General features: G+C 51.5%; 102 protein-coding genes, 4 pseudogenes and 1 other annotated feature (2 of these 107 cut by a window edge). Of the genes and pseudogenes, 43 read left to right on the top strand and 63 right to left on the bottom strand.

Features of this window, described 5'->3' with window-relative positions:
- The 19 genes from pduC to pduX form a co-directional block, all read left to right on the top strand.
- Positions 1-1,547, top strand: the 3' portion of a protein-coding gene (gene pduC, locus J4728_RS06865) for a propanediol dehydratase large subunit PduC (protein WP_001256896.1). Its footprint begins 118 nt before the window's first position; 1,547 of the gene's 1,665 nt are visible here — the last part of the coding sequence; its start codon lies off the left edge, out of view; it ends in the stop codon at positions 1,545-1,547.
- A 10-nt stretch (positions 1,548-1,557) separates the two neighbouring features.
- Positions 1,558-2,232, top strand: coding sequence for a propanediol dehydratase medium subunit PduD (gene pduD / locus J4728_RS06860; RefSeq protein WP_000405049.1), 675 nt, complete (start codon positions 1,558-1,560; stop codon positions 2,230-2,232).
- Between the two features lie 14 nt (positions 2,233-2,246).
- On the top strand, positions 2,247-2,768 hold the full coding sequence (gene pduE / locus J4728_RS06855; protein ID WP_001090600.1) for a propanediol dehydratase small subunit PduE: 522 nt from the start codon (positions 2,247-2,249) through the stop codon (positions 2,766-2,768).
- Between the two features lie 15 nt (positions 2,769-2,783).
- Positions 2,784-4,616, top strand: a complete 1,833-nt coding sequence (gene pduG, locus J4728_RS06850) for a propanediol dehydratase reactivase alpha subunit PduG (RefSeq protein ID WP_208211477.1) — start codon at positions 2,784-2,786, stop codon at positions 4,614-4,616.
- The gene (gene pduH, locus J4728_RS06845) at positions 4,606-4,956 is read left to right on the top strand and encodes a propanediol dehydratase reactivase beta subunit PduH (protein WP_000377964.1); all 351 of its coding nucleotides are present in this window, start codon (positions 4,606-4,608) and stop codon (positions 4,954-4,956) included. The genes pduG and pduH overlap by 11 nt, the downstream gene beginning before the upstream one ends.
- A gap of 18 nt (positions 4,957-4,974) precedes the next feature.
- The gene (gene pduJ, locus J4728_RS06840; RefSeq protein ID WP_001057755.1) at positions 4,975-5,250 is read left to right on the top strand and encodes a propanediol utilization microcompartment protein PduJ; all 276 of its coding nucleotides are present in this window, start codon (positions 4,975-4,977) and stop codon (positions 5,248-5,250) included.
- 3 nt (positions 5,251-5,253) lie between these two features.
- Positions 5,254-5,736: a propanediol utilization microcompartment protein PduK gene (gene pduK, locus J4728_RS06835; RefSeq protein ID WP_077248491.1), complete on the top strand. Its 483-nt coding sequence runs from the start codon at positions 5,254-5,256 to the stop codon at positions 5,734-5,736.
- Positions 5,736-6,368 (top strand): phosphate propanoyltransferase, encoded by a 633-nt coding sequence (locus tag J4728_RS06830; RefSeq protein ID WP_208211475.1) that lies wholly within the window; start codon positions 5,736-5,738, stop codon positions 6,366-6,368. Before pduK ends, J4728_RS06830 begins: the two co-directional genes overlap by 1 nt.
- Positions 6,365-6,856, top strand: coding sequence for a microcompartment protein PduM (gene pduM / locus J4728_RS06825; protein WP_053445054.1), 492 nt, complete (start codon positions 6,365-6,367; stop codon positions 6,854-6,856). Before J4728_RS06830 ends, pduM begins: the two co-directional genes overlap by 4 nt.
- 3 nt (positions 6,857-6,859) lie before the next feature.
- Complete coding sequence (gene pduN, locus J4728_RS06820; protein ID WP_000549825.1) at positions 6,860-7,135, top strand: propanediol utilization microcompartment protein PduN; 276 nt, start codon at positions 6,860-6,862, stop codon at positions 7,133-7,135.
- A gap of 9 nt (positions 7,136-7,144) precedes the next feature.
- Positions 7,145-8,155 (top strand): two-domain cob(I)yrinic acid a,c-diamide adenosyltransferase PduO, encoded by a 1,011-nt coding sequence (gene pduO / locus J4728_RS06815; RefSeq protein ID WP_208211473.1) that lies wholly within the window; start codon positions 7,145-7,147, stop codon positions 8,153-8,155.
- Positions 8,152-9,546: a CoA-acylating propionaldehyde dehydrogenase PduP gene (gene pduP, locus J4728_RS06810; protein ID WP_208211471.1), complete on the top strand. Its 1,395-nt coding sequence runs from the start codon at positions 8,152-8,154 to the stop codon at positions 9,544-9,546. Before pduO ends, pduP begins: the two co-directional genes overlap by 4 nt.
- Before the next feature lie 11 nt (positions 9,547-9,557).
- A complete protein-coding gene (gene pduQ, locus J4728_RS06805; protein ID WP_208211469.1) occupies positions 9,558-10,670 on the top strand; it encodes a 1-propanol dehydrogenase PduQ in 1,113 nt (370 codons plus the stop codon).
- On the top strand, positions 10,667-12,022 hold the full coding sequence (gene pduS, locus J4728_RS06800) for a cobalamin reductase PduS (protein WP_023238902.1): 1,356 nt from the start codon (positions 10,667-10,669) through the stop codon (positions 12,020-12,022). Before pduQ ends, pduS begins: the two co-directional genes overlap by 4 nt.
- Positions 12,023-12,024: 2 nt before the next feature.
- On the top strand, positions 12,025-12,579 hold the full coding sequence (pduT, locus tag J4728_RS06795) for a propanediol utilization microcompartment protein PduT (protein WP_000075777.1): 555 nt from the start codon (positions 12,025-12,027) through the stop codon (positions 12,577-12,579).
- Complete coding sequence (gene pduU, locus J4728_RS06790) at positions 12,579-12,929, top strand: propanediol utilization microcompartment protein PduU (RefSeq protein ID WP_000441104.1); 351 nt, start codon at positions 12,579-12,581, stop codon at positions 12,927-12,929. Before pduT ends, pduU begins: the two co-directional genes overlap by 1 nt.
- A 4-nt stretch (positions 12,930-12,933) precedes the next feature.
- On the top strand, positions 12,934-13,386 hold the full coding sequence (gene pduV / locus J4728_RS06785; protein ID WP_000826273.1) for a propanediol utilization protein PduV: 453 nt from the start codon (positions 12,934-12,936) through the stop codon (positions 13,384-13,386).
- Positions 13,371-14,585 (top strand): propanediol utilization propionate kinase PduW, encoded by a 1,215-nt coding sequence (gene pduW / locus J4728_RS06780; RefSeq protein ID WP_000120643.1) that lies wholly within the window; start codon positions 13,371-13,373, stop codon positions 14,583-14,585. Before pduV ends, pduW begins: the two co-directional genes overlap by 16 nt.
- Before the next feature lie 93 nt (positions 14,586-14,678).
- A complete protein-coding gene (gene pduX, locus J4728_RS06775) occupies positions 14,679-15,545 on the top strand; it encodes an L-threonine kinase PduX (RefSeq protein WP_208211467.1) in 867 nt (288 codons plus the stop codon).
- A gap of 33 nt (positions 15,546-15,578) precedes the next feature.
- Here pduX and J4728_RS06770 read toward each other — a convergent pair whose 3' ends face one another.
- The 8 genes and pseudogenes from J4728_RS06770 to J4728_RS06735 all read right to left on the bottom strand — a co-directional run.
- Entirely contained in the window at positions 15,579-15,914 is a 336-nt protein-coding gene (locus tag J4728_RS06770) for a DUF496 family protein (RefSeq protein ID WP_000450405.1), read from the bottom strand.
- Between the two features lie 244 nt (positions 15,915-16,158).
- Positions 16,159-17,217 (bottom strand): FUSC family protein, encoded by a 1,059-nt coding sequence (locus tag J4728_RS06765; RefSeq protein WP_001200854.1) that lies wholly within the window; start codon positions 17,215-17,217, stop codon positions 16,159-16,161.
- A gap of 118 nt (positions 17,218-17,335) precedes the next feature.
- Positions 17,336-17,803: a DNA gyrase inhibitor SbmC gene (sbmC, locus tag J4728_RS06760; RefSeq protein ID WP_000384326.1), complete on the bottom strand. Its 468-nt coding sequence runs from the start codon at positions 17,801-17,803 to the stop codon at positions 17,336-17,338.
- Between the two features lie 150 nt (positions 17,804-17,953).
- Positions 17,954-19,126 (bottom strand): serine-type D-Ala-D-Ala carboxypeptidase DacD, encoded by a 1,173-nt coding sequence (gene dacD, locus J4728_RS06755; RefSeq protein ID WP_208211465.1) that lies wholly within the window; start codon positions 19,124-19,126, stop codon positions 17,954-17,956.
- A 123-nt stretch (positions 19,127-19,249) separates the two neighbouring features.
- Positions 19,250-20,014 (bottom strand): thiosulfate reductase cytochrome B subunit, encoded by a 765-nt coding sequence (gene phsC, locus J4728_RS06750; RefSeq protein WP_208211463.1) that lies wholly within the window; start codon positions 20,012-20,014, stop codon positions 19,250-19,252.
- Positions 20,011-20,589 carry a thiosulfate reductase electron transport protein PhsB gene (gene phsB, locus J4728_RS06745; RefSeq protein WP_001016236.1) on the bottom strand — a complete coding sequence of 193 codons (579 nt, stop codon included), beginning with the start codon at positions 20,587-20,589 and terminating at the stop codon, positions 20,011-20,013. The genes phsC and phsB overlap by 4 nt, the downstream gene beginning before the upstream one ends.
- A 14-nt stretch (positions 20,590-20,603) precedes the next feature.
- The gene (gene phsA, locus J4728_RS06740; protein ID WP_000028228.1) at positions 20,604-22,880 is read right to left on the bottom strand and encodes a thiosulfate reductase PhsA; all 2,277 of its coding nucleotides are present in this window, start codon (positions 22,878-22,880) and stop codon (positions 20,604-20,606) included.
- Between the two features lie 259 nt (positions 22,881-23,139).
- Positions 23,140-23,232: pseudogene (locus J4728_RS06735) on the bottom strand (heavy metal-binding domain-containing protein); the annotation flags it as partial.
- Between the two features lie 266 nt (positions 23,233-23,498).
- Here J4728_RS06735 and sopA point away from each other — a divergent pair.
- Positions 23,499-25,846, top strand: a pseudogene (sopA, locus tag J4728_RS06730) (SPI-1 type III secretion system effector HECT-type E3 ubiquitin transferase SopA).
- 129 nt (positions 25,847-25,975) lie between these two features.
- Here the strand turns inward: sopA and J4728_RS23860 are convergent.
- Positions 25,976-26,053, bottom strand: a pseudogene (locus J4728_RS23860) (hypothetical protein); the annotation flags it as partial.
- A gap of 159 nt (positions 26,054-26,212) precedes the next feature.
- Here J4728_RS23860 and sbcB point away from each other — a divergent pair.
- Positions 26,213-27,643, top strand: coding sequence for an exodeoxyribonuclease I (gene sbcB, locus J4728_RS06725; RefSeq protein WP_000216702.1), 1,431 nt, complete (start codon positions 26,213-26,215; stop codon positions 27,641-27,643).
- Positions 27,644-27,778: 135 nt separating this feature from the next.
- Here sbcB and plaP read toward each other — a convergent pair whose 3' ends face one another.
- From plaP to J4728_RS06705, 4 genes are all read right to left on the bottom strand, one after another.
- Entirely contained in the window at positions 27,779-29,137 is a 1,359-nt protein-coding gene (gene plaP / locus J4728_RS06720; protein WP_001519005.1) for a putrescine/proton symporter PlaP, read from the bottom strand.
- Complete coding sequence (yoeI, locus tag J4728_RS06715) at positions 29,127-29,189, bottom strand: membrane protein YoeI (RefSeq protein ID WP_096335044.1); 63 nt, start codon at positions 29,187-29,189, stop codon at positions 29,127-29,129. Before yoeI ends, plaP begins: the two co-directional genes overlap by 11 nt.
- Before the next feature lie 233 nt (positions 29,190-29,422).
- Positions 29,423-30,337, bottom strand: coding sequence for a LysR family transcriptional regulator (locus J4728_RS06710; RefSeq protein ID WP_000803316.1), 915 nt, complete (start codon positions 30,335-30,337; stop codon positions 29,423-29,425).
- Between the two features lie 45 nt (positions 30,338-30,382).
- Entirely contained in the window at positions 30,383-31,207 is an 825-nt protein-coding gene (locus J4728_RS06705; RefSeq protein WP_208211462.1) for an SDR family oxidoreductase, read from the bottom strand.
- Between the two features lie 162 nt (positions 31,208-31,369).
- Here J4728_RS06705 and hisL point away from each other — a divergent pair, with 162 nt between their 5' ends.
- The 9 genes from hisL to hisIE all read left to right on the top strand — a co-directional run bounded on the left by hisL (position 31,370) and on the right by hisIE (position 38,702).
- The gene (gene hisL / locus J4728_RS06700; protein WP_001364200.1) at positions 31,370-31,420 is read left to right on the top strand and encodes a his operon leader peptide; all 51 of its coding nucleotides are present in this window, start codon (positions 31,370-31,372) and stop codon (positions 31,418-31,420) included.
- Positions 31,396-31,519, top strand: a sequence feature (His leader region). Its footprint overlaps the gene before it by 25 nt.
- Before the next feature lie 46 nt (positions 31,520-31,565).
- Positions 31,566-32,465 carry an ATP phosphoribosyltransferase gene (hisG, locus tag J4728_RS06695; protein WP_000886600.1) on the top strand — a complete coding sequence of 300 codons (900 nt, stop codon included), beginning with the start codon at positions 31,566-31,568 and terminating at the stop codon, positions 32,463-32,465.
- Between the two features lie 102 nt (positions 32,466-32,567).
- Positions 32,568-33,872, top strand: coding sequence for a histidinol dehydrogenase (hisD, locus tag J4728_RS06690; protein WP_000009622.1), 1,305 nt, complete (start codon positions 32,568-32,570; stop codon positions 33,870-33,872).
- On the top strand, positions 33,869-34,948 hold the full coding sequence (hisC, locus tag J4728_RS06685; protein ID WP_001580956.1) for a histidinol-phosphate transaminase: 1,080 nt from the start codon (positions 33,869-33,871) through the stop codon (positions 34,946-34,948). Before hisD ends, hisC begins: the two co-directional genes overlap by 4 nt.
- Positions 34,945-36,012 carry a bifunctional histidinol-phosphatase/imidazoleglycerol-phosphate dehydratase HisB gene (hisB, locus tag J4728_RS06680; RefSeq protein WP_000080050.1) on the top strand — a complete coding sequence of 356 codons (1,068 nt, stop codon included), beginning with the start codon at positions 34,945-34,947 and terminating at the stop codon, positions 36,010-36,012. Before hisC ends, hisB begins: the two co-directional genes overlap by 4 nt.
- Positions 36,012-36,602, top strand: coding sequence for an imidazole glycerol phosphate synthase subunit HisH (gene hisH / locus J4728_RS06675; protein ID WP_086811882.1), 591 nt, complete (start codon positions 36,012-36,014; stop codon positions 36,600-36,602). Before hisB ends, hisH begins: the two co-directional genes overlap by 1 nt.
- Positions 36,602-37,339, top strand: a complete 738-nt coding sequence (gene hisA / locus J4728_RS06670) for a 1-(5-phosphoribosyl)-5-[(5-phosphoribosylamino)methylideneamino]imidazole-4-carboxamide isomerase (protein ID WP_000586407.1) — start codon at positions 36,602-36,604, stop codon at positions 37,337-37,339. The genes hisH and hisA overlap by 1 nt, the downstream gene beginning before the upstream one ends.
- Entirely contained in the window at positions 37,321-38,097 is a 777-nt protein-coding gene (gene hisF / locus J4728_RS06665; RefSeq protein WP_000880128.1) for an imidazole glycerol phosphate synthase subunit HisF, read from the top strand. Before hisA ends, hisF begins: the two co-directional genes overlap by 19 nt.
- The gene (hisIE, locus tag J4728_RS06660) at positions 38,091-38,702 is read left to right on the top strand and encodes a bifunctional phosphoribosyl-AMP cyclohydrolase/phosphoribosyl-ATP diphosphatase HisIE (protein ID WP_208211460.1); all 612 of its coding nucleotides are present in this window, start codon (positions 38,091-38,093) and stop codon (positions 38,700-38,702) included. Before hisF ends, hisIE begins: the two co-directional genes overlap by 7 nt.
- An 80-nt stretch (positions 38,703-38,782) precedes the next feature.
- Here the strand turns inward: hisIE and wzzB are convergent, their stop codons facing one another.
- The 40 genes from wzzB to J4728_RS06460 all read right to left on the bottom strand — a co-directional run bounded on the left by wzzB (position 38,783) and on the right by J4728_RS06460 (position 84,603).
- Positions 38,783-39,766 carry an LPS O-antigen chain length determinant protein WzzB gene (gene wzzB / locus J4728_RS06655; protein ID WP_000215261.1) on the bottom strand — a complete coding sequence of 328 codons (984 nt, stop codon included), beginning with the start codon at positions 39,764-39,766 and terminating at the stop codon, positions 38,783-38,785.
- Positions 39,767-39,908: 142 nt separating this feature from the next.
- A complete protein-coding gene (gene ugd / locus J4728_RS06650) occupies positions 39,909-41,075 on the bottom strand; it encodes a UDP-glucose 6-dehydrogenase (RefSeq protein ID WP_000704826.1) in 1,167 nt (388 codons plus the stop codon).
- Between the two features lie 236 nt (positions 41,076-41,311).
- Complete coding sequence (gene gndA, locus J4728_RS06645) at positions 41,312-42,718, bottom strand: NADP-dependent phosphogluconate dehydrogenase (RefSeq protein WP_000043532.1); 1,407 nt, start codon at positions 42,716-42,718, stop codon at positions 41,312-41,314.
- 163 nt (positions 42,719-42,881) lie between these two features.
- Positions 42,882-44,312 (bottom strand): undecaprenyl-phosphate galactose phosphotransferase, encoded by a 1,431-nt coding sequence (locus J4728_RS06640; protein ID WP_000368707.1) that lies wholly within the window; start codon positions 44,310-44,312, stop codon positions 42,882-42,884.
- A gap of 71 nt (positions 44,313-44,383) precedes the next feature.
- Positions 44,384-45,817, bottom strand: a complete 1,434-nt coding sequence (gene rfbK, locus J4728_RS06635; RefSeq protein ID WP_208211458.1) for an O-antigen biosynthesis phosphomannomutase RfbK — start codon at positions 45,815-45,817, stop codon at positions 44,384-44,386.
- On the bottom strand, positions 45,804-47,243 hold the full coding sequence (locus J4728_RS06630) for a mannose-1-phosphate guanylyltransferase/mannose-6-phosphate isomerase (RefSeq protein ID WP_000009016.1): 1,440 nt from the start codon (positions 47,241-47,243) through the stop codon (positions 45,804-45,806). Before J4728_RS06630 ends, rfbK begins: the two co-directional genes overlap by 14 nt.
- Positions 47,244-48,188: an O antigen biosynthesis rhamnosyltransferase RfbN gene (gene rfbN / locus J4728_RS06625; protein WP_000705151.1), complete on the bottom strand. Its 945-nt coding sequence runs from the start codon at positions 48,186-48,188 to the stop codon at positions 47,244-47,246.
- Complete coding sequence (locus J4728_RS06620; protein WP_001521643.1) at positions 48,189-49,250, bottom strand: glycosyltransferase family 4 protein; 1,062 nt, start codon at positions 49,248-49,250, stop codon at positions 48,189-48,191.
- Between the two features lie 320 nt (positions 49,251-49,570).
- Positions 49,571-50,572, bottom strand: coding sequence for an abequosyltransferase RfbV (gene rfbV / locus J4728_RS06615; RefSeq protein ID WP_208211456.1), 1,002 nt, complete (start codon positions 50,570-50,572; stop codon positions 49,571-49,573).
- A 4-nt stretch (positions 50,573-50,576) separates the two neighbouring features.
- Positions 50,577-51,869, bottom strand: a complete 1,293-nt coding sequence (locus J4728_RS06610; protein WP_208211454.1) for an MATE family efflux transporter — start codon at positions 51,867-51,869, stop codon at positions 50,577-50,579.
- Positions 51,870-51,950: 81 nt separating this feature from the next.
- Entirely contained in the window at positions 51,951-52,850 is a 900-nt protein-coding gene (gene rfbJ, locus J4728_RS06605) for a CDP-abequose synthase (protein WP_000143399.1), read from the bottom strand.
- A gap of 27 nt (positions 52,851-52,877) precedes the next feature.
- Positions 52,878-54,191 (bottom strand): lipopolysaccharide biosynthesis protein RfbH, encoded by a 1,314-nt coding sequence (rfbH, locus tag J4728_RS06600; protein ID WP_000126349.1) that lies wholly within the window; start codon positions 54,189-54,191, stop codon positions 52,878-52,880.
- A 26-nt stretch (positions 54,192-54,217) separates the two neighbouring features.
- On the bottom strand, positions 54,218-55,297 hold the full coding sequence (gene rfbG, locus J4728_RS06595; protein ID WP_000565903.1) for a CDP-glucose 4,6-dehydratase: 1,080 nt from the start codon (positions 55,295-55,297) through the stop codon (positions 54,218-54,220).
- Positions 55,298-55,301: 4 nt separating this feature from the next.
- Entirely contained in the window at positions 55,302-56,075 is a 774-nt protein-coding gene (gene rfbF / locus J4728_RS06590) for a glucose-1-phosphate cytidylyltransferase (protein ID WP_000648784.1), read from the bottom strand.
- Positions 56,072-57,064: a CDP-6-deoxy-delta-3,4-glucoseen reductase gene (locus J4728_RS06585; RefSeq protein ID WP_001523570.1), complete on the bottom strand. Its 993-nt coding sequence runs from the start codon at positions 57,062-57,064 to the stop codon at positions 56,072-56,074. The genes rfbF and J4728_RS06585 overlap by 4 nt, the downstream gene beginning before the upstream one ends.
- 5 nt (positions 57,065-57,069) lie before the next feature.
- Positions 57,070-57,621 (bottom strand): dTDP-4-dehydrorhamnose 3,5-epimerase, encoded by a 552-nt coding sequence (gene rfbC, locus J4728_RS06580; RefSeq protein ID WP_000973709.1) that lies wholly within the window; start codon positions 57,619-57,621, stop codon positions 57,070-57,072.
- Positions 57,622-58,500 (bottom strand): glucose-1-phosphate thymidylyltransferase RfbA, encoded by an 879-nt coding sequence (gene rfbA / locus J4728_RS06575; RefSeq protein ID WP_000857535.1) that lies wholly within the window; start codon positions 58,498-58,500, stop codon positions 57,622-57,624.
- Positions 58,501-58,547: 47 nt separating this feature from the next.
- Positions 58,548-59,447, bottom strand: a complete 900-nt coding sequence (gene rfbD, locus J4728_RS06570; RefSeq protein WP_001023658.1) for a dTDP-4-dehydrorhamnose reductase — start codon at positions 59,445-59,447, stop codon at positions 58,548-58,550.
- Complete coding sequence (rfbB, locus tag J4728_RS06565) at positions 59,447-60,532, bottom strand: dTDP-glucose 4,6-dehydratase (RefSeq protein ID WP_000697840.1); 1,086 nt, start codon at positions 60,530-60,532, stop codon at positions 59,447-59,449. The genes rfbD and rfbB overlap by 1 nt, the downstream gene beginning before the upstream one ends.
- A 376-nt stretch (positions 60,533-60,908) precedes the next feature.
- Complete coding sequence (gene galF, locus J4728_RS06560) at positions 60,909-61,802, bottom strand: GalU regulator GalF (protein ID WP_000981469.1); 894 nt, start codon at positions 61,800-61,802, stop codon at positions 60,909-60,911.
- A gap of 177 nt (positions 61,803-61,979) precedes the next feature.
- Positions 61,980-63,383, bottom strand: coding sequence for a colanic acid biosynthesis protein WcaM (gene wcaM, locus J4728_RS06555; protein ID WP_208211452.1), 1,404 nt, complete (start codon positions 63,381-63,383; stop codon positions 61,980-61,982).
- 10 nt (positions 63,384-63,393) lie between these two features.
- Positions 63,394-64,614 carry a colanic acid biosynthesis glycosyltransferase WcaL gene (gene wcaL / locus J4728_RS06550; protein ID WP_208211450.1) on the bottom strand — a complete coding sequence of 407 codons (1,221 nt, stop codon included), beginning with the start codon at positions 64,612-64,614 and terminating at the stop codon, positions 63,394-63,396.
- Positions 64,611-65,891 carry a colanic acid biosynthesis pyruvyl transferase WcaK gene (wcaK, locus tag J4728_RS06545; protein WP_208211448.1) on the bottom strand — a complete coding sequence of 427 codons (1,281 nt, stop codon included), beginning with the start codon at positions 65,889-65,891 and terminating at the stop codon, positions 64,611-64,613. Before wcaK ends, wcaL begins: the two co-directional genes overlap by 4 nt.
- A gap of 21 nt (positions 65,892-65,912) precedes the next feature.
- Positions 65,913-67,391: a colanic acid undecaprenyl disphosphate flippase WzxC gene (gene wzxC / locus J4728_RS06540; protein WP_000058677.1), complete on the bottom strand. Its 1,479-nt coding sequence runs from the start codon at positions 67,389-67,391 to the stop codon at positions 65,913-65,915.
- Between the two features lie 132 nt (positions 67,392-67,523).
- Positions 67,524-68,918: an undecaprenyl-phosphate glucose phosphotransferase gene (gene wcaJ, locus J4728_RS06535; protein ID WP_000183163.1), complete on the bottom strand. Its 1,395-nt coding sequence runs from the start codon at positions 68,916-68,918 to the stop codon at positions 67,524-67,526.
- Between the two features lie 53 nt (positions 68,919-68,971).
- On the bottom strand, positions 68,972-70,342 hold the full coding sequence (gene cpsG, locus J4728_RS06530) for a colanic acid biosynthesis phosphomannomutase CpsG (RefSeq protein ID WP_208211446.1): 1,371 nt from the start codon (positions 70,340-70,342) through the stop codon (positions 68,972-68,974).
- Between the two features lie 110 nt (positions 70,343-70,452).
- Positions 70,453-71,895, bottom strand: a complete 1,443-nt coding sequence (cpsB, locus tag J4728_RS06525) for a mannose-1-phosphate guanyltransferase (protein ID WP_000605946.1) — start codon at positions 71,893-71,895, stop codon at positions 70,453-70,455.
- On the bottom strand, positions 71,892-73,115 hold the full coding sequence (gene wcaI / locus J4728_RS06520) for a colanic acid biosynthesis fucosyltransferase WcaI (RefSeq protein ID WP_086811868.1): 1,224 nt from the start codon (positions 73,113-73,115) through the stop codon (positions 71,892-71,894). Before wcaI ends, cpsB begins: the two co-directional genes overlap by 4 nt.
- Positions 73,112-73,585, bottom strand: a complete 474-nt coding sequence (locus J4728_RS06515) for a GDP-mannose mannosyl hydrolase (RefSeq protein WP_001748574.1) — start codon at positions 73,583-73,585, stop codon at positions 73,112-73,114. Before J4728_RS06515 ends, wcaI begins: the two co-directional genes overlap by 4 nt.
- Before the next feature lie 2 nt (positions 73,586-73,587).
- Positions 73,588-74,553 carry a GDP-L-fucose synthase family protein gene (locus J4728_RS06510; protein WP_001041704.1) on the bottom strand — a complete coding sequence of 322 codons (966 nt, stop codon included), beginning with the start codon at positions 74,551-74,553 and terminating at the stop codon, positions 73,588-73,590.
- Between the two features lie 2 nt (positions 74,554-74,555).
- The gene (gmd, locus tag J4728_RS06505) at positions 74,556-75,677 is read right to left on the bottom strand and encodes a GDP-mannose 4,6-dehydratase (RefSeq protein ID WP_000048159.1); all 1,122 of its coding nucleotides are present in this window, start codon (positions 75,675-75,677) and stop codon (positions 74,556-74,558) included.
- Positions 75,678-75,700: 23 nt separating this feature from the next.
- Positions 75,701-76,255 (bottom strand): colanic acid biosynthesis acetyltransferase WcaF, encoded by a 555-nt coding sequence (wcaF, locus tag J4728_RS06500; protein WP_001153603.1) that lies wholly within the window; start codon positions 76,253-76,255, stop codon positions 75,701-75,703.
- Between the two features lie 15 nt (positions 76,256-76,270).
- Positions 76,271-77,017 carry a colanic acid biosynthesis glycosyltransferase WcaE gene (gene wcaE, locus J4728_RS06495; RefSeq protein ID WP_000480132.1) on the bottom strand — a complete coding sequence of 249 codons (747 nt, stop codon included), beginning with the start codon at positions 77,015-77,017 and terminating at the stop codon, positions 76,271-76,273.
- 12 nt (positions 77,018-77,029) lie between these two features.
- Positions 77,030-78,244, bottom strand: a complete 1,215-nt coding sequence (gene wcaD / locus J4728_RS06490; RefSeq protein WP_000091392.1) for a colanic acid polymerase WcaD — start codon at positions 78,242-78,244, stop codon at positions 77,030-77,032.
- Positions 78,219-79,436 carry a colanic acid biosynthesis glycosyltransferase WcaC gene (gene wcaC / locus J4728_RS06485; RefSeq protein WP_080183528.1) on the bottom strand — a complete coding sequence of 406 codons (1,218 nt, stop codon included), beginning with the start codon at positions 79,434-79,436 and terminating at the stop codon, positions 78,219-78,221. The genes wcaD and wcaC overlap by 26 nt, the downstream gene beginning before the upstream one ends.
- Positions 79,433-79,921, bottom strand: a complete 489-nt coding sequence (gene wcaB / locus J4728_RS06480; RefSeq protein ID WP_023226696.1) for a colanic acid biosynthesis acetyltransferase WcaB — start codon at positions 79,919-79,921, stop codon at positions 79,433-79,435. The genes wcaC and wcaB overlap by 4 nt, the downstream gene beginning before the upstream one ends.
- A gap of 2 nt (positions 79,922-79,923) precedes the next feature.
- A complete protein-coding gene (gene wcaA, locus J4728_RS06475; protein WP_208211444.1) occupies positions 79,924-80,766 on the bottom strand; it encodes a colanic acid biosynthesis glycosyltransferase WcaA in 843 nt (280 codons plus the stop codon).
- Between the two features lie 86 nt (positions 80,767-80,852).
- Complete coding sequence (gene wzc / locus J4728_RS06470) at positions 80,853-83,012, bottom strand: tyrosine-protein kinase Wzc (RefSeq protein WP_208211442.1); 2,160 nt, start codon at positions 83,010-83,012, stop codon at positions 80,853-80,855.
- Positions 83,009-83,458, bottom strand: coding sequence for a low molecular weight protein-tyrosine-phosphatase Wzb (gene wzb / locus J4728_RS06465; protein ID WP_000482224.1), 450 nt, complete (start codon positions 83,456-83,458; stop codon positions 83,009-83,011). Before wzb ends, wzc begins: the two co-directional genes overlap by 4 nt.
- Positions 83,459-83,463: 5 nt before the next feature.
- Positions 83,464-84,603 (bottom strand): polysaccharide export protein, encoded by a 1,140-nt coding sequence (locus J4728_RS06460; protein WP_000978076.1) that lies wholly within the window; start codon positions 84,601-84,603, stop codon positions 83,464-83,466.
- A gap of 674 nt (positions 84,604-85,277) precedes the next feature.
- Between J4728_RS06460 and J4728_RS06455 the strand changes: the two genes are divergently transcribed.
- A complete protein-coding gene (locus tag J4728_RS06455) occupies positions 85,278-86,858 on the top strand; it encodes a TerC family protein (protein ID WP_208211440.1) in 1,581 nt (526 codons plus the stop codon).
- Between the two features lie 85 nt (positions 86,859-86,943).
- Here the strand turns inward: J4728_RS06455 and asmA are convergent, their stop codons facing one another.
- The 3 genes from asmA to udk all read right to left on the bottom strand — a co-directional run bounded on the left by asmA (position 86,944) and on the right by udk (position 90,152).
- Positions 86,944-88,800, bottom strand: a complete 1,857-nt coding sequence (gene asmA, locus J4728_RS06450) for an outer membrane assembly protein AsmA (protein ID WP_001252257.1) — start codon at positions 88,798-88,800, stop codon at positions 86,944-86,946.
- A gap of 38 nt (positions 88,801-88,838) precedes the next feature.
- A complete protein-coding gene (gene dcd / locus J4728_RS06445) occupies positions 88,839-89,420 on the bottom strand; it encodes a dCTP deaminase (RefSeq protein ID WP_001234783.1) in 582 nt (193 codons plus the stop codon).
- A 90-nt stretch (positions 89,421-89,510) separates the two neighbouring features.
- Entirely contained in the window at positions 89,511-90,152 is a 642-nt protein-coding gene (gene udk, locus J4728_RS06440; protein ID WP_000132082.1) for a uridine kinase, read from the bottom strand.
- 330 nt (positions 90,153-90,482) lie between these two features.
- Here udk and J4728_RS06435 point away from each other — a divergent pair, with 330 nt between their 5' ends.
- Entirely contained in the window at positions 90,483-93,473 is a 2,991-nt protein-coding gene (locus tag J4728_RS06435; protein ID WP_208211438.1) for an MASE1 domain-containing protein, read from the top strand.
- Here J4728_RS06435 and alkA read toward each other — a convergent pair.
- Positions 93,441-94,310 carry a DNA-3-methyladenine glycosylase 2 gene (gene alkA / locus J4728_RS06430; protein WP_000494714.1) on the bottom strand — a complete coding sequence of 290 codons (870 nt, stop codon included), beginning with the start codon at positions 94,308-94,310 and terminating at the stop codon, positions 93,441-93,443. The two genes, J4728_RS06435 and alkA, sit on opposite strands and share 33 nt — an antisense overlap.
- Positions 94,311-94,443: 133 nt before the next feature.
- Here alkA and yegD point away from each other — a divergent pair, with 133 nt between their 5' ends.
- Positions 94,444-95,796, top strand: coding sequence for a molecular chaperone (gene yegD / locus J4728_RS06425; protein ID WP_000469628.1), 1,353 nt, complete (start codon positions 94,444-94,446; stop codon positions 95,794-95,796).
- A 98-nt stretch (positions 95,797-95,894) separates the two neighbouring features.
- Here yegD and J4728_RS06420 read toward each other — a convergent pair whose 3' ends face one another.
- Complete coding sequence (locus J4728_RS06420) at positions 95,895-95,954, bottom strand: type I toxin-antitoxin system Ibs family toxin (RefSeq protein WP_105887528.1); 60 nt, start codon at positions 95,952-95,954, stop codon at positions 95,895-95,897.
- A gap of 282 nt (positions 95,955-96,236) precedes the next feature.
- Between J4728_RS06420 and mdtA the strand changes: the two genes are divergently transcribed.
- The 10 genes from mdtA to J4728_RS06370 all read left to right on the top strand — a co-directional run bounded on the left by mdtA (position 96,237) and on the right by J4728_RS06370 (position 112,245).
- Positions 96,237-97,478, top strand: coding sequence for a multidrug efflux RND transporter subunit MdtA (gene mdtA / locus J4728_RS06415; protein ID WP_080219235.1), 1,242 nt, complete (start codon positions 96,237-96,239; stop codon positions 97,476-97,478).
- Positions 97,478-100,600, top strand: a complete 3,123-nt coding sequence (gene mdtB / locus J4728_RS06410; RefSeq protein WP_208211436.1) for a multidrug efflux RND transporter permease subunit MdtB — start codon at positions 97,478-97,480, stop codon at positions 100,598-100,600. Before mdtA ends, mdtB begins: the two co-directional genes overlap by 1 nt.
- Positions 100,601-103,681 carry a multidrug efflux RND transporter permease subunit MdtC gene (gene mdtC, locus J4728_RS06405; protein ID WP_001210077.1) on the top strand — a complete coding sequence of 1,027 codons (3,081 nt, stop codon included), beginning with the start codon at positions 100,601-100,603 and terminating at the stop codon, positions 103,679-103,681.
- Entirely contained in the window at positions 103,678-105,090 is a 1,413-nt protein-coding gene (locus J4728_RS06400) for an MFS transporter (RefSeq protein WP_208211434.1), read from the top strand. The genes mdtC and J4728_RS06400 overlap by 4 nt, the downstream gene beginning before the upstream one ends.
- Complete coding sequence (gene baeS / locus J4728_RS06395) at positions 105,090-106,493, top strand: two-component system sensor histidine kinase BaeS (RefSeq protein ID WP_000870077.1); 1,404 nt, start codon at positions 105,090-105,092, stop codon at positions 106,491-106,493. The genes J4728_RS06400 and baeS overlap by 1 nt, the downstream gene beginning before the upstream one ends.
- Positions 106,490-107,212, top strand: coding sequence for a two-component system response regulator BaeR (baeR, locus tag J4728_RS06390; RefSeq protein WP_000137854.1), 723 nt, complete (start codon positions 106,490-106,492; stop codon positions 107,210-107,212). Before baeS ends, baeR begins: the two co-directional genes overlap by 4 nt.
- A gap of 268 nt (positions 107,213-107,480) precedes the next feature.
- On the top strand, positions 107,481-108,683 hold the full coding sequence (locus J4728_RS06385; RefSeq protein ID WP_208211432.1) for a cytoplasmic protein: 1,203 nt from the start codon (positions 107,481-107,483) through the stop codon (positions 108,681-108,683).
- The gene (locus J4728_RS06380) at positions 108,683-109,399 is read left to right on the top strand and encodes a DUF1266 domain-containing protein (RefSeq protein ID WP_061380356.1); all 717 of its coding nucleotides are present in this window, start codon (positions 108,683-108,685) and stop codon (positions 109,397-109,399) included. Before J4728_RS06385 ends, J4728_RS06380 begins: the two co-directional genes overlap by 1 nt.
- Before the next feature lie 10 nt (positions 109,400-109,409).
- Positions 109,410-111,521, top strand: a complete 2,112-nt coding sequence (locus J4728_RS06375; RefSeq protein WP_023226706.1) for a DUF4034 domain-containing protein — start codon at positions 109,410-109,412, stop codon at positions 111,519-111,521.
- Positions 111,522-111,525: 4 nt separating this feature from the next.
- The gene (locus J4728_RS06370; protein WP_208211430.1) at positions 111,526-112,245 is read left to right on the top strand and encodes a tetratricopeptide repeat protein; all 720 of its coding nucleotides are present in this window, start codon (positions 111,526-111,528) and stop codon (positions 112,243-112,245) included.
- 127 nt (positions 112,246-112,372) lie between these two features.
- On the opposite strand, the gene J4728_RS06365 is transcribed toward J4728_RS06370, so the two are convergent.
- The 5 genes and pseudogenes from J4728_RS06365 to J4728_RS06345 all read right to left on the bottom strand — a co-directional run.
- Positions 112,373-113,113 (bottom strand): hypothetical protein, encoded by a 741-nt coding sequence (locus tag J4728_RS06365; RefSeq protein ID WP_208211428.1) that lies wholly within the window; start codon positions 113,111-113,113, stop codon positions 112,373-112,375.
- 115 nt (positions 113,114-113,228) lie between these two features.
- Positions 113,229-113,429: pseudogene (locus J4728_RS06360) on the bottom strand (IS1-like element transposase); the annotation flags it as partial.
- A 139-nt stretch (positions 113,430-113,568) separates the two neighbouring features.
- A complete protein-coding gene (locus J4728_RS06355; RefSeq protein WP_000037401.1) occupies positions 113,569-114,066 on the bottom strand; it encodes a hypothetical protein in 498 nt (165 codons plus the stop codon).
- A gap of 199 nt (positions 114,067-114,265) precedes the next feature.
- Entirely contained in the window at positions 114,266-114,643 is a 378-nt protein-coding gene (locus tag J4728_RS06350) for a hypothetical protein (RefSeq protein WP_208211426.1), read from the bottom strand.
- A gap of 372 nt (positions 114,644-115,015) precedes the next feature.
- Positions 115,016-115,343 carry the 3' portion of a sel1 repeat family protein gene (locus J4728_RS06345; RefSeq protein ID WP_045900535.1) on the bottom strand. The gene runs 47 nt beyond the window's last position, so 328 of the gene's 375 nt are visible here — the last part of the coding sequence; the start codon falls outside the window, past its right edge — the gene reads right to left on this strand; the stop codon is at positions 115,016-115,018.

Raw genomic sequence — 115,343 nt, 5'->3', positions numbered from 1 at the left:
CGATAAAAATCGTTAACGGCGCGGTAACCGAGCTGGACGGAAAACCGGTTAGCGAATTCGACCTGATCGACCACTTTATCGCCCGCTACGGCATCAACCTGAACCGCGCCGAAGAAGTGATGGCGATGGATTCGGTCAAGCTGGCTAACATGCTGTGCGATCCGAACGTCAAGCGCAGCGAAATCGTTCCGCTAACCACCGCGATGACCCCAGCGAAAATTGTCGAAGTGGTTTCGCATATGAACGTGGTTGAGATGATGATGGCGATGCAGAAAATGCGCGCCCGCCGTACTCCATCTCAACAGGCGCACGTCACCAACGTTAAAGACAACCCGGTGCAAATTGCCGCCGATGCCGCCGAAGGCGCATGGCGCGGGTTTGACGAACAAGAGACGACGGTTGCGGTAGCGCGCTATGCGCCGTTCAACGCCATCGCGCTGCTGGTTGGTTCTCAGGTAGGTCGTCCGGGGGTACTGACTCAATGCTCGCTGGAAGAAGCCACCGAGCTGAAGCTCGGCATGCTGGGCCACACCTGCTACGCCGAAACCATCTCCGTTTACGGCACCGAGCCGGTCTTCACCGACGGTGACGATACCCCATGGTCGAAGGGCTTCTTAGCCTCTTCCTACGCCTCTCGCGGCCTGAAAATGCGCTTCACCTCCGGCTCCGGCTCCGAAGTGCAGATGGGCTACGCCGAAGGCAAATCCATGCTGTATCTGGAAGCGCGCTGCATCTATATCACCAAAGCCGCGGGCGTTCAGGGGCTGCAAAACGGCTCCGTAAGCTGCATCGGCGTACCGTCTGCCGTGCCGTCAGGCATTCGTGCCGTGCTGGCGGAAAACCTGATCTGCTCTTCGCTGGATCTGGAATGCGCCTCCAGTAACGACCAGACCTTCACCCACTCCGATATGCGTCGTACCGCGCGCCTGCTGATGCAGTTCCTGCCGGGTACCGACTTTATCTCCTCTGGTTATTCCGCGGTGCCGAACTACGACAACATGTTCGCCGGTTCCAACGAAGATGCGGAAGACTTTGACGACTACAACGTTATCCAGCGTGACCTGAAAGTGGACGGTGGTCTGCGCCCGGTTCGCGAAGAGGACGTTATCGCCATCCGTAACAAAGCCGCCCGCGCGCTGCAGGCCGTGTTTGCCGGAATGGGACTGCCGCCGATTACCGATGAAGAAGTTGAAGCCGCGACCTATGCCCACGGTTCGAAAGATATGCCGGAGCGTAACATCGTCGAAGACATCAAGTTCGCCCAGGAAATCATCAATAAAAACCGCAACGGTCTGGAAGTTGTGAAAGCGCTGGCGCAGGGCGGGTTTACCGACGTGGCCCAGGACATGCTCAACATCCAGAAAGCCAAGCTAACCGGCGACTATTTGCACACCTCCGCCATTATCGTCGGCGACGGACAAGTGCTCTCTGCGGTTAATGACGTCAATGACTATGCCGGTCCGGCAACAGGTTATCGCCTGCAGGGAGAACGCTGGGAAGAGATTAAAAACATCCCTGGCGCTCTTGATCCCAACGAGATTGATTAAGGGGTGAGAAATGGAAATTAATGAAAAATTGCTGCGCCAGATAATTGAAGACGTGCTCCGCGATATGAAGGGCAGCGATAAACCCGTCTCGTTTAATGCGCCTGCGGCATCCACAGCACCACAGACCGCTGCGCCTGCGGGCGACGGCTTTCTGACCGAAGTGGGCGAAGCGCGCCAGGGTACTCAGCAGGACGAAGTCATTATCGCCGTCGGCCCGGCATTTGGCCTGGCACAGACTGTTAATATCGTCGGCTTACCGCATAAGAGCATCCTGCGCGAAGTCATTGCCGGTATTGAAGAAGAAGGTATCAGAGCGCGCGTGATTCGCTGCTTTAAATCTTCCGACGTGGCGTTCGTCGCCGTTGAAGGTAACCGCCTGAGCGGCTCCGGCATTTCCATCGGCATCCAGTCGAAAGGCACTACGGTTATCCACCAGCAGGGACTACCGCCGCTCTCCAACCTGGAGTTGTTCCCGCAAGCACCGCTGCTGACGCTGGAAACCTACCGTCAGATTGGTAAAAACGCCGCCCGTTATGCGAAACGCGAATCACCGCAGCCGGTCCCTACGCTGAATGACCAGATGGCACGCCCGAAGTACCAGGCAAAGTCGGCCATTTTGCACATTAAAGAGACCAAGTACGTCGTGACGGGCAAAAACCCGCAGGAACTGCGCGTGGCGCTTTGATAAAGGATAACTCCATGAATACCGACGCAATTGAATCGATGGTTCGGGACGTATTGAGCCGCATGAACAGCCTGCAGGGCGATGCGCCAGCAGCGGCTCCTGCGGCAGGCGGCACGTCCCGCAGCGCAAAGGTCAGCGACTACCCGCTGGCGAACAAACACCCGGAATGGGTGAAAACCGCCACCAATAAAACGCTGGACGACTTTACGCTGGAAAACGTGCTGAGCAATAAAGTCACCGCTCAGGATATGCGTATTACCCCGGAAACCCTGCGCTTACAGGCCTCTATCGCCAAAGATGCGGGTCGCGACCGGCTGGCGATGAACTTTGAACGCGCCGCCGAACTGACCGCGGTACCGGACGATCGCATTCTTGAAATCTACAACGCCCTTCGCCCCTATCGCTCGACGAAAGAAGAGCTGATGGCTATCGCCGACGATCTCGAAAACCGCTATCAGGCGAAGATCTGCGCAGCTTTCGTTCGCGAAGCGGCAACGCTGTATGTCGAGCGTAAAAAACTCAAAGGCGACGATTAACTTTAGGGGTAGACAATGCGATATATAGCTGGCGTTGACATTGGTAACTCATCGACGGAAGTCGCCCTGGCGCGGCAGGATGAGGCTGGCGCGCTGACGATTACGCACAGCGCACTGGCGGAAACGACCGGGATCAAAGGCACGTTGCGTAACGTGTTCGGCATTCAGGAAGCGCTCGCCCTCGTCGCAAAGCGCGCGGGGATCAATGTCAGCGATATTTCGCTCATCCGCATTAACGAAGCCACGCCGGTGATTGGCGATGTGGCGATGGAAACCATTACCGAAACCATCATCACCGAATCGACAATGATCGGCCATAACCCCAAAACGCCGGGCGGAGTAGGCCTTGGTGTGGGTATCACGATTACGCCGGAGGAGCTGTTAACCCGCCCGGCGGACTCGTCCTATATTCTGGTGGTGTCATCAGCATTCGATTTTGCCGACATCGCCAATGTTATCAACGCCTCAATGCGCGCCGGATACCAGATTACCGGCGTCATTTTGCAGCGCGACGATGGCGTACTGGTCAGCAACCGGCTGGAAAAATCGCTGCCGATCGTTGACGAGGTTCTGTACATCGACCGCATTCCGCTGGGGATGCTGGCGGCGATTGAAGTCGCCGTGCCGGGGAAGGTTATCGAAACCCTCTCCAACCCTTACGGCATCGCCACCGTATTCAACCTCAACGCCAATGAGACGAAAAACATCGTCCCGATGGCGCGCGCGCTGATTGGCAACCGTTCCGCCGTGGTCGTTAAAACGCCATCCGGCGACGTCAAAGCGCGCGCAATACCCGCCGGTAACCTGGAGCTGCAGGCTCAGGGTCGTACCGTGCGCGTGGATGTTGCCGCCGGTGCCGAAGCTATCATGAAAGCGGTGGACGGCTGCGGCAAGCTCGACAACGTCACCGGCGAGGCCGGGACCAATATCGGCGGCATGCTGGAGCACGTGCGCCAGACCATGGCCGAGCTAACCAATAAGCCCAGCAGCGAGATTTTCATTCAGGATCTTCTGGCCGTTGACACCTCGGTTCCGGTGAGCGTCACCGGCGGTCTGGCCGGGGAGTTCTCGCTGGAGCAGGCCGTCGGCATCGCCTCGATGGTGAAATCAGACCGTCTGCAAATGGCGATGATTGCCCGTGAAATTGAGCAGAAGCTTAATATCGACGTGCAGATCGGCGGCGCTGAGGCTGAAGCCGCCATTCTGGGCGCGCTGACCACGCCGGGTACCACCCGACCGCTGGCGATCCTCGACCTCGGCGCGGGCTCCACCGATGCCTCCATCATCAACCCTAAAGGCGAAATCATCGCCACCCATCTCGCCGGAGCAGGCGACATGGTGACGATGATTATTGCCCGCGAACTGGGGCTGGAAGACCGCTATCTGGCGGAAGAGATCAAAAAATACCCGCTGGCTAAGGTCGAAAGCCTGTTCCACTTACGCCACGAGGACGGCAGCGTCCAGTTCTTCCCGACGCCGCTGCCTCCTGCGGTGTTCGCCCGCGTCTGCGTGGTGAAACCGGACGAACTGGTGCCGCTTCCCGGCGACTTAGCGCTGGAAAAAGTGCGCGCCATTCGCCGCAGCGCCAAAGAGCGCGTCTTTGTCACCAACGCCCTGCGCGCGCTGCGCCAGGTCAGTCCAACCGGCAACATTCGCGATATTCCGTTCGTGGTGCTGGTCGGCGGCTCGTCGCTGGATTTCGAAGTTCCGCAGTTGGTCACCGATGCGCTGGCGCACTACCGCCTGGTCGCCGGGCGGGGAAATATTCGCGGTAGCGAAGGCCCAAGAAACGCGGTAGCCACCGGCCTGATTCTCTCCTGGCACAAGGAGTTTGCGCATGGACAGTAATCACAGCGCCCCGGCTATCGTCATTACCGTTATCAACGACTGCGCCAGCCTCTGGCACGAAGTGCTGCTGGGTATCGAAGAGGAAGGCATCCCTTTCCTGCTTCAGCATCACCCAGCTGGAGATGTCGTTGACAGCGCCTGGCAGGCGGCGCGTAGCTCGCCGCTGCTGGTTGGCATTGCCTGCGATCGACACTCGCTGGTCGTACATTACAAGAATTTACCCGCATCGGCGCCGCTTTTTACGCTGATGCATCATCAGGACAGTCTGGCCCATCGCAATACCGGTAATAACGCGGCACGGCTGGTCAAAGGGATCCCTTTTCGGGATCTCCATGCTTAATCACAGGAGAACGGCAGTATGAATAACGCACTGGGACTGGTTGAAACAAAAGGGCTGGTCGGCGCCATTGAAGCCGCCGATGCAATGGTTAAATCCGCCAACGTACAGCTGGTGGGCTACGAAAAAATTGGTTCTGGCCTGGTTACCGTCATGGTTCGCGGCGATGTCGGCGCGGTTAAAGCAGCCGTAGATGCAGGCAGCGCGGCGGCAAGCGTCGTGGGTGAAGTGAAATCCTGCCACGTTATCCCGCGTCCGCACAGTGATGTTGAGGCCATTTTACCGAAATCAGCCTAATCGATGGCGAATAAGGAGCACCGCGTGAAGCAATCACTGGGATTACTTGAAGTTTGTGGTCTGGCACTGGCTATCAGCTGCGCCGATATCATGGCGAAATCCGCTTCTATCACGCTGCTCGCCCTCGAAAAGACCAATGGTTCAGGCTGGATGGTGATTAAAATTACCGGTGATGTGGCCTCCGTGCAGGCGGCCATCACCACCGGTGCGCATTTCGCCGAACAGCGGAATGGCCTGGTGGCCCACAAGGTTATCGCCAGGCCCGGAGAAGGGATCCTGCTCGCAGAGGCTCCCTCCCCCTCCGTCATAGAACCTGAGCCTGAAGCGTCAGAGATAGCTGATGTCGTTTCTGAAGCGCCAGCCGAAGAGGCCCCGCAGGAATCAGAACTGGTCAGCTGCAATCTGTGTCTGGATCCAAAATGTCCGCGCCAGAAGGGCGAACCTCGTACGCTTTGCATTCATTCTGGCAAGCGAGGTGAAGCGTAATGGATAAAGAGCTTCTGCAATCAACGGTCCGTAAAGTTCTCGACGAGATGCGCCAGCGGCCTATTCCTCTGGGCGTCTCAAACCGTCATATCCACCTGTCCGCGCAGGATTATGAGCAGCTATTTCCTGGACATCCCATCAGCGAAAAAAAAGCGCTACTGCAGCCGGGACAATATGCTGCGGAGCAAACCGTCACCCTGGTGGGACCGAAAGGGCAGCTCAAAAATGTGCGCCTGCTCGGCCCGCTGCGCTCGGTAAGCCAGGTAGAAATATCGCGTACCGATGCCAGAACACTGGGGATTACGGCGCCGCTGAGAATGTCCGGCAACCTGAAGGGGACGCCGGGCATCCGCCTGGTCAGCCCCTTTGGCGAACTGGAATTATCTTCCGGGGTTATCGTCGCGCAGCGGCATATTCATATGTCGCCGCTTGATGCGCTGATCCTGAAGGTCTCCCACGGCGATAGGGTTTCGGTAGCGATTGAAGGCGACGAGCGCGGGCTGATTTTCAACAATGTGGCGATTCGCGTTTCACCGGACATGCGCCTCGAAATGCACATTGATACCGATGAAGCCAACGCCGCAGGTGCCGATAACCCGCAGGCCTTTGCCCGGCTGGTAGGCCCGCGATGAACGGCGAAATTCTGCAGCGCATTGTCGAGGAGATTGTCTCCCGGCTGCAGCGCCGTGCCCAGAGCACGGCGACGCTGAGCGTTGCGCAGCTTCGCGATGCCGACTGCCCAGCGCTGTTCTGTCAGCACGCGTCGCTGCGCATCCTGCTCGTCGACCTGCCGCTGCTGGGTCAGCTTGCGGATGCGGAAACCGACGATGCCGCAGCCCGGAAAATTCACGACGCGCTGGCGTTTGGCATCCGCGTGCAGCTCAGCCTGCACAGCCAGCTGCTGCCGGTTATCCCGGTCAAAAAACTGGCTCGTCTGCCGGTGGTATTCACCGATGAGCGCGGACTGCCGCTGGTTCTGTACGCGGGTTCGGTGCTGAGCTATCGCGATGTCGCGCTGCTAAGCCAGGGGCGTCTGGTTATCCACCGCAAATGCATCGTGACGGCCATGGCGCGTGACGCGGCCAATGCGCGGAATATTCAATTAATTAAGCAGGAGTAAATCATGCATCTGGCACGAGTCACGGGCGCGGTTGTCTCCACGCAAAAATCACCTTCTTTGATTGGGAAAAAGCTGCTGCTGGTGCGTCGGGTCAGCGCCGATGGCGAACTCCCCGCCTCGCCCACCTCCGGCGATGAAGTGGCCGTGGACTCCGTCGGCGCGGGCGTAGGCGAACTGGTTTTGCTCAGCGGCGGCTCCAGCGCCAGGCACGTTTTTTCCGGGCCAAATGAGGCCATTGACCTCGCCGTTGTCGGCATTGTAGATACGCTTTCGCGTTAAGGGGCGGTTATGGCGATTTATACCCGAACAGGTGACGCAGGCACCACATCTCTGTTTACCGGCCAGCGGGTGAGCAAAACGCACCCGCGGGTTGAAGCCTACGGCACGCTGGATGAGCTGAATGCCGCGCTGAGCCTGTGCGCCTGCGCCGCTGCGGATGAAAACCACCGCACCTTACTCGAGGCCATCCAGCAGCAACTTTTTTGGTTTAGCGCAGAGCTGGCCAGCGACAGCGAGCAGCCGTCGCCCAAACAGCGCTACATCAGCAGCGAAGAGATTTCGGCCCTGGAAGCCGCTATCGATCGGGCAATGGCCCGCGTCGAACCGCTGCACAGCTTTATTTTACCCGGACGCTGCGAAGCCGCGAGCCGATTACATTTTGCCCGCACGCTGGCGCGCCGCGCCGAACGCCGTCTGGTTGAACTGACAACTGAAGTCAACGTACGCCAGGTGCTGATGCGCTACATCAACCGCTTATCGGACTGCCTGTACGCCCTGGCCCGCGCGGAAGATAGCGATGCGCACCAGGCCAACATCATCCGTGAAGTTAGCAAGCGCTATCTGGCTGCCTGCCAGCCGCCCCACAGCAAGGAGACGACGCCCGTGGCCCTCTCATTCCACGATCTGCACCAGCTCACCCGCGCCGCCGTTGAACGCGCGCAGCAACTGCAGGTTCCGGTAGTCGTCAGCATCGTTGACGCGCACGGCACGGAAACTGTGACCTGGCGGATGCCGGACACCCTGCTGGTCAGCAGCGAACTGGCGCCGAAAAAGGCCTGGACCGCAGTGGCGATGAAAACGGCGACCCATGAGCTGAGCAATATCGTTCAGCCGGGCGCCGCGCTTTACGGTCTGGAAAGTCATTTACAGGGAAAAGTGGTCACCTTTGGCGGCGGTTACGCCCTGTGGCGCGACGGCATATTAATTGGGGGTCTTGGCATCAGCGGCGGCAGCGTTGAGCAGGACATGGACATAGCACAGACCGCCATCGCGGCTATTAACGTGGGAACTCATCAATGAATACTTCTGAACTCGAAACCCTGATTCGCACCATTCTTAGCGAGCAATTAACCACGCCGACGCAAACGCCGGCCCAGCCTCAGGGCAAAGGGATTTTCCAGTCCGTGAGCGAGGCTATCGACGCCGCGCATCAGGCGTTCTTACGTTATCAGCAGTGTCCGCTGAAAACCCGCAGCGCTATCATCAGCGCGATGCGTCAGGAGCTGACGCCGCTGCTGGCGACCCTGGCGGAAGAGAGCGCCAATGAAACGGGGATGGGCAACAAAGAAGATAAATTCCTCAAAAACAAGGCTGCGCTGGACAACACGCCGGGCGTAGAAGATCTCACCACCACCGCGCTGACCGGCGACGGCGGCATGGTGCTGTTTGAATACTCACCGTTTGGCGTTATCGGTTCGGTCGCCCCAAGCACCAACCCGACGGAAACCATCATCAATAACAGCATCAGCATGTTGGCGGCGGGCAATAGTATTTACTTTAGCCCGCATCCGGGCGCGAAAAAGGTCTCTCTGAAGCTGATTAGCCTGATTGAAGAGATTGCCTTCCGCTGCTGCGGCATCCGCAATCTGGTGGTGACTGTAGCTGAACCCACCTTCGAAGCGACCCAGCAGATGATGGCCCACCCGCGCATCGCAGTACTGGCGATTACCGGTGGTCCGGGCATTGTGGCAATGGGCATGAAGAGCGGTAAGAAGGTGATTGGCGCGGGCGCGGGTAACCCGCCCTGCATCGTCGATGAAACAGCGGACCTGGTGAAAGCGGCGGAAGATATCATTAACGGCGCGTCATTCGATTACAACCTGCCCTGCATTGCCGAGAAGAGCCTGATCGTAGTGGAGAGCGTCGCCAAGCGTCTGGTACAGCAAATGCAAACCTTCGGCGCGCTGCTGCTAAGCCCTGCCGATACCGACAAACTCCGCGCCGTCTGCCTGCCTGAAGGCCAGGCGAATAAAAAACTGGTCGGCAAGAGCCCATCGGCCATGCTGGAAGCCGCCGGGATCGCTGTCCCGGCAAAAGCGCCGCGTCTGCTGATTGCGCTGGTTAACGCTGACGATCCGTGGGTCACCAGCGAACAGTTGATGCCGATGCTGCCGGTGGTAAAAGTCAGCGATTTCGATAGCGCGCTGGCACTGGCCCTGAAGGTTGAAGAGGGGTTGCATCACACCGCGATCATGCACTCGCAGAACGTGTCGCGCCTGAACCTCGCGGCCCGCACCCTGCAAACCTCGATATTCGTCAAAAACGGCCCTTCTTATGCCGGGATCGGCGTCGGCGGCGAAGGCTTTACCACCTTCACTATCGCCACACCAACCGGTGAAGGGACCACGTCAGCGCGTACTTTTGCCCGCTCCCGGCGCTGCGTACTGACCAACGGCTTTTCTATTCGCTAACCGAGGTCGCGATGAATACCTTCTCACTACAAACGCGGTTGTACAGCGGTCAGGGCAGTCTGGCGGTGCTCAAGCGCTTTACCAATAAGCACATCTGGATAATCTGCGATGGCTTTCTGGCGCGCTCTCCGCTGCTGGATACCCTGCGTAACGCGCTGCCCGCAGATAACCGCATCAGCGTCTTTAGCGAGATAACGCCGGACCCCACCATCCATACCGTGGTGCAGGGCATTGCGCAAATGCAGGCTCTGCAACCGCAGGTGGTAATCGGTTTTGGCGGCGGCTCGGCAATGGACGCGGCGAAAGCGATTGTCTGGTTTAGCCAGCAGAGCGGGATCAACATCGAAACCTGCGTGGCGATCCCGACCACCAGCGGCACCGGCTCGGAAGTGACCAGCGCCTGCGTAATTAGCGACCCGGATAAAGGCATCAAGTATCCGCTGTTCAACAATGCGCTGTATCCGGATATGGCGATCCTCGCCCCGGAGCTGGTGGTCAGCGTACCGCCGCAGATTACCGCCAACACCGGCATGGACGTGCTGACCCACGCCCTGGAGGCCTGGGTGTCACCGCGCGCCAGCGACTTTACCGACGCGCCAGCGGAAAAAGCCGCCAAACTGGTGTTCCAGTATCTGCCCACGGCGGTGGAAAAAGGCGACTGCGTGGCGACGCGCGGGAAAATGCACAATGCCTCAACGCTCGCCGGGATGGCCTTCAGCCAGGCGGGGCTGGGGCTTAACCACGCGATAGCCCACCAGCTTGGCGGGCAGTTTCATCTGCCGCATGGCCTGGCCAACGCCCTGCTGTTAACCACGGTTATCCGTTTTAACGCCGGCGTTCCGCGCGCCGCCAAACGCTACGCGCGGCTGGCCAAAGCCTGCGGTTTTTGCCCGGCAGAAGCCAATGATATCGCGGCGATCAATGCGCTGATTCAGCAAATCGAACTGCTTAAGCAACGCTGCGCCCTTCCCTCACTGGCCGTTGCGCTTAAAGAAGGAAGATCCAACTTTTCCGCACGCATTCCGGCGATGGTGCAGGCCGCGCTGGCGGACGTTACGCTGCGCACCAACCCGCGCCCGGCCAGCGCCGAAGAAATTCGTGAACTGCTGGAGGAACTGCTATGAGCACCGCCATCAACAGCGTTGAAATGTCCCTTAGCGCCGATGAAATTCGTGAGCGCGTCCGCGTAGCGGGCGTTGTCGGTGCGGGCGGCGCAGGTTTTCCCGCTCACGTCAAACTACAGGCGCAGGTAGAGATTTTTCTGGTGAACGCCGCCGAGTGTGAACCGATGCTCAAAGTTGACCAGCAACTGATGTGGCAGCAAGCTGCGCGCCTTGTGCGCGGCGTACAGTACGCCATGACGGCGACCGGCGCGCGCGAAGGGGTGATTGCCCTGAAAGAAAAATACCGCCGGGCCATCGACGCCCTTACCCCGCTACTGCCCGCCGGTATCCGCCTGCATATTCTGCCGGATGTTTATCCGGCGGGCGATGAGGTGCTGACTATCTGGATGGCAACCGGTCGTCGGGTCGCCCCGGCTGCGCTACCGGCCAGCGTCGGCGTGGTCGTCAATAACGTGCAAACGGTGCTGAATATTGCCCGGGCGGTCGAGCAGCAGTTTCCGGTCACTCGTCGCACGTTGACCGTGAACGGCGCGGTCGCCAGACCGTTGACCGTTACCGTTCCTATCGGCATGTCACTGCATGAAGTGCTGGCGCTGGCGGGCGGCGCAACGGTCGACGATCCTGGTTTTATTAACGGCGGCCCGATGATGGGTGGCCTGATTACCTCTCTTGATAACCCGGTGACGAAAACTACCGGCGGCCTGCTGGTGCTCCCCAAAAGCCATCTGCTTATCCAGCGCAGAATGCAGGACGAGCGCACGGTGCTTTCCGTCGCGCGCACCGTCTGCGAACAGTGCCGACTGTGTACCGATCTCTGCCCACGGCATCTGATCGGCCACGAACTCTCCCCGCACCTGCTGGTGCGGGCGGTGAACTTTCACCAGGCTGCCACGCCGCAGTTGCTGCTGAGCGCCCTTACCTGCTCGGAATGCAACGTTTGCGAAAGCGTGGCCTGCCCGGTGGGGATCTCGCCGATGCGCATCAACCGCATGTTAAAACGCGAGCTACGGGCGCAAAACCAGCGCTACGAAGGGCCGCTGAATCCGGCCGACGAGATGGCGAAATATCGCCTGGTGCCGGTGAAGCGGCTGATCGCCAAACTGGGACTAAGCCCCTGGTACCAGGAAGCGCCGCTGGTTGAAGAAGAGCCGTCAGTAGAAAAAGTCACTTTGCAGCTGCGCCAGCATATTGGTGCCAGCGCAGTACCGACTGTTGCCGTCGGCGAGCGCGTGACGCGCGGGCAATGCGTTGCCGATGTCCCGGCAGGTGCATTAGGCGCGCCGATTCACGCCAGCATCGACGGCGTTGTATCGGCCATCAGCGAACAGGCCATCACGGTTGTAAGAGGTTAACCATGTCTCAGGCTATAGGAATTTTAGAACTCACCAGCATCGCCAAAGGCATGGAGCTTGGTGATGCCATGCTGAAAAGCGCCAACGTTAATCTGCTGGTCAGTAAGACCATCTGCCCAGGTAAGTTTTTACTGATGCTGGGCGGCGATATCGGCGCTATCCAGCAGGCCATTGAAACCGGTACGTCGCAGGCCGGCGAGATGCTCGTCGACAGCCTGGTGCTGGCCAATATTCATCCCAGCGTACTTCCGGCCATCAGCGGCCTGAACAGCGTCGATAAGCGCCAGGCGGTAGGTATCGTCGAAACCTGGAGCGTAGCGGCCTGCATTAGCGCCGCAGACCGGGCGGTAAAAGGCTCAAACGTCACCCTGGTGCGGGTGCATATGGCCTTCGGCATCGGCGGTAAATGCTACATGGTGGTGGCGGGCGACGTTTCTGACGTCAATAACGCCGTGACGGTTGCCAGCGAAAGCGCGGGCGAGAAAGGGTTGTTGGTTTACCGTTCGGTGATCCCACGCCCGCATGAAGCCATGTGGCGACAGATGGTGGAGGGATAATGGAAAGACAACCGACAACGGATCGCATGATTCAGGAATACGTGCCGGGGAAACAGGTCACTCTCGCGCACCTGATTGCTAATCCAGGGAAAGATCTCTTTAAGAAGCTGGGCCTGCAGGATGCGGTGTCCGCCATTGGCATCCTTACCATCACGCCGAGCGAAGCATCTATTATTGCCTGCGATATTGCTACCAAATCCGGCGCGGTGGAGATTGGGTTTCTTGACCGCTTTACCGGCGCGGTGGTGCTGACTGGCGATGTTTCTGCTGTGCAATATGCCCTCAAGCAGGTGACGCGCACCCTGGGCGAAATGATGCAGTTCACCACCTGTTCGATCACCCGGACGTAATTCAATGAAGCGTCTGATGTTTATCGGCCCCAGCCAGTGCGGCAAAACCTCGCTGACCCAAAGCCTGCGCGGCGAAGCGCTCCATTATAAGAAAACCCAGGCGATTGAATGGTCGCCGATGGCCATCGACACGCCGGGCGAGTACCTGGAGAACCGCTGCCTGTATAGCGCCCTGCTGACCAGCGCCTGCGAGGCCGACGTTATCGCCCTGGTGCTGAACGCCGACGCCCAGTGGTCGCCCTTTTCTCCGGGGTTTACCGCCCCGATGAACCGCCCGACGATTGGCCTGGTCACCAAGGCCGATCTCGCCGACCCGCAGCGTAATTCGCTGGTTGCGGAATGGCTTACGCAGGCTGGCGCCCGGCAGATTTTTATTACCAGCGCGCTGAATAACTCGGGTCTCGACGCCGTGCTGGATTTTCTGAATTCGAAGGAACCTTTATGTCTTACAAAATAATGGCCATTAACGCCGGCAGCTCATCGTTAAAATTCCAGCTGCTGGAGATGCCGCAGGGCGACATGCTCTGTCAGGGGCTGATTGAGCGTATTGGAATGGCGGATGCGCAGGTGACAATTAAGACGCACAGCCAAAAATGGCAGGAAACCGTCCCCGTTGCCGATCATCGCGATGCGGTAACGCTGCTTCTGGAAAAGCTGCTGGGTTATCAAATCATTAACAGTCTGCGGGACATTGACGGGGTGGGCCATCGTGTGGCGCACGGCGGTGAGTTTTTTAAAGACTCGACGCTGGTCACGGATGAAACGTTAGCGCAAATCGAACGTCTTGCTGAACTGGCCCCGCTTCACAACCCGGTAAACGCGTTGGGTATTCACGTTTTTCGTCAACTGTTGCCTGATGCCCCTTCCATAGCCGTGTTTGATACGGCATTTCACCAGACGCTGGATGAACCCGCCTATATTTACCCGCTTCCCTGGCATTATTACGCGGAACTGGGGATTCGCCGTTATGGCTTTCATGGCACCAGCCATAAGTATGTCAGCGGCGTTCTGGCGGAAAAGCTGGGCGTACCACTCAGCGCATTACGGGTGATTTGTTGTCATCTTGGAAACGGTAGCAGCATCTGCGCCATCAAGAACGGGCGTTCGGTCAATACGTCGATGGGCTTTACGCCGCAGTCAGGCGTGATGATGGGCACCCGTAGCGGAGATATTGATCCCTCTATTCTGCCGTGGATAGCCCAGCGCGAAAGCAAAACGCCGCAACAGTTGAATCAGTTATTAAATAATGAGTCAGGCTTGCTGGGCGTTTCTGGCGTGTCGTCTGATTACCGCGATGTCGAACAGGCAGCCAATACCGGTAACCGGCAGGCTAAACTCGCTCTCACTCTGTTTGCCGAACGCATTCGCGCCACCATTGGCAGCTATATTATGCAAATGGGAGGACTGGATGCGCTGGTATTCACTGGGGGCATTGGCGAGAACTCAGCGCGCGCCAGATCGGCGGTGTGCCATAATTTGCAATTTTTGGGCTTAGCCGTTGATGAAGAGAAAAATCAGCGTAATGCGACATTTATCCAGACGGAGAACGCCCTGGTGAAAGTCGCCGTCATCAACACCAACGAAGAGTTAATGATCGCACAAGACGTTATGCGCATTGCGCTACCGGCCACGGAAGGGCTTTGTGTACCAGCCTGAGAGGGTTAAACGACGCATTGCGGCAAGTCATGGTAATAATGCTTTTACCATGACACTATGCGCGCACACTATTCGTACCTGAAAGGTGATAACGTGGCTGTTGCGCAATGCCCCGCCTCATGCGGGGAACTTATCCAGGGATGGATTCTGGGCAGTGAGAAACTGGTCTCCTGCCCCGTTGACTGGTACAGCACCGTAGCAGTCACGGCTGCGCCGCCGTTGGTAAACGAACGCCCATTGTCGCGGGCGATGGTGGAGCGCGTTCTGGCGCACTGGCAGTATCCTGCGCACTGGAGTAACGAGATTCGCGTCGATGTGCGTTCGTCAATTCCTGTTGCCAAAGGCATGGCCAGCAGCACCGCAGATATTGCCGCTACGGCGGTGGCAACGGCGCATCATCTTGGCCATTCGCTGGATGAAACCACCCTTGCACAGCTTTGCGTCTCAATCGAACCCACTGATAGCATCGTTTTTCATCAGTTAACGCTGTTTGATCATAATAATGCGGTCACGCAAATCGCCTGCGAGCCACCGCCGCCAATCGATTTGCTGGTACTGGAAAGTCCGGTCACACTGCGCACGCAAGATTACCACCGTCTCCCTCGCCAGCAGAAATTAATAGCAAGTTCAGCAACCTTGCAGCAGGCCTGGAATCTGGTGCAGGAAGCCTGTATAACGCAAAATCCGCTCCGACTGGGTGAGGCGGCTACGCTTAGCGCTATCGCCAGCCAGACGCTGTTACCTAAGCCAGGATTTACCGCCCTGTTGTCGCTGGTCGAAGAGTGTGATTTATACGGATTGAACGTGGCACATAGCGGTAGCGTGGTGGGTCTGATGCTGGACCGGAAACGTCATGATATTGCGCGCCTGAAAGGTAAGCTGGCAGAGAAAAAACTTACCCGACACTGGCCAAAACAACATTTACTCAAGATGGTCACAGGCGGGGTCAAACTGCAGTGAGAGCCTGATATACGCTCCCACTGCCGTAGCGCATTATTCGGCTTTTACATCGGCGTGTTTCATTTCGCCCATCGCTTTCAGCTTTTTGGAAATGTCGCGACGCTCTTTGGAGATTTCGGCATTTTTAATGATGTAGTCATCAACGCGATCTTCATAGTCGCTTTTCATACTGGCGATGATACCCTGAATCGCCTCAACGCTCATACCTGGCTTGATGTAGTCGCTCAGGTTGTCCAGCAGCAGCACACGCTTCTGGTTGTCACGGATCTTCTTCTCAATGTCCTGAATTTCACGCTGCAGTTTATTTTTACGACGGAACAGACGAACAAACTCCAGCACGTCCTGGAAAGAAGGCTTGGTTGTTTCCATTTTTACACCCCTGATAATGTGAGATTCGGATTCGTTAAGCAACTGCTAGTGGATAAACATTACGTTTATCCCCGTCATACTTCAAGCCGCCAGAGGAAACACCGTTACGTCGCCGTCTGGGGAAACCTGAAGGTTCGGGGATAAAATCGTTGCCAGTAGCACTCATTTTATCCTTATATTAGTATCATACTCTTAATCTTTGCTGAATCGAAGCAGCAACAAATTCATTCGCCCCATCTGCTTTTTATTTGCGCAAAGCCCGGCAGATCAAATGTGAAAGCAGTTCCAACTGTCGGGCAGTTTCCATACTTAGCCAAACATAGCCGTGGATGGGGGTTTCAGCCACCGCGTCGCCCTGCTGCTCGTTCATTAGCTGCCGCAACTCGGCAGCAATATCATTCAGTTTACCGGTGTTTGCCAGTACCGGCTGCGGGTTGCCTTCAAACAACGCGTGGGCGATCGTTAGCAAGGTTTGCTGCGTCATCTGCTGGGTTTCACGCAATGTGTGCGCGTTAAGCATCACAAAATGGCTGGCGCGCGTCGCCCAGTGGGCATTGATTTGTAATTCAAGCATACAAACCAGGTTGCGGTTGATGGTCTGAATGGCCTCGAAAATAGATTTTTGTATCCGGGTTTCTTTACTGGCAGGCGTTATCAGCCCGCGCATTTTGACGACATCGTTCAGCAACCGTTGCAAATGTTTATCCAACCGGGGGCGCTCCAGCAAATTCGGCGACAGCGCTGCCTGATACACCCGATTATACGCCGTGACGCAATGAGCCAGTTGGATGCGCCAGTGCAAAAAGGCGCGCTGGGGCCAGATGCCGGTAAACAACATTGCCAGTAGCGACCCCAAAATCACATCCCCGCCACGCCATAATGCCGTATCCATATCACCAGCGGGAGCGCCGACAACAACGGCGAGCGTTATGCCTATCAGTAGCGCCTGATACGGTTTTTTCCCTAAGGCCAGCCAGCCGCACAAAAACATCGCTATCGCACACCACACCAGCATCAGCGGTAAGGAAAAGAGCTCCAGGCGTAGCGCCACCAGCCCTAACGCCGCGCCCAGAATCGTACCGCCTATGCGCTCAAAAGCACGAGGCACTACATTTCCCCAGAATGAGATGGGCCCCATAATCACCACTAACGTGATTAGCGGCCATGTGCCCTCGGGAATAGAAAACAGACGAACCAGCAGAAAGGTAAGAATGAACGCCAGGGCGATACGTATGCCATGCACGATGCGATAATGACGGTACAACCGTATTTCAAAAGGGCTTAATGACTTATCGGCACGCACGCTTGCGCTCCTTACGGGAATGGCAAAAAATGCATTGTACCTGCTTTATAGCAAAAATAGCGCACTGGCGGACGGAACACATTATCCGTCCGCTCTTTTCAGCCAGGAAACCAGTCGTTCACTTCCGCTGTACCGGAATATACATTTCAATATCCCAGTATCCATCTTCCATGCCGTTATTCAGATAGGTTTCAAAACAGGGCGCAGAGGCTATCTGATAAGCGCTATCCTGCTCCAGGACATCAAAAAACCGTTCCCACGGCTTCGCAAAGTCACGGTCTTCCACTCGCGCGACAGCAGTGGCATATTCGCCGCCTTCAATGGCGGTCACGATTACGCCTTCGCTATTGTCCGGCAGGATGAAATTCTCTGCCACGGACACCACGGTATCGCAGCGGAGTTTTTCTGCAGGTACGACATCTGGATTGTCGTAATAGACGGCAATCCATTCAACTGGCACGATCCGCTGTCGATCCACCCACGTCATCAGTTGTTCAAAACCCTGCTTCACGGTGTGTTCCCATGGACCGACCATGTGGAAACCGGCTATCTTGCGTTTTTGTTCCTGCCTGATTTCGTAATCCATGCTGCCTCCGTCACTTTACTATACTGTATGAATGTACAGTATAATTACAGCCTTTTACGGTCACAAGGACAGCGTGATCATTTTGTGAGCAACCTCGCAATCCCGCCCTTTTGACACCTCAGATGACGGTGAACGGTGTGTGACAACGGCTTACGCTTTATGCTGAAAATAGTCGCTCAGACGAGAGAACATACCGCCTTTACCCACCGACTCCAGAGTGACCAGCGGCCACTGAGCGATCAGTTTATCCCGATCGTATAGCTCTATTTCACCTACCCGTTGATGAGCGGCGATTGGCGCCTCCAGCTCTTTTCTATCCAGCACATATTTTGCTTTGATATGCGGAATTTCCGCTTTAGGCAGCGCCATCCAGAAATCCTGTTCCGTACCCAGCGCAATCTTTTCTTTATCTCCATACCAGATTCGCTCGCTGCCCACTTTTTTACCGCTGTGCAAAATCTGCACCGTCGCAAAGTTTTGCTGGTCCCACTGCAACAGTTTTCGCGCCTGTTCCTCACGGCCTTTCGAACTTTTCGCCCCCATCACGACGGCGATAAGTCGACGCTGCCCGTCCACCGCCGATGCGATAAGATTAAATCCCGCCCCCGATGTGTGTCCGGTTTTAAGCCCATCGATATGCATGGTCTTATCCCACAACAAGCCGTTGCGGTTCTGCTGCGTGATGCCGTTCCAGGTCAGGCTTTTCTCGCTGTACATGTGATAAAATTCAGGTTCGCCGTGAATAATCGCCCGGGAGAGTACGGCCAGATCATACGCGGAGCTATGTTGTCCCGGCGCATCCAGACCGTGGACGGTTTCAAAATGGGTATCCTGCAAATTGAGTTTTTTCACATAGCTGTTCATCATCGCCACAAACTGCGGCTGCCCGCCCGCGATATAATCCGCCAGCGCCACACAGGCATCGTTACCGGAATCCACAATTAAGCCACGGCTTAAATCGCGTACCGACACGCGATCCCCTTCTTTTAAAAACATCAACGAGGAGCCGACAAACACCGGATTATCCTTCGCCCAGGCATCGCGCCCAACGGTGACGATATCGTCAGGGCTGATACGATGACTATCGATGGCGCGATCGACGACGTAGCCCGTCATTAGCTTGGTAAGGCTGGCGGGATTACGTTGCTGGTGTTCATTACCGGCGGTAAGAACCTGTCCCGTAGTGTAATCCATCAACACCCAAGCGCCTGCATCAATGGCTGGCGGTTGGGGAGCAAAACTTACGGCATCGGCCGCAAGCGCAGGAGAAAGGTGCATCGCGAATAAAGAAGCGGCAATAAACAAACGGCGTTTCAACAGCATGTCCTCAGGATGGTCTCTATTTGCCGTTCTTTTTACGGAAGTTCAGTTAAACAAACATGGATAAATTGCAAGAAAATGTGACACAAGGCACATTTTCTTGCTGACATTATTTTATGGATACGCTCAGACGGCGGAATTATCCCCGCGCGGCGCGGTACGATGACGATGATAGCCGTCAACCATGCTACGGAAAATTTGTCCCGGCGTGTCGCCAAGAGTACACAGATAGAGATGCGCGCAAATAAACAGTAAGCCGATGATAGCAAGCGCCATATGCAGCACCAGCATCACAGGGCCCAGACCCGCAACCTGCGGATAGAGACACAGCAAACCGGTGATGATTAACAGCGGTACCAGCGCGTACATAATCGCCAGATATGCCAGTTGTTGCAGTGGATTGAACTTATTCTGCTCTGTTGCCGCGAACGGATGCGCTTCCCCTTTCATAATGCCAAAAAGGTAAAAACGCGTCTGGCGTATGCAGCGCGTTACCAGTCCGGAAAAATTTACCCGATAGTGACGCCCGTTACCTGTGGTGAGGTTGATCAGCACAAACCCGACCCAGAAAGCCAGTAAGGCAAAACCACACCAGGTATGCACTTGTACCATTAGCGCTACAGGGCCGAGAGAAAAATGACCAAATAAACCGCTTAACAGTAATAAAACAAACAGTAACGCATTTCCCCAATGCCAACGGCGAATCGCCAGCGAGTAGAGATAGTCACGATGCTCTTCGCTGCCCGCCGTTTTTGGCGCCAGCATCCGGCGCAATAACGCATGGATAACCAGCCCAACAAGCATGAGCAGCACCACGACGCCTGCATAAATTAACCACAGCGGCCAATAATCTGGCGCATAGTGTAGTTCCGCTCCCCAGATAGTATTCATGCTTTACCCTCCTGATGGACTTCTTTACGACGGTACAGACTGACCGCGCCGCTACGCGCCTCCTGCTGGCGATAGACCTCTTTCTGACCGACCCAGCGCTGGATCTCGCTCTCATCCAGTCTGCCGAATTTCAGCGCGTCCGTTGGGCAAACGGATACGCACGCCGGAGACTGGCCAGCCGCCAACCGCGTGTCGGCGCAGAAGTTACACTTGTCGGCGACACCGGTTTGCGGATTCAAATAGCGCACATGGAAAGGACACGCGGCAACACAATAATCGCAGCCAATACAGCGCGATTTATCCACCTGCACGATCCCGTTTTCATCACGATATGACGCTCCGGTAGGACAAACGCTGACACATGGCGCATTTTCACAGTGCTGACAGGAGACGCGGACAAATTGAAAATGGGTTAGTGCGTTGGATGCCTGTTCAGGGGCGCGAATTTGTACCTGTACGCGGCTAAATCCCTCCGGTACGTCATTAAGCACTTTGCAGGCAACGGTACACGCCTGGCAGCCGATACAACGTTTTTCATCATGCAGCATGACGTACTGATTCGTTAAATGATTCATGGTTCCCTCCTCCCTCATGCCCGGCTCAGCGTCACGCCTGCGGTATGCACTACCGTACCGGATACCGGACTCGTCACGTGCGGCAGTAAATTTCCGCAGTGGATACCGTGTGTCGTCGCCGCCGTTTTGGCCCCAGCTTTAGCGCCAAATCCCATATAGACAAAAAGCGTGTCCGGGCGGATACCGGGCGTCACCAGCGCCTTACCTTTCTCTTTACCCGTGGCATTTTCCAGCCAGATCTCATCGCCGGTCTTAATGCCTTTTTCTTGCGCCGTTTGCGGATGAACCCAGACCGCGTTATCCCACATTAGCTCGCTGAGTAAAGGTACGTACTGCGTCGCGCCATTGGTATGCACGGCCACCTTGCCCTGAATGAAGTAAAGCTCATTCTCTTTTTTCAGCGCAAAGTCACGAACGCGCGGAACGCCGTAGCCAGGGAGCAATTCCTCCAGGGTTGCGGAATAAAGTTCGATTTTGCCGGAGGGCGATTTGAAGCGAAGCTGTTCGCCATAGGTGTTGTCACTGTCCGTCGCGATAGCGCCGGGGTAACGCGCCGTAAACTGACGAACGGATTCTGGTTCGCGTAATAGCAGCGGAACGCCCCATTCGAGATACCCTTTCTGTCGCAGTTCCTTCGCTAAGGCATGGTCGCCGTTCAACTGATAGAGTTGGCGCGTCTGCATATCCTGCCACGGATAGTACTGCCCTAATCCCAACTGCTCGCCAAGTTCTTTCCAGATTTGCCAACTCGGACGCGCCTCGCCAATCGGCTCTACGACCTGTTGGCGCAGAGCGTAAGCCGGGTGCAGTCCCGACATATCGGATACCTCTTCGTCCCGTTCGAGATAGGTGCATTCCGGCAGCAGATAGTCGGCATATGCCGCGCTCTCGCTCAAATAGACATCGCAGCTGACCACCAGATCCAGTTGCTCAACGGTTTTTACCAGGTCCGAACGACAGGTGACGGTCTGGAAAGGATTATGCCGCGACATAATCCACGCCTTTATCGGGTAAGGCTTCTGGGTTAACGCCGAGTCAATAATGCTTTGCACCACGCCGCCGCCAGCGGCGATATATTTAAACTGCGGTGCGACCAAATCGATGCGTTGCGCCGTCGGTTTCGGCATATTTTTAATGTTGAGTTTCGCCAGCGTTGGCGCGACCTTTTCTCCGGCCAGTTTATTGTAAACAGACGCGTTTTTTTTCTGATATAGCCCGCCTTCGCGCTCAATATTACCGAGCAGCACATTAAGCGTAAAAATCATACGCCGCATATCGATCTCTTCCTGCGAGAACGTCGCGCGATGACCAGGACTGACAATAGCGTGAGGCGCGCAGGCAGCCAGTTCGCGTGTCACCCGGACAATAACGTCGGCTGGGACATCGGCCTGCGCGGCGGCCCATTCCGGCGTCGTCTCTTTTACCGCCTGTGCTAACTGTTCAAATCCGCTGGTATAACGCTCAACAAAAGACGCATCGTAGAGCTGTTCATCAATCATGACGTGGCACATCGCCAGCAGAACCGCTAAATCCCCCCCGGGACGAATAGCGTGCCACTCATCCGCCTTGCTGGAAAATATCGACAAACGCGGATCGAAGCTCACCATTTTGGCCCCCTTCTCCTGCGCGGTCATTAACTCATGGGTATCGGCAACTTCAATCCCTTCATACAAATTGTGGCCAAACGAAACCAGATAGCGCGTGTTAGCGATATCCATCGCCAGATCGCCGCCCATCATCACTTTTGCCGCAATGGCTTTCCCGGCAGGGCATGTTGAGGCGTGAGTAAAGGTATTAGGCGAACCAAAGGCCGTAGCCAGATGGAAAAGATGGCTGGAGAGCGAGCCCGATTTGGAAGAGAAAGCCACGCTCTCGGGGCCATGCTGCGCTTTGATGGCATTCATTTTCGCCGCGATTTCCTGGTAAGCCTGTTGCCAGCTAATCACCTGCCATTCACCGTCGCCGCGTGGCCCGGTGCGTTTCATAGGTTTTACAATCCGTTGCGGGTCATTGACCAGGCTGACGCCGCTCCCGCCCCTGGCGCATATGCGCGTCCCCTGCTGCGGCGCAGAAGGATTGCCCTGGATAAAAACGGTCTTGTTATTGACTACCTGCGCCTGAATAGGGCAACGAAAGGAACACATTTCGCACAAACTTGGCGTTAGCGTGGTTTTACCGTTAATGCCGGCAATCGGGTTGCGCGCCAGCGCCCCGGGCGGAAAAGCGCCCAGCGCGCAGGCAGAGCAGCCTATGCCTACCCCCTGCAAAAAAGAACGACGACTAATGCTCATATAACCTCCTGTTATTAGATATAGCTGAAGATTATATTTAATTTGTATTATGAAATGTCGGCTTCAATCACAATTTGAAATAGTTGTTAAAATGAGCATGCCAACACGATAAAACCTTTTATTTTATAAATATTTTACATTTCCTGAACACGCACATGGACTGTCATCGAATAATCAGCAGAATTACCAAACAACCCACTGTTAATTATAAAAATGATACAATTCCAATAACACGTAATAATATTTAAAAGAAAACGATTATTTCCTGAAAAGCGATTTCACGCGCTTTACGCAATTCTTTCTCATACGCGCCGGAACGTCCGCCGACGATATCCCGAATGCCGGTGAAAAACGCTGGTTGAGCATCGAAGCGGGTTTACTTTTGCGTGCACACGGGCTTCGTTACCCGACCCGCTCCCTTATGCCTTGATTTTTCCGCAGATACGTCAGCGTCCCACAATACGGTGACATGGTGACAGGATGGACACTTTCTGAAAGAAACCTGCCAGATAACATGGTGAATTGTGATCTCCATCGCCATACCGACATATGAAGCTTACTTTTAAGGCGTTAAAAATCCAGACCGTTTTTCCATAATGATGTTGATAAGGAATTCTAATGAAGATATCATCAGGCGCAATTAATTTTTCTACTATTCCTAACCAGGTTAAAAAATTAATTACCTCTATTCGTGAACATACGAAAAACGGGCTCGCCTCAAAAATAACCAGTGTTAAAAACACGCATACATCTTTAAATGAAAAATTTAAAACAGGAAAGGACTCACCGATTGAGTTCGCGTTACCACAAAAAATAAAAGACTTCTTTCAGCCGAAAGATAAAAACACCTTAAACAAAACATTGATTACTATTAAAAATATTAAAGATACAAATAATGCAGGCAAGAAAAATATTTCAGCAGAAGATGTCTCAAAAATGAATGCAGCATTCATGCGTAAGCATATTGCAAATCAAACATGTGATTATAATTACAGAATGACAGGTGCGGCCCCGCTCCCCGGTGGAGTCTCTGTATCAGCCAATAACAGGCCCACGGTTTCTGAAGGTAGAACACCACCAGTATCCCCTCCCTCTCACTTCAGGCTACGTCTTCCCCGTCATCACCTGCCGACTGGGCTAAGAAACTCACGGATGCAGTTTTACGACAGAAAGCCGGAGAAACCCTTACGGCCGCAGATCGCGATTTTTCAAACGCAGATTTCCGTAATATTACATTCAGCAAAATATTGCCCCCCAGCTTCATGGAGCGAGACGGCGATATTATTAAGGGGTTCAACTTTTCAAATTCAAAATTTACTTATTCTGATATATCTCATTTACATTTTGACGAATGCCGATTCACTTATTCGACACTGAGTGATGTAGTCTGCAGTAATACGAAATTTAGTAATTCAGACATGAATGAAGTGGTTTTACAGTATTCAATTACTACACAACAACAGCCCTCTTTTATTGATACAACATTAAAAAATACGCTTATACGTCACAAAGCCAACCTCTCTGGCGTTATTTTAAATGAACCGGATAATTCATCACCTCCGTCAGTGTCAGGGGGCGGAAATTTTATTCGTCTAGGTGATATCTGGCTGCAAATGCCACTCCTTTGGACTGAGAACGCTGTGGATGGATTTTTAAATCATGAGCACAATAATGGTAAAAGTATTCTGATGACCATTGACAGCCTGCCCGATAAATACAGTCAGGAAAAAGTCCAGGCAATGGAAGACCTGGTTAAGTCATTGCGGGGTGGCCGCTTAACAGAGGCATGTATCCGGCCAGTTGAAAGTTCGCTGGTAAGCGTACTGGCCCACCCCCCCTATACGCAAAGTGCGCTTATCAGCGAGTGGCTCGGGCCTGTTCAGGAACGTTTTTTTGCCCACCAGTGCCAGACCTATAATGACGTTCCCCTGCCGGCTCCTGACACATATTATCAGCAGCGCATACTGCCTGTGTTGCTGGATTCGTTTGACAGGAACAGCGCCGCCATGACCACTCACAGCGGACTCTTTAATCAGGTGATTTTACACTGTATGACAGGCGTGGACTGCACTGATGGCACCCGCCAGAAAGCTGCAGCGCTTTATGAACAGTATCTTGCTCACCCGGCGGTGTCTCCCCACATCCATAATGGGCTCTTCGGCAATTATGACGGCAGCCCGGACTGGACAACCCGCGCTGCAGATAATTTCCTGCTGCTTTCCTCCCAAGATTCAGACACGGCGATGATGCTCTCCACTGACACGCTGTTAACAATGCTAAACCCTACTCCTGACACCACATGGGACAACTTTTACCTGCTGCGAGCCGGAGAGAACGTTTCCACTGCGCAAATCTCTCCGGTAGAGTTATTCCGTCATGACTTTCCGGTGTTTCTCGCCGCATTTAATCAGCAGGCCGTGCAGCGACGCTTTGGGGAACTGATTGATATCATCCTCAGCACTGAAGAGCACGGGGAACTGAACCAGCAGTTTATTGCCGCCACGAACCAGAAACATTCCACCGTAAAGTTGATTGATGATGCCTCAGTGTCGCGTCTGACCAGCATTTTTGCCCCCTTGCTTCCTGAAGGCAAACTCAGCCCGGCACACTACCAGCACATCCTCAGTGCTTATCACCTGACTGACGCCACCCCACAGAAGCAGGCGGAAACCCTGTTCTGTCTCAGTACCGCATTCGCACGCTATTCCTCCAGCGCCATTTTCGGCACTGAGCATGACTCTCCGCCGGCCCTGAGAGGCTATGCGGAGGCGCTGATGCAGAAAGCCTGGGAGCTGTCTCCGGCGATATTCCCGTCCAGCGAACAGTTTACCGACTGGTCCGACCGTTTTCACGGCCTCCATGGCGCCTTTACCTGTACCAGCGTTGTGGCGGATAGTATGCAACGTCATGCCAGAAAATATTTCCCGAGTGTTCTGTCATCCATCCTGCCACTGGCCTGGGCCTAGTCCAGCCTCAACCCGCATGAAATTAAGGGACACAGCGTTGTGTCCCTCTGTACATAGACCCGTTTTAGTCCATGCATTTTTTGAGATCCCGGCCAGATTGCCCCTGGCCTAAATTCCATACAGTACTAAATCAGAATCAGTAATTTCAGATGGACCGGAATATGGTTTACCATAGAGGGAGCGTAGTTTAGTGTCGCTGATGGTCATTTTAGTATTTTGTACTCAATGATTTTAATGTTTATGTACTCACCATCGCATGTACGAACATTAGCAACAATATCAATTGGTGTACAAATACAATCAATCAACGACAAAATAAAAGAATAAAATATTTCATATACAGATAACATCAGGCGTGTACATCAAGTGACAGTTAAAAACGACAGCATACAGAGCACATTCCTCTTCCACGATTACGAAACCTTCGGTACGCATCCGGCCCTCGACAGACCTGCGCAATTCGCCGCGCTCCGTACGGATAACGACTTCAACGTTATTGGCGAGCCGGAGGTGTTTTATTGCAAACCCGCCGATGATTATCTACCGCAGCCTGGCGCGGTGCTGATTACCGGCATCACGCCGCAGGAAGCGCGTGAGAAAGGAGAAAACGAAGCCGCTTTCGCCAGACGCATTCATGCGCTGTTTACCGTTCCTAAAACCTGCGTTGTGGGCTACAACAATGTGCGCTTTGATGATGAAGTCACGCGCAATATTTTTTATCGCAACTTTTACGATCCCTATGCCTGGAGCTGGCAGCATGATAATTCACGTTGGGATCTATTGGATGTCATGCGCGCCTGTTATGCGCTGCGCCCGGAGGGAATTAACTGGCCGGAAAACGACGACGGCCTGCCCAGCTTTCGTCTGGAACATTTAACCCAGGCGAACGGGATCGAACACAGCAACGCGCATGATGCGATGGCGGATGTCTACGCCACTATTGCGATGGCGCAACTGGTGAAAACACGCCAGCCGCGACTGTTTGATTATCTTTATAGCCACCGCAGTAAACATAAACTGGCGGCGCTGATTGACGTTCCGCAGATGAAGCCGCTGGTGCATGTCTCCGGCATGTTTGGCGCGTGGCGCGGTAATACAAGCTGGGTCGCGCCGCTGGCGTGGCATCCTGAAAACCGTAACGCGGTGATCATGGTCGATTTAGCAGGCGATATTTCTCCTCTTCTTGAGCTGGACAGCGACACCCTTCGCGAGCGGCTTTATACGGCCAAAGCCGATCTTGGCGATCACGTCGCAGTGCCGGTAAAGCTGGTGCATATCAATAAATGTCCGGTACTGGCGCAGGCGAATACCTTGCGCCCGGAGGATGCCGACCGGCTGGGAATTAACCGCCAGCACTGCCTGGATAACCTGAAAGTGTTGCGTGAAAACCCGCAGGTCCGCGACAAAGTGGTGGCGATTTTTGCCGAAGCCGAACCTTTTGCCGCCTCGGATAACGTTGATGCCCAGCTCTATGATGGTTTTTTCAGCGATGCCGATCGCGCAGCCATGAAAATCGTACTCGAAACCGAGCCGCGTAACCTGCCCGCGCTGGATATTACCTTTGTCGATAAGCGCATTGAGAAGCTGCTGTTTAATTACCGCGCACGCAATTTTCCCGGTACGCTGGATGACGCAGAGCAGCAGCGCTGGCTGGAGCATCGCCGTCAGGTGCTGACGCCGGAGTTTTTACAACAGTATGCCAATGAATTGCAGATGCTTTCTCAGCAGTATGCGGAAGATAAAACGAAGCTGGGGTTGCTGAAATCACTGTGGCAGTACGCAACCGAGATTGTGTAATTGACCAATGCCTGACGGGCATTGTTAATCCAGAGCGGATAAATAGTGACATCGCCATCCGGCAAACGTGCTGGATGACAGACAAAAAACCGGAGGCACTGCCTCCGGTTTTACTATTGCCGATAATACGCGCGATTACGCGACGTCTTCGTACTGTGGAACCGGGTTGCGGAAGCTTTTAGTTACGCACGCCAGATAAATCAGCCCGATACCCGCCCAGATCAGGCCCAGTACCATTGAGCTCTCTTCCAGGTTAACCCACAACGCACCAACCGTGAGCGCGCCGCACATCGGCAGGAACAGATACTGGAAGTGATCTTTCAACGTTTTATTACGCTTCTCACGGATCCAGAACTGCGAAATCACCGACAGGTTAACAAAGGTAAACGCGACCAGCGCACCAAAGTTAATCAGCGCCGTCGCCATCACCAGGTCAAAATTAATCGCCAGCAGCGCGATCGCCCCGACCAGGATGATGTTCATCGCTGGCGTACGCCATTTCGGATGAACGTAACCGAAGAAGCTTTTCGGGAATACGCCGTCGCGCCCCATTACGTACATCAGGCGCGCTACGCCTGCATGCGCAGCCATACCGGAAGCCAGCACGGTGATAGTAGAGAAGATCAGCGCGCCCACCTGGAAGGTTTTACCCGCCACGTACAGCATGATTTCCGGCTGAGACGCATCCGGATCTTTAAAGCGAGAGATATCCGGGAAGTACAATTGCAGGAAATAGGTTGCAAAGATGAAGATCAGGCCGCCAATCAGCGCGGTCAGGAAAATCGCACGCGGGATCACGCGCTCAGCATCTTTGGTCTCTTCCGACAGGTTACTGATGCCGTCAAAGCCGGTAAAGGAGAAGCACAGGATCGTCGCTCCCGTAATCATCGGGATAACGTGCGCATCGCCGGACCAGAACGGACGGGTGCTCGCCAGCGTACCGGCGCCTTCGCCTTCAAATACGCCATAAACCACCATGCCCAGAATGACCGCAATCAGCACCACCTGTAGCACTACAATCACGGTGTTGAAGTTAGCGACCGATTTGAGGCTGCGCAGGTTAAAGGCCGTCATAAAGGCCACCAGCGCCACGACAAACACCCATGACGGAATGGAGGGCACCAGCGCTTCAAAATAAATTTTCGCCAACAGAATGTTGATCATCGGCGCGAACAGATAATCGAGCAGAGAAGACCAACCCACCATAAAGCCAACGGTCGGGCTGATGGATTTCTGGGCATAGGTGTACGCCGAACCCGCGGAAGGGTAGCGACGCACCAGTTTCCCGTAGCTTAACGCCGTAAACAGAATCGCGATTAACGCGAATGCATACGCCGTCGGTACGTGACCGTCAGTGAGGCCTGAAACGATACCAAATGTATCGAACAGCGTCATCGGCTGCATATAGGCAAGACCCATCATTACAACCGGAACTAACGTAAGCGTTTTACGTAATTCCACGCGAGAGGTGTTTGGAGTAACGTTATGCGACATGGTCATTCTCCTTTACGGCGAATGCCGTCGCGTAAGCAAAAAATTGCCCCATTTTCTGGATTCCTCAGCGACAACAACTGTCGATTTTTAAGTAAGTATCTATCCGGTACGAAGCCCGGCCTCTTGGTATTGAATGATGTGTTTGAAGCAAAAAAATAACCGACGCGTATTAAAACGTCGGTTAGTGTCATTTTTTGCAAGCGGCGTATTCTGCCCTAAATTGAAGTGAAATGACAAGAGAATGCGAGCGCGTTCAAAAAATTATTTTTCATAAGCGATTGATTTTTAAACCGGCGATTTTGCATACACCCCAGCAATAGCATTATTTGCTAAAATTTCATCCCGCCACCAGCCGCTGGCCAGCCCGGCGGTCTGTTCATTCCAGCCAACCCACACCGGTTCATAGACGATTTGCGCCACAACTTTCTTCTCTATAAGCGCGCCGCTTTCCAAAAATCGCTGCGCCAGATAACGCGGTAAATAGCCGCATCCCAGGCCGCTAATTTGCAGCTCCAGCTTGGTTTTAAAATCAAACACGGTAATCGCTTCCTGAGCGTCGAGCAGTTCAGACCCTATTGATCGCGAGGAATGGACGCTATCGCCAACCACAATCGCGCGAAAACGTTTGATCGTCTGGCGGCTAAGCGGTTCCTCTTCATGAACCAGCGGATGATGCGGAGCGACAGCAAACACCAGTTCAAGATCGCCCAGTCTTGCAAAGCCAAAGCCGGTGTCAGGCGGCGGCGCGCGCATGGCGCCAACAATAATATCCGCCCTTCCCTGCGTCAGCGTCTCCCATGAACCGCCGAGAACGCCATTGACAAATTTAAGGCGCGTCACGCTGTGGCGTTGATAAAAAGCGTCGATAAGCGGGGCCAAAAGAGAAAAGGGAAAGGTATCATCCACACCGATGACCAGTTCGTTCTCCCAGCCTTCATGCAGTTTAATCGCCTGCTTTTCCAGCTCGCGAACGGTGTGCAGCACTTCACGGCCTTTTTCCAGTAGCATCTTACCGGTTCGCGTAAATCGCGCGCGATGCCCGCTACGGTCGAGCAATTGGATATTAAGATCGTTTTCCAGCTTATGAACGGTATAACTGAGGGCGGACGGCGTTTTAAATAATTTTGCCGACGCCGCCGCGAAGCTGCCTTCTTTTTCTAACGCATCAAGAATAATCAGAACGTCCAGCAGTGGTTTCATACTCGTCCCCTTGCGCTATATGGCGACCACCTGCTGGACAGCGACTCACTCCATCGGCATCACCAGCGGATCGGGATATTGATATTCAAATCCCAGCTCATTACAAATCCGGCTACCGTCGATAATCTTCCCTTTGCCGTTGTCCGGTGCGTTACGAAAATGCGGCGGCGCCATTCCCAGCAAGCGCGTCATTTGCGGATAAAACACGTTGCGGGCTGGATGCGCCGGCGCACATATATTATAGATGTGCCCTCCTTTCGGCGTCTGTAGCAAAAGGGTAATTGCGCCAACCACGTCTTCAAGATGCACCAGATTGACCCCGTGTTGACCATCCGGCGCGGTTTTTCCGGCAAAGAAACGTCCGGGATGGCGCCCAGGTCCGACCAACCCCGCCAGCCGCAGAATATCCACTGACGTGCCCGGCAGATTATGCAGCCAATCTTCCAGTTCCTTCAGGGTACGCCCGCTGGCCGTGACCGGATTACGCGGCGTATTCTCTTTCACCACGCCTTGCGCATCGCCGTAAACAGACGTCGAACTGGTAAAAATAATACGCGGGATACGATAAGCCAGCGCGCTATCGACCAGCTCCTGCATCGCCTGCAGATAAAAATCCTCTCCCGGACCGCTACGGCGCGCGGGCAGTGTTATCACCAGCGCATCGACATCCAGCAGAGCGTCAAGATCGTCCGCCTCACAGACCAGCTCCGGCTCCAGACGCAGCGGATAGCTTTCAATTCCACTCATACGGGCCGCTTCCACCCCGTCAAGGGTGGTTTTGCTGCCGGTAACCTGCCAGCCTCTCGCTGCCAGCGACATTGCCAGCGGCATGCCTAACCAACCTAAACCGACAATTGCGACCTTTTTCATCCATTTTCTCCTGACTTTAACGCCTTATACATAAGGCTACGCCAGCCCGCCGTGACTGACAATTCATACTATAAATGCGAAATGAAAAAAGCGCTTGCTTTAAGGCGTAAAAGTGGTTTAGGTTAAAAGGTATCAAATGAATAAGCATTCATCGGAATTTTTATGACACGCGTTCAATTTAAACACCACCATCATCACCATCATCCTGACTAGTCTTTCAGGCGATGTGTGCTGGAAGACATTCAGATCTTCCAGTGGTGCATGAACGTATGAGAAAGCCCCCGGAAGATCATCTTCCGGGGGCTTTTTTTTGGCGCGCGATACAGACCGGTTCAGACAGGATAAAGAGGAACGCAGAATGTTAGACAACACCCGCTTACGCATAGCTATTCAGAAATCAGGCCGTTTAAGCGATGATTCACGAGAATTGCTGGCCCGCTGCGGCATAAAAATTAATTTACACACTCAGCGCCTGATTGCGATGGCGGAAAACATGCCGATTGATATCCTGCGCGTGCGTGATGATGACATTCCGGGTCTGGTGATGGATGGCGTGGTCGATCTCGGCATTATCGGCGAGAACGTGCTGGAAGAAGAGCTACTCAACCGCCGCGCGCAGGGTGAAGATCCGCGCTATTTTACCCTGCGCCGTCTTGACTTCGGCGGCTGCCGTTTATCGCTGGCAACGCCGGTTGACGAAGCCTGGGACGGCCCGGCCGCGCTGGACGGTAAACGTATCGCTACCTCTTATCCGCACCTCCTCAAACGCTACCTCGACCAGAAAGGCGTCTCTTTTAAATCGTGTCTGTTAAATGGTTCTGTCGAAGTCGCGCCGCGCGCGGGGCTGGCCGACGCTATCTGCGATTTGGTCTCTACCGGCGCGACGCTTGAAGCTAACGGCCTGCGTGAAGTCGAAGTTATCTACCGCTCTAAAGCCTGTCTGATTCAGCGCGACGGTGAGATGGCACAGAGCAAGCAACAGCTGATCGATAAATTGCTGACCCGTATTCAGGGTGTGATTCAGGCGCGCGAATCGAAATACATCATGATGCACGCGCCAAGTGAACGCCTGGAAGAGGTTATCGCCCTGCTGCCAGGCGCCGAAAGGCCGACAATTCTGCCGCTGGCGGGCGAGCAACAGCGCGTGGCGATGCACATGGTCAGCAGCGAAACGCTGTTCTGGGAAACCATGGAGAAACTGAAAGCGCTTGGCGCCAGCTCGATTCTGGTACTGCCGATCGAGAAGATGATGGAGTGATCTGACGCCTGATGGCGCTGCGCTTATCAGGCCTACGTAATGCGTTGTTATTTTGGGTTCTGTAGGCCGGATAAGGCGGAACCCTGTGATGGAGTATAGACCATGAGCTTCAATACCCTGATTGACTGGAACAGCTGTAGCCCTGAACAGCAGCGTGCGCTGCTGACGCGTCCGGCGATTTCCGCCTCTGACAGTATTACCCGGACGGTCAGCGATATTCTGGATAATGTAAAAACGCGCGGTGACGATGCCCTGCGTGAATACAGCGCTAAATTTGATAAAACAGAAGTGACAGCGCTACGCGTCACCCCTGAAGAGATCGCCGCCGCCGGCGCGCGTCTGAGCGACGAATTAAAACAGGCGATGGCCGCTGCCGTCAAAAATATTGAAACGTTCCATTCCGCGCAGACGCTACCGCCTGTAGATGTGGAAACCCAGCCAGGCGTACGTTGTCAGCAGGTTACGCGTCCCGTCGCGTCTGTCGGTCTTTATATTCCCGGCGGCTCGGCTCCGCTCTTCTCAACGGTGCTGATGCTGGCAACGCCGGCGCGCATTGCGGGATGTCAGAACGTGGTTCTGTGCTCGCCGCCGCCCATCGCTGATGAAATCCTCTATGCGGCACAACTGTGTGGCGTGCAGGAAATCTTTAACGTCGGCGGCGCGCAGGCGATTGCCGCTCTGGCCTTCGGCAGCGAGTCCGTACCGAAAGTGGATAAAATTTTTGGCCCCGGCAACGCCTTTGTAACCGAAGCCAAACGTCAGGTCAGCCAGCGTCTCGACGGCGCGGCTATCGATATGCCAGCCGGGCCGTCTGAAGTACTGGTGATCGCAGACAGCGGCGCAACACCGGATTTCGTCGCTTCTGACCTGCTCTCCCAGGCTGAGCACGGCCCGGATTCCCAGGTGATCCTGCTGACGCCTGATGCTGACATTGCCCGCAAGGTGGCGGAGGCGGTAGAACGTCAACTGGCGGAACTGCCGCGCGCGGACACCGCCCGGCAGGCTCTGAGCGCCAGTCGTCTGATTGTGACCAAAGATTTAGCGCAGTGCGTCGCCATCTCTAATCAGTATGGGCCGGAACACTTAATCATCCAGACGCGCAATGCGCGCGATTTGGTGGATGCGATTACCAGCGCAGGCTCGGTATTTCTCGGCGACTGGTCGCCGGAATCCGCCGGTGATTACGCTTCCGGAACCAACCATGTCTTACCGACCTATGGCTATACTGCTACCTGTTCCAGCCTTGGGTTAGCGGATTTCCAGAAACGGATGACCGTTCAGGAACTGTCGAAAGCGGGCTTTTCCGCTCTGGCATCAACCATTGAAACATTGGCGGCGGCAGAACGTCTGACCGCCCATAAAAATGCCGTGACCCTGCGCGTAAACGCCCTCAAGGAGCAAGCATGAGCACTGAAAATACTCTCAGCATCGCTGACTTAGCCCGTGAAAATGTCCGCAACCTGGTACCGTATCAGTCCGCCCGCCGTCTGGGCGGTAACGGCGATGTCTGGCTGAACGCGAATGAATTCCCGACAGCGGTGGAGTTTCAGCTCACCCAACAAACGCTTAACCGCTACCCGGAATGCCAGCCAAAGGCCGTGATTGAAAACTACGCGCAATATGCTGGCGTAAAGCCGGAGCAGGTGCTGGTCAGCCGCGGCGCGGATGAAGGGATCGAGCTGGTGATCCGCGCCTTCTGTGAACCGGGGAAAGACGCCATTCTCTACTGTCCGCCCACTTACGGTATGTACAGCGTCAGCGCCGAAACCATTGGCGTAGAGCGCCGGACGGTTCCCGCGCTTGAAAACTGGCAGCTGGATCTACAGGGGATTTCCGACAACCTTGACGGCACAAAAGTGGTATTCGTTTGTAGCCCCAATAACCCCACCGGGCAACTTATCAACCCGCAGGATCTGCGCACGCTGCTGGAGTTGACACGCGGTAAAGCGATAGTCGTCGCCGACGAAGCTTATATTGAGTTTTGCCCACAGGCCACGCTGACAGGCTGGCTGGTTGAATATCCTCATCTGGTTATCCTGCGCACATTGTCGAAAGCTTTTGCGCTGGCGGGTCTGCGCTGCGGCTTTACGCTGGCTAATGAAGAGGTGATCAACCTGCTGTTAAAAGTGATCGCCCCTTATCCGCTTTCTACGCCAGTGGCGGATATCGCCGCCCAGGCGCTGAGTCCGCAGGGAATAAACGCAATGCGCGATCGCGTGGCGCAGACAGTGCAGGAACGTCAGTATCTGGTGAATGCCCTGCAACAGACCGCCTGCGTAGAACACGTCTTTGACTCTGAAACCAACTATATTCTGGCGCGGTTTACCGCCTCCAGCAGCGTGTTTAAATCCTTATGGGATCAGGGCATTATCTTACGCGATCAGAATAAACAACCTTCTTTAAGCGGCTGCCTGCGGATTACGGTCGGCACCCGCCAGGAAAACCAGCGCGTCATTGACGCCTTACGTGCGGAGCCAGTATGAGTCAGAAGTATCTTTTCATCGACCGGGACGGAACCTTGATTTCCGAACCGCCAAGCGATTTTCAGGTAGACCGCTTTGATAAACTGGCCTTTGAGCCAGAGGTGATTCCCGTATTGCTGAAGCTGCAAAAAGCCGGTTTTAAGCTGGTGATGATCACTAACCAGGATGGACTTGGCACGCAAAGCTTCCCGCAGGCGGACTTCGACGGACCGCACAACCTGATGATGCAGATTTTCACCTCTCAGGGCGTACGCTTTGATGAAGTGCTGATCTGCCCTCACCTGCCCGCAGACGATTGCGACTGCCGCAAGCCCAAAGTGAAGCTGGTGGAGCGTTATCTTGCGGAACAAGCGATGGATAGCGCTAACAGCTATGTGATTGGCGATCGTGCGACCGATATCCAGCTCGCTGATAATATGGGCATTACTGGTTTACGCTATCACCGTGAAACGCTGAACTGGACGATGATTGGCGAACAGCTAACGAAACGCGATCGTTATGCGCATGTGGTCCGCAACACCAAAGAAACACAGATTGATGTCAGCGTCTGGCTGGATCGCGAAGGCAACAGCAAGATTAATACCGGCGTCGGCTTCTTTGACCATATGCTCGATCAAATCGCCACCCACGGCGGCTTTCGCATGGAGATTACCGTTAAGGGTGATCTCTATATCGACGATCACCACACGGTAGAAGATACCGGACTGGCGCTCGGTGAGGCATTAAAACTGGCACTCGGCGACAAGCGCGGTATCTGCCGTTTTGGCTTTGTACTGCCGATGGATGAATGTCTGGCGCGCTGCGCGCTGGATATTTCCGGTCGTCCGCATCTGGAATATAAAGCTGAATTTACCTACCAGCGTGTGGGCGATTTGAGCACAGAGATGATTGAACACTTTTTCCGCTCACTCTCTTACACGATGGGCGTCACTCTGCATCTCAAGACTAAAGGTAAAAACGATCACCACCGTGTCGAAAGTTTGTTTAAAGCCTTTGGTCGGACTCTACGCCAGGCTATTCGCGTGGAGGGCGATACATTACCGTCCTCGAAAGGAGTGCTGTGATGAACGTCGTCATCCTTGACACCGGCTGCGCCAATTTAAGCTCGGTAAAATCCGCCGTGGCGCGCCACGGTTATACCCCGGTGGTCAGCCGCGAAGCGGAAACCGTATTACGCGCTGACAAACTCTTTCTGCCCGGCGTCGGCACGGCGCAGGCCGCTATGGATCAACTGCGCGAACGTGAACTGATCGACTTGATTAAAGCGTGTACTCAGCCGGTACTGGGTATCTGCTTAGGGATGCAACTGCTGGGTCGTCGCAGCGAAGAGACGCGCGGCGTGGATCTGCTGAACATTATCGAGCAAGACGTGCCGAAAATGACCGACTTTGGTCTGCCGCTGCCGCACATGGGCTGGAATCGCGTGTATCCGCAGGCGGGCAACCGGCTGTTTCAGGGCATTGAAGATGGCGCCTATTTTTACTTTGTTCACAGCTACGCGATGCCGGTCAACCCGTGGACTATCGCCCAGTGCAATTACGGCGAGCCGTTTACCGCGGCGATACAGAAAGATAATTTCTTCGGCGTACAGTTCCACCCGGAACGTTCGGGCGCGGCGGGCGCACAGTTGCTGAAAAACTTCCTGGAGATGTAATGATTATTCCGGCATTAGATTTAATTGACGGCACCGTGGTGCGTCTACACCAGGGCGACTACGCCCGGCAGCGGGATTACGGTAACGATCCCCTACCCCGTTTGCAGGATTACGCCGCCCAGGGCGCCGGGGTGCTGCATCTGGTAGATCTGACCGGCGCTAAAGATCCGGCTAAGCGACAGATACCGCTGATTAAAACCCTGGTCGCGGGCGTGAACGTGCCTGTTCAGGTCGGCGGCGGCGTGCGTACCGAAGAAGACGTTGCGGCATTACTGAAAGCTGGCGTTGCCCGTGTGGTCATCGGTTCAACGGCGGTGAAATCCCCTGACGTGGTGAAAGGCTGGTTTGAACGTTTTGGCGCGCAGGCGCTGGTACTGGCGCTGGACGTTCGCATAGACGAACACGGCAACAAGCAGGTGGCGGTTAGCGGCTGGCAGGAAAATTCCGGCGTCTCGCTGGAACAACTGGTGGAGACCTATCTCCCCGTCGGTCTGAAACATGTACTGTGTACCGATATTTCTCGCGACGGCACGCTGGCGGGCTCTAACGTGTCGCTGTATGAAGAGGTATGCGCCAGATATCCGCAGATCGCCTTTCAATCCTCCGGCGGTATTGGCAATATCGATGATATTGCCGCCCTGCGCGGCACCGGCGTGCGCGGCGTGATTGTCGGACGCGCGCTGTTGGAAGGGAAATTTACCGTTAAGGAGGCCATCCAATGCTGGCAAAACGTATAATTCCGTGTCTGGATGTTCGTGATGGTCAGGTGGTGAAAGGCGTACAGTTTCGCAACCATGAGATCATTGGCGATATCGTTCCGCTGGCCAAACGCTATGCCGACGAAGGCGCGGACGAACTGGTGTTCTATGACATTACCGCCTCCAGCGATGGTCGCGTAGTCGATAAAAGCTGGGTGGCGCGCGTTGCCGAGGTGATCGACATTCCGTTTTGTGTAGCGGGCGGCATCCGGTCAATTGACGACGCCGCCAAAATTCTTTCTTTCGGGGCGGATAAGATCTCTATCAACTCCCCGGCGCTGGCTGACCCAACGCTGATTACCCGTCTGGCTGACCGTTTTGGCGTACAGTGTATTGTCGTCGGGATTGATACCTGGTTTGACGACGCCACGGGGAAATACCATGTTAACCAGTATACCGGCAATGAAAACCGTACCCGCGTGACGCAGTGGGAGACGCTGGACTGGGTGCAAGAGGTACAACAGCGCGGCGCGGGGGAAATCGTCCTGAATATGATGAACCAGGACGGCGTGCGTAACGGTTACGATCTGACGCAGTTGAAAAAAGTCCGTGACGTTTGCCGCGTGCCGCTGATCGCCTCCGGCGGCGCGGGCACGATGGAACACTTCCTTGAGGCATTCCGTGATGCCGATGTCGACGGCGCGCTTGCCGCCTCCGTTTTTCACAAGCAAATCATCAATATTGGCGAATTAAAAGCGTACCTGGCAGGCCAGGGCGTGGAGATCAGGATATGTTAACAGAGCAACAACGCCGCGAGCTGGACTGGGAAAAAACCGATGGCCTGATGCCAGCCATCGTGCAACATGCGGTATCCGGCGAAGTATTGATGCTGGGCTATATGAACCAACAAGCGCTGGACAAAACCATTGAATCCAGCCATGTTACGTTCTTCTCACGCACGAAACAGCGTTTATGGACCAAAGGCGAAACCTCAGGCCATGTGCTGAATGTCGTCAGCATTGCGCCGGATTGCGACAACGATACACTGCTGGTGCTGGCAAACCCTGTCGGGCCGACCTGCCACAAAGGTACCAGCAGTTGCTTTGGCGACGCCAGCCATCAGTGGTTATTCCTGTATCAACTGGAGCAGCTACTGGCAGAGCGCAAAACCGCCGATCCGGCCAGCTCTTACACGGCGAAACTGTACGCCAGCGGTACCAAACGTATTGCGCAAAAAGTTGGCGAAGAAGGTGTAGAAACCGCGCTGGCGGCCACCGTCAATGATCGTTTTGAATTAACCAATGAAGCGTCTGATTTGATGTACCACCTGCTGGTGCTGTTGCAGGATCAGGATCTCAACCTCACCACCGTGATCGACAATCTTCGTAAGCGTCATCAATAAGCGTAAAAAAACCGGGCAATGCCCGGTTTTTTAATGAGAAATTTTACCTGTCGTAGCCGACCACCATCCGGCAAAGAAGCTTACAAGGCTTTTGGCTTATAGCTACGTAGCGCATTGCGTCCCAGCACAATCCCGGCACCGATCATCCCGCCCAGCAACACAGCCAGCACGAGGGTAATGGCTGTTTTCGGGCTATCGCGACGGACCGGCAGCGTCGGCTTCATCACATAACGATAGACGTGCACCGTATCGGCAGTCACTTTCAGATTTTTAATGTCCAGCAGTGTCTGCTTCGTCTGGTAATAGGCCGGAGAAAAGACCAGTGGGCGCGTCGCTTCGTTCTGTATCATCGATTTTAGCGCATCGCTCCCCAGCAGGAACATCGTGTCCTGGGTAACATCCTGGGTTTGCTGAATCTGCGGCTGCGTGATTTTTGCCTCATCCGCATAGCGCAACGCTTCTTCGATTTGCTTAATACGCAGATCTTTTTGCTCCTGCGCCACAACTTCCTGCGTCTCAAGGGACTCCTGCAACGTTTTGGTTTGCAGCGTGATGTTATCTTTCAGGTCAACTTCCAGTTCCTTAGCGACCTCTTCATCCACCTGTTGGATATATTCCGCCAGCCGACGCTGCGCCCCTTCAGCAGTAGTACTCACATAAGAAACCGAGAGTGGCAGCGCCTGCCCTTTTACCGACTGTTCAATGGTAAGCTTTTCCCGCTCTTTCTGATTATCCAGCACTTCCGATAATGCGGAAAACGCAGAGCTAAAGCGGCTTATAAAATTCGCCTGCACTTCAGAGATTTTGGGGGCATTCCCACCATACAAGACGTTGAGCGCGTTGGTATAGGTGGCAACCTGCGCGGCATCAGGTTGGGTAATAATCGCCGTGGATGTCCATTTTTCTTTGGCTATCATCAGGTAGCCTACGGCCAGCAAAATGGCGATAATAACGGCTACAATAATGGTCATCTTCCCACGCCATAACTGTAGCAATAACTCAATCAAATCAATCTGTTCCGGATCGTTCCCACGCCCGGAAGACGTATTACTATCCACTGTCATAGATACCCTAACTAAAAAAAGGATGAAGCTGGAGACAGTGTAGTCATAAAGCAAATATATGCCATAGGATTAATGATAAAAATCAGACATTATTTCCATATGGTCAATAAATCATCGGGACTCATCAGCCCCGATTGCCTTATTAATCACTACCGAAAAGATCGCGGGTATACACTTTTTCAGCAACATCCAAAAGCTCTGCCGCCATCCTGTTGGAAATAATGACATCCGCCTGCTGTTTAAAGCAGTACAAATCACGTTCAAGACGTGAGTTAAAGAAAGTATCTTCTTCCATTACCGGCTCATAGATGATGACCTCTACGCCTTTCGCTTTAATGCGCTTCATAATCCCCTGAATCGATGAGGCGCGGAAGTTATCGGAGCCACTCTTCATAATCAGGCGATAAATGCCCACCACTTTAGGCTTTCTGGCGAGGATAGCGTCGGCAATAAAATCTTTACGCGTACGGTTTGCTTCAACGATAGCGGAGATAATATTATTAGGCACCGATTGATAATTGGCCAGCAACTGTTTGGTATCTTTTGGCAAACAATATCCGCCATAACCAAAAGAGGGATTATTATAATGATTGCCAATACGCGGGTCGAGGCACACCCCTTCAATAATTTGTCGGGTATTTAATCCTAACGTTTCAGCATAGCTGTCTAATTCATTAAAATAAGCGACTCGCATAGCGAGATAAGTATTGGCGAAAAGTTTAATAGCTTCCGCTTCAGTGGAGTCCGTAAACAGCGTTGGAATCTCCTGTTTAATAGCGCCTTCCTGGAGTAATGCGGCAAATTCTCTGGCGCGCTCAGACTGTTCCCCAATCACGATACGGGAAGGATAAAGGTTATCGTAAAGGGCTTTACCTTCACGTAAAAACTCCGGAGAGAAAATGATATTTTCTGTCGCAAACTTCTGACGCATTGCCGCCGTGAAGCCAACCGGCACCGTAGACTTAATAATCATCACTGCTGCGGGGTTGATGCTGATCACATCCTGAATGACCGATTCCACACTGGACGTATTAAAATAGTTAGTTTTGGGATCGTAATCCGTAGGCGTAGCAATGATGACGTAATCTGCATTCTGGTACGCATCAAACTTATCCAGCGTTGCCCTGAATCTGATGTTATCTTCCTTTAAAAATTGCTGAATTTCTTTATCAACAATCGGAGATATCCGATCATTTAACAGTTCAACACGGGAAGGAACAATGTCTAACGCCACCACATCATGATGTTGTGCAATAAGCAAACCATTAGACAAGCCAACATAACCCGTCCCGGATATCGTGATTTTCATTATTCGCTCTCAGAATTAACTTAATTATGAATCATGATGTATTTCGCATCCTGATAAGATATTAAAGTTTTAACGCCTGAGTATATAAAGTGCAACGCAGACGAAAACAATTCAGATTATCTTCATTACGATAAACACAGATTATTAAGTTAATATTAAGCAAAAGCGATAAATCAATAAGAATAGAGATAAAAAAAAGCCCGGTATTAAACCGGGCTTAAACATTTTTGCAGAAATTATTCCAACCACTCGGTATGGAAAATGCCTTCTTTATCAGTACGTTTATAGGTGTGCGCACCAAAGTAGTCACGCTGCGCCTGAATTAAGTTAGCTGGCAGTACTGCGGCGCGATAGCTGTCATAGTAGGCCACTGCCGCAGAGAATGTCGGCACCGGAATGCCGTTCTGCACCGCGTAAGCCACGACATCTCGCAGCGCCTGCTGGTACTCATCAGCAATTTTCTTGAAGTAAGGCGCTAACAGCAAGTTAGCGATACCAGCGTTTTCTGCGTAAGCATCAGTGATCTTCTGCAGGAACTGAGCGCGAATGATACAGCCCGCCCGGAAAATCTTAGCAATCTCGCCATAGTTGAGATCCCAGTGATATTCATCAGACGCGGCGCGTAGCTGTGAGAAGCCCTGCGCATAGGAGACGATCTTGCCAAGATACAGCGCGCGACGCACTTTCTCGATAAATTCCGCTTTGTCGCCTGCCGGTTGCGCTTTCGGCCCGGAGAGCACTTTAGATGCGGCAACACGTTGCGCTTTCAACGAAGAGATGTAACGCGCAAAGACAGATTCGGTAATCAGCGACAGCGGTTCGCCCAGATCCAGCGCGCTCTGGCTGGTCCATTTACCGGTCCCTTTGTTGGCGGCTTCATCAAGAATGACATCCACCAGGTAGTTTCCGTCTTCATCTTTTTTAGTGAAGATGTCTTTAGTGATGTCGATCAGATAACTGCTCAGCTCGCCGTTATTCCACTCGGTAAAAGTGTTCGCCAACTCTTCATTGCTGAGGTTCAGGCCGCCTTTCAGCAGGGAGTAAGCTTCAGCGATAAGCTGCATATCGCCATATTCAATACCATTGTGGACCATCTTGACGTAGTGACCAGCACCATCGGCGCCGATATAGGTCACGCACGGTTCGCCATCTTCCGCCACAGCAGCAATCTTCGTCAGGATCGGCGCCACCAGTTCATAGGCATCTTTCTGACCGCCAGGCATGATAGATGGCCCTTTCAGCGCGCCCTCTTCACCACCGGAAACACCGGTACCGATAAAGTTAAAACCTTCCGCAGACAGCTCACGATTGCGACGGATTGTGTCCTGGAAGAAGGTGTTACCGCCATCAATAATGATATCGCCTTTTTCCAGATACGGTTTCAGCGAATCGATAGCTGCATCAGTACCTGCGCCCGCTTTCACCATTAACAGGATACGACGAGGCGTTTCGAGGGATTCAACAAACTCTTTCACCGTGTAATAAGGCACCAGCTTTTTGCCGGGATTCTCGGCAATCACTTCTTCGGTCTTTTCACGGGAGCGGTTGAAAACGGAGACGGTATAACCACGGCTTTCGATGTTGAGCGCGAGGTTGCGCCCCATCACTGCCATACCGACGACGCCGATCTGTTGCTTGGACATTACATACTCCTGTCAGGTGTGGAAACCCTGCCACAAACGGTCATGGCAGGTTAAAGGTGAATAGTATGTTAACTCAAAGGTATGATATTAAGGTAGCGATTGATGCGTTCAGATTTTACGCAGGCTATTTTATACAATTATTATTCAGTACTTCTCGGTAAGCTTAATACGCACCATCTCGCCGCAAAACAACTTTCGCTGTTTTAAACAGAATGGCAATATCATTCCAAAGCGTCCAGTTTTTAACATACCAGGAATCAAAATAAACACGAGTGTCATAATCAACATCATTACGCCCACTCACTTGCCATAGACCTGTCATGCCCGGCTTTGCCATCAAATAATAATCAACATCATCACAATAACGCTCCAGTTCATCCGAAACGATAGGTCGTGGTCCAACCAGGCTCATATCACCTTTTAGTACATTAAAAAGTTGTGGCAACTCATCAAGGCTAGTTTTACGTATAAATCGACCTACAGCTGTGATTCGAGGATCATTTTTCAGTTTAAAATCTTTCTCCCATTCAGCCCTGGCAATAGGATCGTTAGCCAAAAGTTCTTTTAGTACCTCTTGAGAATTCATAACCATAGAACGAAATTTGTAGCATGGAAAAAGTTTTCCATGCCGACCTACTCGCTGGTGACCATAAATAGCCGGACCACCATCTCGAGTAACTTTATACCACAGATAAATCATAAGTGGTGATGCAATTATAAGAATCATTATTGAACAAACAATATCAAATGTCCGTTTGAGAAAACGGGACGACCTTTTAGCCAAGTTATTTTGTATCCTTAATAACATAACTTCATGGCTAAAGATAAAAGACATATCAGTATTATATAATGGCAATCCTCTAAACGAGGGGACTACAGTAACAGAACGACAATGATGTTTTGAAAGTTCACGTAGCCAAAAATGTGTTTTCTCCAACTCGGTGTATTCATAAGCAAGGATATAATGGACATCACCTGTACGATTTAAATCCCAAATAATCTCAGTATCCTTTATCACCGGCAACATATTTATTTCAGCATCTGACGCATCCGTATCAAAAAAAGCGATAACATCAAACCCCATCATCTCCTCACTTTGCAGCGCAGAATATGCACCACGAGCATTCTGTCCGCTCCCCAGGATGATAGTTTTTTTCTTCCAGATACCTAGCTTGTTCAATAAATGCTTTGTAAGTGCGCGAAAAAAAGGCACCAGGATTAGGGCAAAAGTCCAACAAAACACCCAGACATAGCGTGAAAACTGCCATTTTGTAAACGCTATCAGAGCCAAATCAAATATAGCAAAAATAACGATCGTACGAAAAATTTCTTTTAACTCATACCAAAATGGCTTGCGGTATGTATAATGTCGCAAACGAATCCAAAACCAACCGACACATACTACTGACAAAATAAAATGCGTAATAACTCTTGTATCTAATTGGTCTTGAGGAATAAATCGCTGTACTTGATCAAAAATAAAATAGACACATCCTAATGAAAACCATAAGGCTAAATTAAAAAAAATCAAATCCGATATAGCCAAAAAAATTTTACATAGCTGTGGATTATACTTATTATCAATATTATCCATTTAATCCTCACCCTCTGACCGTGCATAATGTAAATAAAATAGGCATATTAAGTAAATAACATTCAATTTTTTTACAGCAAGCATCGTTTTTTAATATTAGCAAGCGTTGTATTTACAAGATCCTGAGCCCTATTTAATAAATTAGCTTCTGCATAGCAGCGTAACTCAGGTGCATTACCAGAAGCGCGCAAATGCACAATACATCCATCACGTAAAGTAATTCGCATACCATCTGTCATATCTGTAGAAATTGCACCTTCATTCTCCAAACCAATATAGCTTAAGAGGTTGCTCAGATTTTCTCTGCCCATACTAATTAAGGATTTACTTTTATCAGTTGTAATCCCCTGTAATCTGTCAGAATGGGTGTAACGAGTTGGGAGTTCATTGACTAAAGCGCTAATGCTGGTATTCCTACTTTTGTAAAGCAGCATTATTGCTGGTAATACAGCATCACGAGTTGGTAAGGCATGAAGATTCTGCTCGTTAATACAGATGTCGCTTCCTAATAAAAAACCGCCATTGGCTTCAAAACCGACAATACGACTATAACTCCGCGATAATTCATTAAAAGCTTCGATAACATAAGGCGAGCCAATTTTTGTAAGCTTAACATGTTTAAAAAAGCGGCCAGAAGAAATTATGCTGTTACAACTAACAGGAATAGCGACGGCTTCTGCATCCAATGCAAGTGAACATAATAGACCTAGTATATCGCCTCTTAGCCACTCACCGGCCTCATCAGCAATAAGAGGGCGATCACCATCCCCATCTGTCGAGAATATGGCATCTAAATCGAACTCTTTAGCCCATGAGCGAGCTTTTTCCCGATCCTCTTTGCTTACAGCCTCTGTATCTATAGGTACAAAATTATCGCTTCTACCCAAGCTAACGACTTCAGCCCCCAATGCAATAAATAAAGGCTTATAAAGATCACGCCCAGCGCTTGAATGTTCGTAAATACCAATACGCTTATTTTTCAGGAATGGAGTAGAAAATAAAGATGTATAACGAGATATATAATTAACAGCAGCCATTTCTGAAACTATGAGTTCTTTAAGCTCTAAATGGCTGCACGTATCTTCAACACTAAGGATCGCAGCCTCATCATGTTTCGTGATTTCACCATCAGGACGATAAAACTTGAGGCCGTTCCGCTCGAATGGAATATGACTTCCCGTAACCATTATCGCAGGCATATTGTCAGACATAGACTGAAAGGCCAAAGCTGGGGTTGGTACCACTCCATAAAAAATACAGTTAACGCCTTTATCCGCCAATGCAGCAGCACACGCCTGAGCCATCCCATAACTACTTGGACGATTATCTATTGCCAATGCTACGGTATCAAAGGAAAAATGTTCCTGCATAACGGCAACAAATGAAACCGTAAAAGCAGCACATACCTGAGGTGTAAAATCTTTTACAAGACCGCGAGCCCCACTCGTTCCAAACACAATACCTGATGAATAAATAACATCACGGCTATTATTAACTACGTTCATTAGTCCACTCCTTCGAAAATCCAGAACGTTGTTCTAAACGAATAATATCATCCTCACCAAGATAGGTACCTGATTGAATCTCAATTAACTTCAGGGGGGTCATTCCAGGATTTTCCAGCGCGTGAATAGTATTCGGAGGAATAAATGTTGATTCATTTTCAGAAACCATATAAATCTGCTCTCCCTTTGTAACACGAGCAGTCCCGGATAATACTATCCAATGCTCAGCCCGGTGGTGATGCATCTGCGCCACAAATTTCTCACCCGGCTTAACAGTGATACATCGAACGAGGTAATTTTTGCCGCTATCAATCACATTATATTTTCCCCAGGGGCGGAAAACTTCTTGATGTTGTTTATATTCGTTCCTATCATTCCGTTTTAAATAATCGACAATTTTTTTAACATCTTGTACTGTATCTTTATTAGCCACCAGTAAAGCGTCTGTTGTTTGAACAATGACAAGATTGCTTACACCAATCGCACTTATAAACATATCTTCGGAATAAATGTAATTATCATTACAAGCATGTGCGAAGATATCTCCTTTTAAAACATTTCTCTGATGATCTTTATTCGATATATCCCAAAGTGAGGACCAGGAACCCACATCCGACCAGCCAGCGCTCATTGGTATCACCACCGCATGCTGTGTGTGCTCCATAACTGCATAATCGATAGAATCACTCGGGCATGACATAAACTCTTCTTTATCAATACGAATAAAATCAAGATCGGGATTTATATGTCCTACCGCCTTTTCACAAGCTTTATAAATTTCAGGTGATAAATACTTTAATTCGTTTAAATAAGAGCTTGCACGAAATAAAAACATACCGCTATTCCAGTAATATTTCCCTGATTTGAAATAGTCACCGGCGGTATCGATATCCGGTTTCTCCACAAATTCAGCCACTGCATAAGCGTCATTTCCTATCAACTCACCACGACGAATATATCCATAACCCGTTTCAGCATGCGTTGGAACAATACCAAAAGTTACAAGCTTACCATTTGCAGCGTATTCTTCAGCATGTCTGACAGCTTTCGTAAAAGCTATTTCATCCTGAATCACATGATCTGCAGCAAGAACCAACAAAAGAGGATCAGCATTATCAGCATTCTGGAGCGCACAAAACGCGGCAAGAGCGATCGCTGGTGCAGTATTACGGCCTACCGGTTCGAGAATAATATTATTTGCTAACTTGTCAATTTCACGGAGTTGTTCAGCGACTAAGAAACGGTGTCTGTCATTGCAAATGACAACGGGTTCTTCTGTAGAAAGTGAAGCTAATCGCTTTATAGTATTTTGCAGCATTGATAGTTTACCTTCAACGCTTAGAAACTGCTTCGGATGATATTCGCGTGAAAGCGGCCATAAACGGCTACCTGTGCCGCCAGCCATAATTACGGGAAGAAAAGACATTTATTTTATCTCTTTTGACGAAGAATATTGGATATTATTCCAATAACTCTTGTACATGCTAAAATAGCGACATGTAGACAACGGTAAAGATTGCCAATGCTTGCCTAATTTGTAACCCAAGAATTTAGCAAAGGTTGTTAATAAAGCTCTTGGAATCCAGAACGGTGCATTTTTAAGCAGGAATTGAATCTCTGATTTTACGAAGCGGAAACCCTCACCACCGGCTCCGCCAAAGTCACGCTGAATCCACGGAGAACAAGCATGAAATACACCAGTATCAAAATATCGTTGAAACTCTTCTCGCGGGGTATAATTATGGGAGTGTCTTACCACCGCTTCAGCGCAGTAGGCGACCTTATAACCCGCCTGAATCATCTTAGCCGCCATAAACATATCCTCGGCAAGAATTGTATGTTCAGGAAACCCACTTAACTCTTCAAAAACGGAACGGCGATAGGCAGCAAAAGAATTGGACATAAATACAGTTTTAATACCCAATTTTTCTATATCTGCCTTACTTTTAACAATAGATTTTGAACTATAATTAAAATTTCTGGCATGCACTGCAAGGGGATTAGCATCTTTATGAGGAAGTTGTCTACCACAAACCGCTGCTATCAATGGATCTGAAAAATAATAAACCAAATTTTTAATTGCATCCGAATCCGCGAGAATTGCATCTTGCGTTAGAAAAATTATAACATCAGCGTCCAGAGTTTTTGCAACTGCTAAATTTCTGGTTCCTCCATGATTAAAATCTTTAGAGTCAATATTAAATATTGATATATTTTTCAGGTCTGAGGCTAACGGAACCGTTTCATCTTTAGAACCTGAGTCTATAACAATCAATTTATCCGGATATATAGTTTGCTGCTTAATCGCATCCAGAACATTAGGCCAAAGCGACCCTGCATTATATGTGGGAATAATTAATGTTATTTTCATTTATTTTGATTCCGCCAACCAATTGCCAACCATCTGCTTCATATTATCAAAGTCATACCGTGCGACATAGTTGTTAAATCGGGAAATTGCATCAGGCAACTGCTCTATATTTTTAATTGCACTCTGCCAGCTTTTTTCATCATCCGGATTCACATATAATGCACCATTGGTTAACACTTCATGAAATACTGGTATATCGGACACTATAACTGGAGTATTTGATGCCATCGCTTCAATAGGAGGTATACCAAAACCCTCATCAATAGATGGATAAACAAGCGCGTAGGCTTTAGAATATAAAATCTTTAATTCATTAAATGAGACTTCATGTAAAAAAGTCACTTTATCTTTTAGTTCCAGATCAACGACCATTTGTTGGAGAGACATTGCATAGTCAGTACGACCACATACAATAATTAAATTATAAGAGTCAGACCAAACTTTTTTATTTTTTATGAATGAATGAATATTTTTATGTGGCCAACTTGCACCAACAGCTAAAAAGTAATTCTCTTTTTCTTTTTTTTGTATAAAATCAGATTTATTAACACTATTATAAATTACTGATATTTTCTCACTATCTACATTATAAGTTTTAGCAATGCTATCTTTAACGGTATAAGATACCGTTAAAACATGCTTACATCGCTTAACGGACATTTTTAATAAAAAGCGAAAATACACTTTCTGAATAAAACTATCTGGATAATAAAAAGGTCTTATATCATGTACGGTTATCGTTTGGTTTCTCAGTAAGGGGATAGTGTGATGTGTAGTACACACCAATTTTTTATTACCAAACTTAATTAAAACCCTCAGCGCAAGCCAGTAACTATATACATACCATACTAATGGTCTAAGTCGCGATGTTTTTGATGTGTTGCTAACAATATTCGGAACAGTAACTACTGCATAACCGAGCTTTTCAAAATAATCAGCGTGTACCTTGCTACAGATTATTGCGTCAACATCAGCTATTTCTCGCAGTGCCGTTAAAAATTTAATCGAGTATTGCCACATTCCCGTACCACTTTTACCTAAACGTGATAGGTTTACGATCATTGAATAGCTCTCCGTTTTTCCATACGCATCTTTAAAGCAATAATCATAAGGATAAATAATATTACGAAGCTTACACTAGGTGTAATTCTTAATAATAGAGTTAATGTAATACCGGCAGTAAAACACTACAAAAACAATCATAAAGAAATATATTATTATACTAACATTCCCAGAAAAAAAACATCTAAGTAGTTAAGCTATCCAAATTTATTTATATATATCAAATATGATTTTTCATTAAAAAGAAAAGTCAGTAACGTAAATCTAGCTGAATCCAGAAAGGTTAAATCTACATTTAATCTCAATATAATAACTTACTACTACTTAATTATCCGTTTAGTAAAATTCTTAAGCACGGTAATATTTTTCACTGCATATGCTAGTTTCCCAAATCGAAGTACAGTGTTGATCATATTTTTATTACAACCTAGCTTTGCATAAAATTCAGATAAATCTCTTTTTTCATCACTATTGCCATAACATGCCATAGCCAAAGTTGTATATAACCATGGTCTCTCTTTTAGCAAAACATTTTCAAATGCTCGTTTTAAAGATATATTTTTACTGTAAAAATCATTAGCTAATTTTAAATATGCAATAAAATCAATTAAAATTCGTCTGGCCTTTCCTTTCTTCTCGAAACTATCATTATCTCCTCGGCATATTACGAGTGGTTTTGATATATAATGCAAAAGGCACCCTGGCGTATTAAATACGCTCATCATGATAAATACATGAGGATAGGAAGTGCCAATATAGGACGCATCAAAATCAATGGCATCCCATCGTTCTTTTTTTACTATTAAAGAACTTAGATAGCTAAATACACCACCAATAGATAAGCATCTACTGAGATAGATTTCCCTATCTAAATTATTATTAAACACATAAAGTTCATCATCTGTTCTGAGCCAAGAACGATGAGGATTTCTAATCTCAACTAAATCACACCCGGTCTCTTTTCTGTCACATAAATATATATCTGCTTGAGAATCGAGATAAGTTTGTAATATCGCTAACGAGTCTTTCGCAAGAGCATCATCACTGCCAAATATCCAACAATAATCCCCATTCGCAAGGGATACTGAAGCAAGAAAATTCCTATCTGGCCCAAGGTTAACGCTATTACGCCGATATATTACTGGGAAATTATAATTGTTCCTCCAAACATCAATCATTTCCTCTGTACCATCAGTAGAGGCATTATCTGATATACATATCTCAATATCTAAATTAAATTTTTCCTGATTATTTATACTATTCAACAACTCTTCAAGATATTCTTTTCTATTATAAGTTGGAATACAAAATGATATAAGCATATGATTATCCCTTATTTGCCTTAATTAAGTAAGTTAGTGGAAGCCCCCAAAAAACAGTTAAAGCAAAAGATATAATCAAGCCAAGCAGCACTCCACTGATTCCAAGCGTACTAGAAAAATACCATTGTGCTATTCCACCAATTATTGCTTGTAGTGGTACTAATATCCAAAGTATTTTTAAATAATTCATACTTTGCAATAACATTGCATAAGTGTCACACCAAACGCGAATACAGAAATATATGCCAATTAACATAAAAGATAAAATAGAAACTTGATAATTAATATCTTTGGCTATTACTGAAAATATCTGTTCTTTAAATAAATAAATAAATATTGTACATCCAACAACATATAGTGAGCCAAACAAAATATTGACACCTATCATTTTGTTAAGTTTTTTCCATTGCTGTTTGACTCTCAATTCAGCACATATAGGCCATAATGCTTGCAAAATAGCAGTATAAATAAAAAAGACTAAACCAAAAATTTTCATCGTTACTGTATATTGAACAATATCAGCAGGAGTTAGCCTTTGAGAAATGACCATATAATCTGTTTGAAGCACCACTATCGATAATAAAGTAAAAAGAAAAAACCCTGAAGATCTACGTAAAATTGCTATATAATGAGATTTTGTTGTTTTAACATGATAAAGCTTTATGTATCTATATACAATATAGCACAATGAAATCATACCCACTGGAAGATACAGGACTATTAGTGATAATTTTATGTCAACTGAGATCCCCCTATAGTATATATATAGCAAGCCGAGCATACCTATCATATAAGATAATGCGTTTAATAGATTAGCTTTCCACCCGACCAATTCGGCAAAAAGTATTTTATAAGCAATAGCTCCGATTCCAATAGAACTGAAAACCAGACATGAGGTAAAAAAGAGCATTCTGGTTTTGTCCTGTAATATCTCATGAAAAGAAGAAAGATATTTAGCGGAAATTACCCCAGAAAAAATATAAAATAAAGCAATAAAAAAAATAATAGCTATAAAGCTTAGATGTAATGCTGATTTAATATATGCATCATAACTTTTGTTTTTGGCTCTGCATTCTGATATATAATTTTGCAGTCCTGTACCTATGCCAAAATCAACAGCGCTACACCATACTAATAAACCAGTTAACAAACTAAAGATTGCATATTTCTCTTCACCTAGTATAGAAATAAGATATGAAATACTTGCTAACTGCACCCCGGCAATTATTATTTTGGATAACCATGATGAACCTGCAACAATTAAATGACTCGGAATTTTTAACAATTGAACTTTCACTATGCAATTAAACGACTTAGTTTTTACAACATAACGCGACTAATTTGTTAACGATTTATTTATTAAAAGATCATGAAAATCTCATAACCGTTTCAGTAGTTCTTCAATTCCTTTTTTATAATCGAAATTTGGTTTCCAGCCCATTGCTTTTAAATTTTTATTATTTGCTACAGAGAACATTATTTCATTATCTCTTTGCTCTATCGCACCAAATTCAAATATACTCGATGAACCTGGCATCATAGTATTTTGCAAATAAACCAGAAAATCTTTCAAACTTACCCCAGCACCAGTTCCAACTTGATACTCAGTATATGAAGGTACTTCTTTTCTATTTTCTAATATAGTTAAATAAGCATTTACCACATCATCTACAAAAATAAAGTCTCTTATCTGTTCGCCTGTTGTACATTTCACGCAACTCTGTTTTTTATTTAAGCAGTCGATAATGTATGGAATAAATTTATTTTCACCATCCCCAGGCCCATATACATGCTCTAATCGCATGTTTACAAATGAAATGTCATGCATATTAGCATAATAATGCCCAATTTCATCAAAGTGTCTTTTAGTAATTATATAAGGCCGCATATGTTGATAATTAAAATCTTTCTTGGCAAAAAAACTATCTGTATTTAAAAAGATATCCGCCCGATATTTTATTGCCAAATCAAGAAGCTTTAATGGTTTTATAACATTTGCATCTTCAATATTTATGAGAGATGATGTTTTATGCCCATATTCTGTTGCCAAATGAATGATACCAATTAATGCAGAATCAATTGATAACTCCTCGACTAATAATTCGATATTATCCCAACTGCACCATCTAACATTAGCTAATGCATTACTATTATTTTTTATTACATCTCGAGTGATTGCGACAACTGAAATCCCCGATTTTTTTAGAGCTTCGAGTAAATGCTTACCAATAAAGCCGGAAGCCCCACTGACAATTACATATTCTTTCAAAAAGGTCATCGCAATCACCAGGTAGAATAAATTGAATTAGAAATTCAAACCAAAGAACTCTTCAAACTTGCTAACTACATAATCTAAATGCTCTGTAGTCAAGCCTGGATAAATACCAATCCAGAACGTTTGATTCATTATACGGTCGGTATTTGTCAACTCACCCACTACACGATATTTCACATTAGCAAAATACGGTTGGCGAATCAGATTTCCAGCAAACAGTAAACGTGTACCGATTTTTGCTTCATCAAGGAATTTCACCAGTTCGACACGGTTAACACCGCTAGTTTCTTTCAGGGTGATAGGGAAGCCAAACCAGGATGGATCTGATTTCTCTGTTGCTTCTGGTAATTCGAGGAATTCAGTGCAAGATTGCAAGCCCTGTTTCAGATAGGAAAAGTTAGCTTTACGCTGCTCTACAAACTCTTCCACGCGTTCTAACTGAGCCAGACCACATGCTGCCTGCATGTCCGTGATTTTGAGATTATATCCGAGGTGGGAATAAGTATATTTGTGATCATAGCCTTGAGGAAGTGACCCCAATTGCTGACCAAAACGTTTACCGCAGGTGTTATCGCATCCTGGCGCACAATAACAATCCCGGCCCCAGTCACGGAACGACTCAATAATTTTCTTCAGTTCACCTGACTTGGTGAATACAGCACCGCCTTCACCCATTGTGATATGGTGAGCCGGATAAAAACTAACGGTTCCGATGTCACCAAAGGTACCTACCATCTGGCCTTCATAAGTCGTCCCAAGGGCATCACAGCAGTCTTCAATCAACCATAAGTTATATTTATCGGCAATCCGACGAACTTCACTCAGGTTAAATGCATTACCGAGTGTATGAGCGATCATTATCGCTTTTGATTTCTCAGTAACTGCAGCTTCAATAAGAGAAGCATCGATATTATATGTCGGGATATCAACATCCACGAATACCGGTATTAAACCATTCTGGATCGCCGGGTTAACTGTAGTCGGGAAGCCAGCAGCGACAGTAATAACCTCATCACCAGGTTTGAGAGCACGCTCGCCTAATTTTGGGGAAGTCAGCGCAGTCAGTGCCAGCAAGTTTGCCGAAGAGCCAGATGTAGTCGTTAAAACATGAGGAACCCCAATAAATTCCCCAAGTTTTTTCTCAAAGGCATCATTGAAACGACCAGTAGTTAGCCATCCATCAAGAGACGCCTCAACCATCAATTGTAACTCTTTGGCACCAATAACCTTCCCGGAAGGAGGCACAACGCTTGTACCTGCAACAAAAGGTTTCGGGCTCAATGCCTCATTCGCATACTGAGCGACAAGCTGAGAGATTTGCTCACGCAGGTTATTTGCTGTCATTACTTTGATTCCTTAAACTTATTTTCTTAACGAGTAGTTGCAGACATATAGTCGCTGATTTCACGCTTTGAACAAATCAACATATCTTCGCCGCGAATCCATGCTTTATGCCATTTTACGATGCGACCAAGTGTTTCAGTCAATCCCCAACGCGGATGCCATCCTAATTGCATATTTGCTTTAGAGCAATCCAGTTTCAGGTAATGTGCCTCATGAGGATGATTCTCACCATCCAGTAACCAGCTTGCATCATCACCCCAAAGCGTGACCATCTTGTCAACAATAAATTCGACCGTCTTCGCATCTTCATCACGCGGGCCGAAATTCCATCCTTCAGAAAACTTAGCACCTTCTGTATATAAGCGTTGCGCCACCACAATGTAACCAGAAAGAGGCTCCAGTACATGCTGCCAGGGACGGATAGAATATGGGTTTCGAATAATAACCTGCTGGTTATTTTCAAATGAGCGCAGAATATCGGGAATTAAACGGTCTTTAGCCCAATCGCCTCCACCTATGACATTACCAGCCCTCACAGACGCCAAACCAACGCCATGTTGCTCATAATTTGCAGGATTGAAGAATGAGTTCCGGAATGCAGACGCGACTAATTCTGCACAACCTTTACTATTAGAGTATGGATCGTACCCTCCCATGGGTTCGTTCTCACGATAGCCCCACACCCACTCACGATTGTCGTAGCACTTATCACTGGTGATATTTACGACTGCCTTTATGTTACCTACTTGCTTAACTGCTTCAAGCAAATGGACAGTACCCATAACATTTGTTGAGTATGTTTCGATTGGCTGTTCATAAGATAGGCGCACTAAAGGCTGGGCTGCCATATGGAAAACAATTTCTGGCTTAAATTCTGCAATAGAATTGCGCAGCTTTTCAAAATCACGAATGTCGCCAATATGAGATTCCATAAGATCATTAAGACGCACTATCTCAAATAAACTTGGAACAGTTGGCGCATCAAGTGCATAGCCTTTTACAATTGCACCCATTTCAGTCAGCCATAGCGAAAGCCAGCTTCCTTTAAAGCCAGTATGGCCGGTAACGAATACACGTTTACCTTGCCAAAAATTTTTATCAATCATCTAGTTACTCCCAGGTTTTCCACGGAGCTTTACCTTTTTCCCACAGCCCTTCGAGGTAAACTTTATCACGTAGGGTATCCATCGGCTGCCAGAAACCTGGGTGTTCAAAAGCCATTAACTCCCCCTGTTGTGCCAATGTCATTAATGGCTCTTGTTCCCAGGTTGTTGCATCGTTATCGATGAGATCGATAACCGATGGATTCAACACAAAGAAACCACCATTGATCATTGCCCCATCGCCTTTCGGTTTTTCCTGGAATGACCGGACCTGACCAGCTCGGATATCTAATGCGCCAAAGCGTCCTGGTGGAAAAGTAGCTGTTAAAGTCGCTTTCTTACCGTGAGCCTTATGGAAATCGATAGTCGCTTTGATATCAAGGTCGGCAACGCCATCACCATAAGTAAACAGGAAAGCCTCGTCATCTTTTACGTATTCAGCAACACGTTTCAGACGACCACCAGTCATTGAAGAATCACCCGTATCAACCAATGTGACATTCCATGGTTCAACACGTTTATGGTGAACTTCCATACGGTTTTCAGCCATATGGAATGTTACATCTGACATGTGAAGGAAGTAGTTCGCAAAATATTCTTTAATCACATATCCTTTATAACCACAGCAGATAATAAAATCCTTGATACCATGCACAGAATACATTTTCATAATGTGCCAAAGAATAGGCTTGCCACCAATTTCTACCATCGGTTTTGGTTTTACAATTGTTTCTTCACTTAGTCTGGTACCAAGTCCACCAGCCAGGATGACCGCTTTCATAAATTATCCTCAATATTATTAGATGCGGTAAATGCATCAGAATAGAAATGTTCTACAGAGAGATTTTTCATCATAAAGTCCTTTTTACTGGCATCGATCATCACAGGTGAACCACATGCATATATATCGAAGAACTCTAGAGAATCAAAATCATCCATCACGGCATGATGGACAAATCCCTTTCTTCCCCCCCATTCGGCGTCATCACCAGAAACAACAGGGATATAATGAACGTTGTCGTGCTGTTCACTCCACTGCTGCGGTAATGCAGAGTAAAAATCTTTACTATCTTGCATTCCCCAGTAGATGTAGATCTCACGACGACATTTTCCCTGAATGAGATGCTCAACCATTGATTTAACTGGAGCGAATCCAGTACCGCCTGCAAGGAAGATTATAGGTCTGTCACTTTCACGAATAAAAAATGTTCCGCAAGGTCCTTCAATGCGCATAAGAGTATTTTCTTGTAACTCCCCAAAAATGAGCGAGCTCATCTGACCATTGGGAACATTCCTTACATGCAACTCAATACCATTCGACTCATCACTATTAGCGATAGAATAACTGCGAGTTACACCTTTATAATGTAAATTGATATACTGCCCTGGAAGGAAGCCAATTTTTGCTGTTGGTGGTGTGCGTAACTTCAAAGTCATAACATCGCCTGAAACCAGTACAGCACTATTTACCTTGCATGGGACAATTTTTTTTGTCTGTCCAGCTAGTTCAGGAAAAAAATGCGCATTTAGCTCAAGGGCGGTTTTAGGTTTACAGCAGCAGGTTAGTATTTTATCACCCTGTCCAAAAATATTACCTTTGGAGTCAACAACTTCTCCCGCCAACAAATCGGACTCACAGATACCACAATCACCCGCTTTGCAGCTATGTTCAAGATGGATGCCAGCCGATAGCGCAGCATCGAGGATTGATTCATCCTCTCTACCGGAAAATTCAATATTTGATGGAAAAATCTTAATAATATGAGACACGATGCTTACTCTGTTAACAAGGCTTGATGCAGTAAAGGTGCTGCAGCATCTTTTGCTGAAAGCTCAGGCAGCTGAGAAAAAGGCCATTCAATACCTATTGTCTCATCATTCCATAAAATGCTACCTTCCGATGAAGGTGAGTAATAATTAGTTGCTTTGTACAGAAACTCTGCATACTCACTAAGAGTAACAAAACCATGAGCAAAACCTTCTGGAATCCAAAGCTGTCGCTTATTCTCAGCAGATAGATTTACGCCAACCCATTGACCAAAAGTAGGCGATTCTTTTCGGATATCGACCGCAACATCAAAAACCTCACCGACAGCACAACGAACTAACTTCCCCTGTGCATTTTCTCCTCTCTGAAAATGTAGCCCTCTGAGTACGTTCTTTTTGGATTTTGAATGATTATCTTGAACAAATGTAACTTTACGTCCAATCAACTCTTCAAAGGTCTGCTGGTTATAACTTTCAAAAAAGAATCCCCTCTCATCGCCAAAAACTTTAGGCTCTAAGATCAAGACATCTGGTATTGCTGTTTTAATCACAATCATCACTTATAAACCTTTCACCATCTTCAGCAAATATTTGCCATAATCATTTTTTGATAATGGCCCGGCCAGTTCTATAACCTGTTGTGCATTTATAAAATTTTTACGAAATGCGATCTCTTCCGGGCAGGACACTTTTAGCCCCTGGCGTTCTTCGATGGTTGCAATAAAATTACTGGCCTCTATCAAACTCTGATGCGTCCCTGTATCCAGCCAGGCATAACCGCGCCCCATCATGGCGACAGACAATCTTCCCTGATCCATATAGATACGGTTAATATCCGTGATTTCTAACTCACCGCGAGCGGAAGGCTTAAGATTTTTCGCCATCTCCACCACGCTATTATCATAAAAATACAGCCCCGTTACCGCGTAATTACTCTTCGGTTGTAACGGTTTTTCCTCCAGACTAACGGCTGTGCCACTTTGGTCAAACTCAACCACACCGTAGCGCTCCGGATCGTTTACATGATAAGCAAAGACGGTAGCACCACTTTCTTTATTAACGGCAGCTTCCATTAACTTTGGTAAATCATGACCATAGAAGATATTGTCACCCAGTACTAATGCACAATCATCATTACCAATGAACTCTTCACCAATAATAAACGCCTGTGCTAAGCCATCCGGGCTTGGCTGTACTTTATATTGAAGATTCAGCCCCCACTGGCTGCCGTCTCCCAGCAGTTGTTGAAAACGCGGCGTGTCCTGTGGCGTACTGATGATCAGGATGTCCCGAATGCCTGCCAGCATAAGCGTGGAAAGGGGATAGTAAATCATCGGTTTATCATAAATTGGTAGCAATTGCTTACTTACCGCCATGGTCACCGGATAAAGACGGGTGCCGGAGCCCCCCGCTAAAATAATGCCCTTACGCGTTTTCATTTCCATTTCTCATTCATAGAAAATGCCCTGATGGGCATTTAAATTTATCAGATGGTTGTCGTCGTAAACATTTCAGTCAGCATGCGCTTAACTCCTAATTCCCATTGCGGCAGAATAAGGTCAAAATTACGCTGAAACTTTTCAGTATTGAGACGCGAATTGCCTGGTCTGCTCGCCGGCGTCGGGTAGGCGCTGGTCGGCACAGCATTAAGCTCAGTCAGCGCAAGCGTTATCCCTGCTTTGCGCGCCTCGTCAAAGACTAAGGCCGCGTAGTCATGCCAGGTTGTGGTTCCCCCGGCAACCAGATGGTAAAGACCTGCGACTTCTGGTTTCTTTAACGCCACACGGATCGCATGAGCCGTGCAGTCAGCCAGTAATTCTGCACCGGTTGGCGCACCGTACTGATCGTTGATGACTGAAAGTGTCTGACGCTCTTTCGCCAGACGAAGCATTGTCTTTGCGAAATTATTGCCCTTACCTGCATAAACCCAACTGGTGCGGAAGATAAGATGCTTAGGGCAGTTATCCTGCAGGGCCTTTTCTCCCGCCAGTTTGGTCTTGCCATAGACATTCAGCGGCGACGTAGCGTCCGTTTCCTGCCATGGGATATCGCCGGTACCAGGAAATACATAATCGGTTGAATAATGCACTACCCATGCGCCAGTTTCGTTGGCTGCTTTAGCGATGGCTTCCACACTGGTGGCGTTAAGTAACTGCGCCAGTTCTGGTTCAGACTCTGCTTTATCTACTGCAGTATGGGCTGCTGCGTTAACAATCACATCGGGACGAAGCTTACGAACGGTTTCGGCAACGCCTTTCGGATTGCTAAAATCACCGCAAAACTCTTTTGAATGGACATCCAGAGCAATCAGATTCCCCACTGGTGCCAGAGAACGTTGCAACTCCCAGCCTACTTGCCCTGTCTTACCAAAAAGTAAGATATTCATTACTGGCGTCCTTCATAGTTCTGTTCTATCCAACTCTGATACGCCCCACTTTTAACATTGTTTACCCATTGAGTATTTGCAAGGTACCATTCCACTGTTTTACGAATACCGCTTTCAAAGGTCTCCAGCGGTTTCCAGCCTAATTCGCGGCTAATTTTACCTGCATCAATGGCATAACGACGATCATGGCCCGGACGATCCGCGACATAAGTGATTTGTTCACGATAAGAAGTCGCTTTGGGTACAATCTCATCCAGCAGATCACAGATGGTAAATACCACATCAAGATTTTTCTTCTCATTGTGGCCACCAATGTTATAAGTCTCCCCCGCCTTGCCTTCAGTCACTACCATATGAAGCGCGCGAGCGTGATCTTCTACATATAGCCAATCGCGAATCTGATCCCCTTTGCCATAAATTGGCAAAGGCTTTCCTTCCAGTGCGTTCAAAATGACCAACGGAATCAGTTTTTCAGGGAAGTGATAAGGGCCATAGTTATTAGAACAATTGGTAACGATCGTTGGTAGACCATAGGTACGCCGCCAGGCACGGACTAAATGATCGCTGGATGCTTTTGACGCAGAATAGGGGCTACTTGGCGCATATGCCGTCGTTTCAGTAAATAACGGCAGCGTAACGCTGTTTTCAACTTCATCAGGATGCGGTAAATCGCCGTAAACTTCATCAGTGGAAATATGATGAAAACGAAAATTATTTTTTTTATCTTCGCCAAGGGCAGACCAGTATTTACGCGCAACTTCAAGAAGTGCATAGGTGCCGACGATATTGGTTTCAATAAATGCTGCTGGCCCGGTAATCGAACGGTCCACATGACTTTCCGCAGCCAAATGCATCACCGCGTCCGGCTGGTACTGCTCAAAAATACGCGTTATTTCAGCGGAATCACAAATATCCGCGTGTTCAAAATTGTAGCGATTACTTTCAGAAATATCAGAAAGGGATTCAAGATTACCGGCGTAGGTTAATTTATCAATATTAACTACAGTGTCCTGTGTATTCTTAATAATATGGCGGACAACAGCTGATCCAATAAAACCTGCCCCGCCAGTAATAAGTATCTTCACTTTTCTATTCCATAAGGCGTATTTAATGTGGTATTTAATTTGCCAATAAAAATTAATTGCTCAAGTCGTTACACACGCTACCGCCCCTGGCTCATCAGCTACCAGTGCACTGCGTACATATCGACTTGTTACAAACCTCGCCCAGCAGGGCAAAGCTCACTAAAACTTAAACGCTAATTGTCTTATTAATTGCATCCGGAAACAAGGATTAATCTTATAAAATCAGCATTAAAATGCTCCAGATAACCCCTTGTTACTTAAGCCCTTTATACAAAACTAAAACGGCAGTCAACACTCGTTTCAGCCAACTTGCCGCTTCGAATGTTCACTGCCGTTATTATGTTTATCACCAACCATTTATCACGGTTGTTAATACTTATTCATGCAAAAGCTGCTCTATGCTCTTACGGAACTTCGCTCCTTCTTTCAGGTTGCGCAGCCCGTACTTCACAAATGCCTGCATGTAGCCCATTTTTTTACCGCAGTCATAGCTGTCACCCGTCATTAGCATCGCGTCAACCGACTGTTTTTTCGCCAGTTCTGCAATGGCATCGGTGAGCTGGATGCGGCCCCAGGCGCCCGGTTCGGTTCTTTCCAGTTCCGCCCAGATGTCGGCTGAAAGCACATAACGGCCTACCGCCATCAAATCGGAATCCAGCGTCTGCGGCTGATCCGGTTTTTCGATAAACTCCACAATCCGGCTGACTTTGCCTTCATTATCCAGAGGTTCTTTCGTCTGGATAACGGAATACTCCGATAAATCACCTTTCATGCGCTTCGCCAGCACCTGGCTGCGACCCGTTTCATTGAAACGCGCCACCATCGCCGCAAGGTTATAGCGCAGCGGATCGGCGGTAGCATCATCGATAATAATATCCGGGAGTACCACAATGAAAGGGTTATCGCCCACGACCGGACGCGCGCACAGAATAGAGTGCCCCAGCCCTAACGGCTGCGCCTGGCGAACGTTCATAATCGTCACGCCCGGTGGGCAGATAGATTGCACTTCCGCCAAAAGCTGGCGCTTAACGCGCTGCTCAAGAAGTGATTCAAGTTCATAAGAGGTGTCGAAGTGGTTCTCAACGGCGTTTTTAGACGCGTGAGTCACCAGCACGATTTCTTTGATCCCTGCAGCCACAATCTCATCGACAATGTACTGAATCATTGGCTTGTCGACGATCGGTAGCATCTCTTTTGGGATTGCCTTGGTGGCAGGCAACATATGCATACCCAAACCCGCTACCGGTATAACTGCTTTCAAATTCATCATTGTTTCTTCCACCTGTAAAATGGTTGCTGAATTATAGCTCTTTAGCTTGTTTTCGCCAGCATGAATTACTCTGCTGCCAGGGATAATGATGGCACGCTCTACATTACGTCTTAGTCGGCACCATGACATTAAGTATGAACAACTTTTTCCCAGGAATTTTCGTAAAAATAGCGGTACTTACCCTCCCCGCTTCGGCAGCGAAAAATTCACTGCTTCGACATTCACGGTTTGGTGATTAATCCTGTCGATATCCACGGAACTCTGCCCGTTTTCATTGATGGCATGAACATTAGCGAGGGAAAGCAGCGTGTCCTGGCGGGCCATAAATTGACCACGGACATCTTTACGCAAATCGAAATGCATTTTTAACGCCGGGCCAATCGCTGAAGTTTGCATCACGTTGATATTACGCAGGAAGAGGTGCTGCGGTTGATTATGCAGTTCCAGCGTAGCACGCGTCATCCGTACATTGGTGATGGCGACAAAAGAGGGGGTGTTGCCGGAGGAAATTTGAATGCCGCGTAATTTATAAGCAACCTGGCGATTATCCAACCGAATAGCGTTTAATTTAAAGTTTTGCGGAATTGACAGGTATTTTCCTTTAACGACGCCATAGCCGATGAGCATCCCGGCACTATTCGTCATATCAATATTATCAATGACGAAATTATCACAGCCATAAATGGCGATCGTTGCGTTATCAATACCCGCATTTTTACTGAAATCGGGCGTGATGTTTTTGGCTTTGACATTGCGAATGACGAAATGTTTGCCATTTTCTACGTGCACAAGCTGTCGGCAATCAGATCCGGTAATATTGGCCACCACAAAGTTTTTTACTGCCTGGTCTTCAGGATAACTATTGTCATAGGTACTACCCGCCAGCCCGATGCCGATCCCCCAGTTGATTTTGCCATTGGTACAATTAATGCGTTCGATGACATGATCGGAAATCAGGATGTCGCGGTCGTGAATCGCGACATTCCACTCAATGGCGTCCCCCTGCAAATCGCTAAAGCGGCTATGCGTAATCCGCGCGCCGTCCATTTGGTTATGAAATCCCTGGCGGAGAATGGCGTAGTTGGCGTGGGTAACGGTGATGTCATCGATAATGAGATTACGCATCACCTGCGGTTCCTTACCGCCAATGAAAATTTGCGCGACGGGACCAAAGCCGCTCATCGTCACGCCTTTAATCACACAGTCCGACCCGCGAACATCCAGCGTCACATTGTGCAGACTGCCGCCCTGCTCCCCCACCACCTGACACCCGTCCTGCAAAATAAACCGTCCCCGGCCATTCCCACGCACCGCGCCCTGTACCCGCAGCGTTTTTCCCGCCGGAATCGTTATCGCCGCATTGATATTTTCACACACCCATCCTGGCGGTACGACCACAGTCTGCCCGTCGGCGAAGGCCTGTTTGAACGAGGCGATACCGTCATCCGCCGGATAATCCTTAATATCGACGATCTGGCGAGGTTCACGCGCCTGTACCGGCAAGGCGCGCAGAAAAGGAAGAACAGCAAGCGCAGAACCTGCCGTCAGGAGGGTACGTCGGGAGAATTTAGTCGCGGGCATACCACCTCGTTTATATCGTTTGTAGCAGGCTGGCTAACTGGCGATTAATCGCCTGCTGATTAAAATCTTGCGCCACTTTTTCACGGGCGCGCGTGATCACCGACTCCAGCGTGTCGTGGTCAATCCGGCTGAACTCAGCGAGTCGGGCCGCCAGCGCCTGCGCATCGTTTTCCGGCACCAGCCAGCCGGATTTGCCGGCCTCCACCAGTTCCGGAATACCGCTATGCACGGTAGATACCACGGGAATCCCTACCGCCATCGCCTCCATCAGCGCTACCGGAATACCTTCCATATCGCCATCCGTACCGGTAATCGACGGCAGCAAAAAAACATCGGCGTCATCCAGCATCGCCTTCACTTCATGGCTCGGTTTAAACCCCGGCATCTCAACGACATCCTCTAGCTGATACTGCTCGATGAGCGTGCGCAGCCGACGTTCCCACGGGCCAATCCCCAGAATGCGGTAGCGAAACGCCACGCCCTGCGCTTTCAGTTGCCGACAGGCTTCAATCGCCACATGCAGGCCTTTTTTCTCGGTCAGGCGCGCGACGGAAATCATCTCCAGCGGCATCCCTGGCGCTTTCACCGAACGATGGGAAAAACGCGTCATGTCGACGCCCATGCGCGAAACAGCAATCTTTTCCGGCGGACAGCCCATACTTTTCAGGCGACCGGCCCACAGTTCGCTGATGGGCAGCATCAGATCGCCACGACGAAACAACTGCTGATACTCCGGCGTGTAATGACTGAGCACTTCGCGGCTGGAAATATCAATCCCGTGGAAAATAGTCGCAATTTTGCCGCGAAGCACGCCCAGTTCGCGTAGTTTGGCCGCCGTCACGCCCGCCGGGCCAAAGTGCGCGATGAACACATCCGCTCCAAAAGGCTGGCTCACCTGCGCGCAAATCGCGGAAAGGATCAAATTGCGTGATTCATCGCCATAGCGGGTAAAATTGAGCGCTTTCCAGGTCGCCGCCCGATGCAGCCCCGGCAGCGTTTTACATGCCCGGTAGCGCAGTTTCGCCAGCCGTCCCTGGGGCTCATCCTGTAACCAGCGGGTTTTCGCCGCCAGGCCATACTTCTCCCAGGCGGCGTGAGTATGTTGGGTATCGCCTTTTTGTAACGCGACAATCTCCACCTCATGGCCCATATCAATAAACGCAGTAATCTGATTCAGCACAAAGGTTTCCGATGAGAGTGGAAATTTCAGCAGAAAAAAGCTGACTTTCATTGCGCCTCCCGAATTCTGTCGAGAACAGATTTGATCATCGTGAACCCTTTCGCCCGCTCCTCGGTGACGGCGTTAGCCATTTTTGCCTTTAGCGCAGGCAATTGATTGAGCGTATCGGCCACCACGCTTTGTAATGAACCGTTCAGCAAGTGACGGATATCAATAGCCAATTCCGCCAGGCCTAGCTGCTGCATAATCCCGGCGGATTTATGTTCATAATTAATGGCGATGGCGGGTGTGCCAAAATTCATGGAGATAATGGCGGAATGCAGGCGCGTCCCGATGGTCAGTACGCAGGAGGCGAGGATCTTTCCGATTTCCACGTCATTGAGTTCGTCCATCGCGATATGGAAATGCTCTGAGTCGTTTACATACTTCGCCATCCGTAACGCAACCATCCGGTCATCGCGGTTATAGCGATCGATACTGGTGCAGGTTGACAGCGCCAGTACCTGATAACCGTCCGCAATCAGGCGATTCACGACCTGGGCAAATGCCTGCTCATAGGCCTGCTGAGTGGTGCCCAGACGTCTATCAAACGGCTCCAGATCGCGCAACGTAATTGCGACGGTTTTGCGGCGCGCGGTGACGTCCAGCCAGTGCTGCACAGCATAACTGGCGACAAACTCGTCGTGACGGCGTTCGACTAACCAGGCGGTATCCACCCCCTGCTCCACTTTCCAGGTATCGATCTGCGCGGCGGTCATCATATCGCGGCTGACGGTTTCACGCAGGATCAGCGCACTGGTGCGGCCAAAAACATAATTGGCGAGCTGGTTAAAGTCAGGATTCTGGAAAGGGCCGACGCTATGTCCCACCATATAAATTGGTTTGTTCGCCATAAACGCGCACAGCGGATATTCAAAGTGAGTCAAACCGTATAAGTCGACATAGTTTGAACCGCCCACCTGAATGACGGCGTCATACTGCGCAATAAATTGCGCGAATTCGGCAAATTCCGGCGCGATAGCAAAATTACGCAGCGATCCTTCCTGGGCGACTTTAGACAATAAAATTTTATGCTGAAAACGACGGCGTAATACTTTTTTCACCCGACCGTTAAGCCCTGCCGCCGCCTGCTGTTTCTGGCTTAACTGATACAGCGGGTCGGCAATAATCGGGCGCCCCTGCAACCAGGCGGAACTCACCGGGAAACGGCTCATCACATCCATCTCCGCCTCCGGCGCCTGTTGACGGATGGCATCAAGCAAACCGCGCATAATGGCGCTATCACCACGGTTGCCGCATGTGTGGTTGCCTAAAATTAATAATTTCATAAATAGCCTCTTATATCCCCGTCATCCGACACGTAATAACTTTTTCATTTTTGCACTGCCAACAAGCTGATTTTTAATTTCCATCACCAGCGCATTGCGTGAAAAAATAATCATCAAAATAAAACTCAAAATACCGACCATAACCTGTAGTGCGAATACCCCTGACAACGGTAAATAGCCGTCGGCCAGCTTTCCTGCGCCGTAGCTGGTAATAAATGTTGGCAATGAGAGATAAAACGGTAGCCACAGGCTGAGAATATACTGACGATAGCTGGAGCCGAGTACCGGCTTAATCATCACGAAATAGCTCAGAATGGTGTTGATGATTTGCACCACCAGGAACCCCAGCGTCACGCCAATCGCCCCCGCCAGATGGCCGCCAATGAGAATTGCCGGGATAAACAGAAACGTTTTAAAGACGTTGAACTTAAAGCTGATATCCACGCGCGCTTTCGCCATCAGCAGCGAACCAATCGGGTTGCCGACCGAGCGCAGCAGCCCCACCACGCACAGCAATTGCAGGATCGGGATAATGCTGTTCCACTTCTCGCCAAACACTAACGGCACAAAATTGTTCGCCACTACCATCAGGCCCAACAGCGCGGGAAAATTGATAATTCCCACCACGGAAAGCAACTTATAGAAGTTGACGCGCAGCTTCTCGGTATCGTCCTGGATTTTGGCGAATGCCGGAAATAGCACGCGAGTAATGATGGGGTTAAGCTTCGCCGGCGGCACAACAGCCACGTTGTACGCGAGGTTATATCCCCCGGCGACGCTTGCGCCGAGAATTCTCGCCAGTACCAGCGTCGATAAATTCGTGTTGATGTAATTGACGATACTGTCCGCCGTCAGCCACGCGCCAAAACGCAGGTTCGTGGACACCGATGCCAGCGAAAAATGCAGCCCCGGACGGTAAATCTTGCGGCCAAAGTAACCAAACAGCAGCGTTCGCACCGCGCTGTTCACCAGATAGCCGAGAATCGCGGTTAGCGCCAGCGGCCAGTAATGGGCGCTAATCACCGTAAAGGTGAACCCCGCCAGCACGGAGGTCGTTTCGATCATGCCGATCTTATTGAACTCCAGCTCTTTTTGCATCAGAGCGCGGAACTGCTGCCCGTGAGGGATCACGATAAACGCCAGCGACAACGTTTTGATTAACGGCGCGAGATCCGGGTTATGCAAAACATGGGCAATCGCATCGCTCAGCCAAAAGACCACCGCAAATACCACAATCCCAAGCCCAACGTTTAGCCAGTAAAGCGTGGTCAGCTCCAGATGCCCAATCGTTTTACGCTGGATAATCGAGTTCGCGATGCCAAAGTCCGAGATCGTGTCGGCCAGCGCGATAATCACCAGCGAGACGGTCAACAGGCCAAACTGGTGGTTGTCGATGATCCGCGCCAGCACCGTCATCTGAATTAACCCCAGACCGATAATCACTATCGTGGCGATAGCCGACCATTTAGCGCCGCTGATCGTTTTTTGTCGTAAACTCATTCTTTTCTCCAGAACCTGTTCACAAGGCATCATTGGCGCAGCCAGATTGAACAGGGGCAGCGCGGAAAAACCGGGGCGTACACGCTGCCCTGGTTCAATATGGCAAGTAAAATAGCCTTGTGGGTCAGGTTCTTAATACGCTGCTTTATTAACAAACCCTTTAAAAATCGTCAGAAAAACGATTTTGATATCGAACCAAATACTCCATTCGCGGATGTATTCCAGGTCGAATTCCACGCGTTTTTCCATTTTCTCCAGCGTATCGGTCTCACCGCGCCAGCCATTAATTTGCGCCCAGCCGGTGATGCCCGGTTTCATCTTGTGGCGTAGCATGTAACCTTCAATCAACTGACGATACTGTTCGTTATGCGCCACCGCGTGCGGGCGAGGACCGACGATGGACATCCCGCCGGTTAATACGTTGATAAACTGCGGTAATTCATCCAGCGAGGTACGACGCAAAAAGTTACCTACCCGGGTGACGCGCGGATCGTTTTGCGTCGCCTGGGTAACGACCTTATCGTTCTCCATTACCTTCATTGAGCGGAACTTCCAGACCTTGATCGGCTTGCCATCCATCCCGTAGCGCGTCTGGCGGAAAATCACCGGCCCGGGCGAGCTCAATTTGACCGCCAGCGCAATGCAGCACAGTACCGGTGAGATGAGCAGCAGAATCAGCGACGCCAGCACGATATCCTCTGCCCGTTTAAGCAGACGGTTAATCCCTGACAGCGGCGTGTCATACAGCGGAACGACCGGAACGCCGCTCATCTCCTCCACGCGCGAGTGGAGAATATTAAAGGTGAACACATCGGGAATAAGGATCACCGAGCAGGTGGTGTCGGCCAGCTCGCGCACCAGTTTTTTCACCATGGCGCCGTCGCTCATTGACATGGCGATATAAACATTGTGAATTCGCGAGGCTTTCGCATCGTCAATTAACTGCTCGAAGTTCCCTGCCCAGTCAGCAGAGACGCCGCCCGGTTTGGGATCGTGATAGACGCCCACCACCTCAAAACCCAGCCACGGCTCATTACGGAAGCTATCCAGCAACGCCTGGCCCGCAGGCAAATCTCCGGCGACGGCGACCCGGCGAGTGTTATAACCACGATTGCGTAGCCAGCCCGCGCCGAAACGAATAAATGAACGGCATAACACTAAGCCCAGGCTGGACAACGCATACCAGGCCAGCCAGGTGGCGAGGCGGTTGTCAAAGTCATCATTAAACGCCACCAGACCGGCGCTGAAGATCAGGCTCAGCGTCCAGTTTTGCAGTAACAGCGTTAACTCTGTCGACATTTTGACGCCGCGCCAGGAGCGATAAAAATCGGTCATCCCGCCCAGCATTTGAAAAACAACCAGCGTAATCAGCGCCACCAACAGGTGCATGTACAGGAATGGCAGTCCACTGACTTCACAGATGAACCACAGCCCGCCAAACATGATGGTGATATCTGAAAAGCGTTGCACCATAGAGATTAACGATGCATTGGTTTTGGCTCGTTCGCGCTTTTTTAGATTTGTCATCGTTGTTCCTGTGATTGGCCCCTTACCCGCAGGCGGTAAGGGGAGATCTGACGTTACTGATTCAGCAGCGCCAGCAGAGTGCGTGTTCGCGCTTCCATCAGCGGAATATCGCCGCGTGATTCCACATTCAGGCGCACCACCGGTTCGGTGTTCGACGAGCGCAGGTTGAAACGCCAGTCGGCGAACGACATGCTGAGGCCGTCCGTGCGGTCCACTGCCTGCGCCTCTTCCGCAAAGTGCGCTTCCACCCGCGCAATGGCCGCCGCCGGCTCCGCCAGTCTGCTGTTGATTTCCCCGCTCGCCGGGAACGCCGCCATCCGGTCGCGAACCAGCTCACCCAGCGACTGTCTCTTCAGGCACACCAGCTCCGCCACCAGCAGCCACGGGATCATCCCGCTGTCGCAGTAGGCAAAATCACGAAAATAGTGATGCGCGCTCATTTCCCCGCCATAAATGGCATCCTCCGTACGCATCCGCTCCTTGATAAAGGCGTGCCCGGTTTTTGACATCACCGGCGTCCCGCCCGCCGCCGTCACCACTGCCTCCGTGTTCCAGGTCAGGCGCGGGTCGTGGATAATCTTCGCCCCCGGGTGTTTTTCCAGAAACGCTTCCGCCAGCAGCCCGACGATGTAGTACCCCTCGATAAACTGCCCTTTCTCATCGAACAGGAAGCAGCGGTCGAAGTCGCCGTCAAAGGCGATGCCCATGTCCGCCCCGTGTTCAATAACGGCCTTGCGGGTGTCGTCGCGACACTCCGGCAGCAACGGGTTGGGAATGCCGTTCGGGAAGGTGCCGTCCGGGGTGTTGTGGATTTTGATGAACTCCACCGGCGCGCCCAGCGCCTTCAGGCGTACTTCGATGGCGTCAATGACCGGCCCCGCCGCCCCATTGCCGGCGTTAAACACCAGCTTCAGCGGGGTGAGATTTTTAACGCTGATATAGCCGAGCAGGTGGCCGATGTAGGCGTCGCGCAGGCTGATTTGTCTGTAGCTGCCGCGCGCGGCCTCGTTCACCGGCGGGAAGTCGCCCGCTTCCGTCAGACGCTGAACGTCGCGCAGACCGGTGTCGCCGCTTATCGGGCGGGCGCCCTCGCGCACCAGCTTCATACCGTTGTAGTCCATCGGATTATGGCTGGCGGTCACTTCAATACCGCCGTCCACGCCGAGGTGGAAGGTGGCGAAGTAAATCTCTTCGGTGCCGGACATACCGATATCCAGCACGTCGACGCCCGCGTCCTGTAACCCTTTCGCCAGCGCCAGCTTCAGCGCCTCGCTGGTCAGGCGCACGTCGCCGCCCAGCACGATGGTTTTCGGTTTTAAATATTCGCCGTAAGCGCGGCCAATCCGCCACGCGATATCTTCATTGAGCTCTTCGCCCAGCCTGCCGCGAATGTCGTAGGCCTTGAAACAGGTTAATTTTGTCATATTCTTACCCTTCTTCAGGCAACAGTTAGCCCTGACCGTAAATGGCCAGCATCGTTATTGTTATTCATTGCCGGATGGCGCGTTGCGCTTACCGGGCATAATTGCAGGCGTCAGACCCGCCCGTAACGGTCCTCGAACCGCACCACGTCGTCCTCTTCGAGATACGAGCCGGAACGCACTTCAATTAAATCGAGCGGTATTTTTCCCGGATTTTCCAGGCAGTGAGTCGCCCCCAGCGGAATATAGATGGACTCGTTTTCACCGAGCAGCTTAACCTCGCCGTTGATGGTGACTCTGGCGGTCCCCGCCACCACCACCCAGTGCTCGGCGCGGTGATGGTGCATCTGCACCGACAGTCCTTCCCCCGGCTTGACGGTAATGCGCTTCACCTGATAGCGCTCGCCCGCGTCGATGGAGTCGTATTTGCCCCACGGACGGTAAACCTCGCGGTGCATATGGTGCTCATGGCGTCCGTCGGCCTTGATCTTCTCCACCACCTTTTTCACGTCCTGCACCGCGTGGCGATCGGCAATCAGCACGGCGTCTTTGGTCTGCACCACCACCAGATCCTTCACGCCGACGGTGGTCACTAGGCCGGATTCGGCGTAAACGTAGCTGTTTTCCGTTTTATGGCTGATGACGTCGCCGTGGTGGACGTTTCCCTCCGGGGTGTGGGCGCTGATTTCCCACAGCGAGGACCACGAGCCGACATCGCTCCAGCCCGCGTCCATTGGCATCACCACCGCGTCCGCCGTCCGCTCCATCACCGCGTAGTCAATGGACTCTTCCGGACAGGCGAGGAAGGCCTCTTCATCCACGCGAATGAAGTCAAGATCCGGATCGACGCCGCGCATCGCCTGTTCACAGGCGGCCAGAATATCGGGGCGGAACTTTTTCAGCTCTTCCAGATAGCGTCCGGCGCGGAACAGAAACATGCCGCTGTTCCAGTAGTAATCGCCGCTGGCGACGTAGGCCTGAGCGGTTTCCAGCCCCGGCTTCTCAACGAACTGCGCCACCTCAAAAGCCACCGCATCCGTCGCGCCCGGCACGACATCACCGCGCCGGATATAGCCATAGCCAGTTTCCGGCAGATCCGGCACGATACCGAAGGTCACCAGTTTGCCCGCGTCGGCATAGGGCATGGCGCCGCGCACCGCGTCGCGGAAGGCCTCTTCATTGGCGATTGCATGATCCGCCGCCAGTACCAGCATCAGCGGATCGCAGTCCGTATGCTGGCGCGTCGCCGCCAGCGCCGCCAGCGCAATCGCCGGCGCGGTATTGCGCCCGGCGGGCTCAAGAATAATGTTCTCCGTCAGCTTATTGAGCTGGCGGAGCTGTTCGGCAACGATAAAACGGTGCTGTTCGTTGCAGATCACCACCGGGCTTTCGCACTCCACGCCGTTCAGACGGCAAATGGTGGTTTGCAGCATGGTGAGATCGCCTTTCAGGCACAGAAACTGTTTTGGATAAAGCACGCGAGAAAGCGGCCACAATCGGCTACCGGAGCCACCGGCCATCACAACCGGGTAAAGTTTTGTCTGACGCATTATCATCCCCGAATATCTGCAATAAATTGGCGTAGCACGTTCTCTTTATTGAGCGTGCGTTCGGCGTATTCACGTGCCGTCGTGTTGTTTTTCGGCATGGCGAGCGCCTGGCTAATCCCGTTGACCAGCGCGTCGGTCGACTCCGGTTCCACGCAAACGGCGATGCCCGGATAGCGCACGCAAAGTTGTCCTAATTCGGTGTGCGGCTCAGCGGTAATCACCGCATTACCGCCGACCGCCAGAATGTTAGTCAGCTTGGAGGGCAGTACCGCATCCGCTGCGCCGCGCTTTTGCACCACCAGATGGCAGTCGCCCATTTTCAGCAGCGCGGGTAAGGCGTCGTAAGGCTGCAGCGGGAGGAATTTAATATTTGGCAGGCCGCGTTCGCGGGCCATGTTCTCCAGCCGCGCCTTGCCGCCCCCCTGGCCGACAATCGCAAAAATCAACGGTCGATCGCGTAATCGTTCCGCGGCGTCAATTACCTTTTCCAGCCCTTGCTTTTCGCCGATATTGCCGGAATAGAGCACAATTTTTTTGCCCTCTGGCAAGCCAAGCTGCTGACGCAAAGCCGTCACGTCAGCGTCATTAACGTCCTGAAAGCGCGCCACTTCCGACCAGTTCGGAAAAAAGAGGATTTTTTCCGCCGCGACGCCCTTTTCCCGCGCTTTATTCATCATGGAGCGAGAGATGGTCGAAACATTATCAACGTTACGCAGCGCGCTGCGTTCAAAGGCCGTCGCTAACCGCGCTACGCTGCCGCGCTTGCCTTTTCCCGCCATTCCTAAGCCGAGCATGGCGTCCACTTCGTAATCCTGAATATGCAGTACGGTACGCGCGCCGGAGAGTGTCGCCAGCAGGCGCATTCCCGGCGTACAAAAGAGCGTCGGTACAACGCCGATAATCCGATCCGGCTTCCAGCGACGCTGCGCCATCAGTGGGAAAAAACTGCTCAATGCAAAGCTCCCCAGATGAAGCAGTCGTTTTAAGGTGGAGGGCTGTTTCGGCACATACAGCGGGCAGCGCCAGACGGTAGCCTCGCCCTCTTCCCGGCGATAGCGCCAGGCGGAATAGCGCTCGCCGACCTTCCACTGCGGGTAGTACGGCGGCGCAGTAATGACCCGCACCTCATGGCCTTCCCGCGCCATCCACGCCACCATTTCGCCGGTATATTTGCCGATACCGGTCAGTTCCGGTGAATAGTTAATGCCATAGACCAGGATCTTCATAGGCCCACCGCCGGCGCGTCAGGAGAGAAGTAGGCCCGACTGTTCTCATGAACATTGTCGCTTGCCAGAAGCTGTTCCGGCGTCAGCCAGCGGTAACTGCCATGCTGGGTATCAGGCAGGCGTAAATCGCTCTCCGCCACGCGCAGACGAAAGCCGAGCACGATGTAGTGGGTTGAAAAATCCTCACCGGAAAAGTTGTCGTCATAGAAGTGCTGCCAGACGCCATAAAACGTCCCTGCCGCCAGCGGCAGACGCACGCCCAGTTCCGCCTGCGTCAGGCGTGCAAAGGCGGCCTCCAGCGTTTCGTCTTTGCACACCCGCCCCCCCGGCACAAACCAGTAGCCCTGCGCCGGACGGTTGAGACGCTGGCCCAGTAAAATTTCCCCCTGGCCGTTTTCCACAATGAAATCGAGGGAGATGAGGGGCGTGGTCCGCACCACGGCGGCGAAATCTTCCTGACGTAAAAACATTGTCACCCCCGGAACCGTTGCTGATTCTCAAGGAACCACTGGTAAGTACCGGCAAGCCCTGCCTCCAGTGAAATTTCGTGATACCAGCCAAGCTGATGCAGGCGCGTGACGTCGAGCAATTTACGCGGCGTGCCGTCCGGCTTCGCGGCGTCGAACACCACCCGGCCCTGGTAACCCACCACCTTTGCGATAGTCTGCGCCAGTTCGCGGATAGTGCAGTCCACGCCAGTGCCGACGTTAATGTGCGACAGCATCGGGTCGGTGTTCTCCTGCCACACTTCGCGCGCCAGCTCCATCACGTGAATACTGGCCGCCGCCATATCGTCAACGTGCAGAAATTCACGCATCGGCGTGCCGCTGCCCCACACCACCACCTCCGGCGCGTGGCTCTGCGCAGCCTCATGAAAGCGGCGCAGCAGCGCCGGGATCACATGTGAATTGTCCGGATGGAAATTGTCATGCGGGCCGTACAGGTTGGTTGGCATCACCGAACGGTAGTCGCGACCGTACTGCCGGTTGTAGGACTCGCACAGTTTAATCCCGGCGATCTTGGCGATGGCATACGGCTCGTTGGTCGGCTCCAGCGTCCCCTGCAGCAGCTCGCTTTCCGCCATCGGCTGCCTTGCCAGTTTCGGATAGATACAGGACGAACCGAGAAACAGCAGTTTGTTCACGTTGTGCAGGTGCGCGGCGTGAATAATGTTGCTCTCTATCATCATGTTTTCATAAATAAAATCCGCCGGATACGTGTTGTTGGCGACAATGCCGCCCACTTTCGCCGCCGCCAGATAAACCTGGTCGATACCCGCCCCGGCAAAGAACGCCTGTACCGCACGCCCGTCGAGCAGATCCAGCTCATCGCGGGTGCGCAGCACCAGCTCCACGTCGCCGCGCTGCGCAAGCTGCCGTACAATGGCGGAGCCCACCATCCCGCGATGGCCCGCCACAAAAATTCGTTGCTTATTCATTCTCAGGACTCCAGCGCGATGGCCACCTCGTAACCGTGAGATTTCAGCAGTGAGTGTTTTTTCGCGGCCTCCAGATCGTTCGCCACCATCTCGGAGACCATCTCCGACAGGGTGATTTCCGGTTTCCAGCCCAGTATCTCATGCGCTTTGGACGGGTCGCCCAGCAGGGTTTCCACTTCCGCCGGACGGAAATAACGCGGATCAACGGCCACAATCACATCCCCCGGTTTCACGCCCGGCGCATCGTGTCCGGTAACGGATACCACGATCCCTTTCTCATTAATGCCTTCGCCTTCAAAGCGCAGTTTTATCCCCAGTTGCGCCGCCGCCAGCTCCACAAACTGGCGCACGGAATACTGCACGCCGGTGGCAATCACGAAATCTTCCGGCTGCTCCTGCTGTAACATCATCCACTGCATCCGCACGTAATCTTTCGCATGGCCCCAGTCGCGCAGCGAGTCCATGTTGCCGAGATACAGGCAGGACTCCAGTCCCTGCGCGATATTGGCGATGGCGCGGGTGATCTTACGGGTGACGAAGGTTTCGCCGCGACGCGGGGACTCATGGTTAAACAGAATGCCGTTACAGGCGTAAATACCGTAGGATTCACGGTAGTTGACGGTGATCCAGTAGGCGTACAGTTTCGCCACCGCATAGGGGGAACGCGGGTAGAACGGCGTGGTCTCTTTCTGCGGAATTTCCTGCACCAGCCCGTACAGTTCAGAGGTGGAGGCCTGGTAGAACCGCGTTTTCTTTTCAAGACCGAGGAAGCGGATCGCCTCCAGCAGGCGCAGCGTGCCCATCGCATCCACATCGGCGGTATATTCCGGCGACTCAAACGACACCGCCACGTGGCTCATCGCGCCCAGGTTGTAGACCTCATCCGGCTGCACTTCCTGTAAAATGCGGGTCAGGTTGGAGGCGTCGGTCAGGTCGCCATAATGCAGATGAAATTTCGGGTTGCAGCTGTGCGGGTCCTGATAAATATGGTCCACGCGCTCGGTATTAAACGATGACGCGCGGCGCTTGATACCATGCACCTCATACCCTTTTTCCAGCAGAAATTCTGCCAGGTAAGACCCATCCTGTCCGGTTACGCCAGTAATGAGAGCGACTTTTGACATTTTCATTTCCTCAAATAGTCCCGTTAGGGAGTAACTTTCTGAACGCGCTGGCGCGTTACCACTGCGGGATTGCCCCGACAAATCGCATTTGCCGGTAATGATTTAAATACGCTGCTGCGCGCGCCGACGACGGTGCCATGACCTATCGTCACGCCGGGCGCGACAAAAACATCGGTCGCCAGCCAACATTTTTCGCCAATAACAATCGGCGCGGCGTTAATATCGAAATGGGCGCTGGTATAATCATGGCTACCGGTACACAAATACCCTTTTTGTGAAATGACCGCATGTGCGCCAATATTAATTTCACCCAACGTATATAACACAGCGTCGTCGCCTACCCAGGCATAATCGCCGACGGTTAATTTCCACGGATAGGTAATTTTTACTGACGGTCGAATAACCACATTCTTTCCAATTTTGGCGCCAAACAGACGCAGCAAAAAGGCTCGCCAGCGATACAATATTTGCGGCGATCCGGCGAATAATGTCGCCTGTACCGCCCACCATAATTGTACTTTTAGCGCATTAGCGCCGCGGAACCCTTTCGGCACCGTAAAGCCGCTAAGATCCTGCATAATAACTCCCGGTGATTAGACTTTGTTATACCGCGCTTTTGTTTTACCCGTCGTTTTCAGACGTAATAAATAGGATAATTGCGCCCAAAATCCTGGCACACGTAATATTTTTCGCTGTACGTTTTTTGCATCCTGACATAATTCCAGATTATTCGAGGTTGACACGCCGCCCATCGAAAACTCAGATACCAGTCCGTTAATTCGCCGAAAAGGATAGCCTGCTTTATAGAGACGGGCTGCCAGCGCATAATCTGAAGAGACATGATATTGCAGATCATAAGGATACTTTTTTAACGCTGCCGTCGGGAAAAATATCGCCTGATGGCTGGCTGGCAAACTATGGTAGATATAATACCCGGGTTTAGCCTTCCGGCGTATTTTATGCCCGCCGCCGAAATCCAGCAGCGCGTCGCCAATATACATCGCCTCGCCCTTTTGTCGCGCCAGTTGGCGGACAAACAGCGCGGCATCATCATGGAACGCATCACCGGAATTAAGAAACAGGGTATAGCGCCCCTGCGCCAGCGCAATGCCTTTGTTCATGGCATCATAAATACCGCGATCCTTTTCACTGATAAAACGCAGGTTAAACTCACCGTGACGTTTTTGCAGAAATTCGCGCGTGCCGTCCTCCGAACCGCCATCCACTACGATCCATTCAAATGACAGGCCCGGATCGCGCGCCAGATTGCGCAGCGAGCGCCAGGTTTTTACCACCCCTTCGTAATTGCGAAAGGCGACGGTAACGACGCTTAAAAACATGCCACCACCTCGTTATGAAATTTTTAACGCCTTGCGCAAAATGAACGGACAGACGATTAAAAAAGCATATTCCGGGCTAAATATTGAACCGGTAAAAAACAGCGACACCGGCGTAAAAAGATAGAGCTGCACCCGAAAATTACGATTATCGCCAAACGCATTTAGCGCCATTTTTAAAACTTTCCCCATATACCACAGCGTCATTAGCACTGCGAACCAGGAAAAATAAATAATCAGTAGATACAATCCATTGTCTATGGTTTTCCCGACATCCGCACCGTTAAAGATTCCGAATGATGCGACATATTCATAAAGTGAGCCAAATCTGACTACACCATCAATATGGGTCAAGGAATATCCGACCATGACTAACGGGCCCACAATACGATAATAAGAAGATGAGCCTTCCGTCCCTAAATCGCCAAGTCGTGTCGCGATATAAGGAAATGCAATAATTACCCCAACCAAAAACAGGGTTAATGAGACCAGCGCCAGTGGAAGTTTTTTCTTTATCGCATCCTTATTCAAATATTGGAACGCCCACTCCAGAAGGTAAAACAGGATAAAGGTCATTACCCCTGAAAATGATCCTGATAATATTATCCCTGCCAGAATCATAGCATCGCTTTTCGGTGTTTTGATACCAAACTGTTTGATGCTCAGCCAAATTGAGATTAGTGCCAAAGCGAAAAATGCCGGTTCAAAATAAAGCGCAGTGGTACGCTTACCGCCAAATTTTATGAAGTTCAGTACGTAGCTATTACTGTAAATGAGATATTTCGAAATTCCTTCCATAATACTGCTGCCGCCGGTAAGGATAATTTGCGCCATCTCAACCGCGGCGAGCGCGACCACTATACCCACCACCAGATAAAAAAAACGTAAAATCTTTCGGTGGTTATGCGCGGAAATGGTTTTGAATCGGATACTCCAGACCATCCCGATAATGACCACAATATAGACAAACAGCATCGTGGATGTGACATATTTACCGGCATTCAGCGACTGGCCGAACAGGAAGTTAAATGCCGTAAGCCCCGCGCCGATGCCTAAGGCAATCATCAATTTTTTTACGCTAATGCGTTCCACAAATAACAGCAGCAACAGCGGTAAAAAAGTGACGATGGTAATGGGAAAGCTTTCCCCCAGTTGGGCAATCTTGACATTGACCAGTAGGTAGATCAGCGGCAGCAGCAGGTAGCTACAGATTCTGATAGAACGAGACATACTCCTCCAGCATCTGTTGACCGCTGTACGCGACGCGGCTACGCATACGAAAGGCGTCCAGCGTGGCGCCAAATACCGCCTGAGCAATCTCTGGCTTACGCCGCTGCGCCAGGCGCAGTACATCTGTAGCGGCAAAGGTCTGGCCGCCGGATTTCGCCAGCACCTCCTGCGCCGCCTCGCTGTGGGTGGCGATCACCGGTACGCCGATCGAGAGCGCTTCACATAAGATCAGCGGATAGTTATCGACCCGCGAGCTAAAGACCAGCGCGTCCATCTCATTGAGCGCGCTCATTAATTTGCGCTTATCGGTTTCAAAACCGTGATTAACAACGTTTTGGCCGGTAAAAGGCGAAAATTTACCGAAGGTGTGCAGTTCAATTTTTTCGCCCAGCGCCATCATGTCGTGTACCAGACGCTGGTCAGTTTTGCCGTCGTAACGCAAGTCATGCGCCACAATGGCGATCCGCGGTTTGCCCGGATTCAGCGGCACAGGTGATAGTTGCGCGAGAATCGCCTCGGTCGCCAGATCGATACCGTTGTTAATCACCCGGCAGAGTCCCGCGCCATAAACGCTGTTAAAGGCCTCGGCCACATGCTGGCTCGGCGAAATAAACTGGCAGCCCAGCCGCAGCATGTCCCGAAAGCGCTGACGTTTGCCGCCAATAAGCTGGTGCGCCCGATCCACCCTGACCGGCGGATAATTGCTTAGGGTCGGACATTTTTGGCAGCCGCTTTTCCAGCCCTCGCAACCGTCGGTGAAGGCGCAACGCCCGGTGACGCTCCAGTGATCGTGCAGCGTCCAGACCAGCGTGACGTCCGGTTTTTGCGCTTTGACTTTTTCGCAAAACGTCACGATATCCGCCAGGTTTAGCCAGTAACTGTGGAGAACATGAAAATGCAGCACCAGCGGGCCGGATGTCTGGATAACCGTGCGGTAAAGATTGTCGAGATTGCCAAACAGATCGCGATTCAGGAAACGAAATAGCGCGATATTGGCGATTGCCGTGCCGCGCGGCGTCTGTTTTATCACCTGCGGATAGCGGTGGTGACTGACGCTTTTTTTTCCGCCTTTGCCATAACCATAAACAAAATGCGACGTCAGCCCTTTTTGCAGCGCCCGCAGATGAAGATCTAACGCCACTCCCGCCGCGCCGCCTTCCGCCAGCCGTACATTAAATTGCAGAATATTCATGTGCTGACCTTCACCCGTGCTTTTTCTCCCACCACCAGCGCATGGTCCGGAATACTGTCAAGCACCACGCTACCCGCGCCAATCGTGACGTGATTACCAATAGTAATATCGCCAAGCAGAATGACGTTCGCCCCCAGCTCAACGCCGTGACCAATCACCGGGCAAGCCAGGCTGTCCGCGCCGCGATTGCCGATGGTGACGCCGTGGCGAATGGTAAAATCGTCGCCGGCGACGACGTGTTTATTGATCACTACCGCGTAACCATGATGGATAGTGAACCGCCGACCAATGGTCGCGGCGGCCTGGATTTCATACCCGAACAGGCATTCCGTGATCACGCGATACAGCACCAGCACCGGCGCGGCCCACAGATTATTCAGCACATTCTTTTTGCGCCAGATGGAACAAAAATGAGCGATACGGTAGGCCAGCACCATGCAACAGGGGCGTAAGCTCCAGCTATTCGCGCGTAAGTCTTCCAGCATCGTTATCGCCCCCGCAGCCCGGCCGCCAAGCGTTTGCTGTTACGCACGGAGAGCAACGTCAGCAACGTGCGCCAGGTCATTCGCTTATTGCGAATTTGGTACAGCGTAAAAAGCTGGTATTTTTTGCTGGCGCGATCGAATTTATCTTTGTGCTTACGATAAAAATGGAAATAGCCGGAGAACTTTTTCGGCGAAGAGGTAATCTGTATCTCGCCGTGGTTGATATGTAAAATTTGCGTCGCCTCTTCGACTTTCCACGGTTCGCCATACTCCACCACCATGCGCAGAAAAATGTCGTAATCCTGCGCCGCCTTGAGTTCGGTATCGAACAAACACGCTTTAAAACGCCAGGCCCAGGTAAAAACCTGATTGCCAATAATATTGCGCTTGTAGAACAAGCGGCGCGAATAAGGGGATTTCGGATACAGCGGCAGGCTGGCAGGCTGAGAGTAGACCTCGCCCTCACACACATAGTCGTTGGCATACAAAAAGGCGTGCGTAGTCAACTGGTGTTTATGGGCCAGAAACACGCTCAGACGGTTTGGCGTCCATTCATCGTCATCATCAATACCGGTAATGTAGTGTCCTTGCGCCTGCATAATGGCCTGGTTGCGAACCGCGCAGGCGCCGGTATTCCTGGCGTTATGGGTATAACGGACGCGCGGGTCGTTCAGCTCCTCAACAAATTGTTGTAGCTGCTGATAAGACGAGGAGCAATCATCCACGATGATCATCTCCCAGTGACGGTAGTCCTGACGTAGTACTGATTTAATCGCCCGGATAGCCAACTGCTGCCTGTTCCAGGTTGGCATATAAATTGAGATCAGCGGATTGTCTGTTGTCATGCTTATTCCCCAGATAGTTTTGCCGCATGGCGCTACGCTTGTCCGGCCTACAGTCACAGGCCGCGCCATCCGGCACGCCTTATTTTTTATTTGGAATCTGACTGGTATTCATACTCGTAATAGCCATAATCCTGGTAACCCGTCGCCCGGCGGAAAATGGAGTTGAGAATGACGCCTTTGACCTGAATGCCATTCTGGTCAAAACGGCTCAGACTGGTTTCCACCTCTTTTAAGGTGTTGACGGCATAACGCGCCACCATCAGCGTTGTCCCGACGTGACGACCCACAATCGCGGCGTCCGTCACGGCCAGAATCGGCGGCGTGTCGATTAATACCAGGTCGTAGCGGCTGCTTGCCCAGGCGATCAGCTCGCCGAAGCGCTCGCTCATCAGCAGTTCCGATGGATTAGGCGGCACCTGACCGCGCGGAATAAGATCAAAATTAGCAATCGCCGTGGGTTTCGCGCAGGAGGCTATCTCACCTTTGCCCGCCAGAATGTCAGATAAGCCGTCCACGTTATTGGTGCCGAGCAGTTCATGGGTGTAGCCCTTGCGCATATCGCAGTCGATCAGTAATACCCGTTTATGCGTCTGGCTGATGACGGCCGCCAGGTTGGCGCAAACAAAGGTTTTACCGATAGAGGGGCTGACGCCTGTGAGCATGAGTACATTATTTTGCGCCTGCATCATGGCGAAATGCAGGCTGGTGCGCAGGCTGCGAATCGCCTCAATCGCCAGATCGGTCGGATTGCCCACCGCCAGCAGTTGGCTCTGCTTGTAACGCTTAATCCCTTTAATGGTTTTGACGCTATCGCGCGCTTTTTGCCATTCCGACAGCGGAATACTGGCATAGACGCTGATCCCGTGCTCCTCCAGCGCCTGCGGGCTTTCGATACCGCGATTAAACAGCGAGCGCAGCAGCACGCCGACAATCGATAACATTAATCCCAGAATAATGCTGCCGAGAATAATCAACGCCTTTTTCGGCTTCAGCACGCCCGGCTGGGTAATCGCCGGGTCAACGATGCGCACATCGCCAACGGTGCTGGCTTCGGTGATTTTCAGCTCCTGCTGTTTATTAAGCAGTTGCATATAAACCTGCTGGCCGGACTCCACATCGCGGGTCAAACGCACAATCTCCTGCTGGGTTTTCGGCATTGCCGTCACCCGCCCGTTCAGTTTGGCTTTTTCATCTTCCAGCGCTTTACGTTTTTCCAGCAGGGTGCGGTAAGCCGGATGCGCTTTGGTAAAGAGCTTGGAAATTTCCGCCTCTTTAAACGTCAACTCATTCAACTGGGCGTCGATATTAACCATCGAATCGAGCACCGCCTTCGCCTCCAGCGGTAAATCCACCGAGTCTTTATCCTGGCGGAAAACGTTTAGCTTGTTTTCCGCCACATCCAGACGGCTGCGGACTTCCGGCAGTTGTTTTGCCAGAAACGCCAGGCTCTTCCCCGCCTCTTCAGATTTTCGCGCAATATCCTGTTGCAGATAGTTACGGGTAATACTGTTGAGAATGTCGCGGATCTGGTCGCGATCCTCTCCCGTGAACGTCAGGCTCAGAACGCCGGTATCTTTGCCGGTTTCCGTTACGGTGAGGTTATTTTGCAGGTTATTAATCATGCCAAGCGTTGAGAATTTACTCACCGTAAATTCTGTATCAGGACGGGCGTCAATCGCCTCTACCCGCATCGTCACGCCGTCTTTATTGAGTGGCTGGCCCACAACGCCCTGCGCGCTAAATCCGCCGTCGCTAACCAACTGATAACGTTTGTCGCCCAGCACTTTGAGGGTGAAGATCTGTCCGCTCATCGTCTCTGGTCGGGTGAATGTCGTGACTTTCACCATTTCATTGTGACGCCCCATCAGCCGTTCCCACCCGGCGCCAAAGAGCGGAAAAGTGTTTTTGGTGACGGCAATATCCAGATCAAGATCGTCAACGGTCTTCCCCAGCACCAGGCGCGATCGAATGAGCTGAATTTCCGCATCGGAAGCCGGCGGCTTATTCGCTAATGCGCTGTTGATATCCTGTACCAGCGAATTACCGGCGTTTTGTTCAATCTGCACCAGCGCATCGGCGCTATAGATGGGCGTGGCGAAGAACGTATAAATTACCGCGCACAGCGCAAATATGGCCGTCGTCCCCAACACCCACCAACGCGCTTCAATCACCGTTCCGACCAGACGCCCGATATCGATTTCATCGCTACCCGTAGCCGCCGCAGATTGTTTTACTTTTTCTGTCATGGTTTTCCCTGCTCTGCATTCAGTGCCTGCGCCCACTGGCGGGCAGACCTTTCCAGTAATGTGTACACCGCCTCAAACGCATCGCGGCTTTTGCGATACGGGTCCGGTATTTCACGCTCGCTGTCCCAGTGACCAAACAGCATTACCTTGCCGCGCATTTCCGGCGCAATGTCGCACAGGGCGGCGATGTGACGTTTCTCCATCGTCAGAATCAGGTCATATTCCCGGCACAGACGCGCGGAAATTTGCCTTGCGCAGTGATTTTCCAAAGACAGATCGTGGGCGCTCGCCACGCTCGCCGCTGCAGGATCGGCGCCTTTGCCGACCAGCGCGCCTAACCCGGCGGACGCTACCGTCAGCGAAGGATGAAAGCGCTTTAGCAAACGTTCTGCCGTCGGGGAACGGCAAACATTCCCCACACAGACCACTAAGATTTTGTTAAACATAACGATTACCAGGAATGAATGTCGCTGGCCGTATCCGTCATATAACGGACACCGCTAATGGTCGGCAGCAACTGATTGATCAGACGGTTCCAGCGAGCAACCGGCGCGGTCGTGACGTACACCACATCGTAAGGCTGAAGTCGGAATTCCGTCGCCATCACTAATGACGTGGCGTCAGACATATCAAGCTGGTAGATATTGGCGATCTTGCCGCCGCGTTCCCCCTCGCCTTTCAACGGACGAATCACAAAAATGCCGCTGGCGTTGGAGGTGGTCAGATCGATGCCTTCCGCATTGCCCAATGCTTCGGTGAGCGTCATGCCGCTGAAATCCATTTTGAGGGTGCTCTGTTTTTTCACTTCGCCCATGACAAAGACTTTCAGATCGTCATTGCGCGGCACATACAGAATGTCGCCAGGGTAGAGCAAGCGGTTCTGACTAAGATCGCCATTTTGCATCAGCGCCTGTAGCGAAATGCGCTGTTCTTTGCCGTTGTGCGTCAACACGACGTTGCGCCAGTCCGCCATATCGGTCAGGCCGCCCGCAGCGTTAATCGCATCCAGGACGGTTAGCGGTACGTTAGTAATGGCCTGCTGACCGGATTTATTCACCTGGCCGGAGATATACGCTTTTTGCGAGCGGAAAGCGGCGATATTGACATCCACCTGTGGGTCCGCGATGTACTTCGCTAAACGCCCGGTAATATCGCTGCGAATCTCTGACAAAGTTTTACCGACGACGCTAACCTTGCCAATGTAGGGATAAAACATGGTGCCGTCCGGCTGTACCCAGTTGCCGGTATCGCTTGAGCTACGGTACTGGCCCGCTGGCGTGGTCAATTCCGGGTGATCCCAGACGGTGACATTCAGCACATCGCCAGGCCCGACGCGATACTGATAGCTGGCGATCTCCTGGTCCAGCGACATATTCGGTTGCGCGACATTGGGCCGCGGGCGTAATTGCTCAACCAACCGTGGCGTCAGCGGATACACATTGACCATCCGGTCGAGATCAAAGTCAGCGTCTTGCTGTTTGATCACATCTTTCCCCATCGTAGACATATTGCTGCCCGGAAGTACTGTGCAACCACTTATCAAGCTGAGCGACGCCAATAATGGCATCAATTTCATTTTGGATTTCATCATTGATTATTTATCACTTTGGCAGAGTCATTATCCTGTGCAATTTAAATAGCGGCTTCGTCCGTGCACATTTACCTTGCAGTTAATAGCAGAGAAAATTAACTGGCATCATTCTGAAAAAAAATCAATTCATCCGCAGGCTATTGACAGAATAATAAAGGCTTATATTCAGGCTTTCAGGCACGCTACCGCCCCTGGCTTCTTAGCTACCAATATACTGATTATTCTAAATTTTCGCATTCCCCTCCGATTTCATCCTCGTTCAGATAAAAATCTTCAGCGAAATAAAGGTTACGTATTAATAGTTTTCTCGATATCGTGACAGGATATTTAAGCGCGCTATCTTAATCCTGCAAGAATTGTTGCAGCTAACCTAATGACAGGCAAGGTAACAAACCCGCCATTCTATATTTTTAAGATTAATATTAAATGAATTAACAGATGATTTTAGGATTTTATTGATGTTGACAATATTTATTTACTCCACTCCACCTGCGATATTTCCTAAATATATTCTTGACATTATTTAGTTTCTGACAGAAACATTACGGCTATTTTAAAGTTATTTTATAGCCGCGTAACAAAGATAAATTGCGCTGCGGCATTGCATTTTTCCGCCGTATTATCCATGATCGAATTGTGACAATTGTCATATTACAGAAGGTATTGCTCTTACTATGGAATGGATTGCCGATCCGTCAATCTGGGCCGGACTGGTAACGTTAATCGTTATCGAACTTGTTCTCGGCATTGATAACCTGGTCTTTATTGCCATCCTCGCTGAAAAACTACCGCCGGGGCAGCGCGACCGCGCGCGCATTACCGGCCTGATACTGGCGATGATCATGCGCCTGCTGCTGCTGGCGTCAATCTCGTGGCTGGTCACCTTGACTAAGCCGCTTTTTAGCGTACAGGCGTTAAGCTTTAGCGCCCGCGATCTGATTATGCTGTTCGGCGGCTTCTTCCTGCTCTTTAAAGCCACCATGGAGCTCAACGAACGGCTGGAAGGGAAAGATAGCGCCAACCCTACCCAGCGTAAGGGGGCGAAATTCTGGGCGGTGGTCGCGCAAATCGTGGTGCTGGACGCTATCTTTTCTCTCGACTCCGTGATTACCGCCGTGGGGATGGTCGATCACCTGGCGGTCATGATGGCGGCCGTGATAATCGCCATTAGCCTGATGCTGCTCGCCAGCAAGTCACTGACCCGATTTGTGAACAACCATCCCACCATTGTCATTTTGTGTCTTAGCTTCCTGCTAATGATCGGCTTTAGCCTGGTGGCGGAAGGGTTTGGTTTCCACATTCCGAAAGGGTATCTGTACGCGGCTATCGGCTTCTCGGTGATGATCGAGGCGCTCAACCAACTGGCTATTTTTAACCGCCGCCGTTTTCTTTCCGCTAACCATACGCTGCGCCAGCGCACAACGGAGGCCGTGATGCGGCTGATTAGCGGTAAAAAAGAGGATGCCGAACTGGATGCGGAAACCGCCGCGATGCTGGCAGACCATGACGACAGCCAGATTTTTAATCCGCAGGAGCGCAGGATGATTGAGCGGGTGCTGAATCTCAACCAGCGCACCGTAAGTAGTATCATGACGTCGCGTCACGATATCGAGCATATCGATCTCAACGCGCCGGAAGCGGAAATCCGCGCTCTGCTGGAAAAGAACCAGCATACGCGTCTGGTCGTGACGGGTGAAAATGAACAGGAAGATTTACTCGGCGTCGTCCACGTCATCGATCTGTTGCAACAATCGCTGCGCGGCGAACCGCTCAACCTGCGGGCGCTGATTCGCCAACCGCTGGTTTTCCCGGAAACATTGCCGCTGCTGCCTGCGCTGGAGCAGTTCCGTAACGCCAGAACCCATTTTGCCTTTGTCGTAGATGAGTTTGGCTCGGTTGAAGGCATTGTGACATTAAGCGATGTCATGGAGACTATCGCCGGTAATCTGCCGAATGAAGTCGAGGAAATTGACGCCCGCCACGATATTCAGAAGAACCCGGACGGTTCCTGGACAGCAAACGGCCATATGCCGCTGGAGGATTTGGTGCAGTACGTGCCGCTACCGCTGGATGAAAAACGGGAATACCATACGATTGCCGGATTATTGATGGAATATTTGCAGCGCATACCGCAAACCGGTGAAGAGGTTCCGGTGGGCGATTATTTGCTGAAAACATTGCAGGTAGAAAGCCATCGAGTGCAGAAAGTGCAGTTAATTCCGCTGCATAACGGCGAGCCAGACCAGGAGATGTAACATCTGTTCGCCTGCCCCGGCCTGCTTACCAGGCAGGCCGGAGGCGCGTTAGCCTTGCCATCCGGCTCTGCCCTTTGGCCAAAAACTACAGCTTATCCAGCAGTTTCTTCACATCTTTACCATTGCGGGTATCTTTATTGCGCTCCGCCCAGTCGTTGAGCCGACGCTTCGCCTCATCCTGTAAATGCTTACGCAATAACTGATCCACTTGCAGGGTATAGTTCAGCTCCTGCCACTTGCCATAGACGCGCAGCGGCACCGGCGTCTCTTTCAGGAAGGTGATCAGGTTGCTATCGCCGTTCCAGCCGCCCAGCACACGCAGATTAAATTGCGTATCACAGCTCTGCTTAACCAGGTCCAGCGTTCCGCTGCCGGTTAACGCCAGCATAGAAGATTGCCCGACCATGTCGTCGAGCGTCAGCGTGCCCTTATTTAGCGTCAGATCGGTCGTGAAGCGATCCAGTCGGGTCGCGTTGTCCATATTTTCCTGCGACTGCTGCGCGTCGCCGCCGCTTCGCTCTACGGCCTGCTGCACCAGTTGCTGGAAATTCATTCCTTCGAGGCGCGTATTGCTCATGTCAACATGCGCTTTTCCTTTCCAGCTGTGGCGAAATGCCTCCGCGTCAATATCCGCCCCGGAGAAATCGCCAACCAGCGACATCTTACCGGTCAGGCTAATCGGATAATTGAAGGCTTTCAGGATAGTCCCAATCTCAACATGGTTAAGGCGAGGGTGGAACTCGATGCGTGGACTGGCGGTGCGGGCGTCAAGCGTGCCGGGCAGCGACATCTCTCCGTCGGCCAGTTTCCCCTGCAACTCGGTAATATCCAGCAATCCGGCCTGATTAGACATCTTCGTCGAAACCTGGGTAAAGTCCATTCCCCGCCAGCGAACTGAATCCGCCTGTAAAGCAATCTCCGCCGTAAAGCTTTGCAGCCCCTGATAAGGCGGCGCACCAACACGCGACGCGATAACTGGCCTGGTCAGGGGGAGCGTATTTTGCCCCTGCGACACCGCGCCGCCCGTCTGAGCCACGGCGCTATGATGCGGCAACAGGTTGTCCAGATTAAGCTTGCTGGACTGGAGGTCAATTTGCCATTCCGGCTGCTCCGCCAGCGTTACCTGAACGTGTCCGGTCAGAGAACTGTCATTCGCCGTTAAATTTAAGTGGTTAAATGAAAGACGTTTTTGCGCCTCCTGCCACTGCGCCTGCAGCTGTCCCTGCCCCTCAATCCCCTGCGCCGGTAAATCCGCGCCCTGCAATTGCCAGCGCAGTTGCTCAATACCCGCGGTTAAGTTATGCGGATAATCGGAAGCATCCACCGTTCCGCTAAACGATAAAGCAAGATCCCGCTGATCGCGGTTCACGCGTCCCGAAAAATCAAACGTGCCGCGATGCTCGGCATCTTGTTCCATATTCAGACGAATATCGCGCACCGTGACCTGATCATCATTTTCATGCTGGAAAACCAGCACGCTGTCGGCAACGCGCAGGCTACGAATATCAAACGACCAGCCGCGATCTTCCGCTACATCCGGCAAGGTATTATCTTTCGGCGCGACCGGCGCATCATCACTGCGTACCGCTTCCGTTTGCGGCGTCAATTGAATCACCCCGCCTTTCAGCATCACCTGCTTAACATGAAGCTGATGACTCAACAGCGGCCATAAAGCGACATCCAGGCGCATATTGTCAGCCCGCACCAGCGGTTCGCTGGCGCCTCGCGCCGTTAGCGTCATTCGCCCGGAAAGGATGCTGAGTTGCGGCCATACGTGCCAGCGCAGCGGCCCGTCCAGTTGCAACTGATATTCACTACGCGCGGCAACCTGCTGCACCATATAGGCGCGGAAATCATTCGGATTGACCAACAATACCAACGCAGAGAATCCGGCCACCAGCACGACCAGGAGAATCATCAGCGTCGTCAGAAATCGTCTCATGCTACCCTCAATGGACCGGCAGTATTGCGCCGAATGGCTCAGTCTTTATCAATCCGGCTGGCAACAGCGCCCTGCTGATCGCGATATTTGGCATCCTGACGGCGGTTATAAGGCCGCGCCGCCGGGCCGGACAGCGGCTCAAAGCTCAGCGCGCCGATGAGCATACCCGGACGCAACGCCAGCGGCAGCTTCCCGGAGTTGTAAAACTCAAGCACAATGCAGCCCGACCAGCCGGGATCAATACGGTGCGCCGTCACATGCACCATCAGCCCCAGACGCGCCAGCGAGGAACGACCATCCAGCCAGCCCACTAAATCCGGCGGCAGGGTAACGGATTCAAAGGTGACAGCCAGCGCCAACTCGCCCGGATGCAGATAAAATGCCTCGCCGTCCGGCAAAACGATTTCATCGCTCATCACGCGATCCAGCGCCGCGCTGACCTCGTCTTTCGGCCCGCTCAGATCGATAAACGCCGCCGTATGGCCACGGAAGGTTCGAAATTTATTGCCAAGACGTACATCGACCGTCGCGCCGTTAATGCGCTCTACGGGAGGTCGCGGGGTGATAGACAAACGGCCTTCATCCAGCCAGGCTTCAATATCTCGGTCGCATAAACGCATGGCACTTTCTCCTTTCGCGCATCAAGCCCTTAAATCAAGCATATCAAGGGCTAACCAGGTTATCACTGAACGGTACACAATTCGCCAGATTTATTCAAAGAACTGGCTGATTTTCGCTTTCAGAATATCAATAGCGATGCGGTTTTTACCGCCGCGCGGCACGATAATATCCGCATATTGTTTGGAAGGCTCAATAAATTGCAGGAACATCGGACGCACCGTTTTCTGATATTGCGCCATCACCGAATCCATTGAGCGACCACGCTCGTTCACATCGCGTTTGATACGGCGCATCAAACAGATATCCAGCGGCGTATCGACAAAAATAGAGAAGTTCATCTCTTCACGCAAACGCGCGTCGGTCAGTAACAGAATACCTTCAAGAATAATCACCTTCTTCGGTTCTACGCGAACCGTTTCCTGCATACGGGTATGCTCAACATAACTGTATACCGGTAATTCAATCGCCGAACCGCGCTTGAGCGCCTGAAGATGCTGAAATAGCAGGCTGTGATCCATCGCATTCGGATGGTCATAGTTAGTTTTTACGCGTTCTTCCATCGACAGATGGCTTTGATCTTTGTAATAACTGTCTTCGGGAATAACGCCAATATGTTCGTCACCCACTTGTTCACGCAATTCGCGGTAAAGGGTACTGGCAATAAGACTCTTGCCGGAAGCCGATGCGCCAGCGATACCGATAATGACGCACTGATGAGACTGATCAGTCATAAATTTAGCGACCTGATTAACCTGGATGTAAGGAAGGGGGGCGCCGAAACGCCAAACGCGGCAATTATAGGGATTTCAGCAGCGCGATACCAGTCCGGCGCTATGCCACGGTGAATTTGTTGGCGGCGCATTCGACGTCGCGACGTAAAAGCGTTCAGTTTTAACGCGGACAGCAGATTTATCGACCCGTCTGGAGGAGGAATACGCCGGGAGCCACAATTTATATTCAGCCAGCGTATAAATCATTACGCGTTTATACTAGCATAATCACAGAGTAAACTGACGCGTCCGGTATTCCGCGACGTTACCGGCGATTCGGATAGAGTGGTAATGAGTAAACCATCCCAACATGTTTTCGTTACCGTCCCCCACCCGCTATTGCGTCTGGTCAGTTTAGGCCTGGTCGCGTTTGTCTTTACGCTCTTTTCGCTCGTATTATCGCGTGTCGGCACCCAACTCGCGCCGCTGTGGTTCCCCACCTCCATTATGATGGTCGCGTTTTACCGCCATGCGGGCCGTCTGTGGCCTGGGATCGCGGTCGCCTGCTCGCTCGGCAGCATCGGCGCCTCCCTGACTTTATTTCCTGCCGCCTCGCTTAACTTTAGCTGGACGGCAATAAATATTATCGAGGCGGCCACTGGCGCGATACTGCTGCGAAAACTGCTCCCCAGCTACAACCCCTTACAAAATTTGAATGACTGGTTTCGTCTGGCTATCGGCAGCGCCGTGATTCCGCCGCTACTCGGCGGCCTGTTATTTTGGCTGATAGCGCCGGAAGCGGTCGCCTCGAAAGCGTTTCTGATTTGGGTATTATCGGAAGCCATCGGCGCGCTGACGCTGGTGCCGTTAGGTTTACTGTTTAAACCACACTATCTGTTGCGTCATCGCGACCCGCATCTGTTGCTGGAAACGCTATTGACGCTGGTCATTACGCTGGCGCTAAGCTGGCTCGCTATGCGCTATATTCCGTGGCCGTTTACGTGCGTTATCGTCCTGTTGATGTGGAGTGCGGTGCGCCTGCCGCGAATGGAGGCGTTTTTAATTTTTTTAGCTACCGTTATCGTGGTCTCGCTCATGCTGGCCAATGACCCCACGCTACTCGCCACGCCGAAAACCGACGTGATGGTCAATATGCCGTGGCTGCCTTTTTTAATGATCCTGCTGCCTGCCAATATGATGACGATGGTGATGTACGCGTTTCGCACGGAACGCAAACATATCACCGAGAGCGAATCCCGCTTTCGCAACGCGATGGAGTATTCCGCCATTGGTATGGCGCTGGTCGGTACGGAGGGTCAGTGGCTACAGGTCAATAAATCTCTGAGCCATTTTCTTGGCTATAGCCAGGATGAATTACGCACGATGACATTTCAGCAATTGACCTGGCCGGAAGACCTGAATAACGACCTTGAACAGCTAAACATGCTGGTGCGCGGCGACATCAATAGCTATTCCATGGAAAAACGCTACTACACCCGCAACGGCGATATCGTCTGGGCGCTGCTGGCCGTCTCGCTGGTTCGTCATAAAGACAATAAACCTCTCTATTTTATTGCTCAGATCGAAGATATTAACGATCTCAAGCAAAGCGAGCAGGAAAACCAGCGGTTGATGGAGCGTATTACACAGGCGAACGAGGCGCTGTTTCAGGAAAAAGAACGGTTGCACATCACGCTTGACTCTATCGGAGAAGCGGTGGTGTGTATTGATGTCGCGATGAATATCACCTTTATGAACCCGATCGCCGAGAAGATGAGCGGCTGGCGGCAAGAGGATGCTTTAGGCGCGCCATTATTAACGGTTCTGCGCATTACGTCAGGTGATAAGGGGCCGCTGCTGGAGGATATTTATCGCGCCGACAGGTCGCGATCGGACATGGAACAGGAGATAGTGCTCCATTGTCATAACGGCGGCAGCTACGATATTCATTACAGTATCACGCCGCTCAGTACGCTTGACGGCGATAAGATTGGTTCGGTTCTGGTTATCCAGGACGTTACCGAATCACGAAAAATGTTACGCCAGCTCAGCTACAGCGCAACGCATGACGCCCTCACCCATCTTGCCAACCGCGCTAGTTTTGAAAAACAGCTTCAACAGCGCCTGCAAACAATACAGGAATCGCCTCAACATCATGCGCTGGTGTTTATCGATCTGGACCGTTTTAAAGCGGTTAACGACAGCGCGGGACATGCCGCCGGCGATGCCTTATTGCGCGAACTCGCGTCACTGATGCTCAGTATGCTTCGATCCGGCGATCTCCTGGCCCGTCTGGGTGGCGATGAGTTTGGCCTGTTGCTACCGGATTGTAATAGTGACAGCGCGCGCTTTATCGCGACGCGGCTTATCAACGCCATTAATGAATATCACTTTATGTGGGAAGGACGCCTGCATCGGATCGGCGCCAGCGCCGGGATCACAATGATAAATGAACATAACTGCCAGCTCACAGAGGTCGTGTCTCAGGCCGATATTGCCTGCTACGCCGCGAAAAATAGCGGTCGAGGCCGTCTGACCGTGTACGAACCGCAGCACGCATTAACCTCCTCAAAGGGAATGATGCCGCTGGAAGAACAGTGGCATATGATTAAAAATAACCACCTGCTGATGCTTGCCAGAAACGTCGCGCCGCCGCGTACGCCGGAGGCCACCAGCTTTTGGCTGGTCTCACTCAGGCTGTGGACCAGCGAAGGGGAAGTGATGGAAGAGCGCGCGTTCCGGGCAGGGTTAGCCGACTCCGCGCTGCATCACGCGCTTGACCGACGGGTATTCCATGAGTTTTTCCACCATGCGGCGACCGCCGTCGCCAGCAAGGGATTAAGCGTTGCGCTGCCGCTGTCCGCCGCGGGATTATACAGCGCGACCCTTATTGATGAGCTGCTGGAACAACTGGAGCATAGTCCACTGCCGCCACGGTTATTACACCTGATTATCCCGGCTGACGTTATCGTTAAGCAGGCGCAGACCGCCGCTGCGACTCTGCGAAAACTGCGGCAACGCGGCTGCCAGGTGATTCTCAGCCATGTCGGGCGCGATTTACAGCTGTTTAATTTACTGCCCCTGCATATCGTCGATTATTTACTGCTGGATAGAGACCTTATCGCCAACGTTCATGAAAGTTTAATGGATGAAATGCTGACCTCGATCATCCAGGGACACGCCCAGCATCTGGACATCAAAACGCTCGCCGGGCCGGTACAAAACCCACAGGTGCTGGATACGCTCTCCCGTATTGGCGTGGATCTAATTTATGGCGACACTATCGCCGAAGCGCAACCGCTGGATTTGTTACTGAATACCAGCTATTTCGCTATCCATTGACGGTTGCCAGCCGTGGGTATACCAGATATGCAGTAGCGCGTAGGAACGCCACGGTTTCCAGCGCTCCGCGTAGCGACGGATCTGCGCGGGCGTCATCCCGGCGAAGCGCTGCTTAATTAAGTAATCATCGGGTAAAAAGATATCTTTTGCCTGCCAACCGCGCAGGGCGAAATAGTTCGCCGTCCAGCGGCCAATTCCCGGAAACGTTTGTAAATTTTTAACGCTCTGCTCAATATCCGGCGGCGCGGCGAGCGCCAGTTTTCCCGCCAGCGTCGCCTGCGCCAGATGAATCAGCGCTTCGGCGCGCCGCAGCGGCATCCCCAGAGCTTTCAGCGCCAGCGGATCGGCCAACGCCAGCGTTTCCGGACCGGGAAAACAGACATAATCGGGCGCATCCGGCAACGCCTCGCCATAGCGGCGCGCCACTTTCGCCGTCAACCTTGCCGCCATCGCGACACTCACCAGTTGCCCCAGTATCGCCCGCACGCCTTGTTCAAACGTATCAACCGATCCCGGTAAACGCAGCCCCGGTCTGTCCTCGCCCAGTGGCCCCAGCACGGCGGCAACCTGCGCGGGCTGGCAGTCAAGATCAAACAGACGCGAAACCTTCGCCAGACACGCCGGCGCGACGGGAAGTAATCCGGCGCTCACGCTAACCTGCACAGTGTGGGTGGGCAGATGGGGCCTCACGCTGACCAGTCCGCGATGCTCGCCCACCACTAGGCTGCGCGCATAAAAGCCCTCGCCTACTGTTTCCACGCCGTCCACCGCACGCGCGGCAAGAAAGCCCAACATCCACGACCAGTCGTAAGGCGGCTGCCAGCTCAGGGTAAACATACTTTTCTCCTTTATTTGACCTTTCAGCATAAACGCTAATCGCACGTAACGCCTTGCTTTCATATTCCAGTTGTCGCCGCGACGACATTTCGCTAAAGTCACGCCCCTTCTTCACTGGCATGGGGATTTTAAGGTGTTTATCGGATTTGATTACGGTACGGCAAACTGCTCGGTCGCCATTATGCGCGACGGGCATCCACAGTTGCTGACAATGGAGAATAACAGCGCATTACTGCCGTCTATGCTGTGCGCGCCGACGCGCGAAGCGGTGAGCGAGTGGCTGTATCGCCATCATGATGTGCCGGCAACGGACGAAGAAACCCAGGCGCTGCTACGCCGCGCGATACGCTACAACCGCGAGGAAGATATTGAGGTTGGCGCGCAAAGCGTACAGTTTGGTCTGGCGTCGCTGGCGCACTATATTGACGATCCCCAGGAGGTCTGGTTTGTCAAATCGCCGAAATCCTTTTTAGGCGCCAGCGGCCTGAAACCGCAGCAGGTCGCGCTGTTTGAAGATTTAGTCTGCGCCATGATGGTACATATTCGTCATACGGCGCACAGCCAATTGCCGGAGGCCATTACCCAGGCAGTGATCGGTCGCCCGATCAACTTTCAGGGACTGGGCGGCGATGACGCGAACCGCCAGGCGCAGGGTATTCTGGAGCGGGCGGCAAAACGCGCCGGTTTTCAGGAGGTGGTATTCCAGTACGAACCGGTTGCGGCGGGCCTGGACTACGAGGCTACGCTGCGGGAAGAGAAGCGTGTGCTGGTCGTGGATATTGGCGGCGGCACCACCGACTGCTCCATGCTGCTGATGGGGCCGCAGTGGCGTCAGCGCGCCGATCGTGAAAACAGCCTGTTGGGGCACAGCGGTTGCCGCGTGGGCGGAAACGATCTGGATATCGCGCTGGCCTTTAAAAATCTGATGCCTTTGCTGGGCATGGGCGGCGAAACCGAAAAAGGTATCGCCCTGCCGGTGCTGCCGTGGTGGAACGCCGTGGCGATTAACGACGTCCCGGCGCAAAGCGATTTTTACAGTAGCGCGAATGGTCGTCTGTTGAACGATTTGGTTCGCAACGCGCGTGAAGCAGACAAGGTCGCGTTGCTGCTCAAGGTCTGGCGTCAGCGGCTTAGTTACCGCCTGGTACGCTGCGCGGAAGAGAGCAAAATCGCCCTTTCCGGCCAGGCGGATGTTACGGCGAGGCTGCCATTTATCAGCGACGACCTGGCGGTCGCTATCAGCCAGCAAGGACTGGAAGCGGCGCTGGATCAACCGCTGGCGCGTATTCTGGAACAGGTGCAACTGGCGCTGGACAGCGCGCAGGAAAAACCGGATGTCATCTATCTGACCGGCGGCAGCGCCCGTTCGCCATTGATTAAAAAAGCGCTTTCCGAACAGTTACCGGGCATACCCGTCGCTGGCGGCGATGATTTCGGCTCCGTCACCGCAGGACTGGCGCGCTGGGCGGAGGTCGTTTTCCGCTAAGCGCCTCGCAAGCCCAGCGCTGATGGATTGACATTATTCTTGATGTGGCTTAACGTCAGGAGTGAGGGTAAGGGAGGATTCCTCCTCCCCCTGGTGTCTTAGTAAGCTGGTAGGCTAATCACTAAGAGTATCACCAGTATGATGACTACCTTCATCATAACCCTTTCCTTATTTTGGCCCCTTCCTCGGGAGGGGCTTTCCCGTTTCAGCGTCCTGCTGAAATCGGTGGCTTACCTTCATTGCCGTGCCGCCACTTTACCGCACTCCGGCGCGTTAACGATTTTCACCGATGAGAGTTGCGTAGCGCCTCGCAAAGCGGGTCGCCATTCAGAATAATCCCGACCGTGTTCCATAATTCCTCCATTTTTCTCCCTTCCCTGCTGACTACAATAGAGGGAGCAACATTCCGCAAAACGTTTCAGGATGAGAAACTTATACCGATGAAAGGCAGTAATACTTTCCGCTGGGCAATCGCGATTGGGGTTGTAGTGGCCGCCGCCGCATTCTGGTTCTGGCATAGCCGTAGCGAAAGCCCGACCGCCGCGCCGGGCGTCGCCGCGCAAGCGCCGCATACCGCCGCCGCAGGTCGCCGCGGTATGCGCGACGGCCCTCTGGCGCCGGTACAGGCCGCGACCGCGACCACGCAGGCCGTACCGCGCTATCTGAGCGGGCTGGGTACCGTGACCGCCGCGAATACCGTTACGGTGCGTAGCCGCGTGGATGGTCAACTCATCGCCCTGCACTTTCAGGAAGGTCAGCAGGTCAACGCAGGCGATCTGCTGGCGCAAATCGATCCCAGCCAGTTTAAGGTCGCCCTGGCGCAGGCTCAGGGACAGTTGGCAAAAGATAACGCTACGCTGGCGAATGCGCGTCGTGATCTGGCGCGCTATCAGCAACTGGCAAAAACCAATCTGGTTTCCCGTCAGGAACTGGATGCGCAACAGGCGCTGGTCAACGAAACCCAGGGAACCATTAAAGCGGATGAAGCCAATGTCGCCAGCGCGCAGTTACAGCTCGGCTGGAGTCGTATCACGGCCCCGGTCTCGGGACGCGTGGGTCTGAAACAGGTGGATGTCGGCAACCAGATTTCCAGCAGCGATACCGCAGGTATTGTCGTCATTACGCAAACGCACCCGATTGATCTCATTTTTACTCTGCCGGAAAGCGATATCGCGACCGTGGTTCAGGCGCAGAAAGCGGGGAAAACGCTGGTCGTAGAAGCCTGGGATCGGACTAACTCGCACAAATTGAGCGAAGGTGTGTTGCTCAGTCTGGACAACCAGATTGATCCCACAACGGGAACGATCAAAATTAAAGCGCGCTTTACCAATCAGGACGATACGCTGTTCCCCAATCAATTTGTGAACGCCCGGATGCTGGTCGATACCGAACAAAATGCCGTTGTGGTGCCTGCCGCGGCGGTGCAAATGGGCAATGAGGGCCACTTTGTGTGGGTGCTGAACGACGAAAATAACGTCAGCAAGAAGCGGGTAAAAATCGGTATTCAGGATAACCGAAACGTGGTGATCAGCGCTGGCTTGTCGGCAGGCGATCGCGTCGTTACCGATGGTATTGATCGGCTGACGGAAGGCGCAAAAGTCGAGGTCGTTGAGCCGCAAACCACCGTGGCGGATGAAAAATCCCCTTCCCGCCATGAAGGTCAAAAAGGAGCGCGCGCCTGATGCAGGTATTACCTCCGGGCAGCACGGGCGGCCCTTCGCGTCTGTTTATTCTGCGCCCCGTGGCCACCACTCTGCTGATGGCGGCGATTTTACTCGCCGGGATTATCGGCTATCGCTTCCTGCCCGTCGCCGCTTTGCCGGAGGTCGACTACCCCACTATTCAGGTTGTTACGCTCTACCCTGGCGCCAGCCCGGATGTCATGACCTCCGCCGTCACCGCGCCGCTTGAGCGCCAGTTCGGCCAGATGTCAGGACTGAAGCAGATGTCGTCGCAAAGCTCCGGCGGCGCGTCGGTGGTAACGCTACAGTTTCAGTTGACGCTGCCGCTGGACGTTGCCGAGCAGGAAGTACAGGCGGCGATTAACGCAGCCACCAATTTATTGCCTTCCGACCTGCCGAATCCGCCGATTTATAGCAAAGTCAATCCGGCGGACCCGCCGATTATGACGCTTGCCGTCACCTCAAACGCGATGCCGATGACTCAGGTAGAGGACATGGTAGAAACCCGCGTGGCGCAGAAGATCTCGCAGGTCTCCGGCGTCGGACTGGTGACGCTTGCCGGCGGGCAGCGCCCTGCAGTACGCGTAAAACTGAATGCTCAGGCTGTCGCCGCGCTCGGTCTGACCAGCGAAACGGTCCGTACCGCAATTACCGGCGCCAACGTCAACTCGGCGAAAGGCAGTCTGGATGGCCCCGAACGGGCGGTGACGCTTTCTGCTAACGATCAGATGCAGTCTGCCGACGAATACCGCAGGCTTATCATCGCGTATCAAAACGGCGCGCCGGTACGGTTGGGCGATGTCGCCACCGTCGAACAGGGGGCGGAAAATAGCTGGCTCGGCGCATGGGCGAATCAAGCGCCGGCTATCGTGATGAACGTTCAACGCCAGCCTGGCGCCAATATCATTGCGACAGCGGACAGCATTCGCCAGATGCTGCCCCAGCTTACCGAAAGCCTGCCGAAATCGGTGAAGGTCACGGTCCTGTCCGATCGCACCACCAATATTCGCGCTTCCGTGCGCGATACCCAGTTTGAACTGATGCTGGCGATCGCGCTGGTCGTCATGATTATCTATCTGTTTTTACGTAATATTCCCGCCACAATTATTCCCGGCGTCGCCGTACCGCTGTCGCTTATCGGCACCTTTGCGGTGATGGTATTTTTAGATTTTTCCATTAATAACCTGACGCTGATGGCGCTCACTATCGCCACGGGTTTCGTGGTGGACGATGCGATTGTGGTGATCGAGAACATCTCGCGCTACATCGAAAAAGGAGAAAAACCGCTGGCGGCGGCGCTCAAAGGCGCGGGCGAAATCGGCTTTACCATTATTTCCCTCACCTTTTCACTGATTGCGGTGCTGATCCCGTTGCTCTTTATGGGCGATATTGTTGGTCGACTGTTCCGCGAATTTGCGGTGACGTTGGCGGTAGCGATTTTAATCTCCGCCGTCGTCTCTTTGACGCTCACGCCCATGATGTGCGCGCGTATGCTCAGCCAGCAGTCTCTGCGTAAACAAAACCGCTTTTCCCGCGCCTGCGAGCGGATGTTTGACCGCGTGATCGCCAGCTACGGGCGCGGATTAGCGAAAGTGCTCAACCATCCGTGGCTTACATTGAGCGTGGCATTCGCCACGCTCCTGCTCAGCGTTATGCTGTGGATAGTCATTCCGAAAGGGTTCTTTCCGGTACAGGATAACGGCATTATCCAGGGGACGCTGCAGGCGCCGCAATCGTCATCGTATGCCAGTATGGCGCAACGTCAGCGCCAGGTGGCGGAGCGGATATTACAGGACCCGGCGGTGCAAAGCCTGACGACTTTTATTGGCGTAGACGGCGCTAACCCCACGCTGAATAGCGCGCGCCTGCAAATTAACCTCAAGCCGCTGGATGCGCGTGATGACCGCGTGCAGCAGGTGATCTCCCGGCTGCAAACCGCCGTGGCGACGATTCCCGGCGTGGCGCTGTATCTCCAGCCGACGCAGGATTTAACCATCGACACGCAGGTCAGCCGCACACAGTATCAGTTTACCCTGCAGGCCACGACGCTCGATGCGCTCAGCCACTGGGTGCCAAAACTGCAGAACGCGCTACAGTCGTTGCCACAGCTCTCTGAGGTAAGCAGCGACTGGCAAGATCGGGGATTAGCGGCCTGGGTGAATGTCGACCGCGACAGCGCCAGCCGTCTGGGTATCAGCATGGCGGATGTGGATAACGCGCTCTACAACGCGTTCGGACAACGCCTGATTTCAACGATTTATACCCAGGCGAACCAGTACCGTGTCGTGCTGGAACATAATACCGCCAGCATGCCGGGCCTGGCGGCGCTGGAGACGATTCGCCTGACGAGCCGCGACGGCGGCACCGTACCGCTCAGCGCGATTGCCCGCATTGAGCAGCGCTTCGCTCCGCTCTCTATCAATCATTTAGATCAGTTCCCGGTTACGACATTTTCGTTTAACGTGCCGGAGGGCTATTCGCTCGGCGATGCGGTGCAGGCGATTCTCGATACGGAAAAAACGCTCGCCCTGCCAGCGGATATTACAACGCAGTTTCAGGGCAGTACGCTCGCCTTCCAGGCGGCGCTGGGCAGCACCGTCTGGCTTATTGTCGCCGCCGTGGTGGCGATGTATATCGTGCTCGGCGTGCTGTATGAGAGTTTTATCCATCCGATCACGATTCTCTCAACGCTGCCGACGGCGGGCGTCGGCGCGCTGCTGGCGCTGATCATCGCTGGTAGCGAGCTCGATATTATCGCCATTATCGGCATTATTTTGCTGATCGGCATCGTGAAGAAAAACGCCATCATGATGATTGACTTCGCCCTCGCCGCTGAACGCGAACAGGGGATGAGTCCGCGCGACGCTATCTTCCAGGCCTGTCTGCTGCGTTTTCGACCGATTCTGATGACCACGCTGGCGGCGTTGCTCGGGGCATTGCCATTAATGTTGAGTACCGGCGTTGGCGCGGAATTACGTCGCCCGTTGGGGATCGCGATGGTGGGCGGCCTACTGGTCAGCCAGGTATTAACTCTGTTTACCACTCCGGTGATTTATCTCCTGTTTGACCGCCTGTCGCTGTACGTGAAAAGTCGCTTTCCGCGCCATAAAGAGGAGGCGTAGATGCGCTTTTTCGCCCTGTTCATCTACCGCCCGGTCGCCACCATTTTGATTGCCGCCGCCATTACGCTGTGCGGCATTCTGGGCTTTCGTCTGCTGCCGGTCGCCCCGCTGCCGCAGGTCGATTTCCCGGTGATTATGGTTAGCGCCTCGCTACCGGGCGCCTCGCCGGAAACCATGGCTTCGTCGGTGGCGACGCCGTTGGAACGTTCTTTGGGACGCATTGCAGGCGTCAATGAAATGACCTCCAGCAGCTCGCTCGGTAGTACGCGCATTATTCTCGAATTTAATTTCGATCGTGATATTAACGGCGCGGCGCGCGACGTGCAGGCCGCCATTAACGCCGCGCAAAGCTTGTTGCCAGGCGGAATGCCCAGCCGCCCGACTTATCGCAAGGCCAACCCGTCCGACGCGCCGATTATGATTTTAACGCTTACCTCGGAGAGCTGGTCACAGGGCAAACTGTATGATTTCGCCTCTACCCAACTGGCGCAAACCATCGCGCAAATTGACGGCGTCGGCGATGTTGACGTCGGCGGCAGCTCCCTGCCCGCAGTACGTGTAGGCTTAAACCCGCAGGCGCTCTTTAACCAGGGCGTCTCGCTGGATGAGGTCCGCGAAGCGATCGACAGCGCCAACGTACGCCGACCGCAAGGCGCAATTGAAGATAGCGTCCACCGCTGGCAAATCCAGACCAACGACGAACTGAAAACCGCCGCCGAATATCAGCCGCTGATTATTCACTATAACAACGGCGCGGCGGTACGCCTGGGCGACGTCGCCAGCGTCACCGACTCGGTGCAGGATGTCCGTAACGCCGGGATGACGAACGCTAAACCCGCTATTTTGTTGATGATCCGCAAGCTGCCGGAGGCCAACATTATTCAGACGGTCGACGGCATCCGGGCAAAACTGCCGGAACTGCGGGCAATGATCCCCGCCGCTATCGATTTACAAATCGCCCAGGATCGTTCGCCGACGATTCGCGCATCGCTGCAAGAGGTAGAAGAGACGCTGGCTATCTCTGTTGCGCTGGTGATCCTGGTGGTGTTTTTATTCCTGCGCTCCGGGCGCGCCACGCTAATTCCCGCCGTCGCCGTTCCCGTTTCGCTCATCGGCACCTTCGCCGCCATGTATCTGTGCGGCTTCAGCCTCAACAATCTGTCGCTGATGGCGCTGACTATCGCGACCGGATTTGTCGTTGATGATGCCATTGTGGTGCTGGAAAATATCGCCCGCCATCTGGAGGCGGGAATGAAACCTTTGCAGGCGGCATTACAGGGTACGCGGGAAGTCGGGTTTACGGTCATCTCCATGAGTCTGTCGCTGGTGGCGGTATTTCTGCCGCTGCTGTTAATGGGCGGCCTGCCAGGACGATTATTACGGGAATTCGCCGTTACCCTCTCGGTGGCGATTGGCATTTCGCTGGTGGTCTCGCTCACACTGACGCCGATGATGTGCGGCTGGATGCTTAAATCAAGCAAACCGCGCACCCAACCGCGTAAACGGGGCGTTGGCCGTTTGCTGGTCGCCTTGCAACAGGGTTACGGCACGTCGTTAAAATGGGTGCTTAACCATACGCGTCTTGTCGGGGTGGTTTTTCTTGGCACCGTTGCGCTGAACATCTGGCTTTATATCGCCATCCCTAAAACATTCTTTCCGGAGCAGGACACCGGCGTGTTGATGGGCGGTATTCAGGCTGACCAAAGCATCTCTTTCCAGGCCATGCGCGGCAAGCTGCAGGATTTTATGAAAATTATTCGCGACGATCCGGCGGTGAATAATGTCACTGGTTTTACCGGCGGATCGAGGGTGAATAGCGGCATGATGTTTATTACGCTGAAGCCGCGTGGCGAACGCAAAGAGACGGCGCAGCAAATCATTGATCGACTGCGGGTCAAACTGGCAAAAGAACCTGGCGCCAGGCTGTTTCTGATGGCGGTACAGGATATTCGCGTCGGCGGGCGGCAGGCTAACGCCAGTTACCAATATACGTTGCTGTCTGACTCTCTGGCGGCGCTGCGCGAATGGGAGCCGAAAATACGCAAAGCGCTCTCGGCCCTGCCGCAACTGGCGGACGTAAACTCCGACCAGCAGGATAACGGCGCGGAGATGAACCTTATCTACGACCGCGACACCATGTCACGGCTGGGTATTGATGTTCAGGCCGCAAACAGTCTGTTAAATAATGCTTTCGGCCAGCGGCAAATTTCCACCATTTATCAGCCGATGAACCAGTATAAAGTGGTGATGGAAGTCGATCCGCGCTATAGCCAGGATATCAGCGCGCTGGAGAAAATGTTCGTTATCAACCGTGACGGAAAAGCGATTCCCCTCTCTTATTTCGCCCAATGGCGGCCCGCCAATGCGCCGCTGTCGGTGAACCATCAGGGACTTTCCGCGGCGTCCACGATTGCCTTTAACCTGCCGACCGGCACATCGTTATCGCAGGCGACAGAGGCCATTAATCGCACCATGACGCAGCTTGGCGTCCCCTCGACGGTACGCGGCAGTTTTTCCGGAACGGCGCAAGTCTTCCAGCAGACCATGAATTCACAGCTTATTTTGATAGTGGCGGCGATCGCTACCGTCTACATTGTGCTGGGGATACTGTACGAAAGCTACGTCCATCCGCTGACCATTCTCTCTACTCTACCATCGGCGGGCGTTGGGGCGCTTCTGGCGCTGGAACTCTTCAATGCCCCTTTCAGCCTAATCGCCCTGATAGGGATCATGCTATTAATTGGCATTGTGAAGAAAAACGCCATTATGATGGTCGATTTTGCGCTTGAAGCGCAACGAAGCGGCGGCCTGACGCCGGAACAAGCCATTTTCCAGGCCTGCTTGTTACGCTTCCGTCCAATAATGATGACCACGCTGGCGGCGCTGTTCGGCGCACTGCCATTGGTGTTATCTGGCGGAGACGGTTCGGAATTACGGCAGCCGTTGGGGATAACCATTGTCGGCGGTTTGGTCATGAGCCAGCTCCTGACGCTCTATACCACGCCGGTGGTGTACCTCTTTTTCGATCGTCTGCGGCTACGTTTTTCGCGTAAAAATAGCAAACCGGTAGTAGAGATATGACAGAACTTCCTGACAACACCCGCTGGCAACTCTGGATTGTGGCATTCGGCTTTTTTATGCAGTCACTGGATACCACCATCGTCAACACTGCGCTGCCCTCCATGGCGAAAAGCCTGGGGGAAAGCCCGCTGCATATGCACATGGTAGTGGTGTCATATGTTCTCACCGTCGCCGTGATGCTCCCCGCCAGCGGCTGGCTGGCAGACAAAATCGGCGTGCGTAATATTTTCTTTGCCGCCATTGTGCTGTTCACGCTGGGTTCGCTGTTTTGCGCCCTCTCCGGCACGCTTAATCAACTGGTATTAGCGCGGGTTTTACAAGGCGTAGGCGGCGCGATGATGGTGCCGGTCGGACGTCTGACGGTCATGAAAATCGTGCCGCGCGCGCAATATATGGCGGCAATGACCTTCGTCACCCTACCGGGACAGATCGGGCCGTTACTCGGCCCCGCGCTGGGCGGGGTGCTGGTGGAATATGCTTCATGGCACTGGATCTTTCTGATCAATATCCCGGTGGGAATCGTCGGCGCTATGGCAACCTTTATGCTGATGCCAAACTACACCATAGAGACCCGGCGCTTTGATCTGCCGGGGTTCCTGCTGTTAGCTATCGGCATGGCGGTACTCACGCTGGCGCTGGACGGTAGTAAAAGCATGGGGATCTCGCCCTGGACATTAGCCGGACTTGCTGCGGGCGGCGCGGCAGCCATTCTGCTCTATCTCCTCCATGCCAAAAAAAACTCAGGCGCGTTATTCAGCCTGCGATTGTTCCGCACGCCCACGTTTTCACTGGGGGTGCTGGGCAGTTTTGCCGGGCGTATCGGCAGCGGTATGCTGCCGTTTATGACGCCGGTCTTTTTGCAAATTGGTCTTGGTTTTTCACCGTTTCATGCCGGTTTGATGATGATCCCCATGGTGCTGGGCAGCATGGGAATGAAGCGGATTGTAGTGCAGATAGTTAACCGTTTTGGCTATCGTCGGGTTCTGGTGGCGACTACGCTCGGACTGGCATTGGTTAGCCTGTTGTTTATGTCGGTCGCGCTGCTCGGCTGGTATTATCTCCTGCCGCTGGTACTGCTTTTGCAGGGAATGGTGAACTCGGCGCGCTTTTCTTCCATGAACACCTTAACGCTAAAAGACCTTCCCGATACGCTGGCCAGCAGCGGCAATAGCTTATTATCGATGATTATGCAGCTCTCGATGAGTATCGGCGTCACTATTGCCGGAATGCTGCTGGGTATGTTTGGCCAACAGCATATCGGGATAGACAGTAGCGCCACACATCACGTCTTTATGTACACCTGGTTATGTATGGCGGTTATTATCGCGCTACCGGCGATAATTTTTGCCCGCGTGCCGAACGATACACAGCAAAACATGGTCATTTCACGGCGTAAAAGGAGCCTGTAATGAAAGTCTGGCGGCCCGGAATCACCGGCAAGCTGTTTCTGGCGATCTTCGCCACCTGCATCGTGCTGCTGATCAGTATGCATTGGGCCGTGCGCGTCAGTTTTGAACGCGGATTTATTGACTATATCAAACACGGCAACGAGCAGCGGCTACAAATGCTGGGCGATGCGCTGGGCGACCAGTACCAGCAACACGGCAACTGGCGTTTTTTACGCAACAACGATCGCTTCGTTTTCCAGATTTTGCGTTCATTTGAGCATGACAACGACCGCGATAAACCCGGCCCCGGTATGCCGCCGCACGGTTGGCGCACCCAATTCTGGGTCGTCGATCAAAATGGCCGGGTGCTGGTCGGCCCACGCGGTCCGGTGCCGCATGACGGTACTCGTCGGCCCATTCTGGTCAATGGCGCCGAAGTCGGCGCGGTTATCGCCTCTCCTGTCGAGCGGCTGACGCGCAATACGGATATTAATTTTGATATGCAGCAGCGGCGCGCCAGCTGGATGATCGTGGCGTTATCAACGTTGCTGGCCGCGCTGGCGACATTTTTGCTGGCGCGTGGCCTGCTCGCCCCGGTCAAACGGTTGGTCGAGGGTACGCACAGACTGGCGGCGGGGGATTTTACCACGCGCGTGACCCCAACCAGCGCCGATGAGCTGGGAAAACTGGCGCAGGATTTTAACCAGCTTGCCAGCACGCTGGAAAAAAACCAGCAGATGCGCCGCGACTTTATGGCGGATATTTCCCACGAACTGCGCACGCCGCTGGCGGTATTGCGCGGCGAACTGGAAGCCATTCAGGATGGCGTTCGCCAGTTCACGCCAGAATCGGTTACCTCGCTACAGGCGGAAGTCGGTACGCTTACCAAACTGGTTGACGACCTGCATCAGCTGTCGTTGTCTGACGAGGGCGCGCTGGCTTATCAAAAAACGACCGTCGATCTTGTTCCCCTGTTGGAAGTCGCTGGCGGCGCGTTCAGAGAGCGCTTTACCAGCCGGGGGCTAACGCTACATTACGCGTTGCCGGATAGCATGACCGTCTTCGGCGACCCGGATCGCCTGATGCAACTGTTTAATAATCTACTGGAAAACAGTCTGCGCTACACCGACAGCGGCGGCGGCCTGCATATTTCCGCCGAACAACGCGACAAATCATTATTCCTGACCTTTGCCGATTCTGCACCGGGCGTCAGCGATGAGCAGTTACAAAAGCTTTTTGACCGTTTTTACCGCACGGAAGTGTCCCGTAACCGCGCCAGCGGCGGTTCTGGACTGGGGCTGGCGATATGCGTCAATATTGTACACGCGCATAACGGTCATCTTCACGCCGCTCATTCGCCTTTTGGCGGGGTTAGCATTACAGTAGAGTTACCGCTGGATCGCGATTTACAGAGAGAAGTATGACTGAATTACCCATTGATGAAAACACGCCACGCATTTTGATTGTTGAAGATGAACCCAAGCTGGGTCAGCTGCTTATTGACTACTTACGCGCGGCGAGTTACGCCCCCACGCTCATCAATCATGGCGACAAGGTACTGCCGTATGTGCGTCAAACGCCGCCGGATCTAATCCTGCTGGATCTGATGCTGCCGGGTACCGATGGTCTGACGCTATGCCGGGAGATTCGCCGTTTTTCCGACATCCCCATTGTGATGGTCACGGCCAAAATCGAAGAGATCGACCGGCTGCTTGGGCTGGAAATCGGCGCCGATGATTATATCTGTAAGCCTTACAGCCCGCGCGAAGTCGTGGCCCGCGTGAAAACCATTTTGCGCCGCTGTAAACCGCAGCGCGAACTCCAGCAGCAGGATGCCGAAAGCCCGTTAATGATTGATGAAAGCCGCTTTCAGGCCTCCTGGTGTGGTAAAGCGCTGGATTTAACCCCCGCTGAATTCCGTCTGCTAAAAACCTTATCGCTTGAACCGGGTAAAGTTTTTTCCCGCGAGCAGTTGTTAAACCACCTCTACGACGACTACCGTGTGGTGACCGATCGTACTATCGACAGCCACATTAAAAACCTGCGCCGTAAACTGGAATCGCTGGATGCCGAACAGTCATTTATACGCGCGGTCTACGGGGTGGGATATCGCTGGGAAGCGGATGCGTGTCGCCTGGTATAATGATTATTGGCATAACAATAACAAGGTCGTAAGACGATATTTTCCGCCAACGCTATTCTGGCGGAATTAACACACTGCCCTCTTTCATTTGGCCGAGCGGTATCCCGAAAACCACGACGAACGCGATCGGGGACAATAAATTATTTGGCCGCTCTTTTTAGTTTACCGATATACTGTGAGTAGTTTTTTAAACTTATTGCGCATTAATTCATTAAGTGAATCTAAAAATACATAAACATAATACCAGCTTAATTATACATGGATTTTTATGACAGAAACGTCATCTCACCGCTATAAACCACGCAATATAATAAATGCGCCAAATGTAAAATCGTCTATTTTTTCCCGGAGCCAACAACGCGGCGACAGCGAAATTACCCAGCGCTGGTTAAGCAACCATTTTTATCGTTGGATCATTGGTGACTTTCCTCATGTTTATCCTGTGCGCTCCGTCGCCGATTATGCCGTTTATTTTAGCGCTGATGCAGAAATCCCCGCCTGGCTGGCGCCAAAGCTGGGTGGCGATGAGCGCTTTTACTACCTTAACGTTCAGCACCCGCAACTTGTGGCAATGGAAAGAGATTTAGTGGAATTTCTTTCGCGTCAGGAAGGAACGCGGCTGGAAACTAAACTACAGCGTATCAACTGCTTTACCGTGCTGGCAATGCGCGAAGCGGAGCATCAAAAAATGCAGCGCCTGCGTGAACAAGGTTGGTATCCCTCCAACAGCGAGGCGCTAAAACCGGTGATGGCGGTGAATAACGGTATACTGGTTGAGCTTGATGCAACAGACCCCGGCCTGCGCAGTGAGATGGCGTATGAATCCTGGCATATGCAACACTGCGTCGGAGATTTTGATAATAAAGGCGCGCTTTCCGGCGGCTACGGCGATTACTACGCCCGGCAAATTGAACAACAGAAACTTCGCCTGTTCAGCCTGCGCGACGGCAATAATATTCCCCACGTCACAATAAGCCTGGTGGTTGGTAATAACGGCCTGAGCATTGATCAGATTAAAGGTAAGCAAAATCGCCATCCTATTAAGAAATATGCTAACGATGTTTTATCTCTGTTACGCCATCTGCAACCACTTCCTGAGCGCCACGCCGATTGTGAAGGGATGGGAATAGTTTATGAATCGACGCCGGAATATTCAGGTTGGAAATTTATTACTCATATTCATGACCTCAATTTTCTGCTCAATGTGCTGCATGACAATTTTCATTTAATGGAACACTTCCCCACTCCCCCGGTAGCTTTACAGTGGCTGCTGCTGCACAGCGCCCCGGAGGCACTGCGCTACCTTCAGGTTGTTGATCCTAACGTGGCGACGGCTGCGGAAATGCTGTTTCCACGACATGAATGGCACCCTACGCTTGCCGGGAAAAACACCAGTAGCGAACCTTTCGAAATTGAAAGCCTGACGCTACAAACCACGCGCTATCTTTCTGCAACCAGGGAGGAGCGCTAATGTTCTGGGTTGTTCTTATTATTGCCGCCCTATTTTTTAGCTGGCGCAACTACAAAAAAAACAAACCGCTGATTGCGGCCCGTATCGCCGAGGAGAAAGAAAAAGATCGCCTGAAGGATCTGCGTCGCGATACCCGACGGCGGCAATGGGCGCTGGCGCTAGCCGATATCCTCGCCCGGCGCAACGGGCTACCGATCAAAGGCGTTGAGCTGGTATTTAAACTTGACGATGACAAACGCCGCTATCTGGCGCAGCAGGTAAAAAAAGAGCTGGGCTTGAGCGAAAACCTCGACGGCGCGGCGTTACGCCACAAGGTTGAGGATATTTTACGTCGCTGGCCTGCGGGCATCGGCAGCTCGCCGCGCACGTTTTATCATCATCTGGCGGCCCAGGGCCAGGTCCGCGACGCGCTGGCTTTCGACTGCATGCGCACCGCCTTTCTGACCCGCTGTATCGCCGGGCTCGGCTGGTGCGACGTACATCAGGCCTGGCTGGTGTTATTACTTAACGCCCAGCGCGCTCAGGACTGTTTTGATTCCTGGGAGGATTACGCCACCGCCTACGTTCGCGCCCGCCGGGTATGGCTCACGCTACGTGACACGCCAACAGCGCTTGCCGGACGGGATTTACAGGAAGCCACCCATTATTTGCAAGACCCGGTCAGCCGCTGGCGACAACTGCCGTGGAATGAATTCAAAATTTTCGAGCCGATTTAAAGGACGCTTTATGGAACAGGATGATCGTCTGCTCAACGCTATGTTTGAGATGTGCAACCACAAAAATCCCCTCAATGACGGGCAACGAGAGTGGCATATTGCCGATATTCCCGGCCTGCTGCGCGAAGAACGCTATGACGAACTGGACGAACGCTACAACCAGGCGCTGACGGAGAGCTTTACCAGCCGCGAAGCGGAAAAGCGCTATTTCTTCGCCTGGAATCAAATGGACAACCCTTTTTACGATATGGACACGCTGGTTGAGGCTGGGCCGCAAGGATTAGCGCTGATCAAAAACTGGCAGCGCGCTCGTCCCCGCTCCACTCACGCCTGGCTTGCCGAGGCGCAATACTGGAATCACCGTGCGTGGCTGTATCGCAGCTATGGCTGGGCGAGAGAAACCACCCGAGCGATGTGGATCTGCGCCGCCGCCTGCAACGAACGGATGGTCATCGCCGCGCTCAATGCTATCGACTGTGAACCGCGCCAGTGGATGGCGGCGGCCCTGACCAGTACCAACTCCAAAGTCTTCGGCCAGCCCGACTGGCTGGTTGAGTTCCTCGAGGGCGCGGATGTTGCCGGGCAGCCATTAATGGAAGATCTGGCTGAATATCATCGCCATTCACCGCAGGAGGTGGACGCGCTGATGGCCCATTCCGGGCTGTCGTTTGCCGACGCGGTTTGCCCAAATTTGCCGCGCCCGTCCGTGCTGCCGGAGTGCAATGACGATGCCGGGCAAAAATACTGGCTCGCCGTCTGCCTGGCTATTTTCCCGACGGCATTTTACGTGCTGGATGAATATATCCCGTTTCGTATGCCACGCTGGAGAGGGTCTCACGAGGAGATCCGCGAATTTCTGGAATCAAGCGTATGCGATCACCTTTCTGCCGCAGAACGTGAACATCTGGAGCTATTGATCTGGTGGGACGATCACCGCGATCTGCGCATCAAAGAGGTTGACTCCCCGGCAGAACAGGAACGTATTATCGCCAAAGCCGAAGAGATTAGCCTGCGAGCGCATATTCAGGAATCTCGCCACAACGCGCTGGAGTGGCTGCGGGTCTGCTATAGCGATCTGGACGATAATGACGCGCTCTGGCGAACCCTTCAGCGTTCGATCGTGGAAAAAGTTAAGTTCAACAATTACTTCTCTGATGACACGATAAAGTTCGCCCTGCGCGATTTTCCTGACACCTGGTGGATGTATAATTTTCTCTGTCAGAATGCGCAGCAAACGGAATTCGCAGTGCCGAAAATCCGTCGTGGCTACTTTCAGTACGCCGGGTTATTGGGTTTCGAAAAGGATGAGGCGCAAGGCCTCGCCTGGCTCGATAGCGTCGCCGACATTCAATATAACCATAACTGGCGGGCGGCGATTAAAAATTTCGACTGGTTCGGGCTCCCGGAACATTTTGTGCCGCTGGCAGAGCTGGGCGCACAAAGAAATATACCCGCCGCGCTAAACCTGCTGGGCCTTGAACACAATAATAAAGAGAACAACGGCCTACTACCTTACGATCCTGCCATCGCGTTAGGGTATTTTCAGCGCGCGGCGGAGATTTTGCACCGGCAGTTAGCACTGCGCGAGAGCACCCCGTACAAATTAATAGATAACGGAGGCTATACCGACTATGAAAATGACCTGCAAAATATTCATTTCAGCATCGGCATCTGCAACCAGCGTCTGAGTAAACAAGAACCTGATACCGAAAAACGTTCCGCTTATGAAAAAGAACTGCTCGATAATCTCTGGCTGGCGCATCAGTACGGGCATAAAGAGGCCTGGGGCTTGTTCCTGCTGAATATTTTTGAAGTGAAGGATATTACGCTGGCGCATAAGCATCTGGAACTGGTGCAACAAGAGGCCAACAAAGGCACGCTACACGCTATGGTGACCCTATCGCGCCTGCACGGTAATAAACACGATCGAACGCTGTTTAATATGAAGCTAAGCGCACGCTGGGCGCATTTTGCCTTCACGCTTTACCCGGATAATGAAATCGTTATGGACTGCCTGGACCACCTGCATTTCGATTCTTTCTGGAAACGCTTCCGTTTCGCGTGGTATACCGTCCGCATCCCGAATTCAGAGCTGCCGGGACAGGTCAACTCAATGGTGTAAGGTGGTGATAATACAAAGAAAATCTCTATTTCTTTGCGCCCTGCTTCTACTCTGCGCCACCGCCAGGGCTGAAATTACGGAGCAGCAGATCGAGGCCGACTGCGCAAAAATTCCAGTTTTGGCCAGCCAGGGCGAACAGCTTTACAAGACCCAAAAATATGCCAAAGCGCGCGACGCTTTTGAACAGCAGGCCGCATGGAGCGAAAGCTGCGCCCTTGACGACAGCGCCATCGCGACGGCCTACAACAACGTGGCGCTAACCTGGATACGCGAAGGCGAGTGGCGTAAAGCCCGCGCCTGGCTGATGCTAAGGCCGAATGATAGCAAGTCGATCTACAACCTGAAACTGATCAAAGATAAGCAATCGGCCCTGCCGCCACCGGTTTTTGCGGCGGGTGAATACTGGCGCTATGCCGGGCGCGCCTCCTGGAACGTGCTTAGCGTGAAGGCATTACCCACCCCATCGCGCTATCAGGTTAATTTTCAGGGTCACTGGTTCGGTTTAATGGGGATCTACTTCGGCCCCAATATCGGCGAGTTCTCCGCAACGGTAACGCTGGAAAACGATAAAGCCATCGTGGCGCTTCGGGAAGGCGATGATATTCACTGCGACATTTCGCTGGCTTTTTCTTCTGAAACCATTGATGCCAGCACCGATACGTTTGTGGACTGCGGTTTTGGCGCAAATGTCCGCGCCGACGGGCACTATCTGCGCGTTGAATAAATCTGGCGCGGAAACTGAAATTTTATGATTAACCTGAGATCAGTTGAAATTAACAATCTATTTATAATTTCCATAACGTTCCTCATTCTTTCCTGCTATCCATATTACCTTAACACCTCCATTACAATTATTCATGTCGTAAGCATGGTATATTTAACGCTCGCTTCTTTTTTTTACCCTGTGATACTTCATTTCTGGATATCAATTTGAACCGACCATTTTCCATTTGATATTGTTCCTTTATATAAATCTGAGGCGCCTGATCTTTAAACTTTATAGTTACAAGATGACCATCTTTGCTGTCCTCATACCACCTATATATAACACAACTATCAATGCTTATTGTGTAATCCTGGCGGATGACAAAATCAGAAAAACGCACGATATCTTCATAAGCAAAAAAGCTACTAAGCAATAAAGCATCCACCAGGTTTCCTTTTGCATCATAACTATTTATTTGTACATTAAGTAATAACGTATCAGACTCTCCAATTTTATTATAAATTATCAATTTGTAAGTATTATCATCATGTTCAAAGTACCCTAATTCATAATAACGGACACCATCACCAATATACGGAGAAAGAAAATTCTCACCTTTTACCGGCACCTTAATTTCCTGTTGATTAAATAAGTTAGTTTTCTCTTTATATTCACTTGGTAATTTTAACTCCATTATATTATCATCGGAATTAATATCTTTATAATAACAAGCCAATTGTGCAAACTGCGTAGAATCAACAGGTAGAAGCAACGCCTTACTCTTTTGATTATTACAACCAACACTTGTTAAAATAATGCCAAACAATATGGCCGAACGCAGTAAACATAAAGAAAAAGTTAATCTATAACTATTCATAGTCGGCATTAATATTGGGTTATATGTAGAAAACTATATAATAAAATATTGTCATCATGCATTATTGTATTTTTCAATTAAAAAACTCATGATATGATTGCTAAATAAGCGTCAATTATTAAGATGTGCAGATGACGGTGTTGATACCAATTTTTAGCGTTTTTGCTGTATCGCGCACGTCAGCACCATCAAAGGCCATATCAACAATGTGTTCTTTGACGCTGGGCTTACGGGCTTCACAGGTATAAGACAACTGGAAAACACGTCTACATGACCGGCAACGAAAGCGCTCGTGCCGGGAAGAACTACGACCATGACGATAAATTTCATCTGAATGGCAACAGTAACCATAGAAAACCTAAAATAACAGTACATACTATAAATTCTATCGATTGAAGGCATTACCCCTGTATCCTCCACAAAACGTTGCCCTGGAGGATGGAGCTCGTTTACAAAACACCACATTATTCACACTTTATTCTTTCTGTACTATTTAAAGAACTTCCAAATTCATAAAAATAGTTCATATTAGTGATATAATCATGATAATTATCATCATTTAATTCACGTTCCTTCTGCATAACCAACGAAAATAATTCGCTGTCAGACTTAACATCATAGCAACCATGAACTGACATCACAGATAACAAATATATAATTGTCATTTTTTCAAAAGAGCTATTTGTGGTGGAAAGTTTGTCTCTCAATAGAGGAATAGCCTTCGATCCCATAGGGGCAATACCATCAGCCATCCATAATGGATATGGTCTTTTAGCACGCGTACCATAATAATAAAAATCATACCTTTTATCTAAAGGCAATCCCTTCATATACACCAAAACATCCTGGATAGAGTGCCCGTTGAGGGTACTCCTGACATATTCAGGAATGGAAGACTGGCAAGCTGTTATCGCCGCAACGAATGATATGACCATAATTATAGAGAAAAATTTTTTTGACATAAATTATCACCTGCATCAGTTATTTTTTTCATATCAGATTTTATTTTATTCCCTGTCGCATAGGCATCCTTTTCAAAACCAATATTTCAAAGTCAGAAAAAATGCACGGCACGATAAGATCATTAGCTGGTATCTGACAATCAATCACTATCAATAAATTTGCGTCATCACCGGATTCTACATATTTAAATAAATACCATCATGGTGCCCCAAAATTCCTCCAAGCCAGAGCATGTTCCTTAGATTTTACTCCCAACACCCCCTCTATTTCCCCCCATAAATATTGATTGGCGTCTGTCGATGTAACTATTGCCTCAACAAGACCTGTTGCTATGGCAGTGGCTAATTCATCATTATCTGAAGTTATTCCATCTTCAATATATTTAAACAATAACTCTTTTTTAACACAATCAAGTTCAGAAAATATCGCTACCAAAGACTTACCAATCTGCGAAAATAGCATAATCAACGGTGACTCATCAGGAATCCAATACTCATTAACGGACCCAATTGTTTCTGATATAGAGTCCGAAAAAGAACTAAATTTATCCACATAGTCAGCAATCATTTTATCCATTACTCTCCCCTTAAAGCTCGCTGTAAATCTTTCAATATATTCTCTGCCGCCGACCTTCTCACCAGTAGACAATTCATAAAGCACAGCATCCGCAGTGCTTCTGCAAATAGTCCCATTTTAGTTCAATGCATTTTTTGAGATCCCGGCCAGATTGACCCTGGTTGAGTTGTATCCATTTCTTGTTTGGACCAACATCCCCCCCCCCCAATGCTCTACTTTTCCATCAGAATATGGTCACAGTGGCAAAGGTGGAGTTTTCTCTCCGGCTCATGGTGTGGCTCCAGTTGCCCCGTCATCTGCTCCGGCGTCAGCCCGTCCCTCTTGACTAAAATTTACACAACTCATTGATAATAAAAAATATTTACATCATAGCTAATTCTTTAATTTTTTCAGTTCTTGTAGCTTGTTTTGAGCACCTATATCACCATTTTTTGAAGCCAATCCCATCCAATAAATAGCTTTGTCCAAATCATAATACTTTGAAAAGGCTGGATTTGTATTGGATAAATAAATACCATAATTATATTGAGCTATGATATTTCCTTGAGATGCAGATATCTCCAAATACCTTAATTGTTCGTCAATGTTATTTATGGTGAAGCAATAATATTGATATAATCGAAATGATGCTTCCGAGTCTCCATCTTTCGATTTGTTTTCAAGCTCGAATTTTTGCCCATCCGTTAGATTATAGATGGTG

The organism is Salmonella sp. 32070601201500089SM (genome assembly GCF_017573605.1).
GTDB classification, from domain to species: domain Bacteria; phylum Pseudomonadota; class Gammaproteobacteria; order Enterobacterales; family Enterobacteriaceae; genus Salmonella; species Salmonella enterica.
This window is presented reverse-complemented; position numbering and strand designations above follow the sequence as displayed.

Bases quoted from the DNA above. Each gene is read 5' to 3' on its own strand.
- pduD (WP_000405049.1), top strand. From the start codon at position 1,558: ATGGAAATTAATGAAAAATTGCTGCGCCAGATAATTGAAGACGTGCTC.
- pduE (WP_001090600.1), top strand. From the start codon at position 2,247: ATGAATACCGACGCAATTGAATCGATGGTTCGGGACGTATTGAGCCGC.
- pduG (WP_208211477.1), top strand. From the start codon at position 2,784: ATGCGATATATAGCTGGCGTTGACATTGGTAACTCATCGACGGAAGTC.
- pduH (WP_000377964.1), top strand. From the start codon at position 4,606: ATGGACAGTAATCACAGCGCCCCGGCTATCGTCATTACCGTTATCAAC.
- pduJ (WP_001057755.1), top strand. From the start codon at position 4,975: ATGAATAACGCACTGGGACTGGTTGAAACAAAAGGGCTGGTCGGCGCC.
- pduK (WP_077248491.1), top strand. From the start codon at position 5,254: ATGGCGAATAAGGAGCACCGCGTGAAGCAATCACTGGGATTACTTGAA.
- J4728_RS06830 (WP_208211475.1), top strand. From the start codon at position 5,736: ATGGATAAAGAGCTTCTGCAATCAACGGTCCGTAAAGTTCTCGACGAG.
- pduM (WP_053445054.1), top strand. From the start codon at position 6,365: ATGAACGGCGAAATTCTGCAGCGCATTGTCGAGGAGATTGTCTCCCGG.
- pduN (WP_000549825.1), top strand. From the start codon at position 6,860: ATGCATCTGGCACGAGTCACGGGCGCGGTTGTCTCCACGCAAAAATCA.
- pduO (WP_208211473.1), top strand. From the start codon at position 7,145: ATGGCGATTTATACCCGAACAGGTGACGCAGGCACCACATCTCTGTTT.
- pduP (WP_208211471.1), top strand. From the start codon at position 8,152: ATGAATACTTCTGAACTCGAAACCCTGATTCGCACCATTCTTAGCGAG.
- pduQ (WP_208211469.1), top strand. From the start codon at position 9,558: ATGAATACCTTCTCACTACAAACGCGGTTGTACAGCGGTCAGGGCAGT.
- pduS (WP_023238902.1), top strand. From the start codon at position 10,667: ATGAGCACCGCCATCAACAGCGTTGAAATGTCCCTTAGCGCCGATGAA.
- pduT (WP_000075777.1), top strand. From the start codon at position 12,025: ATGTCTCAGGCTATAGGAATTTTAGAACTCACCAGCATCGCCAAAGGC.
- pduU (WP_000441104.1), top strand. From the start codon at position 12,579: ATGGAAAGACAACCGACAACGGATCGCATGATTCAGGAATACGTGCCG.
- pduV (WP_000826273.1), top strand. From the start codon at position 12,934: ATGAAGCGTCTGATGTTTATCGGCCCCAGCCAGTGCGGCAAAACCTCG.
- pduW (WP_000120643.1), top strand. From the start codon at position 13,371: ATGTCTTACAAAATAATGGCCATTAACGCCGGCAGCTCATCGTTAAAA.
- J4728_RS06770 (WP_000450405.1), bottom strand. From the start codon at position 15,914: ATGGAAACAACCAAGCCTTCTTTCCAGGACGTGCTGGAGTTTGTTCGT.
- sbmC (WP_000384326.1), bottom strand. From the start codon at position 17,803: ATGGATTACGAAATCAGGCAGGAACAAAAACGCAAGATAGCCGGTTTC.
- dacD (WP_208211465.1), bottom strand. From the start codon at position 19,126: ATGCTGTTGAAACGCCGTTTGTTTATTGCCGCTTCTTTATTCGCGATG.
- phsC (WP_208211463.1), bottom strand. From the start codon at position 20,014: ATGAATACTATCTGGGGAGCGGAACTACACTATGCGCCAGATTATTGG.
- phsB (WP_001016236.1), bottom strand. From the start codon at position 20,589: ATGAATCATTTAACGAATCAGTACGTCATGCTGCATGATGAAAAACGT.
- phsA (WP_000028228.1), bottom strand. From the start codon at position 22,880: ATGAGCATTAGTCGTCGTTCTTTTTTGCAGGGGGTAGGCATAGGCTGC.
- plaP (WP_001519005.1), bottom strand. From the start codon at position 29,137: ATGTCGCATAACGTTACTCCAAACACCTCTCGCGTGGAATTACGTAAA.
- J4728_RS06710 (WP_000803316.1), bottom strand. From the start codon at position 30,337: ATGAAACCACTGCTGGACGTTCTGATTATTCTTGATGCGTTAGAAAAA.
- J4728_RS06705 (WP_208211462.1), bottom strand. From the start codon at position 31,207: ATGAAAAAGGTCGCAATTGTCGGTTTAGGTTGGTTAGGCATGCCGCTG.
- hisG (WP_000886600.1), top strand. From the start codon at position 31,566: ATGTTAGACAACACCCGCTTACGCATAGCTATTCAGAAATCAGGCCGT.
- hisD (WP_000009622.1), top strand. From the start codon at position 32,568: ATGAGCTTCAATACCCTGATTGACTGGAACAGCTGTAGCCCTGAACAG.
- hisC (WP_001580956.1), top strand. From the start codon at position 33,869: ATGAGCACTGAAAATACTCTCAGCATCGCTGACTTAGCCCGTGAAAAT.
- hisB (WP_000080050.1), top strand. From the start codon at position 34,945: ATGAGTCAGAAGTATCTTTTCATCGACCGGGACGGAACCTTGATTTCC.
- hisH (WP_086811882.1), top strand. From the start codon at position 36,012: ATGAACGTCGTCATCCTTGACACCGGCTGCGCCAATTTAAGCTCGGTA.
- hisA (WP_000586407.1), top strand. From the start codon at position 36,602: ATGATTATTCCGGCATTAGATTTAATTGACGGCACCGTGGTGCGTCTA.
- hisF (WP_000880128.1), top strand. From the start codon at position 37,321: ATGCTGGCAAAACGTATAATTCCGTGTCTGGATGTTCGTGATGGTCAG.
- hisIE (WP_208211460.1), top strand. From the start codon at position 38,091: ATGTTAACAGAGCAACAACGCCGCGAGCTGGACTGGGAAAAAACCGAT.
- wzzB (WP_000215261.1), bottom strand. From the start codon at position 39,766: ATGACAGTGGATAGTAATACGTCTTCCGGGCGTGGGAACGATCCGGAA.
- ugd (WP_000704826.1), bottom strand. From the start codon at position 41,075: ATGAAAATCACGATATCCGGGACGGGTTATGTTGGCTTGTCTAATGGT.
- gndA (WP_000043532.1), bottom strand. From the start codon at position 42,718: ATGTCCAAGCAACAGATCGGCGTCGTCGGTATGGCAGTGATGGGGCGC.
- J4728_RS06640 (WP_000368707.1), bottom strand. From the start codon at position 44,312: ATGGATAATATTGATAATAAGTATAATCCACAGCTATGTAAAATTTTT.
- rfbK (WP_208211458.1), bottom strand. From the start codon at position 45,817: ATGAACGTAGTTAATAATAGCCGTGATGTTATTTATTCATCAGGTATT.
- J4728_RS06630 (WP_000009016.1), bottom strand. From the start codon at position 47,243: ATGTCTTTTCTTCCCGTAATTATGGCTGGCGGCACAGGTAGCCGTTTA.
- rfbN (WP_000705151.1), bottom strand. From the start codon at position 48,188: ATGAAAATAACATTAATTATTCCCACATATAATGCAGGGTCGCTTTGG.
- J4728_RS06620 (WP_001521643.1), bottom strand. From the start codon at position 49,250: ATGATCGTAAACCTATCACGTTTAGGTAAAAGTGGTACGGGAATGTGG.
- rfbV (WP_208211456.1), bottom strand. From the start codon at position 50,572: ATGCTTATATCATTTTGTATTCCAACTTATAATAGAAAAGAATATCTT.
- rfbJ (WP_000143399.1), bottom strand. From the start codon at position 52,850: ATGACCTTTTTGAAAGAATATGTAATTGTCAGTGGGGCTTCCGGCTTT.
- rfbH (WP_000126349.1), bottom strand. From the start codon at position 54,191: ATGACAGCAAATAACCTGCGTGAGCAAATCTCTCAGCTTGTCGCTCAG.
- rfbG (WP_000565903.1), bottom strand. From the start codon at position 55,297: ATGATTGATAAAAATTTTTGGCAAGGTAAACGTGTATTCGTTACCGGC.
- rfbF (WP_000648784.1), bottom strand. From the start codon at position 56,075: ATGAAAGCGGTCATCCTGGCTGGTGGACTTGGTACCAGACTAAGTGAA.
- rfbA (WP_000857535.1), bottom strand. From the start codon at position 58,500: ATGAAAACGCGTAAGGGCATTATTTTAGCGGGGGGCTCCGGCACCCGT.
- rfbD (WP_001023658.1), bottom strand. From the start codon at position 59,447: ATGAATATCTTACTTTTTGGTAAGACAGGGCAAGTAGGCTGGGAGTTG.
- galF (WP_000981469.1), bottom strand. From the start codon at position 61,802: ATGATGAATTTGAAAGCAGTTATACCGGTAGCGGGTTTGGGTATGCAT.
- wcaM (WP_208211452.1), bottom strand. From the start codon at position 63,383: ATGCCCGCGACTAAATTCTCCCGACGTACCCTCCTGACGGCAGGTTCT.
- wcaL (WP_208211450.1), bottom strand. From the start codon at position 64,614: ATGAAAGTCAGCTTTTTTCTGCTGAAATTTCCACTCTCATCGGAAACC.
- wcaK (WP_208211448.1), bottom strand. From the start codon at position 65,891: ATGAAATTATTAATTTTAGGCAACCACACATGCGGCAACCGTGGTGAT.
- wzxC (WP_000058677.1), bottom strand. From the start codon at position 67,391: ATGAGTTTACGACAAAAAACGATCAGCGGCGCTAAATGGTCGGCTATC.
- wcaJ (WP_000183163.1), bottom strand. From the start codon at position 68,918: ATGACAAATCTAAAAAAGCGCGAACGAGCCAAAACCAATGCATCGTTA.
- cpsG (WP_208211446.1), bottom strand. From the start codon at position 70,342: ATGACAAAATTAACCTGTTTCAAGGCCTACGACATTCGCGGCAGGCTG.
- cpsB (WP_000605946.1), bottom strand. From the start codon at position 71,895: ATGATAATGCGTCAGACAAAACTTTACCCGGTTGTGATGGCCGGTGGC.
- wcaI (WP_086811868.1), bottom strand. From the start codon at position 73,115: ATGAAGATCCTGGTCTATGGCATTAACTATTCACCGGAACTGACCGGT.
- J4728_RS06515 (WP_001748574.1), bottom strand. From the start codon at position 73,585: ATGTTTTTACGTCAGGAAGATTTCGCCGCCGTGGTGCGGACCACGCCC.
- J4728_RS06510 (WP_001041704.1), bottom strand. From the start codon at position 74,553: ATGAATAAGCAACGAATTTTTGTGGCGGGCCATCGCGGGATGGTGGGC.
- gmd (WP_000048159.1), bottom strand. From the start codon at position 75,677: ATGTCAAAAGTCGCTCTCATTACTGGCGTAACCGGACAGGATGGGTCT.
- wcaF (WP_001153603.1), bottom strand. From the start codon at position 76,255: ATGCAGGATCTTAGCGGCTTTACGGTGCCGAAAGGGTTCCGCGGCGCT.
- wcaE (WP_000480132.1), bottom strand. From the start codon at position 77,017: ATGTTTTTAAGCGTCGTTACCGTCGCCTTTCGCAATTACGAAGGGGTG.
- wcaD (WP_000091392.1), bottom strand. From the start codon at position 78,244: ATGTCTCGTTCTATCAGAATCTGTAGCTACCTGCTGCTGCCGCTGATC.
- wcaC (WP_080183528.1), bottom strand. From the start codon at position 79,436: ATGAATATTCTGCAATTTAATGTACGGCTGGCGGAAGGCGGCGCGGCG.
- wcaB (WP_023226696.1), bottom strand. From the start codon at position 79,921: ATGCTGGAAGACTTACGCGCGAATAGCTGGAGCTTACGCCCCTGTTGC.
- wcaA (WP_208211444.1), bottom strand. From the start codon at position 80,766: ATGACAACAGACAATCCGCTGATCTCAATTTATATGCCAACCTGGAAC.
- wzc (WP_208211442.1), bottom strand. From the start codon at position 83,012: ATGACAGAAAAAGTAAAACAATCTGCGGCGGCTACGGGTAGCGATGAA.
- wzb (WP_000482224.1), bottom strand. From the start codon at position 83,458: ATGTTTAACAAAATCTTAGTGGTCTGTGTGGGGAATGTTTGCCGTTCC.
- J4728_RS06460 (WP_000978076.1), bottom strand. From the start codon at position 84,603: ATGATGAAATCCAAAATGAAATTGATGCCATTATTGGCGTCGCTCAGC.
- J4728_RS06455 (WP_208211440.1), top strand. From the start codon at position 85,278: ATGGAATGGATTGCCGATCCGTCAATCTGGGCCGGACTGGTAACGTTA.
- asmA (WP_001252257.1), bottom strand. From the start codon at position 88,800: ATGAGACGATTTCTGACGACGCTGATGATTCTCCTGGTCGTGCTGGTG.
- dcd (WP_001234783.1), bottom strand. From the start codon at position 89,420: ATGCGTTTATGCGACCGAGATATTGAAGCCTGGCTGGATGAAGGCCGT.
- udk (WP_000132082.1), bottom strand. From the start codon at position 90,152: ATGACTGATCAGTCTCATCAGTGCGTCATTATCGGTATCGCTGGCGCA.
- J4728_RS06435 (WP_208211438.1), top strand. From the start codon at position 90,483: ATGAGTAAACCATCCCAACATGTTTTCGTTACCGTCCCCCACCCGCTA.
- alkA (WP_000494714.1), bottom strand. From the start codon at position 94,310: ATGTTTACCCTGAGCTGGCAGCCGCCTTACGACTGGTCGTGGATGTTG.
- mdtA (WP_080219235.1), top strand. From the start codon at position 96,237: ATGAAAGGCAGTAATACTTTCCGCTGGGCAATCGCGATTGGGGTTGTA.
- mdtB (WP_208211436.1), top strand. From the start codon at position 97,478: ATGCAGGTATTACCTCCGGGCAGCACGGGCGGCCCTTCGCGTCTGTTT.
- mdtC (WP_001210077.1), top strand. From the start codon at position 100,601: ATGCGCTTTTTCGCCCTGTTCATCTACCGCCCGGTCGCCACCATTTTG.
- J4728_RS06400 (WP_208211434.1), top strand. From the start codon at position 103,678: ATGACAGAACTTCCTGACAACACCCGCTGGCAACTCTGGATTGTGGCA.
- baeS (WP_000870077.1), top strand. From the start codon at position 105,090: ATGAAAGTCTGGCGGCCCGGAATCACCGGCAAGCTGTTTCTGGCGATC.
- baeR (WP_000137854.1), top strand. From the start codon at position 106,490: ATGACTGAATTACCCATTGATGAAAACACGCCACGCATTTTGATTGTT.
- J4728_RS06385 (WP_208211432.1), top strand. From the start codon at position 107,481: ATGACAGAAACGTCATCTCACCGCTATAAACCACGCAATATAATAAAT.
- J4728_RS06380 (WP_061380356.1), top strand. From the start codon at position 108,683: ATGTTCTGGGTTGTTCTTATTATTGCCGCCCTATTTTTTAGCTGGCGC.
- J4728_RS06375 (WP_023226706.1), top strand. From the start codon at position 109,410: ATGGAACAGGATGATCGTCTGCTCAACGCTATGTTTGAGATGTGCAAC.
- J4728_RS06365 (WP_208211428.1), bottom strand. From the start codon at position 113,113: ATGCCGACTATGAATAGTTATAGATTAACTTTTTCTTTATGTTTACTG.
- J4728_RS06355 (WP_000037401.1), bottom strand. From the start codon at position 114,066: ATGTCAAAAAAATTTTTCTCTATAATTATGGTCATATCATTCGTTGCG.
- J4728_RS06350 (WP_208211426.1), bottom strand. From the start codon at position 114,643: ATGGATAAAATGATTGCTGACTATGTGGATAAATTTAGTTCTTTTTCG.